We start from the raw sequence: 111,982 nt of genomic DNA, 5'->3' as shown, positions 1-111,982 counted from the left end.
AACCGTTCGCGGCCAGTACACCGCCGGCTTTGCCCAGGGCAAAAAAGTGCCAGGCTACCTCGAAGAAGAGGGGGCGAACAAAACCAGCAACACCGAAACCTTCGTGGCGATCCGCGTTGATATCGATAACTGGCGCTGGGCTGGCGTACCGTTCTATCTGCGCACCGGCAAACGTCTGCCGACCAAATGTTCCGAAGTGGTGGTTTATTTCAAAACGCCGGAGCTGAACCTGTTTAAAGAGACCTGGCAGGAGCTGCCGCAGAACAAGCTGACTATTCGCCTGCAGCCGGACGAAGGGGTGGATATCCAGGTCCTGAACAAAGTGCCGGGCCTCGACCACAAGCATAACCTGCAGATCACCAAGCTGGATCTGAGCTACTCCGAAACCTTCAATCAGACGCATCTGGCCGATGCCTATGAACGTCTGCTGCTGGAGACCATGCGCGGTATCCAGGCGCTGTTCGTCCGCCGTGATGAAGTGGAAGAGGCGTGGAAGTGGGTGGACTCTATCACCGAAGCCTGGGCGGCCGACCGCGATGCGCCGAAACCGTATCAGGCCGGGACCTGGGGACCCGTGGCCTCGGTGGCCATGATCACCCGCGATGGCCGCTCGTGGAACGAGTTCGAGTAAGCTCGCGGTCTTATCCGTCAGGGTTATTTTACCGGTAACATGATCTGACGCAGAAAGTCGCACGCTTTTTAATCTTTTAAGCCCCGTGAGGATTCACCCACGGGGCTTTTTTTATTACACTGCCTACAGACATTTTGCCCCTGAGCGCTGGTGTTGGTGGCTTCGGGCACCAAAACACGTCATCTCGCAGCGGCCGGACAGATAAAATTTTGAGGAGCCTTTATGAATTCGACAATGTTACGGGTAACAAATCGCATTATCGAACGGTCGCGTGATACCCGCGCGGCTTACCTCGCAAGGATTAACCAGGCCAAAACCGACACCGTGCATCGTGCGCAACTGGCCTGCGGCAATCTGGCTCACGGTTTCGCGGCCTGTCAGGCCGACGACAAAGCCTCCCTGAAAAGCATGTTGCGCAACAACATCGCCATCATCACCTCCTACAACGATATGTTGTCCGCGCATCAGCCCTACGAACACTACCCGGATATCATTCGCAAAGCGTTGCACAGCGCCAATGCGGTCGGCCAGGTGGCCGGCGGCGTGCCGGCGATGTGCGACGGCGTGACCCAGGGACAGGACGGCATGGAGCTCTCTCTCCTGAGTCGCGAAGTGATCGCCATGTCCGCGGCCATCGGCCTGTCGCATAACATGTTCGATGGCGCGCTGTATCTCGGCGTGTGCGATAAAATTGTGCCCGGACTGACCATGGCGGCGCTCTCATTCGGCCACCTGCCGTCGGTCTTTATTCCCTCCGGTCCGATGGCCAGCGGCCTGCCTAATAAAGAGAAGGTTCGCATTCGCCAGCTATACGCTGAGGGCAAAGTTGACCGCATGGCGCTGCTGGAGTCCGAAGCCGCTTCTTACCACGCTCCGGGGACCTGTACGTTCTACGGTACGGCGAACACCAACCAGATGGTGGTGGAGTTTATGGGCATGCAGCTGCCGGGATCGTCCTTCGTCCATCCGGATGCCCCGCTGCGGGAAGCGCTGACCGCTGCCGCCGCGCGCCAGGTCACCCGCATGACCGGCAATGGCAACGAGTGGATGCCGTTGGGCAAAATGTTTGACGAAAAAGTGGTGGTCAACGGCATTGTGGCGCTGCTGGCGACCGGCGGTTCCACCAACCACACCATGCACCTGGTGGCGATGGCCCGCGCGGCGGGCATCATCATTAACTGGGATGATTTCTCCGACCTGTCAGACGTGGTGCCGCTGCTGGCGCGCCTCTACCCCAACGGCCCGGCGGATATCAACCATTTCCAGGCGGCGGGCGGCGTTCCGGTTCTGGTGCGCGAGCTGCTGAAAGGCGGCCTGCTGCATGAGGACGTTCACACCGTCGCCGGCTTCGGCCTGTCGCGCTACACCCTCGAGCCGTGGCTCAACAACGGCGAGCTGGACTGGCGGGAAGGCGCGACGGCGCCGCTTGACGATCAGGTCATCGCGACTTTCGAGAAACCGTTCTCCCGTCACGGCGGCACCAAGGTGCTGAGCGGTAACCTCGGCCGTGCGGTCATGAAAACCTCGGCAGTCCCGGTAGAGAACCAGGTGATTGAAGCGCCGGCGGTGGTGTTCGAGAGCCAGCACGACGTGTTGCCGGCCTTTGAAGCGGGTCTGCTGGACAAAGACTGCGTGGTGGTGGTCCGCCATCAGGGGCCAAAAGCGAACGGGATGCCAGAATTACATAAACTTATGCCGCCACTTGGTGTATTATTGGACCGCCGTTTCAAAATAGCGCTGGTGACCGATGGCCGACTCTCTGGCGCCTCCGGTAAAGTCCCGTCAGCCATCCATGTCACGCCTGAAGCCTATGATGGTGGGTTGCTGGCGAAAGTGCGCGATGGCGATCTTATTCGCGTGAACGGGCAGACGGGGGAACTGACGCTGCTGGTGGACGATGCCGAACTGGCGGCGCGTCAGCCGCATATCCCTGACCTCAGCGCGTCGCGCGTAGGAACCGGTCGGGAGATGTTTGGGGCGCTGCGTGAGAAGCTCTCTGGCGCGGAGCAGGGCGCAACCTGCATCACTTTTTAAGACGATTTAATTTCTAGATCTGGCGAGAGAAAATCCTGATGAAAAACTGGAAAACAACAGCAGAAGCAATCCTCACCTCCGGTCCGGTTGTCCCGGTTATCGTAGTGAAAAAGCTGGAACACGCGGTACCGATGGCGAAAGCGCTGGTCGCGGGCGGCGTGCGCGTCCTGGAAGTGACTCTGCGCACCGAGTGCGCCCTGGAGGCGATCCGCGCGATTGCTAAAGAAGTGCCGGACGCGATTGTCGGCGCGGGCACAGTTACCAACGTCGAGCAGCTGAAAGCGGTAACAGAAGCCGGCGCGCAGTTCGCTATCAGCCCGGGACTGACCGAATCTCTGCTGAAAGCGGCGACCGAAGACGGCACTATTCCGCTGATCCCGGGGATCAGCACCGTCTCCGAGCTGATGCTGGGCATGCAGTACGGTCTGAAAGAGTTTAAATTCTTCCCGGCGGAAGCCAACGGCGGCGTGAAAGCGCTGCAGGCGATTGCTGGTCCGTTCGGTCACATTCGTTTCTGCCCGACCGGCGGTATCTCCCCGGCCAACTACCGTGATTACCTGGCGCTGAACAGCGTGCTGTGTATCGGTGGTTCCTGGCTGGTGCCGGCCGACGCCCTGGAAGCTGGCGACTACGATCGCATCACCACCCTGGCGCGTGAAGCGGTGGAAGGCGCGAAGTAAACCGCGCCTCAAGGTCAACAACCCGGTCAGCGGCAACGCGACCGGGTTTTTTTATTATTTATCCTTCGACGATAACCGCCGCGGCGGCGGTTTTAGCCCGCGCTACGGCCTCTTCCACTGAATCGGCGACGGCGAGGGTCACCCCCAGACGACGGGTGCCGTCAATCTCCGGCTTGCCGAACAGACGCAGCTGCAGGCCAGCTCCGACGGCCGACTGCAGCTGGCCGAAGCTGACGTTCTGGCTGGTCAGCTGCGGAAGGATCACCGCGGAAGCGGCTGGGCCATACTGGCGGATGGCGCCGACGGGCAGCCCAAGAAAGGCGCGAACGTGCAGAGCGAATTCCGAGAGATCCTGCGAAATAAGCGTCACCATTCCGGTGTCGTGCGGGCGCGGGGAGACTTCGCTGAAGATCACCTCGTCGCCGCAAACGAACAGCTCCACGCCGAACAGGCCATGCCCCCCCAGCGCCAGCACTACCTTACGGGCGATATCCTGAGCGCGTTCAAGGGCCAGGTCTCTCATCTGCTGCGGCTGCCAGGATTCACGATAATCGCCATCTTCCTGACGATGGCCGACCGGGGCGCAGAAATGCACGCCATCGACGGCGCTGACGGTGAGCAGGGTGATTTCAAAGTCGAAATTCACCACCCCTTCGACGATCACCCGCCCGGCGCCGGCGCGGCCGCCCTGCTGGGCGTAGCGCCAGGCTTCGCTGAGCTGGTCAGCCGAGCGGATAAAGCTTTGTCCTTTACCGGAGGAGCTCATCACCGGTTTGACGATGCACGGCAAGCCGATCTCCGCGACCGCCGCGCGGAAGACGTCTTCACTGTCGGCGAAACGGTAGCTGGAGGTGGGGAGCTGCAGCTCTTCTGCCGCCAGACGGCGAATGCCTTCGCGGTTCATGGTGAGCTTCGCTGCCCGCGCCGTGGGGACCACTTTCTGCCCGGCCTGCTCCAGTTCGACCAGGGTATCGGTGGCGATAGCTTCGATCTCCGGCACGATGTAATCAGGTTTTTCCTGTTCGATCAGCGCGCGCAGGCTCTCGCCGTGCAGCATATTGATGACGTGGGCGCGGTGGGCGACCTGCATCGCCGGGGCATCGGGGTAGCGGTCGACGGCGATAGTTTCAATGCCCAGGCGCTGACATTCAATGGCGACTTCTTTACCCAGCTCGCCGGAGCCTAACAGCATAACTTTGGTGGCTGCCGGGCGCAGCGCGGTGCCTAATACAGTCATAACTCTCTTCCGCAGTAAAAAAAGATGCGGTCGATTATAAACGAAAACGTTTGCGTCTGTCTTTACGCGCGTGAGTTGAGTCCGGAAGGGAAATTTGTTATACTGTATAAAAATACAGTATCAAGAGGCTGCAGCATGGCGGTTGAAATTAAATATGTGGTGATCCGCGAAGGTGAGGAAAAAATGTCTTTTGCCAGCAAAAAAGAGGCCGACGCTTACGACAAAATGCTCGATCTGGCAGAGGTGCTGAATGACTGGCTGGTAGCATCGCCGCTGGAAATGGATGATGCCCAGCGCGATACCATGGCGATGTGGCTGGCGGAGCGTAAAGAGGCGCTGCAGCATATCCTGCGCGCCGGCAAACTGCCGGAGCAGGATGCGACTGCGCACGATGCGCCCGCGCCGTCAACGGACGCAGAGGCTACCCCGGCGGAAGATGCCGCCGCGCCGGCTGCCAAAACGCGGAAAGCCAAAGCGGCCTGATGGCTGGCTGGCTGGCTGGCTGGCTGGCTGGCTGGCTGGCTGGCTGGCTGGTCGGTTGGTCGGTTGGTCGGCTGGTCGGCTGGTCGGCTGAACCCGGTACCGCCGCCGCGCGCACCTTTGCGCATCTTTAGCCATATCTAACATTTCCTGACATCGCGTCGTTTAGGCTGATAACAGTGTTTGTCACCTGAGAGGAAAACCATGGCTAACTGGCTAAATCAACTGCAGTCGCTGCTCGGACAGCAGGGCGCGTCGCCGTCCGGCGAATCGTCAAAAGGAAGCGCTCTGCTGCCCGGCGCCATCGGCGGGCTGGCAGGGCTGTTGGTGGCCAGCAAATCGTCACGCAAGCTGCTGGCGAAATATGGCACCAGCGCGCTGCTGGCTGGCGGTGGGGCAGTAGCGGGTACTGTGTTGTGGAACAAGTATCAGCAGAAAATGCGCGCTCAGAACACGCCCGCCCCGACACCAGAGACGGCTGCGGCGCCGGCGGATGTCGATCCGCGCAGCGTGCGGCTGATCACCGCCCTGGTGTTTGCCGCCAAAAGCGATGGGCATATCGACGATCACGAGCGGGCGAAGATTGAAGCCCAGCTTCGGGAGGCCAATATTGACGTTCAGGCCAGGGTGTTGATTGACCAGGCGCTGGCTCAGCCGCTGGATCCGCAGCGTCTCGCCGAGGGCATCGTTGACCCGCAGGAGGCGCTGGAGATCTACTACGTCAGCTGCGCGGTGATCGATATCGACCACTTTATGGAGCGCAGCTATCTCAACGCCCTGGGTGAGGCCCTGGCGTTGCCAAAAGATGTCCGGGCCGACATCGAACAGGATATCCAGTCACAAAAACAGGCGCTAAGCGTTTAAATTATCACGTTTCGCTTGCATCGCCCGCGTCTTTTGCCACCCTTATAGACACGTCATCATTCAGGCGCCACCCTGCGGCCTGAATGCTCTTGTGTCACGAAAAAGCAGCAGAAGAATAACATGCCACCTAAAGCCAAACGGATCCCTCACGCCATGACCTTGCATGGCGATACACGCATCGATAACTATTACTGGCTGCGCGACGATGAACGCGCGCGGCCTGATGTGCTGGAATATCTGCACGCGGAAAACGCCTACGGCAAGCAAGTGATGGATTCGCAGCTCAGCCTGCAGGAGCGTCTGCTGAAAGAGATTATCGACCGCATTCCGCAGCGGGAAGTCTCGGCCCCCTACAGCAAAAACGGCTTTCGCTATCGTCAGGTGTACGAGCCGGGCTGCGAATACGCTATCTACCAGCGCCAGTCGGTGCTGAAAGAGGAGTGGGACGAGTGGGAGATCCTGCTTGATGCCAACCAGCGGGCGGCGAAAAGCGAGTTTTACACCCTGGGCGGGCTGGGCATTGCGCCCAACAACCAGCTGATGGCGGTGGCGGAAGATTATCTCTCCCGCCGCCAGTACGGGCTGCGCTTTTGCGACCTCAGCAACGGCGAGTGGTATCCGGAGACCCTGGAAAATGTCACCTCCGGCTTTGCCTGGAGCAACGATTCACGCTTTGTGTGGTATGTGCGTAAACATCCCACCACGCTGCTTCCTTATCAGGTCTGGCGCCACACCGTCGGGACGCCGGCGCAGAGCGACGCGCTGGTCTATGAGGAAAAAGATGAGACCTTCTACGTCAGCGTGCATAAAACCACATCCCAGCAGTTCGTGGTGATCTATCTCTCCAGCGCCACCACCAGCGAAGTGCTGCTGCTCAACGCCGAATTGCCAGACGCCGAGCCGGTCTGCTTCCTGCCGCGGCGTAAAGATCATGAATATAGCCTCGATCACTATCAGCACGCTTTTTATCTGCGATCCAACCGGGAGGGGAAGAATTTTGGCCTCTACCGTACCGTGCTGCGCGATGAAGAGCAGTGGACCACGCTGATCCCGCCGCGTCACGACGTGATGCTCGAAGGATTTACCCTGTTTACCGACTGGCTGGTCGTCGAGGAGCGTCAGCGCGGCCTGACCAGTTTGCGGCAGATTAACCGCAGGACCCGGGAGGTGGTAGGGATCGCCTTTGACGATCCGGCCTATGTCACTTGGCTTGCCTATAACCCGGAGCCTGAAACGTCGCGCCTGCGCTACGGCTACTCCTCGATGACCACGCCCGACACCCTGTTTGAGCTGGACATGGATACCGGCGAACGACGGGTGATCAAGCAGCAGGAGGTGAAGGGGCTGGACACCCGCTGCTATCAGAGCGAGCACCTGTGGGTGACCGCCCGCGATGGCGTCGAAGTCCCGGTCTCGCTGGTCTACCATCGCGACCATTTTCGTAAAGGGAGCAATCCGCTGCTGGTCTATGGTTATGGCTCGTATGGCGACAGTATCGATGCCGATTTCAGCGCCAGCCGGCTGAGCCTGCTCAACCGGGGCTTTGTCTACGCTATCGCCCACGTTCGCGGCGGCGGCGAGCTGGGCCAGCAATGGTATGAGGACGGTAAATTCCTGTGTAAGAAAAATACCTTCAACGACTATCTGGACGTCTGCGACGGGCTGCTGGCCCAGGGGTACGGCGACCCGCGGCTCTGCTATGGCATGGGCGGCAGCGCCGGCGGGATGCTGATGGGGGTGGCCGTTAACGAGCGTCCAGAGCTGTTCCACGGCGTAATAGCTCAGGTGCCGTTCGTCGACGTGGTGACCACCATGCTGGATGAGACCATTCCGCTGACGACCGGCGAATTTGAAGAGTGGGGGAACCCGCAGGATGAAACCTATTACCACTACATGAAAAGCTACAGCCCCTACGACGGCGTGAAGGCGCAGGCGTATCCGCATATGCTGGTGACCACCGGGCTGCACGATTCCCAGGTGCAATACTGGGAGCCGGCGAAGTGGGTGGCGAAACTGCGTGAACTGAAAACCGACGATAACCTGCTGCTGCTCTGCACCGATATGGACTCCGGCCATGGCGGAAAATCCGGGCGCTTTAAAAGCTATGAGGGAGTGGCGCTGGAGTACGCCTTTTTCATCGCCCTGGCGCAGGGGACACTGCCGGGGAAAGCGGCAGTGTAGGGGCTATTCCCCGAGGTAATGCTTAAGCGTGAGGCGCAGCTCGGGGCTCATGCGGTCGAGATTGTTGAATAACCAGCGCAGATAGCCTGGATCGTTTTCAGCAATCTCGGCGACGGCTTTACCGCGGTATTTGCCGAAGGTGAAGGTGGTGAGCAGCGCCGGCCGACCGGTGATATCGGCCATTTCGTCAGGCGTCCAGCCGGAAACGTTGATGATATCCAGCAGCAGCGCAGCGGTGATATAGCAGTCATACAGCGCCCGGTGGTGATGCAGCCCCGGCGGCGTGGCCACGTTCAGCTTACGTGATTTATAGAGCCCCATATTGCTGTATTTGATCCCCGGCCACAGCCGGCGGGCCAGCTTCATGGTACAGATCCACTCGCCATGCATCTCCGGTAACACCCGACGATCGAAGCTGGCGTTATGCGCGACATACCACGGGCTGCCATGATAGTGCGGAATAATCTCCTCAATCCACGGCTTATCGGCGACCATCTCTTCGGTAATTCGGTGGATAGCCATCGCCTGCGGGCTGATGGGGCGGTCAGGACGCACCAGATGACTCATGGGATTGGTGATCTGCCCGTCGACAATGTCGACCGAGGCGACTTCAACGATGCCCCCCTGCAGTCCGCAGGTTTCGGTATCAATGACGCGCAGCATGGCTCGCTCCAGAGCAAAACAATAAGCGTAAAGCAATTGGCCAGGCTTGCCAACCGACGGCGAGGGGGGAAGTAGGCATTATTTCTGTTTCGGCTCCCAGGGCAGGCGGGACAGCGAGACGGAGGCCAGCCGATGGGCGATCAGTCGTTCGCGGAACCAGTCGCGCAGATGGGCGGGCTGTTCACGCTCGACCAAATCAGCGACCACCGGCATATTATACCGCTCTTTAAAGGCGACGCCGGCGGCGGCGAGATCGACGTTGACTTTATCCATCTCATCTTGCGAAATTTTGGCCAGATTTCTTTCCATCATACACTCCACTCTGCTTGTAAACCCGGTCAGGGCCTGACGCCCGGCTCGACTCTGCCATTATACAGGGTTATTCTCTGTGCTACAGACATAACAAAAGGGAATGACAAATATGCGACTTCTTGCTGGACGCGCGATGCGCCTCTCCGTTGCGTTTGCCGGACTATTAACCGCGACGGGCGCGCTCGCCCACGCTCACCTGCAGCAGCAGATCCCCGCCGCCGGTGCGCAGCTGGCGGCTTCTCCGCAGACGCTGACGCTCAGTTTCTCCGAAGGCATTGAACCCGCGTTCAGCGGGGTGTCCGTCACCGGTCCGCAGCAGCATGCGGTGGCCACCGGCAAACTGACCCGCAGCGCCGACAACCCCACCCAGGTCACCGTGCCTGTGGCGGAAACCCTGCGGCCGGGAGAATACACTGTGGCATGGCATGTAGTTTCAGTGGATGGCCATAAAACCAAAGGGCAATACACCTTTAGCGTGAAGTAAGCGATGCTGACCGGGCTCTATATTACCCTGCGTTTTGGGCATTTTATCGCCCTGATGCTGGCTTTTGGCTGCGTGCTGTATGGCGCCTGGTGGGCGCCGGTGCCGCTGCGACGCGTACTGATGCTGCGCTTCTATCCGCTGTTGCGCCCGCTGCTGCTGATCGGCGCGCTCTCTACCCTGGCGCTGTATCTGCTGCAGGGGGGGATGATGGGCGAGGGCTGGGCGGATGTCTGGCAACCCGCCGTCTGGCAGGCGGTGGCGGGTACCCGCTTCGGCGGGGTGTGGATCTGGCAGATCCTGCTGGCGTGGATCGCCCTCGCCGTGGTGTGGATCCGTCCCCGCCAGCTGGGCCGCCAGCTGGTGGCCCTGCTGGCGGCCCAGCTGCTGCTTTCCGCTGGGGTAGGGCATGCCGCCATGCATGATGGTTTACTCGGCGCCCTGCAGCGGACTAATCATGCTGTCCACCTCTTCTGCGTCGCCAGCTGGTTCGGCGGCCTGTTGCCCTTTATCTATTGCCTGCGCCTGGCGCAGGGGCGCTGGCGGCAGGCCGCGGTCTATACCATGGCGCGCTTTTCACGCTACGGGCATCTGGCCGTCGCCGGCACCCTTGCCAGCGGGGCGATCAATGCGCTGTTGATCCAGGGAGGATTGATTGGCGCATCGCCCTGGGGACGCCTGCTGTTGATCAAATGTGCGCTGGTGGCCGGGATGGTGGTAATTGCGTTAGTGAACAGGTATGTTCTGGTACCGCGCATGTCGGCAAGCGGTTCGCGGGCGGAAAGCCTGATCCTGCGAACAACGCAGGCCGAGATAGGGCTGGGCGCGCTGGCGCTGCTGGCCGTCAGCCTGTTTGCCACCTGGGAACCTTATTGAATTAACTGGCAAAATCATGAAAAAAATTGTTCTGACCATGTTGTTACTGGCAAGCTCCGGCGCTGCTCTGGCGGCGCCGCAAATTATCACCGTGAGCCGCTTTGAGGTAGGAAAGGAGAGCTGGGCGTTCAACCGTGAAGAGGTGATGTTGACCTGTCGTCCGGGCAATGCCCTCTACGCTATCAACCCGAGCACCCTGGTCCAGTATCCGCTCAATGAGGTGGCTGAGCAGCAGGTCAAAGCCGGCAAAACCACTGCCCAGCCGATCTCGGTGATCCAGATCGACGATCCGCAGCACCCTGGGCAAAAAATGAGCCTCGCGCCGTTTATCGAGCGCGCGCAGAAGCTCTGCTAGATTTTCGCGCTATCTCGCTGTAATGACATAAAAAAAACCGCCCTTGCCGGACAACGGCAGTGGCGGTTTTTTCGCTAACAGCGCCCTCTTTTCCAGGAATTATTCGGCCACATTGGCCGCAGACTGGAAAAGCTGACGCGTTAAACTATTCTTATAGTGCAAGGCGACTTAGCCTGCATTAATGCCAACTTTTAGCGCACGGCTCTCTCCCAAGAGCCATTTCCCTGGACCGAATACAGGAATCGTATTCGGTCTCTTTTTATCTTAATCTGTCTGCTTTCGCGATGACCAGCGACATCCTGTCAGTCAATCACCAGGCTGGCCTCTGGATGTCCCGTTATAGCACACCGTTTTTAGCATACACAATTCATTTACACACAAATTGCATCCTGCGGAAGAACGATATGAGGAAGGCGGAACCGTAAGCGAGGGGAGAGGAAAAGAAAAAACCTGCACCTAAACAGGCCCGGCGTGCAGGTTAACTGGCGGGCCAACATCGGAAGTCTGCTAGTATACCTATTTGTATGATAAATAGAATAAACAAAACCTTATTGATTTGGCAATTCATGCGATTAGTCGTCCGCGCCCCACGAAATGGCGGCAAATAATATTCAGGGGCGTAGTTTCGGGCAAACAGTATTATTCCGGAACGCTAAAGGTGGGAAATATCTGACTCTCCAGATAGCAGAGTAAAAGCCAAATTTCATCGCTGAAAATAAACCATATGCTGCCCAGCAGCACGACCGCCAGAATAATCAGCAGAAAAATTTCGGTTTTACTCATCATGCTAACGACTATCCAATGGCCTGCGGGACCATGATAGTAGCGAAATAAGAACATAATAAGCAAACGCCGCGTAACGGGGCGTCGCTGGTCGCGAAATTTACATGCCCGGCAGCGGCTGCGTCAATATTGCCACCTGCTCCGCCAGCTGATCCAGCAGTTGGAATCGACGCCGGTATTCGGCCCGTTTTTTACTGGCGATGCTCTCCAGCGGTTTTCTTTCCAGACGCAGCGGTAGCTGCCAGCGCCAGAGGCTTTCCGGCTTGCCGTCGATGGATTGCCAGAACTCGTCATAGCTGGCGTGGAAATGGCGCCCCTTGCTCAGGCGATAGCGCAGGGCGCGGAACACATGGCCGTTATCGCTGACGCCGTAAATCGCCGCGATATGGCTGCGAGCGGCCAGCAGCCAGATAAACTCCAGCAGCAGGCGCTTCGGGAACAGACCGTAGCAGGCGCGGGTCGCCTGCTTGATCACCTCATGAGAAACGTGGCGTCGCGGTCCCTGTAAACCGCCGATGACCAGCTGCCAGGCGTCGCCCTCCCGGGTCACGCTGAAGGTCGCGCTGGCCAGCAGGGTATGGTCGCTGTCGCGCAGCCATAGGGTGGTTTCACCCTCACGCTCGGCCTTCCCGGCCGAAGAGGCCGAGAGGGTAAACTGGCGTTCATCTTTTCCATTGAGCGTCAGCAACGGGACCTCGCACACCGCGGTCATGGCATGCGCCAGCCGCGACCCGCGCAGGGTATCGACATAGCGATAATGGCTTATGACCGCCATCGCCCGCTGCCAGGCGTTGAGATCGCGCGTCAGATATTGACGGTGCACTTTCCCCGGCAGCGTCGCCTGCGCCGTCAGCAGCTGGTTAAAATCGTCACGAGCGCTCAGCGCCTCCAGCATCGCTTTGGTAGGGCTATAAAATAACGCCGTGCGCAGTAGAAACTTAAAGCGGTAATTTTTCTGCCGCCAGATAGGTGCGGGTGTTAATCTGCCCATCACCAGATCGGCAATGAGATGCGAGCGCGGCGTAAGCACGCTGGATGAATGCAGGCTATTGTCTGTCACGATAAACACCTCGTTGTTATTTCCTGCTATTTTAAAGCGAGGCACTGATAAGCTTAATGCTCTGGCCGACTATATTTGCCGTTTGTTTAAAATCGATTGAGGTGTAAATAAAAAACAGCGGCTGTAAGCTGGAATTACCTATAATTACGGCAGAGAGGTAATTATATGTATCAGCGTATTAATGGCAGTGAATGGCGTAATATCTGGCTGATGGGCGATCTGCATGGCTGCTTTGCGCTGCTGATGGAGCGCCTGCGCCGGCTGCGCTTTGATCCCTGGGCCGATCTGCTGATCTCGGTTGGCGATCTGATCGATCGCGGGCCGCAAAGCGCTGACTGTCTCGGCCTGTTGCGCAGCCGCTGGTTCAGGGCCGTGCGCGGGAATCATGAGCAGATGGCGCTGGAGGCGCTGGAGAGCGGAGATATGACGCTCTGGCAGATGAACGGAGGCGACTGGTACGCCCGGAGCAACGTGCGGCAGCGGGCTGACGTCGATCGGCTGCTGGCGCGCTGTCAGCGGCTGCCGTTGATTATTGAAGTGGAGTGCGCAAAGGCGCGGCATGTGATCGCCCATGCCGATTATCCGGCGCCGGTCTATCGCTGGCAGCAGCCGGTGGATCCCCAGCGGGTCCTGTGGAGCCGCCATCGTCTGAGTGAACATCTGGCAGGGCGTCATGGCGCTATCGCCGGGGCTGACCATTTCTGGTTTGGCCATACGCCGCTTCGCGCGCGTTGTGACTACGACAATCAACACTATATTGACACCGGCGCCGTGTTCGGCGGCACGCTGACCCTGGTGGCGCTGCAGTCGGCAGGCTAAAAGTCACTGTATTCGCTGGCGGGTTGCCAGAAGCCGTCAATAAAATCTTCTATCGGGTAGCAGCCGCCGTGGCGGATCCGCTGATCTTCCATCGCCACCAGGCACTGCGTTTCCTCGCGGTAGACGTCAACCACAATGTCCTCGCAGCCGCCATCCAGATAGCAAATAAACAACACTAAGGCAAACATCCTGGCCTCATGTCCGGGGGCACATACTATTTAGTGTAGGGGATGACGGCGGGACGGGGAAATAAATAACCCGTCTCAGGCGACGGGTTCATTGGTGTCAGGCAAGGCGCATGACCCAGGCATCGGACTGGCGGTCGTAATGTTTACGGTAGAGGACGGAATGTTCACCATTGAGAATCGCGGGAACGCTGGTATCGGCATCCCAGGCGTCAAGCTGCATACATAAATCTGGATCGGATTTGCAGGGAATGCTTAACGTTCGCTCACCCTGATGTTCACCATGCAGTTCGGCATCGTCTATCTCAAACGCGCCGATGCGGACATTGGTTTTACTCATCGCTTCACCCCATTTTTCAGCTGAGTTGTGGTACGACCAGTTGCGGCCGTCATTTTTCAGCGTAGTCAATGGGGGGAAAACCGCCAGTCAAAAAGTGCGTATTTTTTGCGCGGTGTCACACCTTGCCGGCAAAAAGTTTCCCATCGCGTACCAGCTCGCGCGGATAACTGTTCTTCAGACGGGAGCCGACGCGCTTGGCCAGGCCCAGCGGCACGCCCTGGAAGGTCACAATGGCTTCGTCCTGCGCTGGCGGGGTTTGCGGATAGACGTCGCGTCCGCGATACCACGCCTCCGCCTCCTCCAGCGTCAGCTCGAAGGCGCGCTGCGGCGCGGCAAAGGCGATAACCGCCTCATGCTGCCAGCGATAACCCTTATTGTGCAGCTCCGCCAGGCGCACGCCAATGCGCGAAAATCGCACCCGACCAAACAGAGGTTCCATAGACTGCGGAAACAGCCACAGCTCTTTATCTCGTTGCCACAGCGTGTGGCTCGCGTCCCATTCCAGGCCGACAGCGCGGGCGGCGGCGGTTGCCGCGGCGGCTTCCCGGCCCTTCAGCGGCACAAACGGGAATTTGCCGACCTTATAGCCCGGCGCCGGGAGCGGATCGATCGCCGCAGTCTTGCGCAGGCGAGCGACAAAGAAGCCTTCACAATCGTAGATCTGCGGGAAGACATGCAGAAATCCCTCCGCGGTTAAGGCATCGGCCGCGCCGGGAAACAGCGCTCCCAGCGGCTGGATCTCTACCGCCTGCGGGTAACGGGACAGCAGCCAGTGTATGACTGACTGATTTTCTTCGCGGTTCAGGGTGCAGGTCGAATAGACCAGCGTCCCGCCAGGGCGCAGAGCATGGAAAGCGCTGTCGATAAGCTCGCGCTGGGTGGCGGCGATGTCGAGGTTGCTCTCCGGCGACCAGTTTTTTAGCGCGTCGGCATCTTTGCGTACCACCCCTTCGCCGGAGCAGGGGGCATCAAGCAGAATGGCGTCGAAGGCTTCGGGCAATGCCGCGCCGAACACCCGCCCGTCGAAATGGGTCAGGCCGACGTTGCTGATGCCGCAGCGGCTGATGTTGGCATGCAGCACTTTCACCCGGCTGGCGGAGAACTCATTCGCCAGGATGCCGCCCGCATTGCCCATCCGGGCGGCGATCTGGGTGGTTTTCGACCCCGGGGCGGCGGCAACGTCCATGACCCGTTCAGGCTGCGGGTTGTCGGCGAACAGGGCGGCGACCGGCAGCATTGAGCTTGCTTCCTGAATATAGAACAGCCCGCTGAGGTGTTCGGCGGTGCTGCCCAGCGGCAGCGCATCGTCGTCCCGCTCGATCCAGAATCCCTCCTCACACCAGGGGACCGGCGTCAGCTGCCAGCCATAGGGCGCGACCAGAGAGAGGAAATCATCGACGCTAATTTTCAGCGTATTGACGCGAATACTACGGCGTAGCGGGCGCTGACAGGCGGCGATAAAGTCGTCGAAAGAGAGGTGCGCCGGCATTGCCGCGCGCATTTGAGCGAGAAACGCTTCAGGGAAATAGACAGTATTTTCGGCCACGGGCAGCGCACCACAGAAAAAAAGGGTGCGCAGTTTAGCACAAACGCCCCGGTGCAGGACACCGGGGCGTGCGGTTTGTCGTCTGCCCGCCGCCGGCGTTTGCCGGGGCGGGAGAAGGGGAGGTGAGGATTACTGCGGCAGGGCGGTGCCCCATTCCCGCCACTCTTTCGGCTCGCTCTCCAGCAGCAGGAAGTGCTTGCCGTCCTGGGCCTTCGGCGCCAGCGGCGTACCCGGCGGCGTGGCAAAGGCGATCCCGCCGCGGATAAACTGATTGAAGGTCCCGGTTTTCACCACGCCGCCAACCAGGCCGAAGTCGAGGCTGTAACCTGAGGCCAGCCAGAACACCGAGTTATTGCGCACCAGGTACTGGTAGCGCTTGCTGATGCGCATCTTAACCATGACCCGGTCAGACATCGATCCCAGCGACAGACCGGTCACCGTCCCGACTTCCAGACCGCGGAACAGCACCGGCGTACCGATGCCAAGCGATCCGGCCTCCGGCGCTTCCACCACGATATTCAGACCGTCGATATAGCGCGAGTCGCTGATCGTCGTATCCTGAATCTCAAAGTCGCGACGCGCCGGGCCGCGTCCAGGCTCAACGTTAATATAGGACTGGAACAGGGTGTCGAGATGCTCCACGCCTGCCGCGGAGATCTGCGGGGTGATCACCGAGAAGCGAGTCCCGGCGCGGGCAAACGTGCCGACGTATTCCGGGTAAAGCACGGCTTTCGCCTGCACTTCGTTTTTGGCGGTGATCAGCTCCAGGGACTGGATCTGACCGATATCGATGCCGAGATAGCGAATCGGCATCCCGGCCGCCATCTTCCCAGCGTCAAACGCGTGCAGGGTGATCTGGCCGCCCACGGCGCGCGCCGCCGTTTCAGAAGCGTAAAGGATGCGTTTATTATTCAGCCGCGCGTTGGCGCTGCTGCCGTTGAGGTTATCGAAACTGATCGCTCCTTTAATGGCGCGGGCCAGCGGCGAGGCCTGAACGGTGAGCCCGTTGCCGTCAAGTTTGACCTTCGCACCCCCTTCCGCCCAGAAGACGCTGTTGTTGGTCAGCAGGTAGCGGTACTCCGGCTTGATATGCAGATCGATATCGAAAGCGTCTTTGCGCGGTTTGACGGCGATGATCTCGCCGACGGCGAATTTACGATACAGCACCACCGAGCCAGCCTGAACGTCAGGCAGCGTCTCAGCGGAGAGGCTCAGGGTGGTGGTCGGCACTTCGCTCAGGCTGTTTTCCTGCGCCTTTTCGAGGTTGGCATACAGCGGATAGCTGCTCTGCATTTCGCCTTTTTCACCCGGGATCACCCGGATCCCGCCGTTCACCCATTCGCTGGCGCTGGCGCCCAGCACCTGCACGCCATCGAGCCCCACTTTGACGTCCAGACGACTGTTCACCACAAACTTGCTGTCGCCGCGAATCAGATCGCGGTATTCCGGGGCAATCGCCACCTGGAAGGTCACCCCTTTGGCCGTCAGCTTGCGCTCCAGCACCTGGCCGACTTTCACCCCGTGCAGCACCAGCGGCTGGCCGCCGTCGATCCCGTAGCTCTCCGGCGCCGAAAGGGTGACGGTGGCGACATTGGGCTCCTCCAGCAGCGCTTTATCCGCTGGCATGACGGAGAAGTGATTACGCGGTTCGCCTTCGCCGGGCACCAGCTCAAAGGTATTGCCGGTGAGCAGGGCGCTGACGCTGGGGTTATCAAGGGAGATCTTCGGCTTCTTCATCTGAATCAGCGTTTTCTCCCGCAGCAGGGTCACCACGCTCGGGTCGACGGTCATCTCGCCCGTGACTTTGCCGCCAGGGTTAAGATTCAGTTTGCTTAACTGGCCCACTTCCAGCCCCTGATACATCAGCGGCGTCGAGCCCGCTTTCAGGCCGTCGCCGTCCGGCAGGTCGAGGGTCACCACCACCCCGCGCTGACTGTGCGCCAGGTCTTCGTACAGATGATAGTCATCGTTTTGCGACGCGACCTGCGAATCGGCAGGGGAGTCAAAGGCGATGGCGCCGTTCACCAGCGCGGAAAGGTTCTCCAGCTGCACTTTGGCCCCGCTCAGGCCGACGTCGGCTTTGATCCCGGAGACGTTCCAGAAACGGCTGCCTTTTTTCACCAGGTTGGTAAACCGGCGCTCGATCAGCACATCAATGGTGACCCCCTGGTTATTGTCATTCAGCGTGAAGTCATACACCCGCCCGACCGGGATCTTACGGAAGTAGACCAGCGAGCCGCTGCTCAGAGAGCCAAGGTCGGGCGCCTGCAGGTGGATCATCAGCTCGCCGTTGTTGATGCGGTATTTGGGCTGGGTGTCGAGGGCGACGAAGTGATCTTCGGGTTCGCCCTTGCCCGGCATCATGCCGATGTAGTTCCCACCCACCAGGGCATCCAGTCCTGACACGCCGGCCAGAGAGGCTTTCGGCGTCACCAGCCAGAACTGCGTATCTTTGCGCAGCGCCTCTTTCATATCGCGTTTGATGCTGGCGGAAACTTCAATTTTACTCAGGTCTTTACTGAGACTAATGTCCTGGACGGTACCGACTTCCACCCCCTGATAGCGGATAGGCGTCCGCCCCGGCACGATGCCGTTAGCAGACTGGAAATCGATAGTGATCGTCGATCCACGGTCGTCAAAGCTGGTCCAGATGAGCCAGGCGGCAATCAGCAGCGCGATGACCGGCAGCAGCCAGAATGGCGAGATACGACGTTTGGTTTTTATTCTGGCTTCAGTCTGCGAAGCGGGCGTTTCCTGACTCATGTGCGTCCCAAAGTAAGCGGCTGTCCAGCCATTCAACTGCAAGAATAGTTAAAATTACCGCGCCACCGAAGTAAACCGCGGCCGGCCCCATCGTAAAGGCGAGGAGCTGATCGCGATTGATTAGCGACATGGTGAGTGAGATAACAAACAGATCCAGCATCGACCAGCGGCCAATCCAGGTTATCAGCCGCAGCAGCAGGATGCGGGTGCGCAGCCCCTGCTCGCATTTGAATTGTATGCTGAGCAGCAGGGTAAATAACACTATAACTTTGGTGAATGGCACCAAAATACTGGCGATAAATACCACGCCGGCGATGGCGATATTGCTGCTGGCGAGGGAGATGATCCCGGAGAGGATGGTGTCTTCCTGGCGCGCGCCGTTAACGTAAATGATGGAGATCGGCAGCAGGTTGGCCGGTAAGAGCAAAATCAGCGAGGCAATCAGCGCCGCCCAGCTGCGCTGCAGGCTCTGCGGTCGGCGATGGTGCAGCGGCGTGTGGCAGCGCCGGCAGCGGCCGCGGGCGTCGCGGTAGCCGGTGTAGTGGCAGCCGGTGCAAACCTGCAGATTGTTATCGGCGCGGGTCGCCGGCCGTTCGGGATAGAATCGCTCCCACAGCTCTTCGACGTTCATATGGATAAGCGTCAGGATGCTCAGCAGCGTCAGGGAGATAAATGCCACGAGGCCGATGCCGGGCTGCAGAAAGGCGTAATCCTGCACCTTGATGGAGGCGACGCCGATGCCCACCAGATAGATATCCAGCATGACCCACTCCTTGAGCTTACCGAGCATTAGCAGCACCGGACGCAGGTTCATCCCCAGCACGTTGCCCAGCCACAGATAGCTAATCGAAACCACCAGCAGCACCGGGGCGACCACCGCGCAAAACAGCACCATCGCGGCGGTAAGCGGATCGCCCTGCGCGGTCATCTGCCAAATTCCATGCAGGACGTTGGCGTCAATGCGAACCCCCAGCAGGTGAAGGCGCAGCAGGGGTTCGGACCAGGCAAAGGGCATTAACAGCAGCATCGCCAGGGCCATGCTGCCCAGACGGGTCAACGACCAGTCCCGGCCATCGCGCACCTTCGCGTTACAGCGCGGACACCAGGCGCTTTGGTTGCGTTTAAGCACTGGTAAGCGAAAGAGCATGTCACACTGCGTACAGCGCTGATAATGCGCATAGGGAAGCGGTGTGCTCACGGCATGCACGACCATCTTATTCGCAGGCTTAAGGGTGGATGTTTTTATCGGCATTTAATACGTACAGGAATGAATGTATCCCACTATCTTAACCTATGAATGAATTCATCTTGAGCCCAAGCGCATTTAATGCTTATTTTAGTAGGCTGTACGTATCAGGCAGTAAGACAACCAAGTGAAGATATAATGAGCAAAACAGAATTTTACGCGGATTTGAACCGCGATTTCCAGGCATTAATGGCAGGTGAAACCAGTTTCCTGGCGATGATCGCCAATACCAGCGCGCTGCTGTTTGAACGACTGGGCGAGGTCAACTGGGCCGGTTTCTATCTTCTGGAAGGCGATACCCTGGTGCTGGGGCCGTTCCAGGGCAAACTGGCCTGCGTGCGGATCCCGGTCGGGCGCGGCGTATGCGGCGCGGCGGTGGCGCAAGCCCAGGTGCAGCGCGTCGAGGACGTCCACGCGTTTGACGGCCACATCGCCTGCGATGCCGCCAGTAATTCGGAAATTGTCTTCCCCCTGCGCGTGAACGACCAGATTATTGGCGTGCTGGATATCGACAGTCCGGCTTACGGCCGCTTCACTGCTGAAGATGAGCAGGGGTTGCGCACGCTGGTCGAGCATCTGGAAAAACTCATCGCGGCCACTGATTATCAAAAAATCTTTACCCGTGTCGTGGGATAATCAACGGATAACGTAGCATTTAGCGAGGACGTCATTATAATGTCGCCTGTTCATGCCTGCGGCTTGTTGGCTACGTCCGTTGTAATCAGGAAATTTCATGGAAAATCAACCTAAGTTGAATAGCAGTAAAGAAGTTATCGCCTTTCTGGCCGAACGTTTCCCTCAGTGCTTCAGCGCTGAAGGCGAAGCGCGCCCCCTGAAAATCGGAATTTTTCAGGATCTCGTTGAGCGAGTGGGTGGTGAGATGAATCTCAGCAAAACCCAGCTTCGCGCTGCATTACGTCTCTATACCTCGAGCTGGCGCTATCTCTACGGCGTAAAAGCCGGCGCTATCCGCGTTGACCTGGACGGCAACCCGTGCGGCGAACTGGAAGAGCAGCACATTGCCCATGCGCGTCAGCAGCTGGAAGAAGCGAAAGCTCGCGTTCAGGCGCAGCGCGCTGCCCAGCAGGCGAAAAAACGCGAAGCCGCTGCCGCTGCAGGCCAGCCGGATGAAGGCGTTCGCCGCGAGCGTAAACCGCGTCCTCAGCAGCCGCGTCGTAAAGAGGGTGCTGAACAGCGTAAACCGCGTCCTGTTGCAGCCAAAGCTCCGCGTGAAGAGCGTCTTACTCCGGTATCGGATGTTTCCGTTCTGACCGTCGGCCAGGCGCTGAAGGTAAAAGCAGGCAATAACGCAATGGACGCCACCGTTGTGGAAATCACCAAAGATGGCGTTCGTGTACAGCTGACTTCTGGTATGTCAATGATTGTACGCGCAGAACACCTGGTGTTCTGAAACGGAGGCCGGGCCAGGCATGAACACATTTTTTAAAATCACCGCGCTTGCGGGCCTGCTGGCAATAGCAGGCCATGCGTTCGCTGTTGATGAAATAACCCGGGCAGATCAAATCCCCGTGCTGAAAGAAGAGCCGCAGCACGCGACGGTGAGCGAGCGCGTGACATCGCGCTTTACCCGCTCTCACTACCGTCAGTTCGATCTCGACAACGCCTTCTCGGCAAAGATTTTTGACCGTTATCTGAACCTGCTGGATTACAGCCATAATGTGCTGCTGGCCAGCGATGTGGCGAAGTTCGCGGCGAAAAAAGACCAAATCGGCGACGAACTGCGCACCGGGAAACTGGACGTCTTCTATGACCTCTACAACCTGGCGCAGCAGCGCCGCTTCGAGCGCTATCAGTATGCGCTGAAGGTGCTGGAACGTCCGATGGACTTTACCGGCAACGATAATTTCAACCTTGACCGCTCCAAAGCGCCGTGGCCGAAAGACGAGGCCGAGCTGAACAAGCTGTGGGACGCCAAGGTGAAATTTGACCAGTTAAGCCTGAAGCTGGCGGGGAAAGACGATAAAGAGATCCGCGACACCTTAACCCGTCGCTATAAGTTCGCTATCCGTCGTCTGGCGCAAACCAACAGCGAAGATGTCTTCTCGCTGGCGATGACCGCCTTCGCCCGCGAAATCGACCCGCACACCAACTATCTGTCGCCGCGCAATACCGAGCAGTTCAACACCGAGATGAGTCTCTCACTCGAAGGGATCGGCGCTGTGCTGCAGATGGATGATGACTACACGGTCATTAATTCGCTGGTGGCGGGTGGTCCGGCTGCGAAGAGCAAAGCGATCAGCGTCGGCGACCGCATTGTCGGCGTCGGCCAGACCGGGAAGTCGATGGTCGATGTCATTGGCTGGCGTCTGGATGACGTCGTGGCGCTGATTAAAGGGCCGAAGGGCAGCAAGGTTCGCCTTGAGATCCTGCCGGCCGGCAAAGGGGCCAAGACGCGTATCGTCACCCTGACCCGCGAACGCATCCGTCTGGAAGACCGCGCGGTGAAGATGTCGGTGAAAACCGTCGGTAAAGAAAAAGTCGGCGTGCTGGATATCCCGGGCTTTTACGTCGGCCTGACCGATGATGTGAAAGTGCAGCTGCAGAAGCTGGAAAAACAGAACGTCAGCAGCGTGGTTATCGATCTGCGCAGCAACGGCGGCGGGGCGCTGACCGAAGCGGTATCGCTCTCGGGGCTGTTTATTCCGTCCGGCCCGGTGGTGCAGGTGCGGGATAACAATGGCAAGGTGCGCGAAGACAGCGATAACGATGGCGTAGTCTATTACAAAGGGCCGCTGGTGGTGCTGGTTGACCGCTTTAGCGCCTCAGCGTCTGAGATCTTTGCCGCCGCAATGCAGGATTATGGCCGCGCGCTGATCGTTGGCGAGCCGACCTTCGGTAAAGGTACCGTACAGCAGTATCGCTCGTTGAATCGTATCTACGATCAGATGCTGCGTCCGGACTGGCCGGCGTTAGGTTCCGTTCAGTACACCATCCAGAAGTTCTACCGCATTAACGGCGGCAGTACTCAGCGCAAAGGCGTAACGCCGGATATCATGATGCCAACCGGAAATGAAGATCGCGAAACCGGCGAGCAGTATGAAGACAACGCGCTGCCGTGGGATAGCATCAACGCGGCCACCTACGTGAAGTCCGGGGACCTCGCCCCGTTTGGACCGGAACTGCTCAAGCGCCACGACGAGCGTATTGCCCAGGATCCTGAGTTCCAGTACATCGTGAAGGATATTGCCCGTTATAACGCGATGAAGGACAAGCGTAACATCGTCTCTCTGAACTACGCGCAGCGTGAAAAAGAGAACGAAGAGGATGATGCGATTCGTCTGGCGAGGATTAACGATCGCCTGAAACGCGAAGGCAAACCGCCGCTGAAAAAACTGGACGATCTGCCGAAGGATTACCAGGAGCCGGATCCGTATCTTGATGAAACGGTCCATATCGCGGTAGACCTGGCGCATCTCGAAAAAGCGCGCCCGGCGGTGGAACCGCCGGCCAGCCAATAAGTCGCCAACGGGCACCCTGAGAGGTGCCCGTTTTTTTATGCGCTCGGTCATCGCCATTCAGCTCATCTAACAAAATGTCAACCTGCTCTGCCGCTGTCAGCAAGATGCTACAAAATGTAAAGTTGTGTTTTTATCGTGACTTAGCGGGGGCTGATGGTTGAAAATTGCAGCCTGACCCATACGATGTGGGTAATCGCATAGTGCGTTTTGTTAAATTGAGGTAAAAAGAAAATTATGATGCGAATCGCGCTTTTCCTGCTGACGAACCTGGCAGTGATGGTCGTGTTCGGGCTGGTGTTAAGCCTCACGGGGATCCAATCCAGCAGCATGACCGGTCTGTTGATTATGGCCCTGCTGTTCGGCTTCGGTGGTTCTATCGTTTCGCTGATGATGTCGAAATGGATGGCGCTGAAGTCTGTGGGTGGGGAAGTGATCGAGCAGCCGCGCAACGAAACGGAACGCTGGCTGATGAACACCGTTGCGCAGCAGGCGCAGCAGGCGGGCATTGCCATGCCGCAGGTGGCTATCTATCACGCCCCTGACATCAACGCCTTCGCTACCGGCGCGCGTCGCGACGCCTCGCTGGTCGCCGTCAGTACCGGGCTGTTGCAAAACATGAGCCGTGATGAAGCGGAAGCGGTCATCGCCCATGAAATCAGCCACATCGCCAATGGCGATATGGTCACCATGACGCTGATCCAGGGGGTGGTAAACACCTTCGTTATCTTTATCTCCCGCGTTATCGCGCAGATTGCGGCCGGCTTCCTCGGCGGCAACCGGGAAGATGAAGGCGAGAGCAGCAATGGCAACCCGCTGATCTACTTCGCCGTCGCCACGGTGCTGGAGCTGGTGTTCGGTATTCTGGCCAGCATTATCACCATGTGGTTCTCTCGTCATCGCGAGTTCCATGCTGATGCCGGCTCGGCGCGCCTGGTGGGCCGCGAGAAGATGATTGCCGCCCTGCAGCGTCTGAAAACCAGCTATGAGCCGCAGGAAGCCAGCAGCATGATGGCGTTCTGCATTAATGGTAAAGCGAAATCCATGAGCGAGCTGTTTATGACCCACCCGCCGCTGGACAAGCGTATTGAAGCCCTGCGTAGCGGTGAATATCTGAAATAGTCCGTCATCTGACGCTGAAAATAAAAATCCGCAGCCCGAAGGCTGCGGATTTTTTTTGTCCTTCATCGTCAGGCTGCGCGCGGCTGGGTGACGCGCAGACCGCTAATCAGCGCCGCGACGGTCGCCAGGATGCCGGCCAGCAGCAGGGCGGTGTGGGTGCCGCTGTTGCCGAGCAGGTTGAACAGCAGGGCCACCAGCGCGGCGCCGGTGCTCTGGCCGAGCAGGCGAGCGGTGCCCAGCATGCCGCTGGCGCCGCCGCTGCGATGGCTCGGCGCCGAGGCGACAATGGTGTGGTTGTTGGGCGACTGGAACAGCCCGAAGCCGGCGCCGCACAGCGCCATACGCCAGATAATATCCAGATCGGTGGGCGACGCCGGAAGCAGCGCCAGACCGAACAGGCCGCAGGCCATAACCAGCAGCCCAATGGCCCCCAGCAGCCCCGCATGGCATTTCTCGATTAAATAACCGGCCAGCGGCGCCATCACCATCGTCGCCAGCGGCCACGGCGTCAGCAGCAGGCCGGTTTCCACTTCGCTGCGCCCCATCATTGTCTGCAGGAAGAAAGGCAGAGAGACCATCGCCAGCATCTGTGCGCAGAAGGAGCAGATGGAGGTGCAGATTGAGAGGGAGAAGAGCGGGATGCGCAGCAGATCGACCGGCAGCAGCGGGACGGGCATCGTGAGCTGACGGCGAACGAAGAAAAAGCCTACCACCAGCATAGCGGCGACCTCCGCCAGCACCAGCTGCGTGGACTGGCCCTGGGCGAAACCGCTCAGGGCGGTGATCAACAGCCCGAAGGTCAGCGCGTTCATGATGGCGCTCGGCAAATCGAAGCGGACGATTTTGCTGCGCGCGCTGTTGGGCGGCAGAAAGCGCATGGCCAGGACAAAGGCGGCGATGCCGAGAGGCACGTTAATTAAAAACAGCCATTGCCATGAGGCGAGGGAGAGGATGGCGGCGGCGATCGTCGGGCCTGCCGCCGAAGAGACGGCGACGACAAAGGAGTTGATACCCATGCCGCGACCGAGAAAGCGCTGTGGATAAATCAGGCGGATCAACGCCGTGTTTACGCTCATCAGCGCGGCGCCGCCCAGTCCCTGGGCGACGCGGGCGAAGGTCAGCATTTCGAGGCTGCGCGACAGGGCGCAGGCCAGCGAGGTAAAGATAAACACCACCAGGCCTATCTTATAGATACGGCGATAGCCGACCATGTCGCCGAGGAAAGAGAGCGGCAGCAGGGCGATAACAATGGCGATTTGGTAGGCGTTAACGATCCAGATTGAAGCCGCTGGTGAGGCGTTAAGATCGCTGGCGATGGTTGGCAGCGCAACGTTAGCGATAGCCCCGTCGAGCACGGCCATGGTCAGCCCAAGCACAATGGTCAGAATGGCGCCATAGCGTTGCGGCAGCGGCACGCCATCGGATGAATTTTTATCCATGGTGAATATAAGTCTTGAATGAAACGGTTTTTTGAATGAAGAGTTTAGCATTGATTATTCCGCAGTATGTCGCAGATTTGTAACGAAGTGGCAGAAGAATGATTGCGGCGCAGAGGCGGCGAATTTATAATAAAAACCGGTTCTAAATTTTATAAAACAGTTACGACGAGGTGATAAATGGCAGGTGCAGATTTGGATAAACAGCCAGATTCTGTCTCTTCGGTATTGAAGGTTTTCGGCATCCTGCAGGCGCTGGGTGAAGAGCGTGAAATTGGCATTACCGAACTGTCCCAGCGCGTCATGATGTCGAAAAGCACCGTTTATCGCTTTTTACAGACCATGAAATCACTGGGCTATGTGGCGCAGGAGGGAGAGTCTGAGAAATACTCCCTCACGCTCAAACTGTTCGAGCTGGGTGCGCGCGCGCTGCAGAACGTCGATTTGGTGCGCAGCGCCGATATTCAGATGCGGGAACTCTCCCGCCTGACGAAAGAGACTATCCATCTCGGCGCGCTGGATGAAGACAGTATTGTTTACATTCACAAGATTGATTCAATGTATAACCTGCGGATGTACTCGCGTATCGGCCGTCGCAACCCGCTGTACAGCACCGCGATTGGCAAGGTTCTGCTGGCGTGGCGCGATCGCAGCGAAGTGGAGCAGATCCTTGACGGCGTGGAGTATAAACGTAGCACCGAGCGGACCATCACCAGTACCGCTGAGTTGCTGAAGGTGCTGGATGGCGTTCGCGAGCAGGGGTATGGCGAAGATAACGAAGAGCAGGAAGAGGGGCTACGCTGCATCGGGGTACCGGTATTCGACCGTTTCGGCGTGGTCATCGCCGGGCTGAGTATCTCTTTCCCGACCTTACGTTTCTCTGAAGAACGTTTGCATGAATATGTGGCGATGCTGCACCAGGCGGCGCGCAAGATTTCTGAGCAGATGGGATATAACGACTACCCCTTCTGACACGGCGCTGAAGCATTCGGCGACCGCGGCGCTATCGTCGCGGTCGCCGGTTCGATCTTAGCCGTTATCGACGACGGTTGCGCTTTTACGCAGCAGCGGGCAACTGCTGACGCCGATCACGCCGCTATTGGAATGCACATAAAGTGCGGTACTGACCCCACGGGCGGTGAGGTATTGACACTTCAGGCCGAGACCGCCGACGTTTTCTTCACTGTGGAATAATACCCCGTAGCCGCTTAATAATACGCCAATCCATAAGATAGCCACTACGACAATAGTACGAATGATTAATCGCATTGATGCCTCATTATTTGTAAGATCCTTGCCGTGATTTTGACACGAACACGTTTTGAAACAAGTCGATGATTCCTAAACTTGCCTTTCGTATTACAGTTAGCCGCGGTTTAAGAAGGCCGTGTTATCCTGGCGACATAAAGTACTGATGCGGAGAGTGGAGTGAAAAAATTACGGTGGGTTTTACTGATAGTCATCATAGCAGGCTGCCTGTTGCTGTGGACTCAGATGCTTAACGTAATGTGCGACCAGGATGTTCAGTTTTTCAGCGGCATTTGCACTATCAACAAATTTATCCCGTGGTAAGACATTTTTCTGACGACCGATTTCCTTCTGCGCCGCGGGTGGTAGAATGGACGCCTTCTCTTTGAGGTGGTGAAATGAGTGAGTTACTAAATCCTGGGATCTTAAATCTGGCATCGCTGGCCGTGTCTGTGGCGCTGCTGCTTGTCGGTCTGTTGTTATGGTTCTTCGTCAACCGCGCCAGCTCGCGGGCGAATGAGCAGATAGAACTGCTGCAGGCGCTGTTGGATCAGCAAAAGCGGCAGAATGCGCTGCTACGTCGCCTGTGCGAAGCCAGTGCGCCGGAAAAAGAGGACGTGGCTGAGCCGACCGTCGCCGGTAAGGCGAAAGGGGAGGACGAGTTTATCCGCCTGGTGGCAGAGCGCTAAGTACCTCGACAGGTGTGCATCATAAGATGCGCACCTGCATGATAGCGGGCGGTAATATCTTATTCTTATTCCATTATTCCTTTCTCAATGTACTATCCCCTTTTTTACACGCTGTAAATAAAGTGATCCCCGCCGCGTTTATTGTTGGATAACGTGACGCTGTCATCTTTTTTTCATTATTAAGGTGCAGAATTAGCACTATTTTTAGCGTGACGACTAACAGGTTTTATTATCACTACACTGGCGTGGCTTTAGCGATTTTTCGTCTGGGGTTATAACGAATTTTGCGCATCAATATTCATCACGGCCCGCCAGTCGCCCGTATACTGGCAGTTCGTATACGGACATACCTGGACGAAGCGAAGTTGTTGAGCTATGGTAAAAAAGTTGCCGTTACCGGGCTGCGCTCTTGCGTTATTGATAAACGCCATAGCGCCTTGCCAGGGGCGACAAACACGCATAAATGTGCAGGCGATCAAAGGATTACCTTATAATTTGTGCGAACGATCGAGACACGTTTAAAAATGGCTTGCCATTATTTACGTAGTGTGTGATAACACCTTTCGGGTTAAACGAGGTACAGTTCTGTTTATGTGTGGCATTTTCAGTAAAGAAGTCCTGAGTAAACACGTTGTCGTTGAATACCGCTTCTCTGCCGAACCTTAAATTAGTGCCTCATGCAGTTATGTGTCAGTTTTATCTATGTAAACGCCAGCAGGCGAAGAAAACAGTCTAAGGAATTTTGCAAATGGCAAAGATTAAAGGTCAAGTTAAGTGGTTCAACGAGTCTAAAGGTTTTGGTTTCATTACTCCGGCTGATGGCAGCAAAGATGTGTTCGTACACTTCTCCGCTATCCAGGGTAACGGCTTCAAAACTCTGGCTGAAGGCCAGAACGTTGAGTTCGAAATTCAGGACGGACAGAAAGGTCCGGCTGCAGTTAACGTAACTGCTATCTGATACAAGACCACTCTTCTTGTATAAAAGCCTCGCCTGCGCGGGGCTTTTGCGTTTTTATTGCAAAGCATGTCATTTTTCCCCCTCTCGTCGCGTCTTGTTGCAAATACTCAACTTTATTAGCATTGTGTAGCAGTCTGTTTTGCTAATTTTCTGTTAAATCAGTTGGTTGCAAAACAATGCCGGAGCTATGGTGCTAAATAAAAAAATGAAGTCCGCCGCCAGCTTTACCCCGATTCGCTTCGGGTTACTCTGCGTGGCTATACTCGGTTGTCTGGGACTGCTATTGGCCCGCGTGGGCTGGCTGCAGATTATTTCCCCCGATAATCTGGTAAAACAAGAGGATATGCGTTCTCTGCGCGAAGAGCCCGTTGCGGTTGAGCGGGGAATGATCACCGACCGGGAAGGACGACCGCTGGCGGTGAGCGTTCCGGTCAGCGCAATCTGGATCGACCCGCAGACCACCATGGAGAAGGGCGGCGTCGGCTACGGACCCCGCTGGCAGGCGATGGCCGAAGCGCTGCATCTCAACCTCGGGGAACTGGCCCAGCGGGTACAGAGCCATCCCCACGCCCGCTTTCTCTATCTGGCGCGGCAGATCAATCCCGAGCAGGCGGCGTGGATTGATAAACTGCATCTGCCAGGCGTCTACCTGCGCGATGAATCGCGGCGTTTCTATCCGGCAGGCCATGTGGCTGCCAATCTGCTGGGCTTTACCAATGTCGATAATCAGGGCATCGAAGGGGTGGAGAAAAGCTTCAACGCCCAGCTGACCGGTAAACCCGGGCGACGTCTGGTGCGGAAAGATAAACATGGCAATGTGATTGAGAACATTACCGAAGTACCGCCTGTGCCGGCGCATAATCTGCAGCTGAGTATCGATGAGCGCCTGCAGACGGTGACGGAAGATGCCCTCGACAACGCTGTTCGCTGGAATAAAGCCGAGTCCGGGGCGGCGGTGCTGATTAAAATCGATACCGGCGAGATCCTGGCGATGGCCAGCTATCCGGACTTCAATCCCAACAATCGCGATGCCGCAACGCTGGATGATTTTCGCAACCGGGCCATCAGCGATACCTTCGAGCCGGGGTCGACCGTCAAACCGCTGGTGATCATGACCGCGCTGCAGCAGGGGATTGTCCAGCCGGACAGCGTCGTGGACACTCATCCGTTTGTCCTCGACGGCCACCGTATCCGCGATGTCGGCTATTATCCGGAGCTGAGCCTGACCGGCATCCTGCAGAAATCCAGCGATACCGGCGTATCGCATCTCTCGCTTGCCATGCCGGTGCAGCATCTGATTGACACCTATACGGCTTTCGGCTTCGGCGAGCCGACGGGGTTGGGGTTGACCGGCGAAAGCGCCGGGCTGATGCCGCATCGTCGTTACTGGGGGCAATTGGATCGTGCCACCTTCGCTTTCGGCTATGGTTTGATGGTTACCCCGCTCCAGCTGGCGCACGTTTACGCCACCATCGGCGGCTTCGGCATACAACGACCGTTGTCGATCACCCGCATCGACCCGCCGGTGATTGGCACGCGCGTAATGCCGGAGAATATTGTTCACAGCGTGGAGCATATGATGGAGAGCGTGGCGCTCCCGGGCGGGGGCGGTACCAAAGCGGCGGTGCGCGACTACCGGGTGGCGGTAAAAACGGGGACGGCGAAGAAAATCGGTCCGGACGGCAAATATATCGACAAATATGTCGCCTATACCGCCGGCGTGGCGCCCGCCAGCCGTCCGCAGTTCGCGCTGGTTGTAGTGATGAACGATCCGAGCAATGGCTCCTATTACGGCGGGGCCGTTTCCGCCCCGGTATTCAGCCAGATTATGGGCGATGTCCTGCGGCTGGAGAACGTCATGCCGGACGGCATGCCACAAGGGGCGGAGAATCTGATCGTTATGCACGACAGCCACCCGCTGGCGCCGGCGCTGTAACAGTGGTCTGCAGGGGCGAATAGCGCTACACTTTCGCCCTTTCAGCGACACCGGAGCCGTCATGTCATACAGTTGCCCCCTTTGCCACGCGCCGCTCAGCCGTAGCGACAATCACTATTCCTGCCCGCAGCGGCACCAGTTCGATCTGGCGAAAGAGGGGTACGTCAATCTGCTACCGGTGCAGTTCAAACGGTCGCGCGATCCCGGCGACAGCGCTGAGATGATGCAGGCCCGCCGGGCGTTCCTCGACGCCGGGCATTATCAGCCGCTGCGGGACGCTATCGCTGAGCGACTGCGGCACGCTGCCCCTCAGGCATTACTGGATATCGGCTGCGGCGAAGGCTATTACACCCACGCATTTGCCGCCATCGCCAGCCGCAGCTGGGGGCTGGACGTGTCGAAGCCGGCAATCCGCGCGGCGGCGAAACGCTATCCGCAGGTGAATTTTTGCGTCGCCTCCAGCCAGCGGCTGCCATTCTCCGATAACAGCTTCGATGCGGTGGTGCGCATTTACGCCCCCTGCAACGCCGGTGAGCTGGCGCGGGTGGTGCGGCCTGGCGGATGGGTGATCACTGCCACGCCGGGCCCTCGCCATCTGCTGGAGCTGAAAGGGCTGATTTACGATGAGATCCGCCTGCATGAGCTGAAGACGGAAGCGATGCCGGGGTTCCGCCTGGATGCTCAGCAGCAGCTGGCTTATCCGATGACCCTGACGGGAAGTGAAGCGCAGGCCCTGCTGCAGATGACGCCGTTCGCGTGGCGGGCCAAAGCCGAAGTGCATGACGCGCTGCGTCAGCAGGCGACCTTTGGCTGCCAGACCGATTTTATGATCCATTGCTGGCAGCGTGAGGAGTAAAGCTTAACCGGCGAAATGGCTCCAGAGAATTTCGCTGCCGATGCCAATCAGTACGATACCGCCGAGAATTTCGGCCCGCTTGCCCAGCAGCGGGCCGATAAAGCGACCCACCATGATCCCCAGCGTCGACATGATAAAGGTGGCGCAGCCGATCGCCAGCGCGGTGGTCACAATGCTGACCTGCAGGAAGGCCAGACCGACGCCGACGGCCATCGCGTCAAGGCTGGTGGCGAAGGCGGTGGTGACCAGCAGCCAGAAGCCATGCCGGCGAGGCGCCTCGCACGCCTCGTCGCTATCGCCGCGAAGCCCTTCGACAATCATCCGCCCGCCGAGAAACACCAGCAGAATAAAAGCAATCCAGTGATTCCACTCGAGCACAAACTGGCTGGCCAGCATGCCCAGTCCCCAGCCGACCAGCGGCGTCAGGGTTTCAATGGCGCCAAAAATCAGCCCGGTGCGTACAGCTTCTGAGAATTTGGGTTTATGCAGGGTGGCGCCTTTGCCGATAGAGGCCGCGAAGGCGTCCATAGACATGCCGAAAGCGAGAAGAAGGGTTGCGGATAAATTCATGTGCCTGTCCTGACCGGGGATAATCCATATGACACATCGCTGCCCCCAGTAAATATACGCGGAGCCGCTCAATGGCTGAGCAATACGTACAGCAGTGATGTATCTATGGTCTCGCCTGATTGAATCACTTCAACCCGTACGTGCCACGTTTTGCAACGAGTATGTTGACACGTACATTTCCTGACGGGCAGGAAATCGGCTACTCCCCAACGACGGGCGCAACCTTAACATATTTTTAGAATATAAAACAATAACAGAAGAGGGCTATTTTAATAACCAAATGATAACGATTTTCATTTGAATTTATAAGTAAATAAATAGTTAATGAAAAACAGAAGGGCAGAGGGGGAAATATAGCCATGGCTATATAATTCCCCAGACGAAATCTGAAAAAACATAGCGTTGGCTATATTTTTAACTCATTGAGTTGAAACGAGAAGTTTGTATATTTTTTCCAGATCGTCGATATTTCGTACGCGAATCAGCAGCCGCCGTTGCTCTAATTGCATCACCAGTACGCCGTCTTCGGATAAATTCATCTCTTTAATTCGCTGATATTCTATCCACACGTTGGCGAAGAAAAAGCCGCGCGGTTTAAAAATGATTTTCGGCGTACGGATCCAGAATAAATAGAGTCCCATCAGCGCCAGCGCAGATAATAGCCAGGTGGTGATCGCGGTGCCGTGCTGGGTGATGTTGTTATAGATCAGAATGGCGATGAGGCCGACAAAGATCATGCCGTCAACGCGGCTGCGGCGAAGCAGGGGGATGGCCAGCAGCACCGGGCCGTTGCGCCTCGGCATAATAAACTGGTCATACACCGCGTAGGCCAGTAGCGCAAGGATAAACAGGATGATCACCAGGTCCGTGAATGTCATTGCTTTGCGTTCCTCCTGATAAAAAAAAGCCGGGGGCAAGCCCCCGGCGTACAACCTGGAAATTACAGACCCAGCAGACCGACAGCGTAGCCCGCGATACCGATGACAAAGAAGCCAACGATGATCCACAGCGGGTTAACTTTCTTACGCAGCAGCCACATACAGGCGAAGGTCAACAGCAGCGGTACCAGGCCCGGCATCAGCTGGTCGAGGATCGTCTGCACCGTGGTGACGTGAACCTGTCCGTCAGAGCCGGTGATTTTTGACACCACCATCGGAATGTTCACGTGCGTCCACTTGTTAACCAGCGCCCCCATGACAAACAGGCCGAGGATTGACGCCCCCTCAGTCAGTTTCTGCAGGAAGCCGCCGCCCATATCTTTCACGATGTCCACGCCTTTGCGGTAACCGTAGGCGACGCCATAGTAGCGGGTCAGTAGTCGCACCGCGTTGAACAGGATAAAGAACAGCAGTGGTCCGAGCAGGCTTCCGCTCATCGCGATCCCGGCGCCTAAGGCCGCGAACACCGGACGCACCGTACCCCAGAAGATCGGGTCGCCGACGCCGGCCAGCGGCCCCATCAGACCGACTTTGATGCCGTTGATGGCGCCATCGTCAATCTCTGCGCCATTGGCGCGCTGCTCTTCCATCGCCAGCGTTACGCCCAGTACCGGCGCGGCAACGTAAGGATGGGTATTGAAGAACTCAAGGTGACGCTTAATCGCCTGCTTACGCGCATCGTTGTTCTCCGGGTAGAGACGACGAATCGCCGGAACCATAGAGAAGCAGAAGCCCAGCGCCTGCATACGTTCGAAGTTCCATGAACCCTGGAACAGGTTAGAACGAATGAACACGCCACGAATATCACTCTGAGTGAGTTTTTTCTCGGTGGTATTTTTAGTCATATCAACCATTTCGCTCACCTGTTAGTCCAGTTCGTTATCGAGATCGTTGTTACCAGCCGCCTGAGCCGGGGCACCGGCGACGCGGTTATATTTCGGGCTCAGCTGGATGTAGAGGATTGCCATGACCGCGCCAATCACGCCCAGGGCCACCAGGTTGAAGTTGGTGAAGGCGGCGGTGACGAAGCCGAGGTAGAAGAACGGCATCAGGTAGCCCGCGCGCATCATATTGATGACCATCGCGTAACCTACAACCACGATCATGCCGCCGGCGATGTTCAGGCCGCTGGTAACCACTTCAGGGATCGCATTCAGCAGGCCCTGGACTTCGCTGGTACCGACGGAAATGGCCACGATGACGGCCGGGATAGCGATACGCATCGCCTGCAGGAACAGGGATGAGACGTGCAGCCACGACAGGGCGGTCAGGTTGCCATTCTCCGCCGCTTTATCCGCTGCGTGCTGGAAGGCTACGGTGATGGTACGCACGATGATGGTCAGCACCTGGCCTGCAGCCGCCAGCGGGATAGCCAGCGCGATGCCGGCGCCGATGCTCTGATGGCCGGCAATAACCAGAACGGTGGAAATAATGGACGCCAGCGCGGCATCAGGGGCAACCGCCGCACCGATGTTCATCCAGCCCAGGGCGATCATTTCCAGCGTACCGCCGATGATAATACCGGTTTTCATATCGCCGAGAACGGCGCCGATCAGCGTACAGGCGACCAGAGGACGGTGGAACTGAAATTCATCAAGCACCGACTCCATACCCGCAATACACGCGACGATGAACACCAGCACAATCTGAAGAAGGGTAATCTCCATTGTACTTCTCCTGTTGATTAAGTCTTAAAGTGAAAACTGGGGCGCGATCGTCCGGGTTATTTATCAACCTTGGCGATCAGATCCATCATTTTCAGTTTCGGGTCGGTGGACACTTTACGTGCCTCCAGCTCGATACCGCGTGCGTTCAGCTTGTTAAACGCCTCAATATCTTTGGCATCGACCGAAATCGCGTTGTTAACCTGGGTTTTGCCCTGGCGGAACGCCATACCGCCGATGTTGACGCTGGTGATTTTCACGCCGCCCTCGACGACGCGCTCAACGTCGGTCGGGTTAGTAAACAGCAGCATCACGCGCTGTCCGGCGTACATCGGGTTGTTGTAGACGCGGATCATTTTGGCGACGTCCACCACGTGGGCGGTGACGCCCGGCGGCGCAACCTGGGTCAACAGGGTTTTGCGCACGGTATCCGCGGCGACTTCATCGCTGACGACGATGATGCGGGTGACGTTGGTCTCTTTGGTCCAGCGGGTGGCGACCTGACCATGGATCAGGCGGTCGTCGATACGCGCAAGGCCAATGACCATGTAGTCATTCGGGCCCATCGGTTTGGCCGGGGCGGCGGCTTTTGGCGCCGCGGCAGGAGCGGGCGCAGGGGCCGCTTTTTCCACCGGTTTGGCCTTCAGCGCTTTCACGCCTTCGCTGCCGGTCTCTACCGCTAAGGCCACCAGCTCATCAAAGGAAGGATCGTCATCGCGGGCCATGAAGGTTTCCACCAGCATCGGGATGTTGACGCCGGCGATGACTTCGTAATGCTCTTTATCGACGACAATGCGGCTCGCAGCGTTGAACGGGCTGCCTCCCCATGTATCGACGAGAAACAGCACGCCTTTACTGGTATCCAGTTTTGCCAACTGGGCATTGTATTTCTCGATCAGCGTTTCGGCGTTTTCACCCGGAACGAAATCGATCCAGCCAACGTTTTCCTGCTCGCCCAACAGCATCTCTGCTGTTTTCAGCAGCTGTTCTGCAGCCCAACCATGTGTGCCTATTACAATAGCAATCGTCACTTGCTACCTCCTTTATTATCGTGAATGCATCATCTGCTTTGATACATCCTGAATCACTCTTGAGGACAAAATCGATTCAGTTAGGGTGTAAGATAGAAAATAGTTACTACCGCGAATTATTTTAGACAGTGAAAAAATAATTAATGTGATGAAGATCCGTTAATCAGGCATCGCCTGGTAATAATTTTGCAGCGCAAAAAATAGCCTTAGTTATTGCAAATTCAGGTAAATCTTTTCCAATTTCGATCTATATTTTGCTATGTTTAACTTCCGTTTAATTACTCAGGAGTATAGGGCATAGCCCGCAGTATGGACCGTCATCGACGTCTTTTCACTTTCTGGCACCTGGTTGCCACCTCCACGCATCACGCTTATCTCTCAGCATCTATTGTCGCGTCCGTGCATGACATGGCGATGACTGACGTTGCCGCTAACCGGAGTCGCACATGGAATTGTTAATGGATCCCTCAATCTGGGCCGGCCTGTTGACGCTTATCGTTCTGGAAATTGTGCTCGGTATCGATAACCTGGTGTTTATTGCCATCCTGGCGGACAAGCTGCCGCCGAAGCAGCGTGATAAAGCGCGACTGATCGGCCTGTCGCTGGCGCTGGTGATGCGCCTGGGGCTGCTGTCGGTGATCTCCTGGATGGTGACGCTGACTAAGCCGCTGATTACTATCGCCGATTTCTCCTTTTCAGGGCGTGACCTCATCATGCTGCTCGGCGGGATCTTCTTGCTGTTCAAGGCGACAACCGAGCTGCATGAACGGCTGGAAAACCGCCAGCATGACGCCGGTCACGGGAAAGGCTATGCCAGTTTCTGGGTGGTGGTACTGCAGATCGTGGTGCTGGATGCTGTCTTCTCTCTGGATGCGGTGATCACCGCGGTCGGGATGGTGAACCATCTGCCGGTGATGATGGCGGCGGTCGTGATCGCGATGATTATGATGCTGCTGGCGTCGAAGCCGTTGACGCGCTTTGTCAACCAGCACCCGACGGTGGTGGTGCTCTGTCTGAGCTTCCTGTTGATGATCGGCCTGAGCCTGGTGGCGGAAGGGTTTGGCTTCCATATTCCGAAAGGGTACCTGTACGCGGCGATCGGTTTCTCGATCATCATTGAGTTCTTTAACCAGGTGGCGCGCCGCAACTTTGTTCGTCACCAGTCGACGCTGCCGCTGCGCGCCCGTACCGCGGATGCGATCCTGCGCCTGATGGGCGGCCGTAAACAGGCCTCCGTCAACCATGACGCCGACAGCCCGGCGTCGGTGCCGGTACCGGAGGGCGCCTTTGCGGAAGAAGAGCGCTACATGATTAACGGCGTGCTGACGCTGGCTCAGCGCTCTCTGCGCAGCATCATGACCCCGCGCGGGGAAATCAGCTGGGTGGACGCTGAGCAGAGTGAAGATGAAATTCGCCGTCAGCTGCTTTCGTCGCCGCACAGCCTGTTCCCGGTCTGCCGCGGAGAACTGGACGAAATCATTGGCATCGTGCGGGCGAAAGAGATGCTGGTGGCCCTGGAGTCGGGCGAAAACGTCGCGGCGCTGGCCTCCGCCTCTCCGGCGATTGTAGTGCCTGAAACGCTGGACCCGATCAATCTGCTCGGCGTCCTGCGTCGCGCGCGCGGCAGTTTCGTCATCGTGACCAATGAATTTGGCGTGGTGCAGGGGCTGGTGACGCCGCTGGACGTCCTGGAAGCGATCGCCGGTGAATTCCCGGACGCCGATGAGACGCCGGAGATCGTTATCGATGGCGACGGCTGGCTTATTAAGGGGTCGACCGACCTGCATGCGCTGCAGCAGGCGCTGGGGCTGGATCCGCTGATCAATGACGATGAGGATATTGCCACCGTTGCCGGTCTGGTGATCTCCGCCAATGGCCATATCCCGCGCATTGGCGACGTGGTGTCGCTGCCGCCGCTGCATTTCACCGTGGTGGAAGCGAATGACTACCGGGTCGATCTGGTACGCGCGGTGGTCACCCGTCCGCCGAGCGACGAAGAAGAGTAATCGTCCTGCGCGCCGGTCCCCGTGGGGGCCGGCGAGTTATTCTGTTGCCTCTTGACTGGCCAGCCACGCCGGGAACGCCTCCACCGGCATCGGCCGCGCATAATAAAACCCCTGCAGCACATCGACGCCGTGGTTTCTGAGGTAGCTTTCCTGCTCCAGCGTCTCCACCCCTTCGGCAACGGTAATAATATTCAGCCGGTTGGCTAGGGAGATAATGATATCGGTCACCGTGGCATTGACGCTGTCTATCCCCACCGAGCTGGTAAACGAGCGGTCAATCTTCAGCACGTCCGGGCGCAGTTTTTCCAGCCATGAGAGCGAACTGTTGCCGGTGCCAAAGTCATCGATCGCCAGCTGTACGCCTTTCAGGTGCAGATCTTCGGCCATATGCTGGTCGCCATCCTGCAGGACATCGCGTTCGGTCAGCTCGACCACCAGCTGTTGTACCGGGTTCATGCTGAACCAGTAATTATGCAGGTCATGCAGCAGTAAGCCGTTGGCGAAGTGGCGGGCAGCGACGTTAATGGCGATATGAAATTGGCGGTCGCTGGGAAAAGCATCCAGACGGCGGGCGGTTTCGGCAATGACGTAGCGGGTGAGGGGAATGATCAGATTGTCCCCTTCGGCGATGGGAATAAACACCTCCGGCGAAATCGCTCCGCGGCGAGGGTTGTTCCAGCGCAGCAGGATCTCCACCCCGCAGCAGCGGCCGCTGCGCGCATCCTGCAGCGGCTGGCACCAGAGGGCAAACTCCCGGGCGGAAATACCGAGGCTTATCTCCCGCGAGAAGCTCATTCTTCCGGCGGTGGCCAGCCAGGCGATGCCGGTCATTAGCAGGCTGAAGATCAGCGCCAGCGGCAGCTCGCCGGGCAGTTCTTCGAGGGCGATTGTCGATGCGCCAGGGCCGTTGATGTTGATGGTAAACGGAAACTCGCCAGAGCGTAGGCGATAAATCACCGTTCCCTGCGGGGTATGCGTTTTATCGAGAAGCCCATCGCGGCTGCTAAAATAACGATCGCCAACCTGCAGGCTGACGTCGCTTATCAGGGATGATTTTTCGTTGAGAATTAAGGTCCCCAGCAGCTCGATATTGACAATCAACATCACGCCGTCCTGGCCGCTTTCCGGGGTGGGGTACCACTGGATCAATACCGGCGTCCCTTTAAGCAGCGATTTCTCGGTTGAAAAGAGCAATAAGGGATGGGGGGCTGGCAGCGAGGGCTGCAGCTGGTGTAAATCCGCCTGCCGTGGCCCGAAAATACTCGAACAGTAAACGATACCGTCCGTCACGAGGACGACGGAACGAACGGTCTGCAACGAGGCTGCCATTTTGCGCAGGGTCAGATGGATATCCGGGCAGCGTTTGCCCACCAGAGGAAGCAGGGTGGTGCGCTCCGCGCTCAGCGGGCGCAGGATATTATTCAGCGCCGCCACCCGCTGGCTGGCGGCCGTGCGAATATAGTCTTCATTTTCGCTACGCTGCGAAATAAATCGAATGGCTAAGGTGGCGCCCAGGGTCACCAGGGCGACCAGCAGGCAGACTATAATGCGTTTGCGGCGATAGGCCGTAATGACTTTTTGTGCAGTCTGCATGTGCGACACCCTGTCGACAGGACGAGAGGTTAAGCGTGGCTTATTTAATAGAGCAATTGTAGTGGCAGAATATCGCCAGGTATAGAAAAAAGAAAATGCGCCACGGAGGGCGCATCAGGAAGGCAGGGGCTTTTAGTTACCCTCGCTCCGCGCCTGCGCCCCGGGAGGCGGCAGGCGAAAGCCAACATGTTAGTCACACTGAACTTTAATCGCCAGGCCGCCTCGCGAGGTTTCGCGGTACTTGGCGTTCATGTCTTTGCCGGTTTCGTACATGGTCTCGATCACTTTATCGAGCGAGACGCGCGGTTCGCTGGTGCGGCGCATCGCCATCCGCGCGGCGTTGATCGCTTTCACGGAGGCGATGGCGTTACGTTCTATGCACGGCACCTGTACCTGGCCGGCGACCGGGTCGCAGGTCAGGCCGAGGTTGTGTTCCATGCCGATCTCCGCCGCCACGCAGACCTGCTCCGGGCTGGCGCCGAGCAGTTCAGCCAGACCCGCCGCCGCCATCGAGCAGGCGACGCCCACTTCGCCCTGACAGCCGACTTCGGCGCCGGAAATGGAGGCATTCATCTTGTACAGCGCGCCGATCGCACCGCAGGCCATAAAGTAGCGGATATAGATCTCCGGGCTGACGGATTCGATAAAGTGATCGTAATAGGCGAGTACCGCCGGAACGATGCCGCAGGCGCCGTTGGTCGGCGCGGTCACCACGCGACCGCCGGCGGCGTTCTCTTCATTGACCGCCAGCGCGAACATGTTGACCCAGTCAACCACGTTCATCGGATCGCTGGAGAGCTTATCGCTGGCCACCAGCAGACGACGCAGCGCCGAGGCGCGACGCGGCACGCGCAGCGGGCCAGGCAGCACGCCTTCGGTGTTCATGCCGCGGTCGATACAGGCGCGCATGGTCTGCCAGACATTAGCGAAATAGTCCTCGATCTCTTTTTTGCTGTGCAGCGCCAGCTCGTTCTGCATTACCATCCCGGAGAGCGACAGGCCGGTCTCTTTGCAGTAGGCCAGCATTTCCTGCGCCGATTTAAACGGGTAGGGCACCTGCAGTTCGTTGGCGTTTTCTTTGCCGAAGTGCTCTTCGTCGACGATAAAGCCGCCGCCAATCGAGTAATAGGTCTTGCAGTAGATCTCTTTCTCGCCGGCCCAGGCATGAATGGTCATGCCGTTTTCGTGCAGCGGCAGATTGTCGCTGCGAAAACGCATGCCGTCATCCGCCGGGAAGTCGACTTCGTGCTGACCGTTGGCCAGCAGCAGACGGCCGCGTGTCTCGACGTCACGGATAAATGCCGGTATCGCGTCTATATCGACCGTATCGGGCTGATTGCCCGCCAGTCCCATGATAATGGCGATGTCCGTATGGTGGCCTTTGCCGGTTAATGACAGCGAACCGTAGACGTCAACCGCCACGCGGGTCACTGCATTAAGCAATCCTTTTTCGACCAGGTCATCGACGAACTGTTTACCGGCCTTCATCGGGCCAACAGTGTGGGAAGATGAGGGACCAATCCCCACCTTGAACATGTCGAATAGACTAATCACGATAATACTCCTGACAGGGTTACCGCGGGTGCGGTAACGATGTAATAACTGCGCATAGTGTAAGAGGGAAGCGCCCTGTCAGTTCAACTATTCACATGAATTAAACTAATGGATAACCGCGATTTTACTAATAGTGAGAGCGCCCTCTCATAATCAGTATAGCTAAGGGCGCGCGCCTATCTGCAGCGCCAGCTCGCGAATGATCCCGGCGGTCATCCCCCAGACAAAATAATGCTGGTACCAGGAGAGCCAGACGCGGTGGTCGTTGCCCCGGCGGTGGATATCGAGCGGATGATAGCGCCCGAGGCGCAGGGCCTCGGCGAGCGGCATTTCAAATACCGCGGAGACTTCGTCCTGGCTGGCGTGATAGTGCAGATCCGGCGGAATAATACCCACCACCGGCGTCACCTGGAAGCCGGTGACGCTGTCCACCGGCGGCAGAACGCCAATCACCTCAACCGTCTCCGGCGGGATCGCCACCTCTTCCTGGGCTTCGCGCAGAGCGGCGGCGATAAGGGTCGCATCGGTATTATCTACCGCCCCGCCGGGAAAGGCGACCTGGCCGGCGTGCTTGCGCAGCAGCGGCGAGCGCTGGGTCAGCAGCAGGCCAGGCTGCGGCCGGCGCACGATCGGCACCAGTACCGCCGCCTGCCGCTGATTGAGCGCATGGCGCGAAGGCTGAGGGCGCAGCAGCTGGAAGCGGGACAGAAAATCATCCAGATTGAGGGCGTGGTCCGCCATGGTCTAGTTCTCCAGTTGGTGCAGGATACGATTAACTTTATCAAAAGTTTCCTGATATTCCGCATCTTCCTCGCTGTCCGCGACGATACCGCCCCCGGCGGAGCAATACAGTTGCCCCTGCCAGGCCGTCAGGGTGCGAATGGTGATGCTGGTATCCATATTGCCGCAATAGCTCAGATAGCCGACGCTCCCGCACCAGGCGTTGCGTCGCTGGGGTTCCAGTTCATCAATAATCTCCATCGCCCGTACCTTCGGCGCGCCGGTGATCGACCCTCCGGGGAAGGCGGCGCGCAGCAGATCGCTGGCATGAAGCGTCGCCGGCAGGCGGGCGGTGATGGTGCTGACCAGATGATGGACCGCCGGGAACGGCTCCACCACGAACAGCTCGGGGACCCGCACGCTGCCCGGGACGGCGACGCGGCCGATGTCGTTGCGCATCAGGTCGACAATCATTAAATTCTCAGCGCGGTCTTTCGGCGAGTTCGCCAGCTTCTCCGCCTGCTGCGCATCCGCCAGCGGCGAATCGAGCCGCGGCAGGGTGCCCTTAATCGGGCGCGTCTGGATCTCACCCTGGCGGAGCTGAATAAATCGCTCCGGCGACAGGCTTAAAATCGCCCCTTCCGCAAGGCGGATGAAGGCGCTAAAGGGGGCGCGGTTGGCGGCGTTCAGCCGGCGGAAGGCCAGCCATTCATCCCCGACGTAGCGGGCCTGAAAACGCTGGGCGAGGTTGACCTGATAGCAGTCACCGCTGCGCAGATAGGCCTGCACCTGACGAAATTTCTCGCCATACTGCTGGCGGTTCATATTTGACTGCCAGGCCGAGGTCAGGGCGAAGGTTTCACCCGGCGTCGGCGTTTGCGCCTCCAGCCACTGCAGACGCTGCTGCGGGTCGTCATAGCTGAGCAGCGACACCTGCTGGCGCTGATGGTCGACGATCAGCGCCCAGTCATAAATCCCCACCGCCATATCCGGCAGCGCGATATCGGCCTGCGCGGCAGCGGGAAGTCGCTCAAAACGGCGGCCCAGATCGTAACCGAAAAGCCCCAGCGCGCCGCCAAGAAACGGCAGATCCTCATGGGGCTGCGGCGTGAACGGCTGACGATCCAGCTGCTGCTGAAGCAGTTGCAGCGGATCGTCAGCCGAGACACAAACGGTCTCGCCGTCATCGATCCAGGTCTGTTCACCGCGCGTCAGCAACGTGGCGCGCGGGGCCGCCACCAGGATATCAAAACGGTTATGCGGATGGTCGGCAAAGCCGGAATGCAGCAGCATCGCCCAGGGCGTGGCGCTTAACGGCGTAAAATAGTATTCGGCGGCATCCGGGCGCCAGGGCAGGGTAATAATCGCGGGGGACAACATCTTTCTCGATCCTGAACGTTACCGTCCCTCTGGCGTAGGCGGGGACGGCGTGAAATAATTACGCCCCACAATGTAGCAGGAGTACAAGATGTTTGCAGGTTTACCTTCGCTGAGCCACGAGCAACAGCAAAAAGCGGTCGAACGTATCCAGGAACTGATGGCCCAGGGGATGAGCAGCGGCCAGGCGATTGCCCTGGTGGCGGAAGAGCTACGCGCGACGCATACCGGCGAACGGATCGTCGCGCGCTTTGAAGATGAAGACGAAGACGAGTAATTACACCGCGGCGATGATTTTGATCTCAACTTTATATTGCGGGTTCATCAGCGTCGCTTCCACCGTGCAGCGCACCGGGGCGTGACCGGCTACCACCCAGGCGTCCCAGGCTTTATTCATCGCCGCAAAGTCGCTTTTGTCGGCAAGGAAAATAGTGGCGTCAAGAATACGCGACTTGTCGCTGCCCTGTTTTTCCAGCACCGCGTCAATCTGCGCCAGGGTGTTGGCAGTCTGCTCGAAGGCATCGGCATCAAGATTCGCCGGTACGCCGGTGTAGTAAAGGGTCTGATTGTGGATCACCACATCTGACCAGCGGGCTTCGGCATCAATACGCGTAATTGTCATTTCTCATTCCTCTTTGAGCATTCCATTCGGCAGCGGCAAGACTGCCATAATGTTCCGCTCGCGTCACTACCCGGACTGGCGAAACGCCGTCCTCCCTGACATAATCACTGTCCAAATAACCAGGGGGCAATGTGATCGACGATTTTGCAGCAGACGGCCAGCTAGCCAAAGCCATACCGGGATTTAAACCGCGCGAGCCGCAGCGCCAGATGGCGGTGGCGGTCAGCGAAGCGATTGAGGCCTCCCGGCCGCTGGTGGTGGAAGCGGGGACCGGAACCGGTAAAACCTACGCTTACCTGGCGCCGGCGCTGCGGGCGAAAAAAAAGGTGATTATCTCCACCGGGTCGAAAGCGCTGCAGGATCAGCTCTACAGCCGCGATCTGCCCACCGTCGCCAAAGCGCTCAAATTCACCGGCAAACTGGCGCTGCTAAAAGGGCGCTCCAACTACCTGTGCCTCGAACGCCTGGAACAGCAGGCGCTGGCGGGCGGCGATCTGCCGGTGCAAACCCTCAGCGACGTGATCCTCCTGCGCTCCTGGTCGAACCAAACCCAGGATGGCGATATCAGCACCTGCGCCAGCGTGGCGGAAGATTCCCAGGCCTGGCCGCTGGTCACCAGCACCAACGATAACTGCCTCGGCAGCGACTGCCCGCTGTATAAAGATTGCTTCGTGGTGAAGGCGCGTAAAAAAGCGATGGACGCCGACGTGGTGGTGGTCAACCATCATCTGTTTCTTGCCGATATGGTGGTCAAAGAGAGCGGCTTTGCCGAACTGATCCCCGAGGCGGAGGTGATGATCTTCGACGAAGCCCATCAGCTGCCGGATATCGCCAGCCAGTACTTTGGCCAGTCGCTCTCCAGCCGCCAGCTGCTGGATCTGGCGAAAGACATCACCATTGCCTACCGCACCGAACTGAAAGACACCCAGCAGCTGCAAAAATGCGCCGACCGCCTGGCGCAAAGCGCCCAGGATTTTCGCCTGCAGCTGGGGGACCCGGGCTACCGCGGCAACCTGCGCGAGCTGCTGGCGGACAGCCACATTCAGCGGGCGCTGCTGCTGCTCGATGATGCTCTTGAACTGTGTTACGACGTCGCCAAACTTTCGCTGGGGCGCTCGGCGCTGCTCGACGCCGCCTTTGAGCGCGCCACGCTTTATCGCGGGCGTCTGAAGCGGCTGAAAGAGATCAATCAGCCGGGCTACAGCTACTGGTATGAGTGCACCTCGCGCCACTTTACCCTTGCGCTGACGCCGTTGACCGTGGCCGAGAAGTTTAAAGAGGTGATGGCGCAGAAGTCGGGAAGCTGGATCTTTACCTCGGCGACGCTGTCGGTAAATGACGATCTACACCACTTTACCGCCCGGCTGGGGATCGACGAGGCGCAGACTCTGCTGTTGCCTAGCCCCTTTGACTATCAGCATCAGGCGCTGCTCTGCGTACCGCGTAATCTACCGCTGCCGAACCAGCCCGGCGCGGCGCGCCATCTGGCGGCCATGCTTAAACCGCTGATCGAGGCTAACGACGGTCGCTGCTTTATGCTGTGTACTTCGCACGCCATGATGCGCGATCTGGCGGAGCAGTTCCGCGCCACCATGACCCTGCCGGTGCTGCTGCAGGGCGAGACTAGTAAAGGCCAGCTGCTGCAGCAGTTCGTCAGCGCCGGCAACGCCCTGCTGGTGGCCACCAGCAGCTTCTGGGAAGGGGTCGATGTGCGCGGAGACGCGCTGTCGCTGGTGATCATTGATAAGCTGCCGTTTACCTCGCCGGACGACCCGCTGCTGAAAGCGCGGATGGAAGATTGCCGGCTACGCGGCGGCGATCCGTTCGATGAAGTGCAGCTCCCGGACGCGGTGATCACCCTCAAGCAGGGGGTGGGCCGGCTGATCCGCGATATCGACGACCGTGGGGTGCTGGTTATCTGTGACAACCGGCTGGTGATGCGCCCTTACGGCGCGGTGTTCCTGGCCAGCCTGCCGCCCGCGCCGCGGACCCGCGATATCCGCCGGGCGGTGCGCTTCCTCGCCGTGCCGCCGGCAAGGTAATCCGCCCTAAAATGTGTTAAGCTGCGCGCCATTTTGTTAATTAGCGGTTCCCACTAGACTTCGGGCGGTGTGGCGACGGATTGACCGTCTGCCGGTAAACAGGCTGCCTGAAGGCCTGAACTATGTAACGAGAGCGTGACCACCCATGCGAATTTTGGCTATCGATACCGCCACAGAGGCCTGCTCCGCGGCGCTGTGGAATGATGGCACCCTTAGTGCTCATTTCGAAATTTGTCCCCGCGAACACACCCAACGTATCCTGCCGCTGGTGCAGGAGGTGCTCACCGAGAGCGGCACCACCCTGACCGAGCTGGACGCGCTGGCCTTTGGCCGCGGCCCGGGCAGCTTTACCGGCGTGCGTATCGGCATCGGTATCGCCCAGGGGCTGGCGCTCGGCGCGGAGCTGCCGATGATCGGCGTTTCCACGCTGGCCACCATGGCGCAGGGCGCCTGGCGCAAAACCGGCGCCACCCGCGTGCTGGCGGCGATTGACGCCAGGATGGGTGAAGTCTACTGGGCTGAGTACCAGCGCGACGAGCAGGGCGTCTGGCACGGCGAAGAGACGGAAGCGGTGCTCAAACCGGACGCGGTGGCCGAGCGGCTGGCGCAGCTTTCCGGCGAATGGGCCACCGTCGGCACCGGCTGGCAGGCGTGGCCGGATCTGGCGAAAGAGAGCGGACTGACCTTAAGCAGCGGCGAAATTGAGCTGCCGGCGGCAGAGGATATGCTGCCGTTAGCCTGTTATCTGCTGGCGGCAGGGAAAACCGTGGCCGTGGAGAAAGCGGAGCCGGTTTATTTGCGTAACGAGGTGGCGTGGAAGAAACTTCCGGGCCGCGAGTGAATCTCAGTAACAAGAAGACTGAGAAAAGGAGTCGCATCATGGCGGGTCAAAAACAGGGCGTTCGCTGGCTGTTGGCCGCGGCGGTTGCCGTTGCGCTGAGCGGCTGCGTATCGGTGCCGGATGCCATTAAAGGCACCAGCCCCACGCCGCAGCAGGATTTGGTGCGGGTGATGAACGCCCCGCAGCTGTACGTTGGTCAGGAAGCGCGCTTTGGCGGCAAGGTGGTCAACGTGCAGAACCAGCAGGGTAAAACCCGCTTAGAAATCGCTACCGTGCCGCTGGACAGCGGTGCGCGGCCGGAACTGGGCGAACCCTCGCGCGGGCGAATCTTTGCCGATGTTAACGGCTTCCTCGATCCGGTGGACTTCCGGGGTCAGCTGGTGACCGTTGTCGGGCCGATTGCCGGGGTGGTGGATGGCAAGGTGGGTAGCACGCCCTACAAATTTATGCTGATGAACGCCACCGGCTACAAACGCTGGAACGTGGTGCAGCAGGTGGTGATGCCCCCGCAGCCCATCGACCCGTGGATGCTGGGTCCCCGCCCCTGGGGGTACGGCTATGGCGGATGGGGATGGTACAACCCCGGCCCTGCTGAGGTAAGAAACGTTGTAACTGAATGATTTTGTTGTTTTTGTTAGTTCAAAGAAACAGCGGCCAGTCCGCTGTTTCTTTGTTTTCAGTCGAATAAGAAAAAAAATAGTGACGCGCTTCGCAACCTGCTCATTGCCTAATTAATAAACTGGTACGCTGAGTTAATATAATGTTAACAAAATGTATTTTCCAGGGGCTGTGATGACGACGAATAACTATTTCAGAGGTGATGCAGTGAAAAAGGTTTGGCTAAACCGTTATCCCGCAGATGTTCCGGCGGAGATAAATCCTGACCGCTATCAATCCCTGGTTGAACTGTTTGAACATGCCACCACCCGCTACGCCGACCAACCGGCGTTTATCAATATGGGTGAAGTGATGACCTACCGTAAGCTGGAAGAGCGCAGTCGCGCCTTCGCCGCTTACCTTCAGGAGGGCTTAGGGTTACAGAAGGGCGATCGGGTGGCCCTGATGATGCCTAACCTGCTGCAGTATCCGGTGGCCCTGTTTGGCATCCTGCGCGCCGGGATGATCGTGGTCAACGTCAACCCCTTATATACCCCGCGTGAACTGGAGCATCAGCTCAACGACAGCGGCGCGGCGGCGATCGTCATCGTCTCCAACTTTGCCCATACCCTGGAAAAAGTGGTGGCGAAGACCCAGGTGAAACACGTGATCCTGACGCGCATGGGCGATCAGCTCTCCACCGCCAAAGGCACGCTGGTGAACTTTGTGGTCAAGTACATCAAGCGCCTGGTGCCGAAGTACCATCTGCCGGATGCCATCTCGTTTCGCAGCGCGCTGCAGCACGGCTATCGCATGCAGTACGTGAAGCCGGAGATCGTAGCGGAAGATCTGGCGTTTCTGCAGTACACCGGAGGCACTACCGGGGTGGCTAAAGGGGCGATGCTGACCCATCGCAACATGCTGGCCAACCTCGAGCAGGTCAATGCCACCTACGGCCCGCTGCTGCATCGCGGCAAAGAGTTCGTGGTGACCGCGCTGCCGCTGTATCACATTTTCGCCCTCACCATGAACTGCCTGCTGTTTATCGAGCTGGGCGGGCAGAATCTGCTGATCACCAACCCGCGCGACATACCCGGACTGGTGAAGGAGCTGGCGAAATATCCCTTTACCGCCATGACCGGGGTCAATACCCTGTTCAACGCCTTGCTGAACAACAAAGAGTTCCAGCAGCTTGATTTCTCCTCGCTGCACCTCTCCGCCGGCGGCGGCATGCCGGTGCAGCAGGCGGTGGCTGAGCGCTGGGTGAAACTGACCGGGCAATATCTGCTTGAGGGCTACGGACTGACCGAGTGTTCGCCGCTGGTCAGCGTCAACCCCCACGATATCGACTACCACAGCGGCAGCATTGGTCTGCCGGTGCCTTCCACCGAAGCCAAACTGGTGGATGATGACGATAACGAAGTGGCGCCGGGCCAGCCTGGCGAACTCTGTATCAAGGGGCCGCAGGTGATGCTGGGCTACTGGCAGCGACCTGACGCGACGGATGAGATCATCAAGAACGGCTGGCTGCACACCGGGGATATCGCGGTGATGGATGAAGAGGGGTTCCTGCGCATCGTCGATCGGAAAAAAGATATGATCCTGGTGTCGGGTTTTAACGTCTATCCGAATGAAATCGAAGATGTGGTCATGCAGCACAGCGGCGTGCTGGAGGTGGCGGCCATCGGCGTGCCGTCCGGCAGCAGCGGCGAAGCGGTGAAGATCTTCGTGGTGAAGAAAGATGCCGCGTTAACCGAAGAAGCGCTGATTACGTTCTGCCGACGCCATTTGACCGGCTATAAGGTGCCGAAACTGGTGGAATTCCGTGACGAACTGCCGAAATCCAACGTCGGGAAAATTTTGCGGCGAGAACTGCGTGACGAAGCGCGCGCTAAAGTGGACAATAAAGGCTGAGTAACGAATGAGTCGCCAGACGCCGGCTACGCCGGCGTTTTTTATGGGCGCAAGTTAAGAGAGTATGCTTTGAACTATCAGATGATCACCACCGACGATGGCCTGCGCGCTGTCTGCGAAGCGGCAAGCGCGGCCTCCGCCGTCGCTCTGGATACGGAATTTGTCCGTACCCGCACCTATTACCCGCAGCTGGGCCTGCTGCAGCTGTTCGACGGCCACCAGGTCTCTCTGATCGATCCCTTGACGATTAACGACTGGGCGCCGATGCGCGACCTGCTGCTCAATCCGGATGTGACCAAATATCTGCATGCCGGCAGCGAAGATTTAGAAGTCTTCCTCAACGCGTTCAACCTGATGCCGCAGCCGCTGATCGACACCCAGATCCTGGCGGCTTTCTGCGGTCGGCCGATGTCCTGGGGCTTCGCCTCGATGGTGGAAGAGTATTCCGGGGTCGCGCTGGACAAAAGCGAATCCCGCACCGACTGGCTGGCGCGACCGCTGACCGAGCGTCAGTGTGAATACGCTGCGGCCGACGTCTGGTACCTGCTGCCGATCGCCAGCCAATTAATGGCGGAGACCGATCGCGCGGGCTGGCTATCGGCGGCACTGGACGAATGCCGCCTGATGCAGCAGCGCCGTCAGGAGGTGGTCGACCCGGCCGAGGCCTGGCGCGATATCGGCAACGCCTGGCAGCTGCGTACCCGCCAGCTGGGCTGCCTGCAGCTGCTGGCGGAGTGGCGTCTGCGCAAAGCGCGTGAGCGCGACCTGGCGGTGAACTTTGTGGTGCGGGAAGAGCATCTGTGGAGCGTGGCGCGCTATATGCCCACCAGCCTCGGCGAGCTCGACAGCCTCGGGTTGTCCGGTAGCGAAATTCGCTTCCATGGCAAAACGCTGATCGGCCTGGTCGAGAAAGCCCAGGCGCTGCCGGAGTCGTCGCTGCCGGCGCCGCTGCAGAATCTGATCGACATGCCGGGCTACCGCAAAGCCTTTAAAGAGATTAAAGCGCTGGTGCAGGAAGTGAGCGCGGAGAAGGGCGTAAGCGCGGAGCTACTGGCGTCGCGTCGACAGATCAACCAGCTGCTGAACTGGCACTGGCAGCTGAAAACGCAGGCCGCTGAGCCTGAGCTGATTTCCGGTTGGCGTGGTGAGCTGATGGGCGAACGGCTGAAGAGGCTGTTAAACGACTATCCGCGCTAGCGGGCGGTCTGGTTCAGGCTATAAAAAAACCGGCGGCGCGTGGCGTAGCCGGTTTTTTTTCGGGATGGAACAGCAGGTCAGGGTTTCGACTCTTCCGTTTCGGGTAGGGTCACGTTCAGCTCAAGAATGGAAATATCACCGTCCCGTTGCTCCAGCTGCACGCTGACCATCTCCGGGTCGATCTGCACGTATTTACAGATCACTTCCAGGATATCTTTGCGCAACTGCGGCAGGTAATGCGGCTCCGCGTCCCCGCGGCGGCGCTCGGCGACGATGATTTGCAGGCGTTCTTTCGCAATATTAGCCGTGTTCTTTTTTCGCGAGAGAAAAAAGTCGAGTAAAGCCATAATTTATCCTCCGAACAGGCGTTTGAGGAATCCTTTCTTCTCTTCTTCAATGAAGCGGAAAGGGCGTTCTTCTCCGAGCAGACGTTCAACGGTATCGGCATAGGCTTTGCCTGCGTCCGACGCGGCATCGAGGATCACGGGCTCACCCTGGTTGGATGCGCGCAGGACTGACTGGTCTTCCGGGATCACGCCCACCAGGTTGATGCGCAGAATCTCCAGGACGTCTTCCATGCTCAGCATATCGCCTTTATTGACGCGGCCTGGATTGTAGCGGGTCAGCAGCAGGTGCTCTTTGATCGGCTCTTCGCCATTTTCCGCGCGGCGGGATTTGGAAGCGAGAATGCCAAGGATACGGTCGGAGTCGCGAACGGAGGAGACTTCCGGGTTGGTGGTGATAATGGCTTCATCAGCAAAATAGAGCGCCATCAGCGCACCGGTTTCAATGCCTGCCGGGGAATCACAGACGATGAAATCGAACTCCATCTTCTTCAGTTCTTCGAGAACTTTGTCGACGCCTTCGCGGGTCAGGGCGTCTTTATCCCGGGTCTGGGAAGCCGGGAGAATGTAGAGGTTTTCCGTGCGCTTATCTTTGATCAGCGCCTGGTTCAATGTGGCATCGCCCTGGATGACGTTGACGAAATCATAAACGACGCGACGTTCGCAGCCCATAATCAGGTCGAGGTTACGCAGGCCGATGTCGAAGTCGATAACGACGGTTTTCTTTCCCTTCTGGGCCAAACCTGTAGCGATGGCCGCGCTGGAGGTGGTCTTGCCAACGCCCCCTTTACCCGAAGTCACAACAATAATGCGTGCCATAGAAATTCCTTGTTAAAAAGGGATTAATTTAACGGTTGAATTGTCAAAGCGCTTTCGCCTAAACGCAGGCGTGCCGCTTTGCCATAAAATTCGGCCGGGATGTTATCGCTCAGCCAATATTCCCCGGCGATGGAGACCAGCTCCGCCGCAAGGTGGGTACAAAATATCTGGGCGTCTCTGTCGCCACCGGCGCCTGCCAATGCGCGTCCTCGCATCATGCCATATACATGGATATTGCCGTCAGCGATAAGTTCCGCGCCGGCACTCACATGATTTGTAACAATAAGATCACAGTGTGGCGCATAAATGCGCTGACCGGAACGTACCGGCTGGTCAATCAAACGCGTTTTTGTGATCTGGTTAGCAACTGGCGGCGGCGGGGCGGGTTCGGACGGTGCCGGACGAGGGGCTTTTTCTTTCCCTTCGGTTAATAACGGGATACCGGCGCGGTCGATTTCGGTTTTCAGGCGCGGGATTTTGCATCCGCTGACGCCCATAATACGTAAACCGGTCGCGGCGATAGCCTCGTTGACGGCGCGCCATTCGACGCTCTCCTCGACGCTGGCGATATTCACCACCACCGGAGCATGGCGTAAAAAGGCGGGAGCCTGGGCGATTTTGTCTTCTAACGCCTGACGAATAACCTCGGGATTTGCATCGTGCAAATGAACGACAGATAACGTGAAGCTACTGCCTTTAAGTTCGATTGGCGTATTTGACATCCTGGCCTTACTCAATTTGCTGTTTATCGACCGCCGAAGTGCGGTGATATTCCGAAGACTAAAAGGCATGTTATAGTCACTCATATATTGAGGCAAGTGACCACGGGTCTAATTCCGAGTAAAACTATGTTTTGTGTGATCTATCGAAGTACTAAACGTGAACAAACCTATTTATACGTCGAAAAAAAGGACGATTTCTCACGCGTTCCTGACGAGCTGATGCGCGGCTTCGGCACGCCGCAAATGGCGATGCTGCTGCCGCTGGATGGGCGCAAAAAACTGGTTAACGCCGACCTGGAAAAAGTGAAACAGGCGTTAAGCGAACAGGGCTATTACCTGCAACTACCTCCGCCGTCTGAAAATCTACTAAAGAAACACCTGGCGGAACAGGGGAAACAATCCGATTAACCCACGAGGGAAAATAATGTACCAACATCATAACTGGCAGGGAGCGCTCCTGGATTATCCGGTGAGCAAAGTGGTTTGCGTCGGCAGTAATTATGCAAAGCACATCAAGGAAATGGGCAGTGCGACGCCGGAAGAGCCGGTGCTGTTTATTAAACCTGAGAGCGCGCTGTGCGATCTCCGTCAGCCGTTGGTGCTTCCTGAGGGGCTGGGCTCGGTGCATCACGAAGTCGAGCTGGCGGTGCTGATCGGCGGTACGCTGCGTCAGGCGACGGAAGAGCATGTGCAGAAAGGGATTGCCGGCTATGGCGTCGCATTGGATCTCACCCTGCGCGACCTGCAGGCGAAGATGAAAAAGGCCGGACAGCCGTGGGAAAAGGCCAAAGGCTTCGATAACGCCTGTCCGATCTCCGGCTTTATTCCGGCCGCCGAGTTCCACGGCGACCCGCAGAATACGCCGTTAAGCCTCAAGATTAACGGCGAGGTGCGCCAGCAGGGCACCACCGCCGACATGATCCATAAGATCGTGCCGCTGATCGCCTATATGTCGCGCTTCTTTACTCTCAAAGCCGGGGACGTGATCCTCACCGGCACCCCGGAAGGGGTAGGGCCGCTGCACAGCGGCGACGAGCTGGTGGTCGGCTTCAACGGCCTGTCGCTCACCACCCGGGTACTGTAAGCGCGGTTTGCCGCCTTTTGGGGCGGCAAAACTTGCATCGTCGTGCCAGACTGGTTATAAGGTGCACCCTTAACTGGCAACGACGGACACTTCGATGAGCGAACAACCTTTCTGGCAACAAAAAACCCTGGATGACATGACCGACGCGGAGTGGGAATCGCTGTGTGACGGTTGCGGCCAGTGCTGCCTGCATAAGCTGATGGATGAAGATACCGATGAGATCTACTTCACCAACGTCGCCTGCCGTCAGCTCAATATCAAAACCTGCCAGTGCCGTAACTACGAGCGTCGTTTCGAATATGAGCCGGACTGCATCAAGCTCACGCGCGAAAATCTGCCGACTTTCGAATGGCTGCCGCCAACCTGCGCCTATCGCCTGCTGGCGGAAGGCAAGCCTCTGCCGGCCTGGCACCCGCTGCTGACCGGCTCAAAAGCGGCGATGCACGGCGAACGCATCTCCGTCCGTCATATTGCGGTGCCCGAGTCCACCGTTGTCGACTGGCAGGACCACATCCTTAATCTGCCTGACAGGGCGCGGTAAGCGCCGTCACGCTTTTTTCGCGTGGAACAGCCCGTTTTCACCGTCGGTTTCATCCGCCACCCAGAAGTGAATATTGAAGCGGGCATCGTCGCTGAGTTCGACGCGGTGCCAGTACTGCGGTGGACTGGTGGCAAACTGCCCGGCATGAATGACGACTTTTTTCTCCGGCTCCGTCGCCTGTTCATTGGCAAAACCGTAATAGGTCACCGTACCTTCCATGACGCACAGCTGACCGAAGACGCCGGCTGCGGTGTTGTGGTGGCTCAGCAGGGCGGCGGGGACGTTCTCTTTGGTAAAGAACGGGGTGGAGCGTTTAACTTTCCAGTCTGCGGGGATCAGTAAAGATGACATGTGAGCTCCTGTGGGGCTATATAAGATGTATTTAATATGCATCTTTTGATGGCCGTGGTCAACCGCAGACAGGAAACGATTCAGCGATGAACAGCAGGCACAAAAAAACGCCCCGGAGGGCGTTTCATGATGCGCGGGACTCACAGCGGCTTAGCGGCCAAACAGATCGCGCTTTTTCGCTTTAAAAGGCTGAGCAACGATCACCAGGATAGCCACCACCAGATAGGCCGCGAAAATGCCCACCAGCCATTGCGGCATCTCCAGCGACAGGAACTGCCACTGGCGTACCGAACAGTCGCCGGACGCGACAAACACCTGCGGCAACCATTTATCCAGCGGCAGCCAGCTCGGGAAGCGGGCGGCGAAATCACAGGTCTGGAACGGCGATGGGTGCAACTGGATCATCGTATGTTCCCACGCCAGCTGCAGCCCACGTACCGCGCTGTACAGCCAAATCAGCATGGCGACATAGCGCAGCGGCGTTTTGGGGGCAATGGCGCCCACCAGCCCCGCGCCCATGATGCCAAACAGGGCGCAGCGTTCATAAATGCACATCACACACGGCTGCAGCAGCATCACGTGCTGGAACCACAGCGCGACGAGTTCGAGAATGAACGCGGTCAATGCCATCAGGAGCCAGGCGCCGCGTCCCCGCGAGCACTGGTTTAAATATTGCAACATAATCATTTCCCTGGAAGATGCTAAATCATGGCAGTGTAAACGAAAACCGAACCGACGCCAGCGGCCCGGCGGAAAATATTACGTAACTGGTTATTGAATCGCCCGGGCGAACCCGGGCGACGGGTGGATCAGGGCAGGGTGGGGGTAACCAGCCAGCCGTGAGCCAGCAACCATTCGGTGACCGGCATCAGGGTGAACTCGACGCACAGCAGGCCGACCAGCGTCAGCACGAGGGTGTAGGGCAGAGCCATCCACACCATGCGGCCATAGGAGAGCCGGATAAGCGGCGCCAGCGCGGAAGTCAGCAGGAAGAGGAATGCCGCCTGGCCGTTCGGGGTGGCCACTGACGGCAGGTTGGTGCCGGTATTGATCGCCACCGCCAGCATCTCAAACTGCTTCAGGCTGATGGCGCCATGCTCGAGGGCGGTTTTCGCTTCGTTGATGTAGACCGTACCGACAAAAACGTTATCCGAGATGGACGACAGCAGGCCGTTAAACAGATAAAACAGTGACAGCTGCGCGTGCGGCGAGGCCTGCAGAACAAACTCGATGACCGGCGTGAACAGCTGCTGGTCGATGATCACCGCCACGACGGCAAAGAATACCGTCAGCAGCGCGGTGAAGGGCAACGCCTCGGTGAACGCCTTGCCAATCGCATGTTCATCGGTCACGCCGGTAAAGGTGGTAGCGAGAATGATCACCGACAGGCCAATGAGGCCGACTTCGGCAAGGTGCAATGCGAGGGCTGCGATCAGCCAGACGCCAATCAGCGCCTGGGCAATCAGCCGCAGCCGTTCCTGACGACTGCGCTGCGCGCGGCTGCGATCGTCAAAGTCCTGCAGCACCTTTCGGACCGCCGGCGGCAGCGGTTCGCCGTAGCCAAACAGGCGATACTTTTCCACCAGCAGACAGGTCAGCAGCCCGCAGACCAGCACCGGCAGCGTGATGGGCGACATGCGAATGAAGAATTCGCCAAAATGCCAGCCCGCCGCTTTGGCGATAATTAAGTTTTGCGGCTCGCCGACCATGGTCATGACGCCGCCGAGCGCGGTACCGACGCCGGCGTGCATCATCAGGCTGCGCAGAAAACCGCGGAACTGCTCCAGCACCTCGCGGTAGTGCTGATCGATATGGCTGTCGTCCTGCACATCGCTATCGTCGGGGCGCGCCGAGGCGACGCGGTGATAGATGCCGTAAAACCCGACGGCGACGCTAATCACCACCGCCACCACGGTGAGCGCATCGAGAAAGGCGGAGAGGAAGGCGGCGGCCAGGCAGAAGGCCAGCGACAGCAGCATTTTGCTGCGGATGCCGAGCAGCAGGCGCGTAAAGACGAACAGCAGCAGCTGCTTCATAAAGTAGATGCCCGCCACCATGAACATCAGCAGGAGCAGCACTTCCAGGTTGCTGGCGATCTCTTCCCGCACATGACCCGGGCTGGTCATGCCGATCAGCACCGCTTCAAATGCCAGCAGCCCCCCCGGCAGCAGTGGATAGCACTTCAGCGCCATGGCGAGGGTAAAGATAAACTCAACCACCAGCAGCCAGCCGGCGACAAACGGCGCTAAGGCGAACACCAGCGGATTGATGATTAAGAAAATAATTAATGCCAGCTTGTACCAGTCAGGCGACTGGCCAAGAAAATTGCGCCACAGCGCGCGGCCATAAGAAATTTCCACGACAGAATCCTTCCCCGTCAATTAGTACATGATTTTGTGCGTAACGATTGGCAAGAGTATCAGCTGAGCAAAATGAGAAGCAACTTTCTTCGCAGCGCGGCGGCGGTTACGGGCGAGAAGGAAAAGCGTAAAGTAAAAACGGAAAATGAAACGGCGATCCCTTTTTAATTCACTTGCGATGCTATCTGCGCTATAGCGGCTCTGGTATGATGAGTGCAATTGCAACAATGTGTAATGGAAATATTATTATGGTCATTAAGGCGCAGAGCCCTGCGGGTTTCGCGGAAGAGTATATCATTGAGAGCATCTGGAATAACCGCTTCCCACCTGGATCGATTCTCCCCGCTGAACGCGAGCTTTCTGAGCTGATCGGTGTCACCCGCACCACTCTGCGCGAAGTGTTGCAGCGTCTGGCGCGTGACGGCTGGTTGACCATTCAGCACGGCAAACCCACCAAAGTGAACAACTTCTGGGAGACCTCCGGGCTGAATATCCTTGAAACGCTGGCGCGTCTCGATCACGACAGCGTCCCGCAGCTGATTGATAACCTGCTCTCCGTGCGCACCAATATTTCCACGATTTTTATTCGCACCGCGTTCCGTCAGCATCCGGATAAAGCGCTGGCGGTGCTGGATAGCGCCCGGGAAGTGGAAGATCACGCCGACGCCTTCGCCGACCTCGATTACAACATTTTCCGCGGTCTGGCGTTCGCCTCCGGCAATCCGATCTATGGTCTGATCCTCAACGGCATGAAGGGGCTGTATACCCGCATTGGCCGCCACTATTTCTCCAGCCCGGAAGCGCGCAGCCTGGCGCTGGGCTTTTATCATCAGCTGGCGAAGGTGTGCGAAGGCGGCCTGCACGATCAGGTGTATGAGCTGGTTCGTCGCTACGGCCATGACAGCGGCGAGATCTGGCACCGGATGCAGAAATCGCTGCCCGGCGATTTAGCCATGAATGTGCGTTAAGCTGGCTATTCGCCATCGATAAACACAATAAGGGGGCCGATGGCCCCCTTCGTCGTTTTATACGTCCCGTAAAGCTATAGCGCGTTCGGCCGCGCCGGGCAGCGGTCCAGTAGCTCAATGCTGCCGTCGGCGTTCTGCTGCTCCAGCAGCACATCGAACCCCCACAGACGATGCACATGTTTCAGCACTTCGCGCCGCCCTTTGTCCAGCGGGACGCGGTTGTGCGGCACATAGCGCAACGTCAGCGAGCGGTCGCCGCGCAGGTCAACGTTCCACACCTGGATATTCGGCTCAAGATTGCTGAGGTTATATTGCGCTGAGAGCTTGTTGCGGATCTCGCGATAGCCCTCTTCGTTGTGGATCGCCGAGATCTCGAGATAATTGTTGTGGTCGTCGTCGAGCACCGTGAAGAAGCGGAAATCGCGCATGATCTTCGGCGACAGGAACTGGCTGATAAAGCTCTCATCCTTGAAGTCGCGCATGGCGAAATGCAGCGTTTCCAGCCAGTCGGAACCGGCGATATCCGGGAACCAGTACTTGTCCTCTTCGGTGGGCGACTGGCAGATGCGCTTGATGTCCTGGAACATGGCGAAGCCCAGCGCGTAGGGGTTAATCCCACTGTACCACGGACTGTTGTATGGCGGCTGGAACACCACGTTCGTGTGGCTGTGGAGAAACTCCAGCATAAAGCGCTCGGTCACTTTCCCTTCATCATAGAGATGATTGAGGATGGTGTAGTGCCAGAAGGTGGCCCACCCCTCGTTCATCACCTGGGTCTGTTTCTGCGGGTAGAAATACTGGCTGACTTTGCGCACGATGCGCAGGATCTCGCGCTGCCACGATTCCAGCAGCGGGGCGTTCTTCTCCATAAAGTACAGCAGGTTCTCCTGCGGTTCGGAAGGGTAGCGGCGGGCGGACTCAATCGCCTTCTCCTCTTCGCGCTTCGGCAGGGTGCGCCACAGCATATTCACCTGGCTCTGCAGATACTCTTCCCGGCTTTTCTGCCGCGCCTTCTCCTCCTGCAGAGAGATTTTTTGCGGACGTTTATAGCGGTCGACGCCGTAGTTCATCAGCGCATGGCAGGAGTCGAGCAGTTTCTCCACTTCGTCGACGCCATAGCGTTCTTCGCACTCGGTAATGTATTTGCGGGCGAAGATCAGGTAGTCGATGATTGAGCTGGCGTCGGTCCAGCTGCGAAACAGGTAATTGTTTTTAAAGAACGAGTTATGCCCGTAACAGGCGTGCGCCATCACCAGCGCCTGCATGGTGATGGTGTTTTCTTCCATCAGGTAGGCGATACAGGGGTTGGAGTTGATGACAATCTCATACGCCAGGCCCTGCTGGCCGTGCTTATAGGCCTGCTCGGTCTCAATGAATTTTTTGCCGAACGACCAGTGCGGATAGTTGATGGGCATGCCGACGCTGGAGTAGGCGTCCATCATCTGCTCGGAAGTAATGACTTCGATCTGGTGCGGGTAGGTGTCAAGACGATAGAGCTTAGCGACCCGGTCCACTTCGGCCAGGTAGGTCTCCAGTAACTCAAACGTCCAGTCGGGTCCATCGCTTAAACGGGTGGTGTCCCTGTTCATGGAGTCAATCGTAGCCATTAGCGCGCCCTCGTTGTTGTTGGTTTTCTCTGAACGGAAAACCTCTAAACAAGCATAGAACACCGCACAGCAAACTGTGTTGTCAGCCAATCGCTTTTCTTCGCGATTTCCCCATCTCAAAGCCGTTTTTTGCGCTTATTTACAGAATATAATGCTGGGTAAAAATAAAGCGCAGCATGAGATCGTAAATCTCGCAGCGCAGGGCTGGTGCGGTTTGCTGTGAGTTAAGTCACCATAAATAAAGCGTATGTTGAATAATATTTTCATCTGAGTTATCAATTTGTAATTAGATGATTGTTCTTTAACTGTTACGGAGTCGCTATGCGTGTCGTCATACTGGGAAGTGGGGTGGTTGGGGTAGCCAGCGCGTGGTATTTGAGTCAGGCGGGTCATGAGGTGACGGTTATCGACCGTCAGCCCGGTCCGGCAGAGGAGACCAGCGCGGCCAACGCCGGGCAGATTTCTCCCGGCTATGCGGCGCCCTGGGCGGCGCCGGGGGTGCCGCTGAAGGCGATAAAATGGATGTTCCAGCGCCATGCGCCGCTGGCGATCGGCCTTGACGGCACGTCGTTCCAGCTGAAGTGGATGTGGCAGATGCTGCGCAACTGCGACACCCGCCACTATATGGAGAACAAAGGCCGGATGGTGCGCCTGGCGGAGTACAGCCGTGACTGCCTGAAGGCGCTGCGCGACACCACCGGCATTCAGTATGAAGGGCGTCAGGGCGGGACGCTGCAGCTGTTCCGTACCGCCAAACAGTATGAAAACGCCACCCGCGACATCGCGGTGCTGGAGGACGCCGGCGTGCCCTATCAGCTGCTGGAGGCGAAGCGGCTGGCGGAAGTGGAGCCCGCGCTGGCGGAGGTCAGCCACAAACTGACCGGCGGCCTGCGTCTGCCAAACGATGAAACCGGCGACTGCCAGCTGTTTACCACCCGTCTGGCGGCGATGGCGGAACAGGCCGGGGTCACTTTCCGCTTCAACACCCCGGTGGACGCCCTGCTGCAGGAGGGCGAACGCATTGCCGGGGTGAAATGCGGCGATGAGATTATCAAAGGCGACGCCTATGTGATGGCCTTCGGCTCCTACTCGACGGCGATGCTCAAGGGGCTGGTGGATATTCCGGTCTACCCGCTGAAAGGCTATTCGTTAACCATCCCGATTGCCCAGGAAGACGGCGCGCCGGTTTCCACTATCCTTGATGAGACGTATAAAATCGCCATCACCCGTTTCGATCAGCGCATTCGCGTCGGCGGTATGGCCGAGATCGTCGGTTTTAACAAAGCGCTGCTGCAGCCGCGTCGGGAAACTCTGGAAATGGTGGTGCGCGACCTGTTCCCGCGCGGCGGCCACGTTGAGCAGGCCACCTTCTGGACCGGCCTGCGGCCGATGACGCCGGACGGCACGCCGGTGGTCGGGCGCACGGCGTTTAAAAACCTGTGGCTCAACACCGGCCACGGTACCCTCGGCTGGACCATGGCCTGCGGCTCAGGGCAGCTGATCAGCGATTTGATCTCCGGCCGCACGCCGGCGATCCCTTACGACGATCTGGCGGTCGCCCGCTACAGCCCCGGGTTCACCCCGGCGCGTCCGCAGCATCTGCATGGCGCACACAACTAAGGAGCTTGCATGACCCGTCCGGTAGTGGCCAGCATCGACCTGCTGGCCTTGCGGCAGAATTTACAGATAGTGCGTCGCGCGGCCCCCGGGTCGCGCCTGTGGGCGGTGGTCAAAGCCAATGCTTATGGCCATGGCGTGGCGCGGGTATGGAGTGCGTTGAGCGCGGCGGATGGTTTCGCCTTGCTCAACCTGGAAGAGGCGATCCTGCTGCGCGAGCAGGGCTGGAAAGGTCCGATCCTGCTGCTGGAGGGCTTCTTCCATGCCGATGAGCTGGCGGTGCTGGATCAATATCGCTTAACCACCAGCGTTCACAGCAACTGGCAGATTAAGGCGCTGCAGCAGGCGAAGCTGCGCGCGCCGCTGGATATCTATCTCAAGGTGAACAGCGGCATGAACCGGCTGGGCTTTATGCCGGAGCGGGTGCATACCGTCTGGCAGCAGCTGCGGGCGATAAGCAACGTCGGCGAGATGACGCTGATGTCGCACTTCGCGGAGGCGGAGAACCCGCAGGGGATTGTCGAGCCGATGCGCCGGATTGAACAAGCGGCGGAGGGGCTGGATTGCCCGCGCTCGCTGGCCAACTCGGCGGCGACCCTCTGGCATCCGGAAGCGCATTTTGACTGGGTTCGACCGGGCATCGTGCTGTATGGCGCGTCGCCCTCCGGGCAGTGGCAGGACATCGCGAATACCGGCCTGAAGCCGGTGATGGCCCTGCGCAGCGAAATCATCGCCGTGCAGAACCTGCGCCCCGGCGAGGCGATCGGCTATGGCGGCCTGTATCGCACCACCCAGGAGCAGCGGATCGGCATCGTCGCCTGCGGCTATGCCGACGGCTATCCGCGGGTGGCGCCGAGCGGCACGCCGGTGCTGGTGGACGGCGTGCGGACCACCACCGTCGGGCGCGTGTCGATGGATATGCTGGCGGTCGATTTAACCCCCTGTCCGCAGGCCGGGATTGGCGCGCCGGTCGAACTGTGGGGCAAAGAGATTAAAATCGACGACGTGGCGGCCAGCTGCGGCACCGTCGGCTATGAGCTGATGTGCGCCCTGGCGCCGCGGGTGCCGGTTGTGACCCTGTAACGTATTCCGGGGCGGATCACTCCGCCTCGTCTTCCGCGACCCGGACCCCTACCTTCAGTACGTGATCGTTCTCTTTTTCCGCTACTGTCCACACCATCCCGGCGAACTCCACCTGGTCGCCCACCACCGGCGCAGCGCCCAGCAGCTGCTGAACCACTTCCCCCAGCGACTGCTGATGTTCGCGGAACTCCTCTCCGCCGTCGATGCCGTAAATTTGCGCCACATCGGCGAAGCGGGCCTCGGCATCAAGGATAAAGTCGCCGAAAAAGCGCTGATCGAGCGCCACCGGCGGTGACTGGCTGAACATTTTGCCCAGCGCAGGCAGGTCGTGTTCCCGGCCAATGACGCACAGGATATCGCCTTCCCGCAGGCGGGTGCTGCCGGTGGGGTGCAGCAGGGCATTGTTGCGAAACAGCGCGGCAATTCGCGTCTCCGGCGGCATATGCAGGTCGCGCAGCGCCGCGCCGATGCACCATTTATCGGCCCCCAGCTGGTAGACGAACTGCTCCCACGGGTTTTCCGGGTGAATATCCAGCCCGACGCGGGAGATGGGCCAGCTGACGGGGGGCACCACCACTTTGGCTTTTTTCGCCGCCCACGATAGCGAGGTGCCCTGCAGCAGTAGCGACACCAGCACCACGAAGAAGGCGACATTGAAGAACAGGCGGGCGTTGTCCAGGCCGGCCATCATCGGGAACACCGCGAGAATAATCGGCACCGCGCCGCGCAGGCCAACCCAGCTGATAAACACCCGTTCACGGAGGTTAAATCCGCGGAACGGCAGCAGACCGGCAAACACCGACAGCGGACGGGCAATGAAAATCATCCACATCGACAGCAGCAGCGCCGGGATAGCGATCGGCAGCAGGTCGGAGGGCGTCACCAGCAGGCCCAGCACCAGGAACATGGCGATTTGCGCCAGCCACGCCAGACCGTCGAAGTTCTGCAGGATACCGTGCCGGTTGCGGATCGGCCGATTGCCCAGCAAAAAGCCGCAGAGATAGACGGCGAGGATACCGCTGCCGTCGAGGGTGGTGGTGACGGCGAAAATCATGATCCCGCCGCTCAGCGCCAGCAGCGGATAGAGCCCGGCGGGCAGCACGATGCGGTTGATCATCTGCAGCAGCAGGTAGCCGCCGCCGAGGCCGATGGCGATCCCGAGGCCAAACTGCTGAATGATATGCACGGCGAACATCCAGCTGAGGCCGGTCTGGTGCTGCTGGATCATTTCGATCAGGGTGATGGTCAGGAATACCGCCATCGGGTCGTTACTGCCTGACTCGATCTCCAGCGTTGAGCCGACGCGCTCGTTGAGCCCCTTGCCGCCGAGCAGCGAGAACACCGCTGCGGCGTCGGTGGAGCCGACAATGGCGCCGATCAGCAGGCCTTCGATCATATCCAGTTTGAACAGCCAGGCCGCCATCATCCCGGTGAGCGCCGAAGTGATCAGCACCCCGACCGTCGCCAGCGACAGCGCCGGCCATAGCGCCACGCGAAAGGAGCTGGCCTGGGTGCGCATCCCGCCGTCCAGCAGGATCACCGCCAGCGCCAGGTTACTCACCATGTAGGCGAAGGGGTAGTTGTCGAAGGGGATGCCGCCGATGCCGTCAATGCCTGCCAGCATCCCGATAGCCAGAAAGATGACCAGAATCGGGATGCCAAGGCGAGAAGAAAAGGAGCTCAATAAGATACTGCAGGTTACTAAAACAGAACCCAGAATAAACAGACTAATGACCGCAGCGGCGTCCAATGTTCACGTACTCCCTGACTGGCGTGAAAAAATGGCTAAAAGTGACACTATTTTAACAATTCGCAGGGGATCCGCCTATGCGTCTGACAAATTTATTCTGCCAGCACCGGGTGGCCGCTGATTGTCAGGGTGGTGGCCGCCGCCTGATTCACCAGCCGCGCGCGCGCCCCCAGCGGCAGGGTCACCGTGCGCTGCTCGTGACCAAACTCCAGTCCGCTAATCATCGGTACGGAGAGCTGCTGGCGCAGGTAATCAAAGACCTGCGGCAGGTCGTATCCCGCGTCATAGTCGTTCGGCGTGCCGCCGGTGAAGCTGCCGAAGATCACCGCCTTCTGCGCCGCCAGTACGCCGCTGTGCAACAGCTGAAGCAGCATGCGTTCGACGCGGAACGGGTGCTCATTGATATCCTCCACCACCAGGATGCCGTCGCGGATCGCCGGCAGCCACGGGGTGCCGATAAGCGAGGTCAGCATCGCCAGATTCCCGCCCCACAGGGTGCCTTCCACCCGGCAGTTCGGCCCTTCGCCCGGCCATTCGAGGGTGAATTCCGGCTGGCGCATCGCCTGCCAGAAATGGTGTTCGGTAAACGGATCGAGGGTCTCCGCGCCGAAGTTGCCCGCGAGCATCGGCCCGCTGAAGGTGACGACATTGCCCAGGGCCAGCAGGCCCGACTGGATGGCGGTGAAATCGCTGTGGCCGCAAATCAGCAGCGGGTCGCGCTGCTGGCGGGCAATCAGCCCCTGCCAGTCGATATGCGGCAGCAGACGACTGGCGCCGTAGCCGCCGCGCACCGCGAGGACGATCCGGTTGCGCCCGGGCAGCTGGGCAAGCTGGTTAATATCGGCCAGCCGTTCATGTTCAGTCCCGGCGAAACGCTGCAGCCGGCGGGGAATGACCTGCTGGTGGGCCACCTCGTGTCCGGCCTGCTGCAGACGCTCGACGCCGCGGGCCGCCGCTTGCTGGTTGATGCAATAACCGGATGGCGCGACCAGATAAAACTGAGACATGATAATTCCTTGCTATGAATGAAAGGGTTATGATGCCGCCTGGAATGGCGATTGTCATCTCCAGGTGGCTAACTTCAATCCGCACCCGTCATCCTTCTGGCTGTCGGCGGGCGGGGGTCGTACCGCTGCCGTCGTTCTGCAGCATGATGGCGTTTGGGTAGATAAGGATAGATGTGTGAAATTGAGATGGTTGCTTATTTTAGTCGTTTTTCTGGCCGGTTGTAGTTCGAAACATGATTACACCAATCCGCCGTGGAACCCCGAGGTCCCGGTGAAGCGGGCGATGCAGTGGATGCCGATCAGTGAAAAAGCCGGCGCCGCCTGGGGCGTGGATCCGCAGCTGATCACGGCGATCATCGCCATCGAGTCGGGCGGTAACCCTGCAGTAGTGAGTAAATCCGGCGCCGTCGGGCTGATGCAGCTTAAGCCGTCGACCTCCGGACGCGATGTCTATCGGCGGATGGGCTGGCGCGGCGAGCCGTCGGTCAGTGAGCTGAAAAACCCGGAACGGAATATCTCGATGGGGGCCGCCTATCTGAGCATTCTGGAAAACGGCCCGCTGGCGGGGATCAAAGACCCGCAGGTGATGCGCTATGCGGTGGTGGTCTCCTACGCCAACGGCGCGGGCGCGCTGTTGCGCACCTTCTCGTCAAACCGGCAGGACGCCATCGACGAGATTAACGATCTCGACGCCGATGAGTTCTTCGAGCATGTGGTGAAAAAACACCCGGCTCCGCAGGCGCCGCGCTATATCTGGAAGCTGCAGAAAGCGCTGGATGCCATGTAATCCCTCGTTTGGCCTCCGGGAGTCTCCCGGAGGCCACGTCCTCAGAAATCGTAGCCGACGGTAGCCATCACGCTGCGCTCTGCTCCCCAGTAGCAGTTGCCGGTGCCGTAGCAGCCGGAAACGTATTCACGATTGCCGATATTGTTGGCGTTAACCTGCACATAAGCGCCTTTCAGCCCCGGCGACCAGACGCCGAGGTCGGCCCGCATCATGGCATCTATCAACGTCACCGACGGCAGCCGCGCGGTGTTGGCATCATCCGCCCACTGTTTGCCGATGTAGCGGACGCCGGCGCCCACCGAGATCCCCGCCGGGAACTGATAGCGCGCCCAGAAGGAGGCCATCTGATCCGGGGTCAGCTGCGGCGTGTTGTTGTCGGTACCGTCCTTAGTGTCCTGGAAGCGCAGACGATTCCAGGTATACGAGGCGATAGTGCTCAGCTGCGGCGTGATCTGATGGTGCGCTTCCAGTTCGACGCCCTGGGAATGCACTTTCCCCGCAGGAATATAGGTGGCGGTGGCGATGTTCGGGTCGCGGGTGGCGACATCCTTTTGCGTCAGGTCGTAAATCGCGATGCTGTAGAGGTCGCTGCTGCCCGGCGGCTGGAACTTCAGGCCGGCTTCAAACTGTTCGGCGGTGGTCGGTTTCAATGGTTTGCCATCCGCGCCGGGCAGCATCGCCGGGGTAATCGCCTGACTGTAGCTCAGATAGGGTGAAAGCCCGTTGTCCAGAGCATACAACAGCGAGGCGCGGCCGCTGATATGATCGTCTGAACGGCGGTTCGAGGTGCCCTGGGTGTCGCTGACCTGCTGGGAAACGATGCGGTCATAGCGGGCGGAAACATCCATATGCCAGCGGTCCCAGACCATCTCATCCTGTAGATACAGCCCGGTCTGGTAATAGCGGCGATTATTGTCATCGCTGTAGGTCACGGTATGCCCGGTCTGGGCGGTATAGCCGGTAAACGGGTTAAGCGGCGCCGCGCCGCCGGCGCCGGTCCACAGATCGTTGCGGAAGCGATGATATTCGGCGCCGAGGATCAGGGTATGCGCCAGATCGCCAGTGTTGAAATCGGCGCGCAGGCGGTTATCGGTTGACCAGCCGTCCAGCGAACCGCGCGAGCCGCTGTAGCTGCGGGCCAGCCTATCGCTGTCATCTATCCAGCCGACCTGGTAGACCTGATCGAGGGAGACGTTGGTGTGGGTGTAGCTCCCGGCGGAATAGACCGACCAGACGTCGGTGAACTGGTGGTCAAACTCATAGCTGTAGATCTGCTGACGGCGCTGATAGCCATCTCCCGGATCGCCCTCGTTGGTGCTGGTGGAGAGCTTACGGCCATTGTGCGCGAAGCGGGTGCCGTCCAGCGGCAAAGAGCCATGATAGCCGCCGGAAGGATCTTTTTGCAGATAGGCGCGCAGCAGCAGCGAGGTGTCGCTGTCCGGCTGCCACAGCAGGGAAGGCGAAATGGCGTAGCGCTCTTCGCGGGTATGGTCATACTGCGTGTCGCTGCTGCGGGTCATACCGATCAGCCGCCATGCCCACTGCTCATTGATGGCGTCGGTGTAATCGAAGGCCGCGCCTTTGGTATTTTGCGTTCCGCCAGTCAGGCGGACGTGGCCCTGTTGACTGAACTGCGGGCGCTTGGAGGTCAGGTTGACCACGCCACCCGGCACGCTTTGCCCGTAGAGCGCGGAGGAGGGGCCGCGGATCACATCGACGCGTTCGATAAACCATGGGTCGATCTGCACAACGTTATGGCTGCCGCCGTCGCTCATCAGGCGCATGCCGTCGAGGAACAGGTTATCGACGTCGCCGCCGTGGTAGCCGCGCAGGGAGATGGCGTCAAACCGGGTGGCGCCGCCGCCGAAGCTGGAGTAGACCCCTGGGGTATATTCCAGCGCCTGGCTGATGGTATTCGCCCCCTGATCCGCCATCTGCTGGCGGGTGACAACCGACACCGACTGGGCGGTGGTGATTAACGGCTGGTCGGTTTTCGTCGCCCCGAGCGAGGTGCTGGCGCTATAGCCTTCAGTCGGCGCGCTGGCAGACGCCGGCGGGCTGGCCGTCACCACCACCGTTTCTTCGGCCTGCGCGGTGAAGGGAAGTGCGACCGCGAGGGCGTACAGCAGCCCCGGGCGTTTTCGAAAAATAGCCACGTTCATAAGATCATCCTGAACCAGCGCGGTCTGGTACTCCTGTACGCCGCCGCGGGAAAAACGAATCTGTCATTATTCGTTAAAAAGTAATGCGAATTATTATTGTTTGTATTTGTGCAATCAAGCGAAAAGGTGACCTGTTCAGCGCGAGGGGGTGGAGAGGTGTTTCCCGCGAGCCGCAGAATGGGCCTGCGCGGGAGGGTCGTGACCAGGGAGACCGCTTCACCCCTACCGATTTTGGTAGGGGGAAGCGGAACAGCGTCAGGAGCCGGTCTTTTGCGGTGCCGCAGGGGCGGGGTCGTTAGCGGCGGGTTTGTCCTGTAGTGAAGGCGTTGTCGCCGGACGGGTGGCGGGCAGCGCATCGCAGGGTTTCTCCTGCGGGCAGATCAGGTCCAGCATCTTAAGGGTGACGCCGTTGGTCCAGCCAAAACCGTCCTGCAGTGGATATTCCCCACCGCCGCCGCCGGTGCCGGTCGAACTCACATCATACTTCTCCACCAGTTTTTGTTTGCTGTCATAGGTATGCTGCACGTTGGTCAGGAAACGCCAGCTGACCTCCATGGCGATCTTCTGCTGGCCATAGTTTTGCAGCCCCTCGACGGCCACCCACTGCAGCGGCGCCCAGCCGTTGGGAGCGTCCCACTGCTGGCCGCTGTTGACGGTGGTGGTGGTCAGCCCGCCGGGTTTGAGCAGCCGCGACTCGGCGGCGGCCGCCACTTTCGTCGCCCGCTCGCGTGACGCGGCATTGACGTACAGCGGGAACAGCGCCGCGGCGGTCAGCTGATTGCGCACCTTGTGGCTTTTCAGATCGTAATCGGCGTACCACCCCTCTTTTTCATTCCACAGGTATTTCTCGATAGCCTGCTGGCGGGTGTTGGCCAGCGCATCGTACCGCGTAGCGCCGGCGCTGTCCCCCGCAGCTTTACTGGCGCGGGCGAGGGTTTTCTCCAGATGGAACATCAGGGCATTGAGATCGACCGGGACAATCGAGGTGGTGCGAATGGTGGCAAGCTGCTGCGGATTGTCCATCCAGCGGGAGCTGAAATCCCAGCCGGAAGCGGCGGCGGAGCGCAGGTCGCGATAGATCTCGGTGGCCGGACGATTCGGGTTGCTTTTGGCGGTTTTGACGTCGTCAAGCCAGGACTCGGGGCGCGGGGTGTCGTTATCGTCCCAGTAGCGGTTGAGCAGCGCGCCATCGGCCATCCGCACCGCCCGTTTGTCGGCGCTGCCGGGAGCCAGCGCGTCCGCCCCGGCCATCCAGTAGCGATACTCTTTCTCCAGCTGCGGCTGGTAGGTTTTCAGCACCTGGTCGCCATCGTGCGTCGCCAGCAGGCTTACCATAAAGGAGAAGAAGGGGGGCTGCGAACGGCTGAGGTAATAGGTGCGGTTACCGTTGGGGATATGGCCCCAGGTGTCAATTTCCGCGGCGAAGTTGGCGACCATATCTTCGACTTTATCCCAGTGACCGCTTTCGGCAAGACCCAGCATGGTGAAATAGCTGTCCCAGTAATAGACTTCGCGAAAGCGTCCTCCGGGGACCACGTAGGGCTTAGGCAGCGGCAGCAGCGAGTCCCACTTTTCCACCTCGACGGTGCTGCGGGTCAGGACCGGCCACAGGCCGTCGATATGCTGACGCAGGGTTTGCCCTTTGGGCGGCACATAGGTGTCGTTCTCTTTCGGCAGCGTGAAGTTCAGCTCGACGAAGTGGCGCAGGTCGAAGCTGGCCTGGTTTTTTTGCATCCGGTAATCGGCAAGGATCATCAGCGGATCGCTGTTAGGGATCGCGTCGGCGAAGGTTTTTTGATCGGCAAAGAGCTTCGCGCTCTGGACATCATTGAACAACGGGCCCAGCAGAATATCCGGCGAGGGTGGCGGCGCGGTTTTGCCGTCTTCCGCCTGGACATTCAGGCTCATCAGGGCGAGCAGGGCGCCGCCGATCGCCAGGCGCAGGGAACAGGGCAAAGCAGCGGGACGATGTGCATCAGTACTCGTCATGGGGAGTTCTCCTTATCATTATCGACTGCGGGCCACGACGTTTGGCCATCCAAAAACCTTAGACGAATATCTGCCGCTGCGCGTGTCAGGGGTAACATTTTGCGCGAAAACAGAGGATTTACCTGCCTGGTTTTCTGCTACAACCGCCGGGAACGCGATTAGTCTTACAGACAAGCCAGCGCGCCCGGGCCACTGGCCACGGCGCGCTGGAGGCGAATACCAGCGGATCGAGAAGGGTTGTGAGGCCCGGCCTGCGGCACACTGGCTGACGGCGCTGGCGTCCACCATGGCGCAAAAATCGTCGCCCTGCCTCACGACGGTGCAACCGCAGGCGGGCGCAGGCGGCCATTGTGGCGATTTTTTGCACAATCAGACGGCGGGTCAGAACCGATTTGCACAACGCCGCGGCGGCGGATGACCTGGCATAATTAATGCTTATCTCTTACCGGGATTACCACAAAGTGAGTACAACCGGAGGAGACGGCCATGATAAAAATAACGCTTCCTGACGGGCATTATTATGACGAGATGCTGACCGCCCAGGGTGAACAGCGGCCGCACTATAATGCCTGGTGGCAATGGTTTCGCAACACCGATCAATTCTCTATCCGGCAGAAAAAAGCGCAAGCGGAACTGCTCTTTCACCGTATCGGCATCACTTTTAACGTTTACGGCGAGGATGAAGGGACCGAGCGGCTGATCCCGTTTGACAGCGTGCCGCGGATCATCCCCGCCGGGGAGTGGCAGCGCATTGACCGCGGTATACGCCAGCGGGTGAAAGCGCTGAACGCTTTTCTCTATGACATCTATCATGAGCAGAATATCCTGCGTGCGGGGCTGATCCCGGCCGAACAGGTGCTGGCCAACGAGCAGTATCAGCCGTGCATGCAGGGCATCAACCTGCCAAACAACACCTATGCCCATATCACCGGCGTCGATATGGTGCGCAATAACGACGGTCAGTACTACGTGCTGGAGGATAATCTGCGCACGCCGTCCGGTGTCTCCTACATGCTCGAAAACCGTAAGATGATGATGCGCCTCTATCCGGAGATGTTCGAGCAGCATCACATTGCGCCGGTGGAGCGCTACCCGAGCTACCTCCTGCAGACCCTGCGCGAAAGTTCGCTGGTGGATGATCCCTGCGTCGTGGTGATGACGCCGGGTCGCTTCAACAGCGCCTACTTCGAGCACAGCTTCCTGGCGCAGCAGATGGGGGTCGAGCTGGTGGAAAGCGCCGACCTGTTTATTAAAAACGGCGCGGTGTATATGCGCACCACCGAGGGGCCGCGGCGGGTGGATGTGATTTATCGCCGCATCGATGACGCCTGGCTCGACCCGCTGGCCTTCCGCGCCGATTCGATGCTCGGCGTACCGGGGCTGCTGTCCGTTTATCGCGCCGGCGGCGTGGTGCTGGCCAACGCCATCGGCACCGGGGTGGCCGACGACAAATCGATCTACCCGTACGTCCCGGAGATGATCCGCTTTTACCTCGGCGAACAGCCGATCCTCAGCAATATCCCCACCTGGCAGTGCCGGAAAGCGGAGGACCTGCGCTACGTGCTGAGCAATCTGGAGCTGATGGTGGTCAAGGAGGTCCATGGCGCCGGGGGCTACGGCATGCTGGTCGGCCCGCGTTCCACCAAAGAAGAGCGGGAGGCCTTCCGCCAGCGCCTGCTGGCCAATCCGGCCAACTATATCGCCCAGGACACCCTCGCGCTGTCGACCTGCCCGACCTTCGTTGATGAAGGGCTGTCGCCGCGGCATATCGATTTACGCCCCTACGTACTGTCCGGGCAGGAGATGCGGCTGGTGCCTGGCGGCCTGACCCGCGTGGCGCTGACCGAAGGGTCGCTGGTGGTCAACTCGTCGCAGGGCGGCGGAACCAAGGATACCTGGGTGATGGAGGATGACGCATCATGCTAAGTCGTACGGCGAGTGAACTGTTCTGGATGGCCCGCTATCTTGAGCGGGCGGAGAGCTACGCCCGGGTGCTGGACGTGACCTGGAAATTATCAATGATCCCCCGCCACAGTCAGCAGTCGCGGGATCTGGCGCTGCCGCTAAATTTGTCGATGACCCACGAGCTGTTTCAGGCGCGCCACGCCCGCTTTACCATGAGCAATCTGCTCAACTTTTTTGCCCTCGATGGCAACAACCCCTGCAGTATTTACAGCTGCGTGGAGATGGCGTGGAACAACGCGCACGCGGTGCGCGGCAGTCTGTCGGCCGAAGTGTGGGAGAGCATCAATGCCACCCGCATCGAGCTGCGAACCCTCCGCCAGCAGGGGCTGGGCGAGCTGGGGAGCGACGGCTTTTTCGAGTGGGTGAAAGAGCGGGTGCATCTGTTTCGCGGGGCGGTGATTGGCACGCTGCTGCGCAACGACGCCCTGAGCTTTATCGGTATCGGCACGCTGATCGAGCGTGCGTTCGCCACCACCCAGCTGCTGCTGATTAAGGATCAACAGCTGACCAACGATCCGGACCCGGTGCGCGAATACTACCGGCTGGATACCCTGCTCAATGCGGTCAGCGCCCGCGAAGCATACAACAGCCTCTACCGCCAGCCGGTCAGTCGCGAAACGGTGATGGAGCTGCTGATCCTGCGTAACGATATTCCACGTTCGCTGCGCGCCAGCATTGCCGACCTGGTGGGCGAACTGGAGAAGATCGCCAACGATCGCTCCTATCAGCCGCTGCGCCTCGCCCATCAGCTCAACGTTGACCTGCGCTTCAGCACCCGTGACGACCTGGCGCAGGCGGACCTGCAGACCACGCTTAACGGACTGCTGGCGAGAATTAACGCCCTGTCCGACAGCATCAGACAAACCTATCTGGAGGCCTTATGAAACTGGTCATCGATCATCTCACCCGCTACGGCTACGATGAAGAAGTGAAGTTTTCCACCCAGTATCTGCGCCTGACGCCGCGCAGCACCGGACGGCAGACCATCACCGCCTGGACGCTGACCCTGCCGGACGGCGCGGCGGTGACCACCACCGACGGCTGGGGCAATGTGCTGCATGTGCTGACGCTGGATAACCCGCACAAAGAGATCACCATCCGCGCCAGCGGGATTGTCGATATCGCCGACGAGGGGGAAGAGACGCGTGATGAAGAGGCCGAGCTGCTGTCGCCGCTGGTTTTTCTGCGCTCTACGCCGCTGACCCGCGCCGATACGGCGATCCGCGAGTTTGCCCAGCGCCTCTATCGTCCCGATGCGGCGGAAGAGAGTTTGAATCAACTGATGGCGGATCTGCTGTTAAGAATGCCATACTCCCCCGGCGCGACCCAGGTGCAGGACTCCGCTGCCGACGCCTTCGCCCGGGCGAAGGGAGTGTGCCAGGATCATACCCATGTTTTTCTCGCCTGCTGCCGGGCGCTGGATATCCCGGCGCGCTACGTCAGCGGCTATGTCTACAGCGATAACGCCCAGCATGTGGCGATGCATGCCTGGGCGGAAGTGTGGCTCGACGGCCGCTGGCTGTCGTTTGATATCACCAATAATACCCGTCGTCTGAATCAGCATCTGCGGCTGGCGACCGGGCTGGATTATCTCGACGCCTGCCCGGTACGGGGCACCCGGTTGGGCGGCGGCGGGGAGATTATGTTAACCAACGCTGAAGTGCGCGAACACAGTCAGCAGGCGCAGCAGCAATAATACGGGAATAACCGCAATGACCTACTGTGTGGCCATGTGCCTGGCGGATGGACTGGTGTTTGCTTCCGACTCCCGCACCAACGCGGGCGTCGACCATATTGCCACTTTTAAAAAGCTGCACGTTTTCCATCAGGAAGGGGAACGGGTGCTGGTGCTGCAATCCGCCGGCAACCTGGCCACCACCCAGAGCGTGATAAGCCTGCTCAGCGCGCGGATCCGTACCCAGCAGGAGCCGAACCTGATGCAGGTAACTTCCCTCTACGACGCCGCCATGCTGATCGGGAAAACGCTGCTGGAGGTGATCCAGCGCGACAGCAGCAACCAGCAAAACTGCAGTAACACCAACTTCAACTGCAACCTGCTGCTTGGCGGCCAGATCGCCGGTGAAACCCATCGTCTGTTCCATATTTATCCGGAGGGTAACTTTATTGAAGCCACCCGCGACACGCCTTATTTCCAGATTGGCGAAAGCAAATACGGCAAGCCGATCATCGATCGGGTGCTGACCATCGATACGCCGCTGGAGCAGGCGATGTGCTGCGCGTTGATCTCCATTGACTCGACGCTGCGCAGTAATCTGTCCGTCGGTCTGCCGCTGGATACGCTGCTCTACCGCAGCGGCAGCCTGAGCAGCGCCGGGCAGCATCGCATCACCGACAGCGATCCCTACTTCAACCGCATCCGCAAGGCGTGGTCGGAAGGGCTGTTGCACACCTTCCGGACCCTGCCGACCTGGACCCCAGCGGAGCGGGAAGAGGAGTAGTCTCTGCGCCGCCCCGCCGGCCACGCCGGCGCGAAGGCGGATAAGGCGCCAGCCTCCAGCGGGCAAGAAAGGGGGGTACGTTGCCTGCTGTGGATTGCCGGGCGGCGCTGCGCTAACACCGGCCTCCAGTGACCGGGGATCGACGTTCATCCCGTAGGCCCGGCAAGCTTAGCGCCGCCGGGCGATGGGCCATCATAACCAAATGGTGGTCGCAGCGAACGTCTCCTCTTAACTCATGCCACGGCTGTCAGAATCCCACGCTATTTGCACGCCATCGACCCGTTGCGCCGTGGACGGCATTCTCTGAGTCATGCGGAACGTAAACGCGCTTTTTGGCAAAGCTAAGTAAATTAAATACTTTGTTATTTAACGTGTTATCTCACATCTTCGGAGGGAATGAGGCAACACGGCAAGGTATGGGAAGTGACGGAAAAGAAGACGGCTGTCTATGTGGATGACCAACAGCGCATCCTGATCCGCCAGCTGGCGCGCAGCTGGCTGTGGCGTAGCGAGCTGCCGACCTGGCTGCTGATTGTGACGGTTTACGGCGGCTGGTTTGCCTGCGTGACGAGCTGGCGGACGCTGGGACTGTTTCCGGCCACGCTGCTGCTAATCTGGTTTACCGCCTGGTATATGTCCTTACAGCATGAGCTGATCCACGGGCATCCCACCCGGCTGGCATGGTTCAACCAGCTGCTGGGGACGCTGCCGCTGGCGGTCTGGTATCCCTACGGCGTCTACCGCGACAGCCATCTGGCGCACCATCGCAACCATCTGCTGACGCACCCCGAGGACGACCCCGAGTCGTACTATGTGACGGCGGAAAGCTGGCAGCGCTTCTCTGCCTGGCAGCGCCGCCTTATCCACCTGCGCAATACCTTCTGGGGGCGTCTGCTGCTGGCGCCGCTGATGGATATCGTTCACACCCTGCGTAGCGCGCTGCGGGCTTTCCGCGCTGGCGACCGCCGCGCCATCGCCATGTGGAGCCTGCATCTGTTTCTGTTGACGGGTCTGCTGGCCTGGATGGCGGCGCAGGGTTTTTCCCCGCTGTGGTTTGTGCTGGCGGTGAGCTACCCGGCGCTGGCCCTGACCAAAGTGCGCTCTTTTCTCGAACACCGGGCCGCGGATGACCCGCTGGCCCGCTCGGTGATCAACGAGGCCGGGCTCCCCTGGCGGGTGCTGTTCCTCAATCTCAACTACCATGCGGTACATCATGACCTGCCAGGGGTCCCCTGGTACGCTTTACGTCGGCTGTATCTGCATCGTCAGGCGGCTTATCTGCAGCGTAATCAGGGGTTCCTGGTACGTGGTTACGGTGAGTGGCGACGCCATTTTAGCCGCCGGGCGGTGGCGGTGAACGCCCATCCAGGCTTTGGCGAACAGGCGCAGGCGGGAGGAGAACATGGCTGAACGTATGACCTTTCCCATGTATGCCATCCACCGACAACAGACCCAGGCCCTGTGGCTGGCGGTGCAGTCGCTGCTGGCTGAACGCGGCGTGAGGGTGGCGGAGGACCCTCCGGCGGCCGATCCCGAGGATCTGCTGGCCCACTGGCGCCAGCCGGGGCTGTTGCTGAGCCAGACCTGTGGCTATCCGCTGGTGACCCAGCTGCCGGAGGTGCAGACGGTGGGCTGCTTCCACTACGCCGCGCCCGGTTGCGAGGGGCGCCGCTACCGCAGCCTGCTGGTGGTTCGCGAAGCGGATAGTCACCGGATGCTGGCGGACTTTTTTGGCCGCCGCGCGGTGTGCAATGCCGAGCACTCGCAGTCTGGCTACAACGTGCTGCGCAAAATGGTCGCGCCGCTCTCCCGGCAGGGGCGATATTTTTCGGCGGTGGTGTTCAGCGGCAGCCATCGGCAGTCGCTGCGCGAGCTGCAGCAGGAAAACGCCGATATCGCCGCCATCGACTGCGTGACCTACGCTCTGCTGCAGCGCCATCAGCCGCAGGCCCTGGCAGGCCTGGCGGCGATCGGCTGGAGCCCGGCCGCGCCAGGCCTGCCGCTGATCACCGCCGGCGCCACCCCGGCGGCGACGCTGAACAGCCTGCGCGAGGCGCTCCAGCAGCTGGTGAGCGATGCGCGCTATCGTCCCCTGTGCGACGCCTTGCTGATCTGCGGCTATAGCGATATGTCGCGGGAGGCCTATGCTCCGCTGCTGGCGTGGCGGGATGAGGCCGCGGCGCTGGGGGTCAGTCAGCTGTAGGTAAAATGCCCCGGCCAGCGATCTGCGCCGGGGCGGGCCATGGCAAGCTACGGCGTCGGCGGTAACGCGGGGCGGGACGGGGCGGTGAAGCGGTTTTCCACCGCCGGCAGACCGAGCTTTTCACGCAGGGTGCCGGGCGGATAGCGGTCGCGCATGACGCCGTTACGCTGCAGAAGCGGCACCACCTGGTCAATAAAGCGGTCAAAGTCTCCCGGCAGCAGCGGGAACATCAGGTTGAACCCATCGGCGGCGCCCGCCTGCCAGGTCTCCGTTAAGGTGGCGGCAATCTCCTCGGCGCTGCCCAGCAGCAGCCAGCTATCAGAACTCTGTAATAACAACTTCCCCAACTCCAGCAGGGTGAGCTGCGGATCGTACTGGCGGATAAGCTTCAGCGCGGTACGGATGCCGTCAAAGCTCTCCTCATCGGGGAGCGGCGGCAGAGGTTGGTCCCGCGGCAGGGCGCTGAGATCCATTCGAAGATAAGAGGAGAGCAGATCGATAGCCATCTGGTCGCTCATGAGCTGCTCGTTAAGCTGCTGGCGGGCCGCCTTCTCCTCGCCGGAGTTCACCACCACCGGCAGGACCCCGGCGATGATTTTGAAATGGGCCGGATCGCGCCCGTGCTGGCGCAGCCGCTGGTTCATCTCTTCGCGATAGGCCAGCCCCTCGGCGACCGAATGAATAAACACGAAGTGCATATCAGACCAGGCGGCGGCCAGCGCTTTTCCCGCCTCCGAAGAGCCGGCCTGCACCAGCAGCGGATGGCCCTGCGGCGGGCGAGGTACGTTGAGCGGGCCGCGGACACGGAAGTACTCGCCCTGATAGTCGAGGTGATGCACCTTGTCGGCATCGGCGAAGACTCCGCGCGCTTTATCAAAGATTGCCGCGCCATCTTCCCAGGAATCCCACAGGCGAGTGACCACGTCGATGAATTCATTGGCCCGCTGGTAGCGGGTGCCGTGGCGGGTAAGCTGCTCCAGACCGAAGTTTGCCGCTTCTTCTTCCAGCCATGACGTCACCACATTCCAGCTTGCCCGGCCATTGCTGAGGAAATCCAGCGAGGCAAAGTACCGGGCGAGATTATAGGGTTCGTTATAGGAGGTCGACGCGGTGGCCATCAGGCCGATATGCTCCGTTACCGCGGCGAGGGCGGAGAGCAGCGTCAGTGGTTCAAGCCGGGCGTTGGCATAGTGGCTCAGGCCGCTGGGCACCGTATCCCACACCGCGATATGGTCAGCGACAAAGATAGCGTCCAGGGTCGCCGCTTCGGCCTTACGCGCCAGGCTGGCGTAATAGTCGAGGGTAAATATGTCCGCTTCAGGCGCGTCAGGGTGGCGCCAGGAGAAACGGTAATCCCCCTGTGGGTTATAAAAGAAGAGGTTCAGGATCATGTGTCGGTTAGACATAGTATAGACTCGCGGCTGAACGCCATCCGTGGCGGGGTGACGGTCAGTGTTGGGATAGGTTGGCATTAACCCACTGTTCGGCGACGGCCGCCGGATCTTTATGCTGGAGATCCACCTGCTGGTTGAGGGCAATCAGCGTGGCATTGTCCAGCTTGCCGGAAACCTCATTGAGCACGGCGCCTATCTCCGGCGTCAGACTGGCTTTGCGCACCAGCGGCACGACGTTCTGACTCGGTTGTTCATGTTTATCATCCTCGAGGACCACCCATTTCTCCTTCGCCAGATTGCCCTGGGTGGAGACGACCGTTGCGACGTCGATTTTGCCCGAATTGAGCGCCAGCCGGGTGAGCGGCCCACCCATGTCCAGCGATTTCACCGCTTTGAACTCAAGACCATAGACGCGCTTCAGCCCCGGCAGGCCCAGGGCGCGTACCGCCAGCTCCGGCGGTCCACCGATCACCAGCTGCGGGGCGACGGGCTTCAGGTCGGAGAGGGTACGCAGATGGTATTTCTCCGCGGTCTCGGCACGTACCGCCCAGGCGGTGATCGAGGTGGCCGGGGCCGGGTTCAGCAGGGTGAAATCGGAGGGCAGGGCCTGGGCCAGCTCTGCGCTGACGTCCTGCTGGCTGGTGGCCTCGGTTTTACCGTTATAGAAATTGAGCAGGGCGCCAAGATATTCCGGAACGATATCGATCTCACCGCTCTGCAGCGCCGGAATAATAATTTCCCGGTTGCCGAGGTTGAGACGGGTGTTGGCCTCAATATGATTTTTCTTTAGCGCGCTGGCGTAGATGTTGGCGAGAATGGAGCTTTCGGTAAAGTTGGCGCCGCCCACGGTGACGCCGGCGGCAAAGGTGTTAACGCTCAGACTGAAGAGCCCGGCGGCCAGCAGCGAGAGACGAAATCGACGGGCGGTGACGGCCTTGCCAAATAATTGCTTCATAATACCTCTTGTATTTTCAGGTTAATCAGCGCCAGGCGCTGAGGGTAATGTCAGGTGCACGCTAATAAGGCGCGGCAATTCGGCGGTGGGTCAGGCGTCCGGCGCAGCGGGCGAAAAGCAGTTCGCCGCCTATCGCCAGCAGGGAAACCACCAGCGAGCCGCCGATCACCTGCGGGATATCCCGCTGCCCGAGGCCATCGATCAGAAAACGTCCCAGCCCGCCCAGACCGGCATAGGCTGCGACTACCGCCGTGGCGATAAGCTGGACCAGCGCGGTGCGCATCCCGGCGAGGATCAGCGGCGCCGCCAGCGGGATCCGCAGCTGCCACAGGCTTTGCCAGGGGGTCATGCCCAGCGCAATGGCCGCATCGCACAGCGGGCGGTCGGCGTGATAAATCCCCACCCAGGTGTTAGTGAGAATGGGCGGAATAGAAAGCGCGATAAGCGCCGCCAGCACCGGGATATCGTTAAAGCCAAAAACGATGATGCATAATAAAATCAGCCCTAACGAAGGGATGGCGCGGCCAAGATTAAACAGGTTGATCACCACGAAGGCGCCTTTGCGCCAGTAGCCCAGGGCGATGCCGAGCGGCAGGGCAATGGCGCAGGCAACGGCCATGCTGACCAGCACGTAATAAAGGTGTTGGCCCAGGCGCAGCAGGATGCCATCGTCGCCCAGCCAGTGCTCCGGCTGGGTTAACCAGTGAAAGGTGGCGAGAAGCAGCGTCATCATTTCGTCCACGGCGTTAGCCAGTCGCCGAGACGGGCAATCAGCCCGTCAAAGACCAGCGAAAGTACAAGACTGAGGACCAGGCTGACGACAATCGGTGTCAGAAAGTCCTGATTAAAGCCCGCCATCAGCAACTGCCCGAGCCCGCCCTGACCGATCAGCGCGGTGACAGTGACCAGGCCGACCAACGTCACCGAGGCAATGCGCAGCCCGGCAAACAGAGAGGGCAGCAGCAGCCACAGCTCGATATCGAAGAAGCGGAAACCGCGGGTGTAGCCGAGCGCCCGCGCCGACTCCAGCGCCGCCTGCGGCAGCTTCTCCATGCCGGCCAGCACGTTGCGCAGCAGGATCAACAGCGAGTACAGCGTCAGGCCAATCAGCGAGGTGGTCAGCGACAGCCCGGTAAACGGCAGCAATAAAATAAACAGCGCCAGCGAGGGAATGGTAAACAGCACGCCGCAGAGGGTGATGAGCGGCTGCGCCGTCGCGGGCCAGCGCAGGGTAATGGCTAACAGGCCGCCGGTGAGCAGGGAGCCGAAAAACAGCGCCAGCAGGACCATCCGCGCATGCTGCCAGAGAAGATCGCCGATCATCGCGCGGTTATCGATAACCCAGCCCCAGTCAATCATGAGGACTCACCCCCACCGCGCCGTCGAGCACCTGCTGCAGCAGGGCGTGGGACACCGCCCCCTGGTATTGTCCTTCGCTATCCACATGCACCAGCACGCCGGTCGCCACGTCGAGCAGCGCGCTGTAGGCGAAACGCAGGCTGTGGCTGCTGGCGAGCGGGCGCTCCACCGGCAGGGTGAGACCGTGTTGCGGATCGAACCAGTGCAGCGGACGTCGCTGGCGGTCAAGCACCAGGCGCAGCGGGCTGGCCAGCGGTGGATGGGCGCTGGCGATCGGCGTCAGCGCTTCGTCGAGCAGGGGGACATCGTGACGCGGCAGCTGGCCGACCTGAATCATACCCAGCCGTTTCAGATTGGGCTCCGGGCCGATAAAGCGGCGCACGAACTCGCTCGCCGGGTGGGCCAGAATACGGTCGGGGGTATCAAACTGCGCCAGCACGCCGCCTTCCTGGAAAATGGCGATTTTATCGCCGAGGCGGATCGCTTCATTGATGTCGTGGGTCACTAATACAATGGTTTTCTGCAGCCGCTGCTGCAACAACAACAGCTCGTCCTGGAGGCGTTCACGGACCACCGGGTCGATGGCGGCGAAGGGCTCATCCATCAGTAAAATCGGCGGATCGGCGGCGATGGCGCGGGCGATGGCCACGCGTCCCTGCTGGCCGCCGGAGAGCTGATGCGGATAGCGGTGCAGCAGATGGCTGTCGAGCGACATCAGCGCTACCAGTTCGTCAATGCGCGCGCTGATGCGCGCTTTGCTCCAGCCCGCCAGCCGCGGCACAGTGGCGATATTTTGCGCCACGGTACGATGGGGAAAGAGCGCGGCGCTTTGCATCACGAAGCCGATCTGGCGGCGGACCTGGATAATATCAGCATCAGCGAGGCGGACGCCCTGAATATAGACGTCGCCGCTGTCGGGAATATCCAGCTGGTTGATCATCCGCAGGATGGTGGTTTTTCCGCAGCCGCTCGGGCCGACGAAAGTGCAGAATTCGCCATGATCAATATCCAGACTGAGGTCGCGAATGGCCGGCTGGGCGCTGCCTGAATAGGTTTTGAAAAGATGCGCTAATTTTATCATGGCGGAATTCAACACTCTGAATAATAAAGTCCTGACCCGGAAAAAGTGGCGCCGGGATCCTGGCTCAAACTACAGAGCGCCTGCAGGGAGGGCAAATACGTTATTTGCATTTGCATAGTGAAAAGCTGGTTAATCAGTTGCGGTGGAAGAGAGGCCGGGAGGTTGTTTTATGGATTTGTGATCGGCAACACAAATGACTGCCTGCCAGGCGCCGCAAAAGATAAATTGCCAGGGTTGATTTTAATCAAAGTATGACCGCCTGCGATATGGCGGAAAAAGCTGCCCCCTCCGCCGCACAAGAAAAACAAGATTGTGAATTTAATGTTTCTTTGATGTAAATAATGCCTGCGCCTTTTTCCCGCCCGCCGCCGATAAAATGTGATGCCAAACCGACTTGTCGTTAAATAATGGCGTTGATTACGTCCGCTTTTTATTCTTTACAGCATTAATTTAATTTTCGCCTTTTTTATCGCCCTGACGGCGCGGGTCGAATAGCGTACAAAAGGCGTATTTTTTATCGCCATTTTGCCGTCGATGTTATCGCCATCAATTATTTTTATCCCCGCATTCGGTTACGGCAAAAAGCGCGCAAACAACGTTAGAAATGATTTTAATTAATTGATTTTAAATGGATTATTTCGGATGGTGAATCCTGCTAATCGGCCACGGCGGAGCCTTTGTGAGAGCTCTCACATAACCCGCTAATCGCGATTTGTTACACTTTCCGCCGTCAACAAAGGAATGAAAGCGAGACGTGATGAATAATTTTTCTCTGCCTAAAACTCAGCATCTGGTGGTTTTCCAGGAAGTGATCCGCAGCGGGTCTATCGGGGCCGGAGCAAAAGCGTTAGGGCTCACACAGCCGGCGGTCAGTAAAATCATTAGCGACATGGAAAGCTATTTTGGCAGCGAATTAATCGTACGGCGAAATACCGGCGTCTCGCTCACCGAGGCCGGGCAGGTATTTCTGAACTGGTCAGAGGCGATCACCCGTGAAATGAAAAATATGGTCAATGAAATGAATGCGTTGACCAACAGCACGGTGGTGGATGTCTCCTTTGGTTTTCCCTCGCTGGTGGGGTTTACCTTTATGTCGGAGATGGTGCATCAGTTCAAAATGACCTTCCCTAAGGCGCGGGTATCGATGTATGAGGCGCAGCTCTCTGCCTTCTTGCCGGCGATCCGCGACGGGCGCCTCGACTTCGCCATCGGGACGCTGAGCGATGAGATGAAGCTGCAGGACCTGCACGTCGAGCCGCTGTTTGAGTCTGAGTTTGTGCTGGTGGCGAACCGGGCGCGGATCGGCAACGGCACCGTCCGCCTGGCCTCGCTCCAGCACGAGCAGTGGGTGCTGCCGGAGACCAATATGGGCTACTACAGCGAACTGCTGACCACCCTACAGCGCAGCGGCATCCGCCGTGAAAATATCGTCAATACCGATTCGGTGGTGACGATCTATAACCTGGTGCTCAATGCCGATTTTTTGACGGTCATTCCCTGCGACATGACCACGCCGTTCGGCTCGAGCCAGTTTGTCACCATCCCCATTAAAGAGGCCTTGCCGGTGGCGCGCTATGCGGCGGTGTGGTCGAAAAATTACCGGCTGAAAACCGCGGCGGCGTCGCTGGTGGAGATGGCGAAACAGTATTCATCGGGGCAGGGCAACCGCCACTGGCAGCCAATAGAAATTGCCTGACTGATATTGATTAAATAATCCAACAACCATCCTCGCTGTTGTCAGCAGGATGACGCCCGGTCATTGACTTTATATTAAGATACAGAGGCCATAATGCATATTACCTACGATCTTCCGGTATCCATTGACGATATTCTCGAAGCGAAGCAACGCCTGGCAGGAAAAATATATAAAACGGGTATGCCGCGGTCGAATTATTTTAGCGAACGCTGCAAGGGTGAAATATTTCTTAAATTCGAAAATATGCAGCGCACGGGTTCATTTAAAATTCGCGGCGCCTTTAATAAGCTCTGCGGCTTATCCGCAGCGGAAAAACGCAAAGGGGTGGTGGCCTGCTCAGCGGGCAACCACGCCCAGGGCGTCTCGCTCTCCTGCGCCATGCTCGGCATTGACGGGAAAGTGGTGATGCCGAAAGGGGCGCCGAAATCGAAAGTCGCCGCCACCTGCGATTATTCGGCGGAGGTGGTGCTGCATGGCGATAATTTTAACGATACCCTCGCCAAAGCCAGCGATATTGTTGAACTTGAAGGCCGTATCTTTATTCCCCCCTATGACGATCCCCAGGTTATTGCCGGGCAGGGCACCATCGGTCTCGAAATATTAGAAGATCTGTATGACGTGGATAATGTCATTGTGCCGATTGGCGGCGGGGGCTTAATTGCCGGCATCGCGATTGCGATTAAATCTATTAACCCGACGATTCGGATTATCGGCGTGCAGTCGGAGAATGTTCACGGCATGGCCGCCTCCTGGTACGCCGGAGAGATCACCAGCCATCGCCACGCCGGCACCTTAGCCGATGGCTGCGATGTCGCCCGCCCGGGAAAACTGACCTATGAAATCGCCCGCCAGCTGGTGGATGACATCGTCCTCGTCAGCGAGGACGACATTCGCCAGAGCATGGTCGCCTTAATTCAGCGCAATAAAGTGATCACCGAAGGGGCCGGAGCGTTGGCCTGCGCCGCGTTATTAAGCGGCAAATTAGACAGCTATATCCAGAACCGCAAAACGGTCAGCCTGATTTCCGGCGGCAATATCGATCTCTCGCGGGTATCGCAAATTACCGGTTTTGTTGACGCTTAATTCAATACATAAGTGAGGACAGGATATGAGTACGACTGAGAGCATTGCATCCAGCCAGACAAGCCTTTCGTCCTGGCGTAAATCCGACACCACCTGGACCCTGGGCCTGTTTGGCACCGCCATCGGCGCCGGGGTGCTGTTTTTCCCCATCCGCGCCGGCTTCGGCGGGCTGATCCCGATCCTGGTGATGCTGGTGCTGGCCTATCCCATCGCCTTCTATTGCCACCGGGCGCTGGCGCGGCTGTGCCTGTCGGGGGCTAACCCCTCCGGCAATATCACCGAAACGGTGGAAGAGCATTTTGGCAAAACCGGCGGGGTGGTGATCACCTTTCTGTACTTCTTCGCCATCTGCCCGCTGCTGTGGATTTATGGCGTGACGATCACCAATACCTTCATGACCTTCTGGGAGAACCAGCTGCAGATGCCGGCCCTCAACCGCGGAGTGGTGGCGCTGCTGCTGCTGCTGCTGATGGCGTTTGTCATCTGGTTTGGCAAAGACCTGATGGTCAAGGTGATGAGCTATCTGGTGTGGCCGTTTATCGCCAGCCTGGTGGTGATCTCCCTGTCTCTGATCCCTTACTGGAATAGCGCGGTGATTGATCAGGTGAACCTCAGCGATATCGCCTTAACCGGTCACGACGGCATTCTGGTGACAGTGTGGCTGGGCATCTCCATTATGGTGTTCTCCTTTAACTTCTCGCCGATCGTCTCCTCGTTTGTGGTCTCCAAACGCGAAGAGTATGAAGCGCAGTTTGGCCGGGAGTATACCGAACACAAATGCTCTCAGATCATCTCCCGGGCCAGCATGCTGATGGTGGCGGTGGTGATGTTCTTCGCCTTCAGCTGCCTGTTTACCCTCTCGCCGCAGAACATGGCGGACGCCAAGGCGCAGAATATCCCGGTGCTCTCCTATCTGGCGAACCACTTTGCCTCGATGTCGGGCGCCAAATCCACCTTTGCCACCCTGCTGGAGTATGGCGCGTCGATCATCGCCCTGGTGGCCATCTTCAAATCGTTCTTCGGCCACTATCTTGGCACCCTGGAGGGGCTGAACGGTTTGATCCTGCGCTTCGGCTATAAAGGGGATAAAACCCGGGTCTCCAGCGGCAAGCTCAATACCCTGAGCATGGTGTTCATCATGGGCTCGACCTGGGTGGTGGCCTATGCCAACCCCAATATCCTCGACCTGATTGAGGCCATGGGCGCGCCGATTATCGCCTCGCTGCTGTGCCTGCTGCCGATGTACGCCATTCGTAAAGCGCCTTCGCTGGCCAAATACCGTGGCCGTCTCGATAACCTCTTTGTGACCGCCATTGGTCTGCTGACCATCCTCAATATCGTTTACAAACTGTTCTAATCCGGCTCAGGCCACGCGGAGTACAACATGACTGAATTTCCGGTAGTGCTGGTGATCAACTGCGGCTCGTCGTCGATCAAATTTTCCGTGCTGGACGCGGCCAGCTGCGACTGCCTGCTCAACGGCGTAGCCGAGGGCATCAACGCGGACCAGGCGTCTCTCTCGCTCAACGGCGGCGAGCCGGTGGCGCTGGCGCCGCGCGGCTACGAAGGCGCCCTGCAGGCGATTGCCGGGGCATTAGCCCAACGCGATCTTATCGACAGCGTGGCCCTGATTGGCCACCGCGTCGCCCACGGCGGCGACCTCTTCACCGAGTCGGTCATTATCAGCGAGGAGGTTATCGACAATATTCGCCAGGTATCGTCCCTGGCCCCGCTGCATAACTACGCCAGCCTTAGCGGCATCGCCTCGGCGCAGCGGCTGTTCCCGGGGGTCATGCAGGTGGCGGTCTTTGATACCAGCTTTCACCAGACCCTGGCCCCGGAAGCCTTTCTCTATGGCCTGCCGTGGGAGTATTACCAGAACCTCGGGGTGCGCCGCTATGGCTTCCACGGCACCTCCCACCGCTATGTCTCCCGGCGCGCCCTGGCGCTGCTCGGGTTGCCGGAGCAGGAGAGCGGCCTGGTGATCGCCCACCTGGGCAATGGCGCCTCGATCTGCGCGGTGCGCAACGGCCGCAGCGTGGACACCTCGATGGGGATGACGCCCCTGGAGGGGCTGATGATGGGCACCCGCAGCGGCGATGTCGACTTCGGCGCCATGGCGTGGATTGCCGCGGAAACCCGGCAGACCCTCAGCGACCTGGAGCGGGTGGCCAACACCGCTTCCGGCCTGCTGGGGATCTCCGGCCTTTCCTCTGACCTGCGGGTACTGGAGCAGGCCTGGCATGAGGGCCATGCCCGCGCCCGCCTGGCGATCAAAACCTTCGTCCATCGCATCGCCCGCCATATCGCCGGCCACGCCGCCGCGCTGCAGCGTCTCGACGGCATTATTTTCACCGGCGGGATTGGCGAAAACTCGGTGCTGATCCGTCGGCTGGTGAGCGAGCGGCTGGCGGTCTTTGGCCTTGAGATGGACGCCGCCCGCAACCAGCAGCCTAATTCGGCGGGCGAGCGCCTGATCTCCGCCGACGGCAGCCGGGTGCGCTGTGCGGTTATCCCCACCAATGAAGAGCGCATGATTGCCCTCGATGCGATCCGCTTAGGCCGGATCCACACCGCGGCGGCGCTGGCCTGATTTTTTTATTCTGTAGAGAGACGATGCTCATGAAAGTAGATATCGACACCCACGACGCACGATACGCCGACGCCTGGCAGGGCTTTCGTGGTACGGCGTGGCAAACGCAGATTAACGTTCGCGACTTTATTCAGCATAACTACACCCCTTACGAGGGCGATGAGTCCTTCCTCGCCGACGCGACGCCGGCCACCACCGCCCTCTGGGAGCAGGTAATGGCCGGGATCCGCGTCGAGAACGCCACCCATGCGCCGGTGGATTTCGACACCAATGTCGCCACCAGCATCACCGCCCACGCGGCGGGCTATATCAACCAGCCGCTGGAAAAGATCGTCGGCCTGCAAACGGACCGGCCGCTGAAGCGCGCCCTGCATCCCTTTGGCGGGATCAATATGATCAAAAGCGCCTTCGAGGCCTATGGCCGCGAAATGGACCCCGATTTTGAGTATCAGTTTACGGCGCTGCGCAAGACCCACAATCAGGGCGTATTTGACGTCTATTCCCCGGATATGCTGCGCTGTCGTAAGTCCGGGGTGCTGACCGGGCTGCCGGACGGCTACGGTCGCGGACGGATCATCGGCGATTACCGCCGCGTGGCGCTGTACGGCATTCGCTATCTGGTCCGCGAACGTGAGCTGCAGTTTGCCGACCTGCAGCCGGCCCTTGAACGCGGCGAGGCGCTGGAGGCCACCCTGCGCCTGCGCGAAGAGCTGGCCGAACAGCGGCGCGCGCTGCAGCAGATGCAGGAGATGGCGGCCCGTTACGGCTGCGATATCTCCCACCCGGCGCGCACCGCCCGGGAGGCGGTGCAGTGGCTCTACTTCGCCTACCTGGCGGCGGTGAAGTCGCAGAACGGCGGCGCCATGTCGCTGGGACGCACGGCCACCTTCCTTGACATCTATATTGAACGCGATCTGCGCGCCGGTTTACTCAATGAGGAGCAGGCCCAGGAGCTGATTGACCACTTCATCATGAAGATCCGCATGGTGCGTTTCCTGCGTACCCCGGAATTTGACTCGCTGTTCTCCGGGGATCCCATCTGGGCGACGGAAGTCCTGGGCGGTATGGGGCTGGATGGCCGCACCCTGGTCAGTAAAACCACCTTCCGTTACCTGCATACTCTGCACACCATGGGGCCGGCGCCGGAGCCGAACCTGACCGTGCTCTGGTCGCAGGCGCTGCCGGTGGCGTTTAAAAAATACGCCGCCCGGATCTCTATCGCCACCTCGTCGCTGCAGTATGAGAACGACGATCTTATGCGCAGCGATTTTCACAGCGACGACTACGCCATCGCCTGCTGCGTCAGCCCGATGGTGATCGGCAAGCAGATGCAGTTCTTCGGCGCCCGCGCCAATCTCGCCAAAACGCTGCTCTACGCGATTAACGGCGGGGTGGATGAGAAACTGAAGATCCAGGTGGGGCCGAAAACCGCGCCGCTGCGCGATGAGGTACTGGACTACGACAGCGTGATGGCCAGCCTCGACCACTTTATGGACTGGCTGGCGGTGCAGTACATCAGCGCGCTGAACATCATCCACTGCATGCATGATAAGTACAGTTACGAAGCGGCGCTGATGGCTCTGCACGACCGCGACGTCTACCGCACGATGGCCTGCGGCATCGCCGGCCTGTCGGTGGCGGCGGATTCGCTGTCGGCGATAAAGTACGCCCGGGTGAAGCCGGTGCGCGACCATCACGGGCTGGCGGTGGACTTTGTCATTGAGGGGGATTATCCGCAATATGGCAACAACGACGATCGCGTCGATGCCATCGCCTGCGACCTGGTGGAGCGCTTTATGCGCAAAATCCATGCGCTGCCCACCTGGCGCCAGGCGGTGCCGACCCAGTCGATCCTGACCATTACCTCCAACGTGGTGTACGGGCAGAAAACCGGCAACACGCCGGACGGACGTCGGGCGGGGACGCCGTTCGCCCCGGGGGCCAATCCGATGCATGGCCGCGACCGCAAAGGGGCGGTGGCGTCGCTGACCTCGGTGGCGAAACTGCCGTTTACCTACGCCAAAGATGGCATCTCGTACACCTTCTCCATCGTGCCGGCGGCCCTCGGCAAAGCGCCGTCGGCGCAGGAAAACAACCTGGTGGGGCTGCTGGACGGCTACTTCCATCACGAGGAGACGGTGGAGGGGGGACAGCACCTCAACGTCAATGTACTGAACCGGGAAAAGCTGCTCGATGCGATAGAACATCCGGAGCAGTATCCGAATCTGACGATCCGCGTCTCCGGCTATGCGGTCCGCTTTAACGCGCTAACCCGCGAGCAGCAACAGGATGTGATCTCGCGAACGTTCACCAGCCAGCTCTGAGCGGCCGCCGGGCCACAGGGGAGCCCTTAACGGGCTCTCCTGTTATCATCTTCACATTACCGCAACAAAATAATCACCACTGTTGATCATATTCGCATTTTTGCACCACGCTGGCGCGCAGCGACCGCTAACTGCATCTATGTTTAGCTCACGGGCCGGTACGGATACCGCGTTGTCCGGCTCGCCACGTGATGGCAACCGATCTCCTGACCTGAAAGGGAATGCGCCCTTGCCGGATGCGGCACGGGTTGTCGTCGCGTGCGCACCGACCGGGGCGTCCGCTCTCCGGCGCGATCTCTCTACCTGGCGGGATTTTTGCTTCTTCCACCCTGGCCGTCCTGGCGCTGCGCCTGCGTCGGTACCACACGGTAAGTGATATTTTCTGCGTCATTCCATGACGCCAGGCTCTAAATCGCTGAGGAATATCCGAATGTCTTTGAAACTGAAAACAATGACGCTTCATGTTGTGATAGCAGGTTGTATGAGCATGGCCTTTTACGCCCAGGCTGACGTAAAGATCGGCGTCGCCGGGCCCTTCACCGGCCCCAACGCTACCTACGGCGCCCAGTACTGGAAGGGGGCCTCGCAGGCGGTGGCTGATATCAATACCGCCGGCGGCATCAAAGGCGAAAAGATTGTGCTGGTGCAGGGGGATGACGCGTGCGAACCGAAACAGGCGGTAGCGGTGGCCAACCGGCTGGTGGACGAAGCGAAAGTCTCCGCCGTGGTGGGGCACTTTTGCTCTTCCTCAACGATGCCGGCCTCCGAGGTGTATGACGAAGCCGGGATTCTGACCATTACCCCCGGCTCCACCAATCCGCAGATCACCGAGCGCGGCATGAAGGATCTCTTCCGCATGTGCGGCCGCGACGATCAGCAGGGGGCGATTGCCGCCAACTATATGCTGGACGTGCTGAAGGCGAAGAAAATTGCCGTCATCCACGATAAAGACACCTATGGCCAGGGGCTGGCCGATGCCACCCGCGCGGCGCTGGCGAAGCGGGGCACCAAAGAAGTGTTGTACGAAGGCCTCTCCCGCGGTGAAAAAGACTTTAACGCCCTGGTGACCAAGATCGGCGCCCTCAAGCCGGACGTGGTCTATTTTGGCGGCTGCCACCCTGAGGCGGGCCCGCTGGTGCGCCAGATGCGCGAGCAGGGAGTGCAGGCGAAATTCTTCTCCGGCGACTGTATTGTCACCGAGGAGCTGGTGACGGCCGCCGGCGGGCCGCAGTTCACCAACGGCGTACTGATGACCTTTGGTCAGGACCCGCGCACCCTCCCGGAAGGCAAAGCGGTGATCGAGAAGTTCCGCGCCAGCGGCTTTGAGCCGGAAGGCTATACCCTCTACGCCTACGCCTCCATTCAGGCTATCGCCGCCGCCTGGAACGCCGTCGGCACCGATAACGCCAAAGCCAGCGACTGGCTGAAGAGCCACGACGTCGAGACGGTGATGGGCAAAAAAGGCTGGGATGGCAAAGGCGACCTCAAGGTGTCGGACTATGTGGTCTATCAGTGGGACGACAAGGGCAAATATCACCAGCTCTGATCGGCGACCACCCAGGAACTATCCGTTGTTTTGATTGGCTAATCGTCTCACGACGGCGGTCGACCGGGTACCGATCCCGACGGCCGTCGGCCGGGCGGCTGGAGGGGCTATGACGGCGTTTTTTCTGCAACAACTGATCAATGGGCTGACGCTGGGCGCGGTGTACGGCTTAATCGCCATCGGCTACACCATGGTGTATGGGATCATCGGCATGATCAACTTCGCCCACGGCGAGGTGTATATGGTCTCCGCCTACCTGTGCGCCATCGGCCTGGCGCTGCTCTCCTTCTTCGGGATCCATTCGTTTCCGCTGCTGATTTTCGCCACCCTGGTATTCACCATTGTGGTCACCGGCGTGTACGGCTGGGCGATCGAGCGCATCGCCTACCGGCCGCTGCGCAACTCGACGCGCCTGGCGCCGCTGATCTCGGCTATTGGAATGTCGCTGATCCTGCAGAACTATGTTCAGCTGAGCCAGGGGCCAAACCAGCAGGGGATCCCGACGCTGCTCAGCGGCGCGCTGCGTATGACGGTGGGCGATGGGGTAGTGCAGATCACCTGGACCAAGGTGTTTATTCTCGTCGCCGCGCTGGTGGGGATGCTGATCCTGACCTGGATTATCCAGTACACCCGGCTGGGGCGCATCTGCCGCGCCACCCAGCAGGACCGGCGCATGGCGGCGATCCTCGGCATCAATACCGACCGGGTGATCTCCCTGGTGTTTGTCATCGGCGCGGCGATGGCCGGCCTGGCCGGGGTGCTGGTGACCATGAACTACGGCACCTTCGACTTCTACATCGGATTTATTATCGGCATCAAAGCCTTCACCGCCGCGGTGTTGGGCGGGATTGGCTCGCTGCCTGGCGCGATGCTGGGCGGACTGCTGCTCGGGGTGGCCGAGGCGCAGTTCGCCGGAATGGTGAATTCGGATTACAAAGACGTTTTTTCCTTTGCGCTGCTGGTGGCGATCCTGATTTTTCGCCCGCAGGGGCTGCTGGGTCGTCCGCTGGTGGCCAAGGTCTGAGGGGGCTCTATGGGTGAACTGACGCGCCAGCCTGCGCGGGATATCAAAAGCGCGCTGATCGACAGCGTGCTGGCCGGTCTTTGCGCGTTAATTGTCTTTGGCCCGATCGTCGGCGTGGTGCTCAAAGGCTATGGCTTTACCCTCGCGCCCGCGCGGGTGGCGATCCTGGTGGCGGTGGTGATGGCCGGCAGACTGGCGCTCAGCCTGCTGCTGCAGAGCCGGCGGGGCAAGGCCTTGGTTGCCCGCTTTGAGGGGGCGGATGACGGGGTGTACGTTCGGCCCCCGGGCTACCGCTCGCGGCTGCGCTGGATAATGCCGTTGCTGGTGGGCCTGGCTATCGCCTTTCCGTTTCTCGCCAGCAAATACCTGCTGACCGTGGCGATCCTCGGGCTGATCTACGTCCTGCTCGGTTTGGGGCTGAATATCGTGGTGGGTCTCGCGGGGCTGCTCGATCTGGGCTATGTGGCGTTCTATGCTATCGGCGCCTACGGCCTGGCGCTGGGCTATCAGTACCTGGGTCTCGGCTTCTGGGCGATGCTGCCGCTGGGGGCGGTGATGGCGGCCCTCGCCGGGGCGTTGCTGGGCTTTCCGGTGCTGCGCATGCACGGCGACTATCTGGCCATCGTCACCCTCGGCTTTGGCGAAATCATTCGCCTGGTGCTTAACAACTGGGTGAGCTTCACCGGCGGCCCCAACGGCGTCCCGGTGCCGTCCCCGACGCTGTTTGGCCTCGAATTTACCCGCCGGGCAAAGGATGGCGGTATCCCTATCCATGAATTCTTCCACGTCAGTTACAACCCCAACCTGAAATTCATCTTCCTCTACGCCGTGCTGTGCATGGTGGTGATACTGGTGCTGCTGGTGAAGCATCGCCTGACGCGGATGCCCATCGGCCGCGCCTGGGAGGCGCTGCGCGAGGATGAGATCGCCTGTCGGGCGATGGGGCTCAACCATGTGCTGGTTAAGCTCTCGGCGTTCATGCTCGGCGCGTCGACCGCCGGCATCGCCGGAGTGTTCTTCGCCAGCTATCAGGGATTTGTTAATCCGACGTCGTTCACCTTTTTTGAGTCGGCGCTGATCCTGGCGATTGTGGTGCTGGGGGGAATGGGCTCCACCCTTGGGGTGGTGCTGGCGGCGTTTGTCCTGACGGTCACCCCGGAGCTGCTGCGCGGGTTTGACGAATATCGCGTGCTGCTGTTTGGCGTCCTGATGGTGCTGATGATGATCTGGCGGCCGCGCGGCCTGGTGCGCACCAGCCGCAGCGGGGTCGCGTTGCGAAAAGGAGTCGCGCCATGAGCGACAGCATCTTACGCGTTGAGCATCTGATGATGCATTTCGGCGGCATCAAAGCGCTGAATGACGTCAATCTGGAGGTGGAGCGGGGGTCGATCACCGCCCTGATCGGCCCCAACGGCGCGGGCAAAACCACGGTATTTAACTGCCTGACCGGCTTTTACCGGGCGACGGGGGGGAGTATCGTGCTACGGGCGCGGGAAAAGGTCACCGATGTCATTCAGGTGCTGGGGCAAAAGCTTCACCCGGACGATTTCCTCCACCCGGCGCAGCTGGGGCGGCGGATCTATTACAAGATGTTCGGCGGCACCCATCTGGTGAACCGCGCCGGTCTGGCCCGCACCTTCCAGAATATTCGCCTGTTCCGCGAGATGTCGGTGATTGAGAACCTGCTGGTGGCCCAGCATACCCAGGTCAACCGCCATCTGCTGGCCGGGATCCTCAACACCCGCAGCTATCGGCAGGCGGAAAGTCAGGCGCTGGATCGCGCGTTTTACTGGCTGGAGGTGGTGGAGATGGTGGACTGCGCCAACCGTCTGGCGGGAACGCTTTCCTACGGACAGCAGCGGCGGCTGGAGATCGCCCGCGCCATGTGCACCCGTCCGGAGATGATCTGTCTGGACGAGCCGGCGGCCGGACTCAACCCGGTCGAAACCCAGGCGCTGAGCCGGATCATCCGCTTTCTGCGCCAGCAGCACGGCATCACGGTGCTATTGATCGAACATGATATGGGGATGGTGATGGAGATTTCGGATCATATCATCGTCCTCGATCACGGGGACGTCATCGCGCGTGGCGCGCCGCAGGCGATTCAGGCCAACGCCAGCGTGATTGCCGCCTATCTTGGCGCTGAGGAAGAGGAGACGCGCCGATGAGCCAGCCACTGCTTGCCTTTGATGAGGTGGATGTCTTCTACGGGCCGATCCAGGCCCTGAAGCAGGTCTCCCTGACCGTCAACGAGGGGGAGACGGTGGCGCTGATCGGCGCCAACGGCGCGGGTAAATCGACGCTGTTGATGTCGGTCTTCGGGCAGCCGCGTATTGCCGGCGGGGAGATTTTCTATCGCGGGGAGGCGATCAGCCGGAAATCGACCCACTTTATCGCCAGCAACGGCATCGCCCAGGCCCCGGAAGGGCGGCGCATCTTTCCCGATATGACCGTCGAGGAGAATCTGCTGATGGGGACCATTGCCATTGGCAACCGCTATCAGGCCGAGGACAAGGCCCGGATGTACCAGCTGTTCCCCCGGCTGGAAGAGCGGCGGGGACAGCGGGCGATGACCCTCTCCGGCGGCGAACAGCAGATGCTGGCCATCGCCAGGGCGCTGATGAGCCGGCCGCGCCTGCTGCTGCTGGATGAGCCGAGCCTGGGACTGGCGCCGCTGGTGGTGAAGCAGATATTTCAGATCCTGCGCGAGCTGACGGCCCAGGGGATGACGCTGTTTCTGGTGGAGCAGAACGCCCGCCATGCCCTCAACCTGTCGGACCGCGCCTACGTGATGGTGAACGGCCAGATCCGCCTGAGCGGTAGCGGCCAGGCGCTGCTCAACGACCCGGAGGTGCGTAAGGCGTATCTGGGGATCAGCGGCTGAGAGGGTTAATCCCGCGGTTGGTTACGGGTTTTAATGTGCTGCCAGAAACGTTCGGCGGCCTGGTTAAGCCGCGAGCCGGAGCGGTAGAGCCAGGCGCCGATCGGCAGCGACAGGCTCTCATCGAGGATCGTCAGTCGGCCTTCGTCCAGCTCGCGCTGAATGGAGTACTGCGGCAACCAGCCCACGCCGTCGCCATTGAGGATCATGCGCTTGAGCAGTTCGCTCATGGAAGAGACAAAGGTGAGGGAGAAGGTGATCTCCGGCGTGCGGTCGATGACCTGGTTCACCTGGCGCCCCATATAGCTGTCGTTGGCGTATTTCATCAGCGGCAGCACGCCGCGATGTAAATGAAACAGCGGCCGGCCATGTTCGTCGCAGGGGGAGACCAGGTGCAGGTAAGAATCAAAAATTTTATGATTAATAAACGGATAGTTCATTAATTCTTCATTATAGAAGGAGAGGATAAAATCGCTTTTACCCTCTTTCAGGTTAAATACGGCGTCGTTGACGTTAATCGATTCAACATGAAAAGTCTTATTTTTACGGTCGGTGTAACCGGCGATAATTTCCGGCAGCAATAACACCGACAGCGACGGGGCGGCGTCGATTCTTATTTTTTGCGTGGTGTTATTTAAACCTTTAATTCGGCTGATCTGAAAATCCATGTCGTCGAGCATATTTCGCGCATAGCCGACAAAAATTTTCCCGCGGTTGGTCAACTGCAGGGGGTTGGCGCTGCGGTCGAAGATGCTGAATCCGAGGGAAGCCTCCAGCGACTGGATGCGTCGGCTGAACGAGGACTGGGAGATATTGCGGGCTTTGGCCGCCAGGGTAAAGCTGCGTGACTCCTCGAGAGCAATCACATCATACAGCCATTTAACTTCCAGATTTGCCAACACCGATCCAGTCCTCAAAAACGCAATAAAGGCTATGCAATTTTAGCATAGCGCATAGAAACTATGCAATTAACATAATTATCGACAGGTGTTAACATTTTTTGGAAAGTTGAGATTTAAGAATGCGTATCGGCGACCCTACATGAGCACGATATGAAATCGCGACTCACGGTTATTTATTGCTTTATTTCATTGCCCAGGATTTTTCTTATTAAATAGCTGGCGACGATGACGAAAGCAATGAATAACCCAGGCATCTTACCTTAAATAGTTTGTCAGGAGTTCCATGTCACAACAAATTGAATCAGTAAAAATGGCTCTGCAGGAGCTGGGGATTAATGCAAGCGGCGAATTGTTTTACAACCCTGATTACGATTTGCTTATTGCACATGAAACCGCTCCTGAGCTGACCGGCGCGGCCCGCGGCGTAATGACCGACTCTGGCGCTGTGGCAGTGGATACCGGCATCTTCACCGGCCGCTCGCCGCGCGATAAATATATCGTCAGAGACGAGCAGACGCGCGACACCGTATGGTGGGCTGACTCCGGCCTCGGCCGCAATGATAATAAGCCGTTATCGCCAGAAGTGTGGCGCAGCCTGAAAAGCCTGGTCGCAGGCCAGCTGAGCGGCAAAAAACTGTACATCATCGACGCCTGGTGCGGCGCCAGCCCGGACACCCGCCTTGGCGTGCGCTTCGTCACCGAGGTGGCGTGGCAGGCCCACTTTGTCAAAAACATGTTTATCGTGCCGAGCGCCGACGAGCTGGCCAGCTTTATCCCGGACTTCGTGGTGCTCAACGGCGCCGGCTGCACCAATGCCAACTGGCAGGCGCAGGGCATGAACTCCGAGAACTTCGTCGCCTTTAACCTGAGCGAGCGTATTCAGCTCATCGGCGGCACCTGGTACGGCGGCGAAATGAAAAAAGGGCTGTTCTCGGTCATGAACTACCTGCTGCCGCAGAAAGGCATCGCGTCGATGCACTGCTCGGCCAACCGCGGCGAAGCAGGGGACGTCGCGCTGTTCTTCGGCCTCTCCGGTACCGGCAAAACCACGCTGTCCACCGATCCGCATCGTCAACTGATTGGCGATGACGAGCACGGCTGGGACGATGATGGGGTGTTTAACTTCGAAGGCGGCTGCTACGCCAAGACCATCAATCTCGACCCGCAGGCGGAGCCGGAGATTTATGGCGCCATCCGCCGCAATGCGCTGCTGGAAAACGTGGTGGTGCGCGCCGACGGCAGCGTGGATTACGCCGACGGCAGCAAAACCGAGAACACCCGCGTCTCCTATCCGCTGTCGCATATCGACAATATCGTCAAGCCGGTGTCCCGGGCGGGCCATCCGTCGAAGGTGATTTTCCTTGCCGCAGACGCGTTTGGCGTCCTGCCGCCGGTCTCCCGTCTGACCACCGAGCAGATGCAGTACCATTTCCTGTCGGGCTTCACCTCGAAGCTGGCGGGCACCGAGCGCGGCATTACCCAGCCGACGCCGACCTTCTCCGCCTGCTACGGCGCGGCGTTCCTGCTGCTTCACCCGACCCAGTACGCCAGCGTACTGGCGGCGAAGATGGCAGAATCCGGTGCGGAAGCCTGGCTGGTCAACACCGGCTGGAACGGCGAGGGCAAACGCCTGTCGCTGCGCGATACCCGCAGCATCATCAGCGCGATCCTCAATGGCACCACCGGCCCGCTGCGCGATGAAGCGATCCCGGTGTTCAATCTTGCGATCCCGCAGAGCATTCCGGGCGTCGACAGCGCAGTGCTTGATCCGCGTAATGGCTGGAGCTCAGCGGATAAGTGGCAGGAGAAGGCGGAGAGTCTGGCTCAGCTGTTTATGGATAACTTTAAGCAGTACAGCGATACCGAAGCGGGCGCGCGTCTGGCGCTGGCCGGTCCGCAGCTGCAGAATAGCGCGGTCGAAGCCTGATCCGCGGCCAGCAGGTCCACCCCAGGCGCCGACCAGCCGCTTTACTCCGCAAAGGCCCGCAGCGCATCGCCAGTGAGGCGATAACGCACCCACTCATCCTGCGGCTGCGCGCCAATGCTCAGATAGAAATCAATCGCCGGCTGGTTCCAGTCGAGCACGCTCCACTCCAGACGCCCGCACTGACGCTGTACAGCATATTGCGCGATGGTTTTCAGCAGCGCTTTTCCGGCGCCGATCCCGCGATAGTCGGGGGTTACGTACAGATCCTCCATATAGATGCCGTTACGGCCAAGCCAGGTGGAGTAGCTGGTGAAGAACACGGCGTAGCCCACCGCTTTGCCCGCCACCTCGCAGATCAGCGCCTCGGTTTTGCTGCTGCTGGCAAACAGCGTCTCTCTGATCTCCTCTGCCGTCGTCACCACCTCTTCGGGGGCTTTCTCGTAGACCGCGAGTTCATAAATCATGTCATAAATAGCGGTGGCGTCGTCCGGGGTGGCCTGGCGGATCGTGATGCTCATGGGTCGTCCTGTCTGAATGGTATGAAGGAAAGCAAAATTGCTGACCCAGAGCATAAGCGGTATTGTGAAAAGAATTAAGTGCAATGAAATCAGCAAACGATGAATATTATGCATCCTGTCCTGCGCCGTATCGACCTCAACCTGCTGCCGGTCTTTGACGCGGTCTATCGCTCCCGCTCGGTGCGCCTGGCGGCAGAAGAGCTGGCGATGAGCACCTCGGCGCTGAGCCATGCGCTCTCCCGGCTGCGCAGCGCCCTCAACGACCCGCTGTTCTATCGGGAAGGTCACCGGATGTGTCCCAGCGTCTATGCCAGCCAGCTGGCGCCCTCTATCGCTTCGGCGCTGAAATTTCTCAATCAGGAGCTGACGCCGCCGGCGGCGTTTGTGCCGGCCGCCAGCACCGACTGCATGCAGATTGCGATCACCGATTTCACCGCGTTCTGCGTCTTTCCGACGCTGATGCACCACCTGCAGCGTGAGGCGCCCAGGCTGCGGTTTGAGCTCCGTTATCTGCCCCACAGCCCGGCGCTGACCGAGCTGCTGGCGGGGGAGGTCGATCTGGCTCTCGGGTTCAATACCCCTGACGAGCCAGCTCATCCCGATCTCGAGGAGATTAACTGGCTGCGGGACGAATATGTGGTTATCAGCCAGACCGACCGAACGGCGCTCACCCTGGACGCCTACCTTGCGGCCCGTCATCTGGTGGTGACCCCGTGGAATGAGCGGCAGGGGGTGCTGGACTGTGAGCTGGAGCGGCAGGGCTATTCGCGGCAGGTGGCGGTGAAAACGCCCTCGATGCTGAGCGCTCCCTTTATTATTGAGCAGAGCGATCTGCTGATGGCGCTGCCCCGGCGGGCGGCGGAGAAGATGGCTCGCGCCGCCCGGCTGGCCATTTTCCCGCTGCCGTTTCCGGTTCCCCCGTTTGACGTCAAGATTTACGCCCACAAACGCAGCGGGAAACGCGAGGCCACCCGCTGGCTGATCTCCCTGTTGCAGACGCTGGGGAACGCCGCCGCGGCGCCGGCGCCCTGAGGTCACGTCCGGATTATTAACATCTCGCCGCTCCGCGTCGCGTTAACCCTGCCGGGCCGGGTATGTCTTTTACCGCCCGGCGCCCGGGGCGCAGCGGCGTACCCTGGCCTCGGTCACAAAACGGAAAACTCACCTTTTCATCCCTGCCGCCGACGCTGATGACGCAGAGAGTGTTAAATGATTGTATATAAAAGTAATGTTAATTAGTTAAATGTTATTTATGCGTAAATTGCATCAATGGATGCGTTTATTACGCTTATTTCATTCCCGGTTCTGTTTCAGTCTTCAGCAACAGGCGCGCGACAACGCGTGGATAACAAACTGGAGACCTGCATGCATTCGACAACCTCACTGATGAGTACCCGTGACCGGCTCGGCGCCATTCTGCGCGTCACGTCCGGTAACTTTCTCGAACAGTTCGACTTTTTCCTGTTCGGGTTTTATGCCACCTACATCGCACATACCTTTTTTCCGGCGAGCAGTGAATTCGCCTCGCTGATGATGACCTTCGCGGTCTTTGGCGCCGGCTTTCTGATGCGGCCCATCGGCGCCATCGTGCTTGGCGCCTATATCGACAAGGTAGGGCGGCGCAAAGGGCTGATTGTGACCCTGTCGATCATGGCCACCGGCACCTTCCTGATCGTGCTGATCCCCTCTTACCAGGCCATTGGCCTGTGGGCGCCGCTGCTGGTGCTGATCGGCCGCCTGCTGCAGGGCTTCTCCGCCGGCGCTGAGCTGGGCGGGGTATCCGTCTATCTGGCCGAGATCGCCACCCCGGGCCGCAAAGGGTTTTACACCAGCTGGCAGTCGGGCAGCCAGCAGGTCGCCATTATGGTGGCGGCCGCGATGGGCTTTGCCCTCAACGCCGTGCTGGAGCAGAGCGCCATCAGCGACTGGGGCTGGCGTATTCCGTTCCTTTTCGGCTGCCTGATCGTCCCGTTCATTTTTGTGCTGCGCCGTAAGCTGGAGGAGACCCAGGAGTTTACTGCCCGCCGCCATCATCTGGCGATGCGCCAGGTATTCGCCACCCTGCTGGCGAACTGGCAGGTGGTCATCGCCGGGATGATGATGGTGGCGATGACCACCACCGCGTTCTATCTGATCACCGTCTATGCGCCGACCTTTGGCAAAAAAGTGCTGATGCTCAGCGCCTCGGACAGCCTGCTGGTCACGCTGCTGGTGGCGATTTCCAACTTCTTCTGGCTGCCGGTGGGCGGGGCGCTGTCCGACCGCTTTGGCCGCCGACCGGTGCTGATTGCCATGACCCTGCTGGCGCTGGCTACCGCATGGCCTGCGCTGACCATGCTGGCGAACGCGCCGAGCTTTTTGATGATGCTGAGCGTGCTGCTGTGGTTGTCCTTTATCTACGGCATGTACAACGGGGCGATGATCCCGGCGCTGACCGAAATTATGCCCGCCGAAGTGCGCGTGGCAGGCTTCTCGCTGGCCTATAGCCTGGCGACCGCGGTGTTTGGCGGCTTCACGCCGGTGATTTCCACGGCGCTGATTGAATATACCGGTGATAAAGCTTCCCCAGGCTACTGGATGAGCTTTGCCGCCGTCTGCGGCCTGCTGGCCACTTGCTACCTCTATCGCCGCAGCGCCGTTACGCTGCAGACGGCACGTTAATCAGGGAGATGATGATGCGTAAAACGACAGGAACCCTGCTGGCCACGCTGCTGCTAGCCGCCACCGGCGGCAGCGCGCTGTCCGCTGAGGTCACCGTGATGATCTCCGGCGGCTTCAAAGCGGCGCTGGAAAAGCTGGCCCCGGCATGGGAAAAACAAAGCGGTAACCACCTCGTGGTGATCCCCGGGCCGTCGATGGGGAAAACGCCGCAGGCGATCCCTAACCGCCTGGCACGGGGCGAACACGCGGACGTGGTGATTATGGTCGGCGACGCGCTGACCGGCCTCGAGAAAGCGGGCCGTACGCAACCGGATTCGCGCCGGGAGCTGGCCGACTCGCCCATCGGCGTGGTGGTAAAAGCGGGAGCGCCGCTGCCGGCTATCCGCAGCGCAGACCAGCTGCGGGCGGCGCTGCTGGCTGCGCCGTCGGTCGCGTACTCCGACAGCGCCAGCGGACGCTATGTCAGCTCGACGCTGTTCCACCGCCTGGGCATTGATGAGGCGATGCAGAGCAAAGCGCAGATGGTGGAGCGTATTCCGGTAGCCTCGGAAGTGGCGAAGGGACGGTATGCGATCGGTTTTCAGCAGGTGAGCGAACTGCTGCCGGTGCCCGGCGTGACCTTTGTCGGCGAACTGCCGGATAACCTGCAGTACATCACCCGCTTTGCCGGGGCTGTGACCGTCAGCGCCGACCACCCGCAGGAAGGAAAGGCGCTGCTGACGTATCTGGCCTCACCGGCGGCGCAGGAGACCATCCACGCCACCGGTATGCGAAGCGTAGCTGCCGCCGCGCCGGTCAGCCAGAAGGATACTGTTCAATAATCAGCTTCTCCAGCTCTGCCGCCACGTAGGACTGAATACGGCCGCTGAGGCGGATCAGGCCTACCGTACGGGTGACCACCGGGTCGGTAAGCGGTACGGCGCGGAGAACGGAATGCTCCCCAGCGGGCATCGACATCGCGGGCACGGCGGCAATGCCGATGCCCGCTTCCACCATCCCCAGCATCGTGGTGACGTGGCGGGTTTCGCAAATGCTTGGCCGCGCCGGCGTCAGATGCGCCAGCTCCCTGTCGAGCAGCGTCCGGTTGCCGGAGACCCGATCGAGGCCAATATAATCCTGTTCAAAGTATGCCTGCCAGCTGAGGTGCGTCCTGCTCGCCAGCGGATGGTCGTGCCGACAGGCGGCGACATAGCGGTCGTCGGCCAGCGGGGTGAATTCGATGCTGGCCGGCAGGTTTTTGGCAAAGCAGAGGCCAAAGTCAGCCTGTCCGCTGCTCACCGCCTCGATGACATTCCCGGCGCTGCTGTCGATTAGCCGGATACGCACCTGGGGAAAGCGCGCCTGAAAGCTGCGGATGATTTCCGGCATAAAGTAGTAGGCGGCGGAAGGTACCGTCGCCACTGTCACCAGCCCGGTACGCGCCTTGCTGACCTGGCTGATATCCGCCAGCACCGTCTCGACGTGGGCCAGCAGCTGCTCCGAACGTTCGGCAAAATTCTGTCCATACAGCGTAAGGGTCACGCGGCGGGTGGTGCGCTCGAACAGCCGGTTGCCTAACGCGGTTTCCAGCTTTTCGATGCGGCGGCTGAGGGCCGATTGTGACAGGCAAATGGATTCTGCGGCCAGCCGAAAGCTGCCATACTCCATCAGGGCGCGAAAGGCATAGAGATCGTTGAAGTCAAAATTTACGGGCATGGCGGCGGCATCCTTATCGGCTGTCTGGCGCCTCGCCCCGTCCGGTGAGGGGCGATGGCGACGAAAATCGGCTCGGCAGGTGACTGGGCGCGCGGCTGACCGCACGCCGGGTCGTCATACCTTGAGCAGTTTTACCGTGGCATCGATATCGATTTCGTCTTCCGAGAAGATCAGGGTTGTCCCCTGAAAGGTGGTGATCGCCAGCTTTTTCACCGAGCGCATCTCTCCCGGCTGCACCGTGGATTTTGGCCGGATGCTGTTCATCAGCAGCCCGACCGACAGCACCGCGTTTTCTTTATCCACACGGGTCTCGACCGGCTCTTCTTCCCGGTAAACCACATAGGACTTGATGGAGGTCAGCTTCAGCCGCTCGCCGGCGATATAGATATATTTGCTTTCCGGAATGACCTTCACCGCATAGGCCGACAGCCCTTTATTGTTGGTGGTAGGTTCAAAAGTCACCGCCGCGTCTTTCTTGATGAGATCGGGATTGGCGACCTTAATCACATGAAAATACCGGTTTTCGCCGTTTTCATCTTTGATAAATCCAAAACCTTTATCTTTAAACCACGTTGTGATTGTTCCGTTCATCGCCATTACCGTTCTTACTCGTTGGTTAACTCAAATTTTGCAGCGCGCAGTGTAAAGCACATTGCCTGCGCAGACCATGCCTTTGCGATAAGTGTGGGTGATAAATGACGCCGCCGCGAGGGCGGATCGTGCGCCAGCGTCGTACCGGCGGGCAAAATGGGGTACTATCGCCGGCCACTCCTTCTTCGGGCCGTCTGATGTCCACCATTATCGATACCTTTGTCGCTCCGCCGTGCCGCGAGCAGATAACCCTCCTGTATCAGGACGAACACCTGCTGCTGATCAATAAACCTGCCGGGCTGCTGAGCCTGTCAGGCAAAGATCCGCGCAACCTCGACTCCGTGCATCATCGACTGGTCCAGCGCTTTCCGGGCTGCACCCTGGTACACCGCCTTGATTTCGGCACTTCCGGTCTGATGGTGGTCGCCCGCAACAAGGTGATTAACGCCGCGCTGTGCCAGCAGTTCAGTCAGCGCACGGTGGGTAAGGTCTATACGGCGCTGCTGTGCGGCCATCTGCCGGAAGATGAAGGGATAGTGGAGGCGGCGATCGCCAAAGACCCGGCCCGTTTCCCGCGCATGTCGATCTGCGCCCGGCACGGCAAACCGGCGCGTTCGCGCTACCGGGTAATTGACCGTATGTACCAGACGCGGGAAGGGGAGAGGGCGCTGGCGCTGACGAGGGTGGCGCTCACCCCGGAGACCGGGCGCACCCATCAGCTGCGGATCCACTGTCAGCTGCTGGGCTATCCGATCCTTGGCTGCGATCTGTATGGCGGCCGGGAATTGCCGGGCACGGAACAGGCTCCGCGGCTGATGCTGCACGCCAGCGAACTGGGTTTTCGCCACCCCGTCAGTCGCGAGCCGATGCATATCCAGCAGGCAAGCTCGTTCTGATCGCCTGCCGCCGAAAGCCCGCGATCACCACATCAGGTCGTCGGGCACCTTAAAGTCGGCGTACGGATCGTCTTCATCCTGCTCATCCTGACTCAGGGCGCTGTGCAACACGATGCTGCTGGCATCGCGCTGGGCAATTTTCTCAGCCACAATCGCCGGAATAATTGCATATTCCCCTTCAGGTTTGTTATCCACCGCCAGGCGGGCAATCGCCAGGCGACCGTTAATCAGCTGGGTTTGGGTGGTCTTGTCGACCATGATTTTTTTGATCAGATTATTATCGGTAAAGTTAAAGCCGATATCGCCCCGAGCGACCGTAATGCGGTTCATCTCAATCAGCTGCTTGACCTGAGCTTTATACTCTTTCGCCAGCACCGCCTGCTTTTGCTGCTCGCTGAGCTGTTTATCGCGCTCCAGCTGGGCTTTTTTATTCTCTTCCACCGCTTCCCGGGCCTCACGGGCCTGCATGCGGGATTTTTTCGCCGTTCTCTGGACTTTGGCCATTTTTTTGCTGCTGACCAGGCCGGCTTTGAGCATCTGCTCTTGTAAGGTAAGTTTTGTCATTTGCGTATCTGAAGCTTAGGAAACATCTGGCAAGTATACCTGCATTGGCGGAAACGACGCCAGACCCGCGGACGTACTGGGCCGCTGTGCCCGGTAGCTCGAGACTGGCCGGGGATTACTCCCGGGGCTGGAGCTGATAAATCCAGGCGCTGACCTGCTGTCCATCGTCGGTGGTCACCTCCACCGACACCCGATCGTACCCCTCCTCAAAGTCGTCCAGCATGGGCCAGTGCGCCGCCAGCCGGTCGGACAGGAACAGATAGCCGTTGACCCGCGGGCCGTTGGCATCGAGGACGATCCCCGGAAAATCAGCAGCTGCGCCCCAGCCGCGCGCGTAAAAGGTACCGGTAACGTAGCCCGGACGCCACTCGCCCCCGATCGCCTCCAGAATATGCGCATTGCTGCGACCGGGACAGAGCGTCCCATAGACAAATAGCGGTTTCATTTTCTCTCTCTCGTTCGCCCTGATACCCGCCCCCAGCGGAGCGGAAAACCAAAATACGGGGTAATTCAGCGCCTGGCAATGGCCGGGTGGGGGGGCAGGCATCTCTCTGATGCCGGAGGAGATTCAGGCGCCGGCGCTGTCGGTGGCATATTTACTGCAGTGACAATTTAGTGTTGAGTTTTTTATTATTTGCAGGTGAATATAAATAATATTTAATAGCGAAATAATAAATGGACGGCTTATAGAATAAGCTGCGTGAATGGAATGAAGAGGAGTTATAAAACTTCCTTGGGTTGAATTCAGATATTATTTAGGGCCAGGCGTTACCTCCCCTGGCTATTTCACTTTAAGATAAACCTTCCTTGAACAAAAAATACCATCTGATTTCGAAATTCTCGCGGGCAGGGGAGATATTTCCTTTCCTTGAAGCGGCAGGCAATCAATCGAGCCGAACGACGTTCGGGAGAAAAACCGCTAGTGATGAACAGGCCAGAGCAAAGGCAGAGGCTGAGGCGAACGTACGGCGGATGAAGGATATCCGACCGGGCATTTGGTCCTGTCTGCAGATAGATGAAAGCGAAAGGCACAGGAGGTGCAATGAAGATTTTCCGCCCATTATGGCGCGACGGGGCTTTTCTGGTCCCGCAGCAGTTTCAGCAACAAGCCCGCTGGGACGCTCACGTCGCCGATACGGTCTCCCGCATGGCGCTCGCCCACCCGTGGGGGGTATTGCGCGCGGAGTTTGACGCCAGCGCGCTCACCCTTTCCCGGCTCAACGCCACCCGGCTGATCGTGCGTTTCGCCGACGGAACGCTGATAGACACCGAGCTGGCGGATACTCTGCCACCGGTCCGCGATGTATCGGGCGTGATGCTGGACAGCGTGGAGGTTGTGCTTGCTCTGCCGCTGCTCAGCGCCAGCGGCGGCAATCTTGATGACGGCCAGGAGAGCGCCCGCCCGCGCCGCTGGCGCGCCGAGCAGGTGACCGTGCAGGAGCTGGCCGGCCATGAACGCAGCGAGCTGGCCGTTCTGCGCCACGCGCTGACGCTGCGTCTCTCCACCGAGGAAAATGCGGCCTTCCTTACCTGCCCGGTAGCGCGTCTGGTGCGCGACGCCCAGGGGCAGTGGATCGTTGACCCGGAATTCATCCCGCCGCTGCTGTCGCTGGCGGCAAGCCCGACGCTGGTCAGCGAGCTGGGCGAGCTGTTACATCGCCTGCAGGCCCGACGCAGACGCCTGATGGCCATGCGTCGTGAAAGCAATGCGCGGATGGCTGATTTTGCCGTGGCGGATGTTTCCCTGTTCTGGCTGCTCAACGCACTGAACAGCGCCGAGCCGGTGCTCAGCGAGCTGCATCAGGACCCTTCGCGCCATCCGGAGCTGCTCTATCGTGAACTGGCCAGGCTGGCCGGCAGTCTGCTGACCTTCTCTCTTGAACATCATCTGGACGCGATCCCCCGCTACCGGCATGCCTCGCCGGAGCAGGTATTCCCACCGCTGTTTGCCCTGTTGGATACGCTGCTCGAAGTCAGCTTGCCCTCAAGGGTGATCGCCATCGCGCTGGAGCAGGGTGCTGACCGGGAGATCTGGCGGGGGAGGCTGCACGATGCACGGCTGCGCGAGGGGGCGGATTTTTATCTGTCGGTGCGTTCTTCACTTCCCCCTCATCAGCTTCAGAGCCGCTTTCCGCAGCTCTGTAAGGCGGGTAGCCATGATGATGTCGCCGAGGTCGTCAACATTGCCCTCAGCGGCATCGCGATCAAACCGCTGAGCCACGTGCCGGCGGCCATTCCGCTACGTCTGGAAAACCAATATTTCGCTCTGGATCTTTCCACGGATGCCGCCCGCGCGATGCTGGAGGCTGGCAACTGCACCTTCTATACCCCGGAATCGCTTGGCGACGTGAAACTTGAACTCTTTGCGGTACTGCGCTCATGAATATCTCTGAAAGCGATCTGATCAACAAAACCTTTTACCCGGGCTGGCTGATGGTCAGCCAGTTACGCTGCGGCCAGCCGGTGACCGATGGCGAGGCGCTCTATCGTCAGGCCTGTCGATGGGTGACCGAGGCGCGCGAGGCGCTGGCGGCGGCAGGAATCAGTGACACCAGCGCTGAGCAGATGCTCTATGCCTACTGCGCGCTGCTCGATGAGAGCGTCCTCAACCGCGCCAGTCAGGATGATGGCTACCGCAGGTGGCGCAAGGATCCGCTGCAGGCGCGTTTTTTTAGCACCCTCAACGCCGGGGAAGAGCTCTGGGAACGGATCCGCCAGCTGCTACGAGAGCCCGCGGCGGATGCGGCAGTGCTGACCTGCTTCTTTCGTACTTTGCAGCTGGGGTTTGTCGGAGAGTACCGCGCCCAGGATGACGAACGGCGTGAGGATGTAGCGCATGCGCTTGGCGCGCGGGTTCCGCCGTTCAGCCTGACCCAGGAGGCGCCGGTGGTGGTTCGTGCCTCCCGGCTGCGCAGCGGACGGCGGATGTACTGGTGCGGCTGGGCGGCTGGCATTGTGGCGCTGGCCGCGCTGTGGTTGACCTTCTCCTCCATGCTGTCACAGATGGTGGCGCAGATAGCAGGGCAGGGATAAGAGATGCGTGATAACGCCCGTCGTCTGCTTACGCTACTGACCGTCATCCTGGCCCTGTGGCTGGCGCTGGGCTTCTGGCCGCTGTCCATCGGCAACCAGGTGATCGTCAGTCTGTGCATCCTGCTGGTGGGCGGCGCGGCGCTCTGGCGTCAGCGTCGCCGGGCAGTCAGCCGTCAGCGATCGGAAATCGTCCTGCCGCCCGAGGATTTTCAGGGGGCAGTGGTTCTGGTCTGCGGGGATACCGACAGTCTGTTTCCCGGGCGTTCGGCGCACTGCGAAACCCGTCACGGCTGGTATCTACGGGGAGACAGCGCGGAGCAGTTGCCGCGGCTGGCGCAGTACCTGGCGGCGGCGCGTCCGGCGCTGGTATCGCAGGTTTCCGTGCTGCTGGCGGTGGTACCGGAGCACCACCCCTCCGGGGAGCACCTGGTGCAGTCGCTGTGCGACTGGCGGCGGAGTATTGTTCAGTGCCGAACCTGGTTAAACGGTCTGCCGCCGGTGTGGAGCGTGTTCTGGGTGACGCCGCCTGGCGGCCAGGCAGCGGAAAGCCGCTGGTTTACCGTCACGCCGGATCGGCCTGGTCTCCAGGTGCGGCAGAAGGGACAAGCGCCCCAGTCGATTGCCGACTGGCAGCGAGAGGGCAGCTCAGCCTCACGCCTGCATCATACGCTGTGGCTGGAGAGCATTCTGGCGTTGGCAGAAAACGTTCTTGTCCGGCCACTGAGCACTCGCCAGTCGGAACTTTCGCCGTTGGACCTGTGCGCCATGGGCATCTGCCTGACGCCGGTGACGGTGGTGGCAAATAACCTCTGGCAGCAGCAAATCGCCGGGATCACCACGCTCTCCCCGGGCAACGCCGCGGCGCCAGGTCCTCACCCGCTGCCGGATCTTCTTCTGTCGTCACTGCCGCACCGCCACGGGGTCAGCCGCCGGATGCGCGCTGCCGGTCTTGCCGCTGGCATGGGCTTCCTCTTTCTGGCGCTGGCGATGCTGGCTTCCTTTATCAACAACCAGCGCCTGGTGCGCAGCGTCGGCGATCATCTGGCTGTCTACCACCGCCTTAGCGGCGCGCCGCCGACGCCGAAGCTGCAGGCGCAGCAGCGTCTGCGTGCCGACAGCCGCCTGCTGGATGACTGGCTGCGCCGGGGAGAGCCGCTGCGTTACCGGCTGGGGTTGTATCAGGGATTGCGGCTGATCCCCTTCGTGGAAGCCGCGATCAATGACTGGGCGCCGCCCCCGCCGCCGCGTCCGGTCATTAAGCAGGTTGTGCAGGGGCCGCAGACGATCCGCCTCGATAGCATGGCGCTGTTCGATACCGGCAAATCGACGCTGAAACCGGGTTCGACAAAGCTGCTGGTGAACTCGCTGCTGGGCATTAAGGCGAAACCCGGCTGGCTGATCGTGGTGGCAGGCCATACCGACAGCATCGGCAACGATAGATCCAATCAACAGCTCTCTCTGAAGCGTGCCGAGGCGGTCCGCGACTGGATGCGCGATACCGGCGATGTGCCGGAGAGCTGTTTTGCGGTGCAGGGCTACGGCGCAAGTCGTCCTGTCGCCAGCAACGAGACGCCAGAGGGGCGGGCGCAAAATCGCCGGGTGGAGATCAGTCTGGTCCCGCAGAAGGCCGCCTGTCTGACGCCGGGCACGGCTAATACGTCAGGAGCCGGGGCTGACGCCTTAAAAAACGAAACCGAGTAACCCGCGAACCCGATCGCGGACGTTGAACAACAACATTATGCCTGCCTGACCCTGTGCGCTACGGGTTCCTGATAAACAGGAAACAGCGATGGGCGGTAGCGTGCCTGCAGCCAGTCAATCTTGTCGGCAAGTGAGGCCTCTGCGGGGATGAAGCGCAGGAAAGGGGATGGATAAAGGAGATCTGCATCGACAGCGCTAAGGACATTGCCAGAGAAATGCTGGCAGCGTTAAACGTTGAAGGTTCCGGTTTCTGTGTGCTTTTTTATTTCTCAGTAAGTGAAAATAAATATCCCTGGGGTTTCCTTTTAGTAATGAAGTTCCTGGTGGGGTATCTGATATATCGATATGCACTTAAATATATTTATGATGAATGAGATGATTATCATTAAACAAAATTAAACCGTATGGCCTGTTAATCGATGTTTGATGGTCATTACTGCGGAGTAAAACAGGAATATAATGGATACCTCTTCAATAATTACCGGCACCACCCTCAACCGTTACCAGCTGGATATTCCGTCATGTACTGCATCGCTGGATGTGGAAGAATTCAGCGGTGCAGAAAAACTCAGTGAAACGTATCTCTGGACAATTTATTTCACCAGCACGGATAAAAATATCGACGCCAGCCAGTTACTGAGCAAACCGGCGACGCTGACGATGGGCGGTGGCATATTACAGAGCCTGACCGAATGCAAACGGGTGCATGGCGTGGTCACGCATTTTGAGCGTATCAGTGGCTCTGCCGACCAGGCAGAGTACATGATAACCCTCGAACCCTTCCTCTCGCTGCTGGACAAACAGTTCCGCACCCATCGTTTCTTCGTCAATAAATCGGTGCCGGAAGTGGTGGAGCAGATATTGCAGGAACATCACCTGCATGACTGGGAGTATGAGTTTAATCTCAAGCAACACTATCCGCGGCGCGAGCAAATTAATCAGTATCAGGAGAGTGACCTGGCGTTTATCCAGCGCCTGCTGGCAGAGGTGGGGATATTTTATTTCTTCACCCTGCAGGAAGAGACCCAGAGCGAAGTGGTCCACTTCGCCGACGCGCAGCGGGCGCTGATGTTCGATAAGACACTGCCGGTTAACAGCCCGTCCGGGATGAGCGACAGCGGTGCGGAATCGATATGGGGTCTGAACATCACGCACGACGTCGTAGAGGCGAACGTCACTACCCGGGATTATAACCCCCGCGATGCGCAGAGCGTTCTCCAGTCGGCAACAGCGGATATGACCCGGGGAAATGGTGAAGGCATCACTTACGGAGAGGTATACCACTATAAGCTTCGCCACCGGGAGCGGGGCGATAAAATCGACCCGCAGGCGGAGACCGCCAACTTCTATGCCCGTCTCGACCATGAGCGTTTTCTCGCTCGCCAGACGCTGATTACCGCGAGCAGTACGGCAGCCTGGCTGGCGCCGGCCCAGGTGCTGACCCTCACCGACAGCCTGCCGTCGACCCTGCCTGCGCCCGTGCAGGATTCGCTGTTAATCACCGGCACCGGTTTTACCGCCAGCCGCCGGGAGGCGCTGCGGGTGACCCTGCTGGCGGTGCCCTACAGCGAAACATTGTGCTGGCGTCCGCCGCTGCTGCCTCGCCCGAAGGTGACTGGCACCATGACGGCGAGGGTGACCAGCGCGAAGGCGAATGATATCTACGCCTGGCAGGATGCGTCCGGCCTGTACCGGGTGAAATTTGACGCTGACAGAGATGATAAAGGGCAGGGTCAGGAAAGCATGCCGGTGCGTCTCGCCAAACCCTATGGCGGCGACGTGTACGGCTTTCACTTCCCGCTGGTCCAGGGCACGGAGGTGGCGATTGCTTTCCACGAAGGCGATCCTGACCGGCCGTACATTGCGCATGCGCTGCACGACTCGCGGCATGTTGACCCTGTGACGGAAAAGAACAGCACCCGCAATGTGATTCGTACTCCGGCTAATAATAAGCTGCGAATGGAGGATAAGCGCGGCGAGGAGCATATCAAGCTCAGCACCGATTACGGCGGCAAGACGCAGCTGAACCTGGGGCATAATGTGGATGCGCAGAGGGAATTGCGGGGGGAGGGGTTTGAGCTCCGGACCGATAAATGGGGGGCGATACGGGCTGGGAAAGGGATATTTATTACTGCGGACAGTCAGCCTGAAGCACAGGGGAAGACGTTGAATATGGCTGCGGCACATTCTTTACTAGCGCAAGCCCTTAGCCAAATGGAATCACTTTCACAGGCAGCATCAGCGGCAAAAGCACAGCTTCTGCAATATGAACAACAACAGGCATTGATGGAAGAGAAGCTACTTACATTAAAGCAGGCTGTATTGCTGGCAAGTGCACCCGAAGGTGTTGCTTTAGCCAGCGGTGGTCATTTTCAGACGACTGCAAGTGAAAATATCTATATGACGGCAGGGCAACGTATTGAATTGGGGGCAAATAATAATATTTGCCTGGCTGCATCTAAAAAAATATCAATTTTTACTGAGGATGAAGGAGTCGAGACGATTGCCGCAAAGGGAGATTTGGTGTCGCAGTCTCAGTCAGGAAATATTGAAACAATCGCTAAACAGAATATCTCTTTGGTCAGTACAACAGAAAATATTACTTTGACAGCAGCAAAAACTTTGACATTGGCTTGTGCTGGTGGTGCGTATGTTCGTCTGTCCGGGGGGAATATAGAGTTAGGTTGTCCTGGTGATATTATGATGAAACAAAGTAAGCTTCTCTATAGTGGTCCAGCGTCTTTGCAATCAAATATTCCAGAACTAGCCGATAGTGGCCCACACGCAATGAGTTTTATGTTGCTGGACGCTTTGGGTAATGCTGCACCATCTGTTATGAAAGTGAGTCTTTTCGATAGTGAGTCAAAAGAAAAAATATGGGACTCTGCTTTTAATGATGGAGAGTCGGGATGTTTTGAACAACCTGAAGGTAAAAATTTTCAGGCAATAATTGGCGATGACAAATGGACGAGTCTTTTTTCTTATGATGATGAACACGAAATTGAAGATGAGACTGATGATGATCTGGAACTTGGTGAGCATGGTCCGCAGTATGATGGTGAACTAAACGAACAAGATAAGGAATAGCTATGGAACAGTATACCGTTCAGAAGGGTGATAGTCTGTGGAAAATTAGTCGTAAATTTGGCATTGATATCAATGAACTTGCCAGTATTAATGGACTTCACACTAAAGCAGAGCGACATATTATCCAACCCGGACAGATATTAAATTTACCATCAAAAGATAAAGTCTATGATACTCAATTGACGTTGAGGATCTGCGATCTTGCCTGGCGTCCGCTCGAAAATGCAAAAGTCAGACTCACTTTCGATGGCAGGACGTATGAATACATAACCGATGGGACTGGTATTGTGGCAGGTCTGCTTATTGAAGATAGTACCAAAGGTATAAAGGTTGAATTACAACATTTGAATAAGAAAGAATATATTCTGATAGCCAACCATAAAAAATTACCGCTGGGAACGTTAAGTCTGCGGATATCGTCCAGGGAAATGATAATAAAAGGGAGTACCAGAGTTAAACAAGGTACCCAACAATCGAGCAAACAACAGGAAAAAGAAAAGGCGAAACAAAGAAATGACTCATCTGCATCCGGCCCATCAGAAGGTAGAACAACGGAAAGTCCGACGCCTTCTGTAAATCAAACCACCAGAACAGAAGGTGGTGCTCCCACCAGTGTGAGTAATATTGGTAATGTCAGTGAAGGGTTACGCCTTCCACCAAAGGCAGAGCAATATCGAGATTATATCATTGAAACGGCCAAAAAATATGATTTTCAGCCAGAGGGACTTGC

The 111,982-nt window shown here is 59.0% G+C and carries 107 protein-coding genes and 3 pseudogenes (2 of these 110 only partly in view); 63 read left to right on the top strand and 47 right to left on the bottom strand.

Going from position 1 to position 111,982, the window contains the following annotated elements:
* The 3 genes from zwf to ABLX76_RS04980 form a co-directional block, all read left to right on the top strand.
* On the top strand, nt 1-631 hold the 3' end of the coding sequence (gene zwf, locus ABLX76_RS04990) for a glucose-6-phosphate dehydrogenase (protein WP_086075572.1). Its footprint begins 845 nt before the window's first position; the window shows 631 of its 1,476 coding nt (coding positions 846-1,476); its start codon lies beyond the left edge, outside the window; its stop codon occupies nt 629-631.
* Between the two features lie 222 nt (nt 632-853).
* Nucleotides 854-2,665 carry a phosphogluconate dehydratase gene (gene edd, locus ABLX76_RS04985; protein WP_023290242.1) on the top strand — a complete coding sequence of 604 codons (1,812 nt, stop codon included), beginning with the start codon at nt 854-856 and terminating at the stop codon, nt 2,663-2,665.
* Between the two features lie 38 nt (nt 2,666-2,703).
* The gene (locus tag ABLX76_RS04980) at nt 2,704-3,345 is read left to right on the top strand and encodes a bifunctional 4-hydroxy-2-oxoglutarate aldolase/2-dehydro-3-deoxy-phosphogluconate aldolase (protein WP_002911423.1); all 642 of its coding nucleotides are present in this window, start codon (nt 2,704-2,706) and stop codon (nt 3,343-3,345) included.
* Between the two features lie 58 nt (nt 3,346-3,403).
* On the opposite strand, the gene purT is transcribed toward ABLX76_RS04980, so the two are convergent.
* Entirely contained in the window at nt 3,404-4,582 is a 1,179-nt protein-coding gene (gene purT / locus ABLX76_RS04975) for a formate-dependent phosphoribosylglycinamide formyltransferase (protein ID WP_218810796.1), read from the bottom strand.
* Nucleotides 4,583-4,717: 135 nt separating this feature from the next.
* On the opposite strand from purT, the gene ABLX76_RS04970 reads away from it, so the two are divergent.
* Complete coding sequence (locus ABLX76_RS04970) at nt 4,718-5,065, top strand: YebG family protein (protein WP_023290240.1); 348 nt, start codon at nt 4,718-4,720, stop codon at nt 5,063-5,065.
* Here ABLX76_RS04970 and ABLX76_RS04965 read toward each other — a convergent pair.
* Entirely contained in the window at nt 5,004-5,180 is a 177-nt protein-coding gene (locus ABLX76_RS04965) for a PT domain-containing protein (RefSeq protein WP_348874107.1), read from the bottom strand. The two genes, ABLX76_RS04970 and ABLX76_RS04965, sit on opposite strands and share 62 nt — an antisense overlap.
* Nucleotides 5,181-5,266: 86 nt before the next feature.
* Here ABLX76_RS04965 and ABLX76_RS04960 point away from each other — a divergent pair, with 86 nt between their 5' ends.
* Together ABLX76_RS04960 and ptrB are read left to right on the top strand one after the other, a co-directional pair.
* Nucleotides 5,267-5,926, top strand: coding sequence for a tellurite resistance TerB family protein (locus ABLX76_RS04960; protein WP_032453375.1), 660 nt, complete (start codon nt 5,267-5,269; stop codon nt 5,924-5,926).
* A 120-nt stretch (nt 5,927-6,046) separates the two neighbouring features.
* Entirely contained in the window at nt 6,047-8,107 is a 2,061-nt protein-coding gene (ptrB, locus tag ABLX76_RS04955) for an oligopeptidase B (RefSeq protein ID WP_186976664.1), read from the top strand.
* Between the two features lie 3 nt (nt 8,108-8,110).
* Here the strand turns inward: ptrB and exoX are convergent, their stop codons facing one another.
* The gene (exoX, locus tag ABLX76_RS04950) at nt 8,111-8,770 is read right to left on the bottom strand and encodes an exodeoxyribonuclease X (RefSeq protein WP_023290237.1); all 660 of its coding nucleotides are present in this window, start codon (nt 8,768-8,770) and stop codon (nt 8,111-8,113) included.
* Between the two features lie 78 nt (nt 8,771-8,848).
* Entirely contained in the window at nt 8,849-9,079 is a 231-nt protein-coding gene (locus ABLX76_RS04945) for a DNA polymerase III subunit theta (protein ID WP_002911406.1), read from the bottom strand.
* Nucleotides 9,080-9,191: 112 nt separating this feature from the next.
* Here ABLX76_RS04945 and yobA point away from each other — a divergent pair, with 112 nt between their 5' ends.
* Genes yobA through ABLX76_RS04930 form a run of 3 tightly spaced genes read left to right on the top strand, consistent with a single transcriptional unit; the run spans nt 9,192 to nt 10,794 of the window.
* Nucleotides 9,192-9,566, top strand: coding sequence for a CopC domain-containing protein YobA (gene yobA, locus ABLX76_RS04940; RefSeq protein WP_032453372.1), 375 nt, complete (start codon nt 9,192-9,194; stop codon nt 9,564-9,566).
* A gap of 3 nt (nt 9,567-9,569) precedes the next feature.
* Entirely contained in the window at nt 9,570-10,439 is an 870-nt protein-coding gene (gene copD / locus ABLX76_RS04935) for a copper homeostasis membrane protein CopD (RefSeq protein WP_348874104.1), read from the top strand.
* A gap of 16 nt (nt 10,440-10,455) precedes the next feature.
* Nucleotides 10,456-10,794, top strand: coding sequence for a YebY family protein (locus ABLX76_RS04930; protein WP_002911404.1), 339 nt, complete (start codon nt 10,456-10,458; stop codon nt 10,792-10,794).
* 639 nt (nt 10,795-11,433) lie between these two features.
* Here ABLX76_RS04930 and ABLX76_RS04925 read toward each other — a convergent pair.
* Both ABLX76_RS04925 and ABLX76_RS04920 read right to left on the bottom strand, forming a co-directional pair.
* Nucleotides 11,434-11,577 carry an Ecr family regulatory small membrane protein gene (locus ABLX76_RS04925; protein WP_032425946.1) on the bottom strand — a complete coding sequence of 48 codons (144 nt, stop codon included), beginning with the start codon at nt 11,575-11,577 and terminating at the stop codon, nt 11,434-11,436.
* Nucleotides 11,578-11,677: 100 nt separating this feature from the next.
* Nucleotides 11,678-12,646 (bottom strand): VirK/YbjX family protein, encoded by a 969-nt coding sequence (locus tag ABLX76_RS04920; protein ID WP_072413392.1) that lies wholly within the window; start codon nt 12,644-12,646, stop codon nt 11,678-11,680.
* 156 nt (nt 12,647-12,802) lie between these two features.
* Between ABLX76_RS04920 and pphA the strand changes: the two genes are divergently transcribed.
* Nucleotides 12,803-13,456 (top strand): protein-serine/threonine phosphatase, encoded by a 654-nt coding sequence (pphA, locus tag ABLX76_RS04915; RefSeq protein WP_087848614.1) that lies wholly within the window; start codon nt 12,803-12,805, stop codon nt 13,454-13,456.
* Here the strand turns inward: pphA and ABLX76_RS04910 are convergent.
* The 5 genes from ABLX76_RS04910 to yebS all read right to left on the bottom strand — a co-directional run bounded on the left by ABLX76_RS04910 (nt 13,453) and on the right by yebS (nt 19,542).
* Entirely contained in the window at nt 13,453-13,644 is a 192-nt protein-coding gene (locus ABLX76_RS04910) for a YebW family protein (protein ID WP_002911395.1), read from the bottom strand. The genes pphA and ABLX76_RS04910 overlap by 4 nt on opposite strands.
* A gap of 97 nt (nt 13,645-13,741) precedes the next feature.
* Complete coding sequence (locus ABLX76_RS04905) at nt 13,742-13,981, bottom strand: YebV family protein (protein WP_002911393.1); 240 nt, start codon at nt 13,979-13,981, stop codon at nt 13,742-13,744.
* Between the two features lie 115 nt (nt 13,982-14,096).
* Nucleotides 14,097-15,527, bottom strand: coding sequence for a 16S rRNA (cytosine(1407)-C(5))-methyltransferase RsmF (rsmF, locus tag ABLX76_RS04900; protein WP_049013974.1), 1,431 nt, complete (start codon nt 15,525-15,527; stop codon nt 14,097-14,099).
* A 129-nt stretch (nt 15,528-15,656) separates the two neighbouring features.
* Nucleotides 15,657-18,290: a PqiB family protein gene (locus ABLX76_RS04895; protein WP_017900210.1), complete on the bottom strand. Its 2,634-nt coding sequence runs from the start codon at nt 18,288-18,290 to the stop codon at nt 15,657-15,659.
* Complete coding sequence (gene yebS, locus ABLX76_RS04890) at nt 18,259-19,542, bottom strand: membrane integrity lipid transport subunit YebS (protein WP_032428915.1); 1,284 nt, start codon at nt 19,540-19,542, stop codon at nt 18,259-18,261. The genes ABLX76_RS04895 and yebS overlap by 32 nt, the downstream gene beginning before the upstream one ends.
* Nucleotides 19,543-19,674: 132 nt before the next feature.
* Between yebS and ABLX76_RS04885 the strand changes: the two are divergent.
* The 4 genes and pseudogenes from ABLX76_RS04885 to htpX all read left to right on the top strand — a co-directional run bounded on the left by ABLX76_RS04885 (nt 19,675) and on the right by htpX (nt 24,134).
* Nucleotides 19,675-20,188: pseudogene (locus ABLX76_RS04885) on the top strand (GAF domain-containing protein).
* Between the two features lie 81 nt (nt 20,189-20,269).
* Nucleotides 20,270-20,947: an RNA chaperone ProQ gene (gene proQ / locus ABLX76_RS04880; protein ID WP_023290227.1), complete on the top strand. Its 678-nt coding sequence runs from the start codon at nt 20,270-20,272 to the stop codon at nt 20,945-20,947.
* A gap of 19 nt (nt 20,948-20,966) precedes the next feature.
* Nucleotides 20,967-23,015: a carboxy terminal-processing peptidase gene (gene prc, locus ABLX76_RS04875; protein WP_348874101.1), complete on the top strand. Its 2,049-nt coding sequence runs from the start codon at nt 20,967-20,969 to the stop codon at nt 23,013-23,015.
* A gap of 234 nt (nt 23,016-23,249) precedes the next feature.
* Nucleotides 23,250-24,134, top strand: coding sequence for a protease HtpX (htpX, locus tag ABLX76_RS04870; RefSeq protein WP_023290225.1), 885 nt, complete (start codon nt 23,250-23,252; stop codon nt 24,132-24,134).
* Nucleotides 24,135-24,202: 68 nt separating this feature from the next.
* Here the strand turns inward: htpX and ABLX76_RS04865 are convergent, their stop codons facing one another.
* Nucleotides 24,203-25,573 (bottom strand): MFS transporter, encoded by a 1,371-nt coding sequence (locus ABLX76_RS04865; RefSeq protein WP_241516504.1) that lies wholly within the window; start codon nt 25,571-25,573, stop codon nt 24,203-24,205.
* 177 nt (nt 25,574-25,750) lie between these two features.
* Here ABLX76_RS04865 and kdgR point away from each other — a divergent pair, with 177 nt between their 5' ends.
* Nucleotides 25,751-26,542, top strand: a complete 792-nt coding sequence (gene kdgR / locus ABLX76_RS04860) for a DNA-binding transcriptional regulator KdgR (protein ID WP_004203369.1) — start codon at nt 25,751-25,753, stop codon at nt 26,540-26,542.
* Between the two features lie 57 nt (nt 26,543-26,599).
* Here the strand turns inward: kdgR and ABLX76_RS04855 are convergent, their stop codons facing one another.
* Nucleotides 26,600-26,839 (bottom strand): YobH family protein, encoded by a 240-nt coding sequence (locus ABLX76_RS04855; RefSeq protein WP_023290223.1) that lies wholly within the window; start codon nt 26,837-26,839, stop codon nt 26,600-26,602.
* 159 nt (nt 26,840-26,998) lie between these two features.
* On the opposite strand from ABLX76_RS04855, the gene mgrB reads away from it, so the two are divergent.
* The 6 genes and pseudogenes from mgrB (at nt 26,999) to rlmA (ending at nt 31,257) form a co-directional block, all read left to right on the top strand.
* A complete protein-coding gene (gene mgrB, locus ABLX76_RS04850) occupies nt 26,999-27,142 on the top strand; it encodes a PhoP/PhoQ regulator MgrB (protein WP_002911375.1) in 144 nt (47 codons plus the stop codon).
* Between the two features lie 74 nt (nt 27,143-27,216).
* On the top strand, nt 27,217-27,507 hold the full coding sequence (locus ABLX76_RS04845) for a YebO family protein (protein ID WP_023290222.1): 291 nt from the start codon (nt 27,217-27,219) through the stop codon (nt 27,505-27,507).
* Nucleotides 27,508-28,098: 591 nt separating this feature from the next.
* A pseudogene (locus tag ABLX76_RS04840) lies at nt 28,099-28,170 on the top strand (DUF2627 domain-containing protein); the annotation flags it as partial.
* Nucleotides 28,171-28,255: 85 nt separating this feature from the next.
* The gene (gene cspE, locus ABLX76_RS04835; RefSeq protein ID WP_001062678.1) at nt 28,256-28,465 is read left to right on the top strand and encodes a transcription antiterminator/RNA stability regulator CspE; all 210 of its coding nucleotides are present in this window, start codon (nt 28,256-28,258) and stop codon (nt 28,463-28,465) included.
* 187 nt (nt 28,466-28,652) lie between these two features.
* Nucleotides 28,653-30,401, top strand: a complete 1,749-nt coding sequence (ftsI, locus tag ABLX76_RS04830; RefSeq protein WP_032428912.1) for a peptidoglycan glycosyltransferase FtsI — start codon at nt 28,653-28,655, stop codon at nt 30,399-30,401.
* A gap of 61 nt (nt 30,402-30,462) precedes the next feature.
* The gene (rlmA, locus tag ABLX76_RS04825) at nt 30,463-31,257 is read left to right on the top strand and encodes a 23S rRNA (guanine(745)-N(1))-methyltransferase (RefSeq protein WP_023290220.1); all 795 of its coding nucleotides are present in this window, start codon (nt 30,463-30,465) and stop codon (nt 31,255-31,257) included.
* A gap of 3 nt (nt 31,258-31,260) precedes the next feature.
* Here the strand turns inward: rlmA and mntP are convergent, their stop codons facing one another.
* The 5 genes from mntP to manX form a co-directional block, all read right to left on the bottom strand.
* Nucleotides 31,261-31,827 carry a manganese efflux pump MntP gene (mntP, locus tag ABLX76_RS04820; protein WP_023290219.1) on the bottom strand — a complete coding sequence of 189 codons (567 nt, stop codon included), beginning with the start codon at nt 31,825-31,827 and terminating at the stop codon, nt 31,261-31,263.
* 419 nt (nt 31,828-32,246) lie between these two features.
* On the bottom strand, nt 32,247-32,705 hold the full coding sequence (locus ABLX76_RS04815) for a DUF986 family protein (RefSeq protein WP_023290218.1): 459 nt from the start codon (nt 32,703-32,705) through the stop codon (nt 32,247-32,249).
* Nucleotides 32,706-32,767: 62 nt separating this feature from the next.
* Nucleotides 32,768-33,619, bottom strand: coding sequence for a PTS mannose transporter subunit IID (locus ABLX76_RS04810; RefSeq protein ID WP_004145526.1), 852 nt, complete (start codon nt 33,617-33,619; stop codon nt 32,768-32,770).
* A 12-nt stretch (nt 33,620-33,631) separates the two neighbouring features.
* Nucleotides 33,632-34,432 (bottom strand): PTS mannose/fructose/sorbose transporter subunit IIC, encoded by an 801-nt coding sequence (locus ABLX76_RS04805; protein ID WP_004203359.1) that lies wholly within the window; start codon nt 34,430-34,432, stop codon nt 33,632-33,634.
* Between the two features lie 56 nt (nt 34,433-34,488).
* Nucleotides 34,489-35,460 (bottom strand): PTS mannose transporter subunit IIAB, encoded by a 972-nt coding sequence (manX, locus tag ABLX76_RS04800; protein ID WP_004203357.1) that lies wholly within the window; start codon nt 35,458-35,460, stop codon nt 34,489-34,491.
* Between the two features lie 446 nt (nt 35,461-35,906).
* On the opposite strand from manX, the gene yoaE reads away from it, so the two are divergent.
* Complete coding sequence (gene yoaE, locus ABLX76_RS04795; protein WP_023290217.1) at nt 35,907-37,466, top strand: CNNM family cation transport protein YoaE; 1,560 nt, start codon at nt 35,907-35,909, stop codon at nt 37,464-37,466.
* Between the two features lie 36 nt (nt 37,467-37,502).
* Here the strand turns inward: yoaE and ABLX76_RS04790 are convergent, their stop codons facing one another.
* The 4 genes from ABLX76_RS04790 to pabB all read right to left on the bottom strand — a co-directional run bounded on the left by ABLX76_RS04790 (nt 37,503) and on the right by pabB (nt 42,713).
* On the bottom strand, nt 37,503-39,059 hold the full coding sequence (locus ABLX76_RS04790) for an EAL domain-containing protein (RefSeq protein ID WP_243806200.1): 1,557 nt from the start codon (nt 39,057-39,059) through the stop codon (nt 37,503-37,505).
* Between the two features lie 189 nt (nt 39,060-39,248).
* Nucleotides 39,249-40,613, bottom strand: a complete 1,365-nt coding sequence (gene sdaA / locus ABLX76_RS04785) for an L-serine ammonia-lyase (RefSeq protein WP_004203344.1) — start codon at nt 40,611-40,613, stop codon at nt 39,249-39,251.
* A gap of 162 nt (nt 40,614-40,775) precedes the next feature.
* Nucleotides 40,776-41,354, bottom strand: coding sequence for a CoA pyrophosphatase (locus tag ABLX76_RS04780; RefSeq protein WP_023290215.1), 579 nt, complete (start codon nt 41,352-41,354; stop codon nt 40,776-40,778).
* A gap of 3 nt (nt 41,355-41,357) precedes the next feature.
* Complete coding sequence (pabB, locus tag ABLX76_RS04775; RefSeq protein WP_137916237.1) at nt 41,358-42,713, bottom strand: aminodeoxychorismate synthase component 1; 1,356 nt, start codon at nt 42,711-42,713, stop codon at nt 41,358-41,360.
* A gap of 88 nt (nt 42,714-42,801) precedes the next feature.
* Between pabB and ABLX76_RS04770 the strand changes: the two genes are divergently transcribed.
* A complete protein-coding gene (locus ABLX76_RS04770) occupies nt 42,802-42,987 on the top strand; it encodes a YoaH family protein (RefSeq protein ID WP_004203339.1) in 186 nt (61 codons plus the stop codon).
* Here ABLX76_RS04770 and ABLX76_RS04765 read toward each other — a convergent pair whose 3' ends face one another.
* A complete protein-coding gene (locus tag ABLX76_RS04765; RefSeq protein WP_002910910.1) occupies nt 42,988-43,332 on the bottom strand; it encodes a RidA family protein in 345 nt (114 codons plus the stop codon). It abuts the gene before it with no gap.
* A 131-nt stretch (nt 43,333-43,463) separates the two neighbouring features.
* Here ABLX76_RS04765 and ABLX76_RS04760 point away from each other — a divergent pair, with 131 nt between their 5' ends.
* The 5 genes from ABLX76_RS04760 (at nt 43,464) to rnd (ending at nt 49,923) form a co-directional block, all read left to right on the top strand.
* Nucleotides 43,464-45,374 (top strand): ATP-dependent DNA helicase, encoded by a 1,911-nt coding sequence (locus ABLX76_RS04760; RefSeq protein WP_004175456.1) that lies wholly within the window; start codon nt 43,464-43,466, stop codon nt 45,372-45,374.
* A gap of 145 nt (nt 45,375-45,519) precedes the next feature.
* A complete protein-coding gene (tsaB, locus tag ABLX76_RS04755; protein WP_023290213.1) occupies nt 45,520-46,215 on the top strand; it encodes a tRNA (adenosine(37)-N6)-threonylcarbamoyltransferase complex dimerization subunit type 1 TsaB in 696 nt (231 codons plus the stop codon).
* Nucleotides 46,216-46,253: 38 nt separating this feature from the next.
* Nucleotides 46,254-46,835 carry a Slp family lipoprotein gene (locus ABLX76_RS04750; protein ID WP_032453356.1) on the top strand — a complete coding sequence of 194 codons (582 nt, stop codon included), beginning with the start codon at nt 46,254-46,256 and terminating at the stop codon, nt 46,833-46,835.
* 205 nt (nt 46,836-47,040) lie between these two features.
* Nucleotides 47,041-48,726, top strand: coding sequence for a long-chain-fatty-acid--CoA ligase FadD (gene fadD / locus ABLX76_RS04745; RefSeq protein ID WP_085551111.1), 1,686 nt, complete (start codon nt 47,041-47,043; stop codon nt 48,724-48,726).
* 81 nt (nt 48,727-48,807) lie between these two features.
* Nucleotides 48,808-49,923: a ribonuclease D gene (gene rnd / locus ABLX76_RS04740; RefSeq protein WP_023290210.1), complete on the top strand. Its 1,116-nt coding sequence runs from the start codon at nt 48,808-48,810 to the stop codon at nt 49,921-49,923.
* Between the two features lie 77 nt (nt 49,924-50,000).
* Here the strand turns inward: rnd and minE are convergent, their stop codons facing one another.
* The 3 genes from minE to minC are packed head-to-tail and all read right to left on the bottom strand — an operon-like array spanning nt 50,001 to nt 51,808.
* Nucleotides 50,001-50,270, bottom strand: a complete 270-nt coding sequence (gene minE / locus ABLX76_RS04735) for a cell division topological specificity factor MinE (protein ID WP_004103270.1) — start codon at nt 50,268-50,270, stop codon at nt 50,001-50,003.
* Nucleotides 50,271-50,273: 3 nt separating this feature from the next.
* Nucleotides 50,274-51,086 (bottom strand): septum site-determining protein MinD, encoded by an 813-nt coding sequence (gene minD, locus ABLX76_RS04730; RefSeq protein WP_002910900.1) that lies wholly within the window; start codon nt 51,084-51,086, stop codon nt 50,274-50,276.
* Between the two features lie 23 nt (nt 51,087-51,109).
* Entirely contained in the window at nt 51,110-51,808 is a 699-nt protein-coding gene (minC, locus tag ABLX76_RS04725) for a septum site-determining protein MinC (protein WP_023290209.1), read from the bottom strand.
* A gap of 126 nt (nt 51,809-51,934) precedes the next feature.
* Here minC and ABLX76_RS04720 point away from each other — a divergent pair, with 126 nt between their 5' ends.
* The 3 genes from ABLX76_RS04720 (at nt 51,935) to ABLX76_RS04710 (ending at nt 53,433) form a co-directional block, all read left to right on the top strand.
* Nucleotides 51,935-52,216, top strand: a complete 282-nt coding sequence (locus tag ABLX76_RS04720) for a YcgL domain-containing protein (protein ID WP_004203320.1) — start codon at nt 51,935-51,937, stop codon at nt 52,214-52,216.
* A 16-nt stretch (nt 52,217-52,232) separates the two neighbouring features.
* Entirely contained in the window at nt 52,233-52,892 is a 660-nt protein-coding gene (locus ABLX76_RS04715; protein WP_023290208.1) for a fumarylacetoacetate hydrolase family protein, read from the top strand.
* Between the two features lie 94 nt (nt 52,893-52,986).
* On the top strand, nt 52,987-53,433 hold the full coding sequence (locus ABLX76_RS04710; RefSeq protein WP_017900197.1) for a YcgN family cysteine cluster protein: 447 nt from the start codon (nt 52,987-52,989) through the stop codon (nt 53,431-53,433).
* A 6-nt stretch (nt 53,434-53,439) separates the two neighbouring features.
* Here the strand turns inward: ABLX76_RS04710 and ABLX76_RS04705 are convergent, their stop codons facing one another.
* From ABLX76_RS04705 to nhaB, 3 genes are all read right to left on the bottom strand, one after another.
* Complete coding sequence (locus tag ABLX76_RS04705; protein ID WP_032453353.1) at nt 53,440-53,784, bottom strand: DUF1971 domain-containing protein; 345 nt, start codon at nt 53,782-53,784, stop codon at nt 53,440-53,442.
* A gap of 150 nt (nt 53,785-53,934) precedes the next feature.
* Nucleotides 53,935-54,465, bottom strand: coding sequence for a disulfide bond formation protein DsbB (dsbB, locus tag ABLX76_RS04700; protein WP_004203315.1), 531 nt, complete (start codon nt 54,463-54,465; stop codon nt 53,935-53,937).
* A gap of 128 nt (nt 54,466-54,593) precedes the next feature.
* Nucleotides 54,594-56,144, bottom strand: coding sequence for a sodium/proton antiporter NhaB (gene nhaB, locus ABLX76_RS04695; RefSeq protein ID WP_023290206.1), 1,551 nt, complete (start codon nt 56,142-56,144; stop codon nt 54,594-54,596).
* 248 nt (nt 56,145-56,392) lie between these two features.
* Between nhaB and fadR the strand changes: the two genes are divergently transcribed.
* Nucleotides 56,393-57,112 (top strand): fatty acid metabolism transcriptional regulator FadR, encoded by a 720-nt coding sequence (gene fadR, locus ABLX76_RS04690; RefSeq protein WP_004203311.1) that lies wholly within the window; start codon nt 56,393-56,395, stop codon nt 57,110-57,112.
* A gap of 74 nt (nt 57,113-57,186) precedes the next feature.
* Here the strand turns inward: fadR and ABLX76_RS04685 are convergent, their stop codons facing one another.
* On the bottom strand, nt 57,187-58,719 hold the full coding sequence (locus ABLX76_RS04685) for a SpoVR family protein (RefSeq protein ID WP_004203310.1): 1,533 nt from the start codon (nt 58,717-58,719) through the stop codon (nt 57,187-57,189).
* A gap of 76 nt (nt 58,720-58,795) precedes the next feature.
* Between ABLX76_RS04685 and ABLX76_RS04680 the strand changes: the two genes are divergently transcribed.
* The 3 genes from ABLX76_RS04680 to dadX all read left to right on the top strand — a co-directional run bounded on the left by ABLX76_RS04680 (nt 58,796) and on the right by dadX (nt 61,419).
* Entirely contained in the window at nt 58,796-58,942 is a 147-nt protein-coding gene (locus ABLX76_RS04680) for a hypothetical protein (protein WP_032428909.1), read from the top strand.
* Nucleotides 58,943-59,040: 98 nt separating this feature from the next.
* The gene (locus tag ABLX76_RS04675; RefSeq protein WP_101978085.1) at nt 59,041-60,339 is read left to right on the top strand and encodes a D-amino acid dehydrogenase; all 1,299 of its coding nucleotides are present in this window, start codon (nt 59,041-59,043) and stop codon (nt 60,337-60,339) included.
* A gap of 9 nt (nt 60,340-60,348) precedes the next feature.
* Nucleotides 60,349-61,419 carry a catabolic alanine racemase DadX gene (gene dadX, locus ABLX76_RS04670; RefSeq protein WP_023290204.1) on the top strand — a complete coding sequence of 357 codons (1,071 nt, stop codon included), beginning with the start codon at nt 60,349-60,351 and terminating at the stop codon, nt 61,417-61,419.
* Between the two features lie 16 nt (nt 61,420-61,435).
* Here dadX and ABLX76_RS04665 read toward each other — a convergent pair whose 3' ends face one another.
* Entirely contained in the window at nt 61,436-63,169 is a 1,734-nt protein-coding gene (locus ABLX76_RS04665) for a potassium/proton antiporter (RefSeq protein ID WP_032453349.1), read from the bottom strand.
* 92 nt (nt 63,170-63,261) lie between these two features.
* Nucleotides 63,262-64,176: a muramoyltetrapeptide carboxypeptidase gene (ldcA, locus tag ABLX76_RS04660; RefSeq protein WP_348874097.1), complete on the bottom strand. Its 915-nt coding sequence runs from the start codon at nt 64,174-64,176 to the stop codon at nt 63,262-63,264.
* A 175-nt stretch (nt 64,177-64,351) separates the two neighbouring features.
* On the opposite strand from ldcA, the gene emtA reads away from it, so the two are divergent.
* Nucleotides 64,352-64,963, top strand: coding sequence for a membrane-bound lytic murein transglycosylase EmtA (gene emtA / locus ABLX76_RS04655; RefSeq protein WP_048335997.1), 612 nt, complete (start codon nt 64,352-64,354; stop codon nt 64,961-64,963).
* A 41-nt stretch (nt 64,964-65,004) separates the two neighbouring features.
* Here the strand turns inward: emtA and ABLX76_RS04650 are convergent, their stop codons facing one another.
* Both ABLX76_RS04650 and ABLX76_RS04645 read right to left on the bottom strand, forming a co-directional pair.
* Nucleotides 65,005-67,125, bottom strand: coding sequence for a TonB-dependent siderophore receptor (locus ABLX76_RS04650; protein ID WP_348874095.1), 2,121 nt, complete (start codon nt 67,123-67,125; stop codon nt 65,005-65,007).
* 255 nt (nt 67,126-67,380) lie between these two features.
* Entirely contained in the window at nt 67,381-69,114 is a 1,734-nt protein-coding gene (locus ABLX76_RS04645; protein WP_023290200.1) for an alpha,alpha-trehalase, read from the bottom strand.
* Nucleotides 69,115-69,600: 486 nt separating this feature from the next.
* On the opposite strand from ABLX76_RS04645, the gene ABLX76_RS04640 reads away from it, so the two are divergent.
* The 6 genes from ABLX76_RS04640 (at nt 69,601) to ABLX76_RS04615 (ending at nt 75,741) form a co-directional block, all read left to right on the top strand.
* Nucleotides 69,601-71,040, top strand: a complete 1,440-nt coding sequence (locus tag ABLX76_RS04640) for a circularly permuted type 2 ATP-grasp protein (protein ID WP_004180417.1) — start codon at nt 69,601-69,603, stop codon at nt 71,038-71,040.
* Nucleotides 71,034-71,963 (top strand): alpha-E domain-containing protein, encoded by a 930-nt coding sequence (locus ABLX76_RS04635; protein ID WP_002910835.1) that lies wholly within the window; start codon nt 71,034-71,036, stop codon nt 71,961-71,963. Before ABLX76_RS04640 ends, ABLX76_RS04635 begins: the two co-directional genes overlap by 7 nt.
* Nucleotides 71,960-72,775 carry a transglutaminase family protein gene (locus ABLX76_RS04630; RefSeq protein WP_032453344.1) on the top strand — a complete coding sequence of 272 codons (816 nt, stop codon included), beginning with the start codon at nt 71,960-71,962 and terminating at the stop codon, nt 72,773-72,775. Before ABLX76_RS04635 ends, ABLX76_RS04630 begins: the two co-directional genes overlap by 4 nt.
* A 16-nt stretch (nt 72,776-72,791) precedes the next feature.
* Nucleotides 72,792-73,538 carry a proteasome-type protease gene (locus tag ABLX76_RS04625; RefSeq protein WP_032453343.1) on the top strand — a complete coding sequence of 249 codons (747 nt, stop codon included), beginning with the start codon at nt 72,792-72,794 and terminating at the stop codon, nt 73,536-73,538.
* A 423-nt stretch (nt 73,539-73,961) separates the two neighbouring features.
* Nucleotides 73,962-74,948: a fatty acid desaturase gene (locus tag ABLX76_RS04620; protein WP_075206765.1), complete on the top strand. Its 987-nt coding sequence runs from the start codon at nt 73,962-73,964 to the stop codon at nt 74,946-74,948.
* Nucleotides 74,941-75,741 carry a PhnD/SsuA/transferrin family substrate-binding protein gene (locus ABLX76_RS04615; protein ID WP_348874093.1) on the top strand — a complete coding sequence of 267 codons (801 nt, stop codon included), beginning with the start codon at nt 74,941-74,943 and terminating at the stop codon, nt 75,739-75,741. Before ABLX76_RS04620 ends, ABLX76_RS04615 begins: the two co-directional genes overlap by 8 nt.
* Nucleotides 75,742-75,788: 47 nt before the next feature.
* Here the strand turns inward: ABLX76_RS04615 and ABLX76_RS04610 are convergent, their stop codons facing one another.
* From ABLX76_RS04610 to ABLX76_RS04585, 6 genes are all read right to left on the bottom strand, one after another.
* Nucleotides 75,789-77,132 carry an LLM class flavin-dependent oxidoreductase gene (locus ABLX76_RS04610; RefSeq protein ID WP_348874217.1) on the bottom strand — a complete coding sequence of 448 codons (1,344 nt, stop codon included), beginning with the start codon at nt 77,130-77,132 and terminating at the stop codon, nt 75,789-75,791.
* A gap of 58 nt (nt 77,133-77,190) precedes the next feature.
* Nucleotides 77,191-78,090: an ABC transporter substrate-binding protein gene (locus tag ABLX76_RS04605; RefSeq protein WP_087848626.1), complete on the bottom strand. Its 900-nt coding sequence runs from the start codon at nt 78,088-78,090 to the stop codon at nt 77,191-77,193.
* Between the two features lie 61 nt (nt 78,091-78,151).
* On the bottom strand, nt 78,152-78,820 hold the full coding sequence (locus ABLX76_RS04600) for an ABC transporter permease (RefSeq protein WP_023290193.1): 669 nt from the start codon (nt 78,818-78,820) through the stop codon (nt 78,152-78,154).
* Entirely contained in the window at nt 78,820-79,449 is a 630-nt protein-coding gene (locus ABLX76_RS04595; RefSeq protein WP_023290192.1) for an ABC transporter permease subunit, read from the bottom strand. The genes ABLX76_RS04600 and ABLX76_RS04595 overlap by 1 nt, the downstream gene beginning before the upstream one ends.
* Nucleotides 79,442-80,530 (bottom strand): ABC transporter ATP-binding protein, encoded by a 1,089-nt coding sequence (locus ABLX76_RS04590; protein WP_348874091.1) that lies wholly within the window; start codon nt 80,528-80,530, stop codon nt 79,442-79,444. Before ABLX76_RS04590 ends, ABLX76_RS04595 begins: the two co-directional genes overlap by 8 nt.
* Nucleotides 80,531-80,967: 437 nt before the next feature.
* The gene (locus tag ABLX76_RS04585) at nt 80,968-81,090 is read right to left on the bottom strand and encodes a hypothetical protein (RefSeq protein WP_226453181.1); all 123 of its coding nucleotides are present in this window, start codon (nt 81,088-81,090) and stop codon (nt 80,968-80,970) included.
* 197 nt (nt 81,091-81,287) lie between these two features.
* Between ABLX76_RS04585 and tdcA the strand changes: the two genes are divergently transcribed.
* From tdcA to pflB, 5 genes are all read left to right on the top strand, one after another.
* A complete protein-coding gene (gene tdcA, locus ABLX76_RS04580) occupies nt 81,288-82,226 on the top strand; it encodes a transcriptional regulator TdcA (RefSeq protein WP_348874089.1) in 939 nt (312 codons plus the stop codon).
* Between the two features lie 93 nt (nt 82,227-82,319).
* Nucleotides 82,320-83,309: a bifunctional threonine ammonia-lyase/L-serine ammonia-lyase TdcB gene (gene tdcB, locus ABLX76_RS04575; protein WP_065881209.1), complete on the top strand. Its 990-nt coding sequence runs from the start codon at nt 82,320-82,322 to the stop codon at nt 83,307-83,309.
* Nucleotides 83,310-83,334: 25 nt separating this feature from the next.
* Complete coding sequence (gene tdcC, locus ABLX76_RS04570) at nt 83,335-84,666, top strand: threonine/serine transporter TdcC (protein WP_032453337.1); 1,332 nt, start codon at nt 83,335-83,337, stop codon at nt 84,664-84,666.
* Nucleotides 84,667-84,693: 27 nt separating this feature from the next.
* The gene (gene tdcD / locus ABLX76_RS04565; RefSeq protein WP_032453336.1) at nt 84,694-85,902 is read left to right on the top strand and encodes a propionate kinase; all 1,209 of its coding nucleotides are present in this window, start codon (nt 84,694-84,696) and stop codon (nt 85,900-85,902) included.
* A gap of 29 nt (nt 85,903-85,931) precedes the next feature.
* Complete coding sequence (pflB, locus tag ABLX76_RS04560) at nt 85,932-88,226, top strand: formate C-acetyltransferase (RefSeq protein ID WP_348874214.1); 2,295 nt, start codon at nt 85,932-85,934, stop codon at nt 88,224-88,226.
* A gap of 51 nt (nt 88,227-88,277) precedes the next feature.
* On the opposite strand, the gene ABLX76_RS04555 is transcribed toward pflB, so the two are convergent.
* A complete protein-coding gene (locus tag ABLX76_RS04555; RefSeq protein ID WP_004225356.1) occupies nt 88,278-88,424 on the bottom strand; it encodes a hypothetical protein in 147 nt (48 codons plus the stop codon).
* 289 nt (nt 88,425-88,713) lie between these two features.
* On the opposite strand from ABLX76_RS04555, the gene ABLX76_RS04550 reads away from it, so the two are divergent.
* From ABLX76_RS04550 to ABLX76_RS04530, 5 genes are all read left to right on the top strand, one after another.
* Nucleotides 88,714-89,772 carry a branched-chain amino acid ABC transporter substrate-binding protein gene (locus ABLX76_RS04550; RefSeq protein ID WP_348874212.1) on the top strand — a complete coding sequence of 353 codons (1,059 nt, stop codon included), beginning with the start codon at nt 88,714-88,716 and terminating at the stop codon, nt 89,770-89,772.
* A 109-nt stretch (nt 89,773-89,881) separates the two neighbouring features.
* Nucleotides 89,882-90,796 carry a branched-chain amino acid ABC transporter permease gene (locus ABLX76_RS04545; protein WP_023290184.1) on the top strand — a complete coding sequence of 305 codons (915 nt, stop codon included), beginning with the start codon at nt 89,882-89,884 and terminating at the stop codon, nt 90,794-90,796.
* Between the two features lie 9 nt (nt 90,797-90,805).
* The gene (livM, locus tag ABLX76_RS04540) at nt 90,806-92,092 is read left to right on the top strand and encodes a high-affinity branched-chain amino acid ABC transporter permease LivM (protein ID WP_023290183.1); all 1,287 of its coding nucleotides are present in this window, start codon (nt 90,806-90,808) and stop codon (nt 92,090-92,092) included.
* On the top strand, nt 92,089-92,964 hold the full coding sequence (locus ABLX76_RS04535) for an ATP-binding cassette domain-containing protein (RefSeq protein ID WP_072420770.1): 876 nt from the start codon (nt 92,089-92,091) through the stop codon (nt 92,962-92,964). The genes livM and ABLX76_RS04535 overlap by 4 nt, the downstream gene beginning before the upstream one ends.
* Nucleotides 92,961-93,680, top strand: coding sequence for an ABC transporter ATP-binding protein (locus tag ABLX76_RS04530; RefSeq protein ID WP_023290181.1), 720 nt, complete (start codon nt 92,961-92,963; stop codon nt 93,678-93,680). The genes ABLX76_RS04535 and ABLX76_RS04530 overlap by 4 nt, the downstream gene beginning before the upstream one ends.
* Nucleotides 93,681-93,685: 5 nt before the next feature.
* Here the strand turns inward: ABLX76_RS04530 and ABLX76_RS04525 are convergent, their stop codons facing one another.
* On the bottom strand, nt 93,686-94,579 hold the full coding sequence (locus ABLX76_RS04525) for a LysR substrate-binding domain-containing protein (protein ID WP_023290180.1): 894 nt from the start codon (nt 94,577-94,579) through the stop codon (nt 93,686-93,688).
* Nucleotides 94,580-94,862: 283 nt separating this feature from the next.
* Here ABLX76_RS04525 and pckA point away from each other — a divergent pair, with 283 nt between their 5' ends.
* A complete protein-coding gene (gene pckA, locus ABLX76_RS04520) occupies nt 94,863-96,506 on the top strand; it encodes a phosphoenolpyruvate carboxykinase (ATP) (RefSeq protein WP_348874086.1) in 1,644 nt (547 codons plus the stop codon).
* 41 nt (nt 96,507-96,547) lie between these two features.
* Here pckA and ABLX76_RS04515 read toward each other — a convergent pair whose 3' ends face one another.
* Nucleotides 96,548-97,024 (bottom strand): GNAT family N-acetyltransferase, encoded by a 477-nt coding sequence (locus ABLX76_RS04515; protein WP_004203250.1) that lies wholly within the window; start codon nt 97,022-97,024, stop codon nt 96,548-96,550.
* A gap of 99 nt (nt 97,025-97,123) precedes the next feature.
* On the opposite strand from ABLX76_RS04515, the gene ABLX76_RS04510 reads away from it, so the two are divergent.
* The 3 genes from ABLX76_RS04510 (at nt 97,124) to ABLX76_RS04500 (ending at nt 100,506) form a co-directional block, all read left to right on the top strand.
* Complete coding sequence (locus tag ABLX76_RS04510) at nt 97,124-98,056, top strand: LysR family transcriptional regulator (RefSeq protein WP_348874084.1); 933 nt, start codon at nt 97,124-97,126, stop codon at nt 98,054-98,056.
* A gap of 333 nt (nt 98,057-98,389) precedes the next feature.
* A complete protein-coding gene (locus ABLX76_RS04505; RefSeq protein ID WP_044523912.1) occupies nt 98,390-99,685 on the top strand; it encodes an MFS transporter in 1,296 nt (431 codons plus the stop codon).
* An 11-nt stretch (nt 99,686-99,696) separates the two neighbouring features.
* The gene (locus ABLX76_RS04500; protein ID WP_072096615.1) at nt 99,697-100,506 is read left to right on the top strand and encodes a substrate-binding domain-containing protein; all 810 of its coding nucleotides are present in this window, start codon (nt 99,697-99,699) and stop codon (nt 100,504-100,506) included.
* On the opposite strand, the gene ABLX76_RS04495 is transcribed toward ABLX76_RS04500, so the two are convergent.
* Nucleotides 100,481-101,380, bottom strand: a complete 900-nt coding sequence (locus ABLX76_RS04495) for a LysR family transcriptional regulator (protein ID WP_044523908.1) — start codon at nt 101,378-101,380, stop codon at nt 100,481-100,483. The two genes, ABLX76_RS04500 and ABLX76_RS04495, sit on opposite strands and share 26 nt — an antisense overlap.
* A gap of 114 nt (nt 101,381-101,494) precedes the next feature.
* Nucleotides 101,495-101,977 carry a cold shock domain-containing protein gene (locus ABLX76_RS04490; protein WP_004203243.1) on the bottom strand — a complete coding sequence of 161 codons (483 nt, stop codon included), beginning with the start codon at nt 101,975-101,977 and terminating at the stop codon, nt 101,495-101,497.
* A 191-nt stretch (nt 101,978-102,168) separates the two neighbouring features.
* Between ABLX76_RS04490 and ABLX76_RS04485 the strand changes: the two genes are divergently transcribed.
* Nucleotides 102,169-102,867 carry an RluA family pseudouridine synthase gene (locus ABLX76_RS04485; protein WP_348874210.1) on the top strand — a complete coding sequence of 233 codons (699 nt, stop codon included), beginning with the start codon at nt 102,169-102,171 and terminating at the stop codon, nt 102,865-102,867.
* 24 nt (nt 102,868-102,891) lie between these two features.
* Here the strand turns inward: ABLX76_RS04485 and ABLX76_RS04480 are convergent, their stop codons facing one another.
* Both ABLX76_RS04480 and ABLX76_RS04475 read right to left on the bottom strand, forming a co-directional pair.
* Nucleotides 102,892-103,431 carry a DUF2058 domain-containing protein gene (locus ABLX76_RS04480; RefSeq protein ID WP_348874082.1) on the bottom strand — a complete coding sequence of 180 codons (540 nt, stop codon included), beginning with the start codon at nt 103,429-103,431 and terminating at the stop codon, nt 102,892-102,894.
* Between the two features lie 115 nt (nt 103,432-103,546).
* Complete coding sequence (locus ABLX76_RS04475) at nt 103,547-103,876, bottom strand: gamma-glutamylcyclotransferase family protein (protein ID WP_023290172.1); 330 nt, start codon at nt 103,874-103,876, stop codon at nt 103,547-103,549.
* Nucleotides 103,877-104,473: 597 nt separating this feature from the next.
* On the opposite strand from ABLX76_RS04475, the gene tssK reads away from it, so the two are divergent.
* The 6 genes and pseudogenes from tssK to ABLX76_RS04445 form a co-directional block, all read left to right on the top strand.
* On the top strand, nt 104,474-105,814 hold the full coding sequence (gene tssK / locus ABLX76_RS04470) for a type VI secretion system baseplate subunit TssK (protein ID WP_348874079.1): 1,341 nt from the start codon (nt 104,474-104,476) through the stop codon (nt 105,812-105,814).
* Nucleotides 105,811-106,464, top strand: coding sequence for a type VI secretion system protein TssL, short form (gene tssL / locus ABLX76_RS04465; RefSeq protein ID WP_289552120.1), 654 nt, complete (start codon nt 105,811-105,813; stop codon nt 106,462-106,464). Before tssK ends, tssL begins: the two co-directional genes overlap by 4 nt.
* Before the next feature lie 3 nt (nt 106,465-106,467).
* Nucleotides 106,468-108,165, top strand: a complete 1,698-nt coding sequence (locus ABLX76_RS04460) for an OmpA family protein (protein ID WP_348874077.1) — start codon at nt 106,468-106,470, stop codon at nt 108,163-108,165.
* 185 nt (nt 108,166-108,350) lie between these two features.
* A pseudogene (locus ABLX76_RS04455) lies at nt 108,351-108,474 on the top strand (hypothetical protein).
* 150 nt (nt 108,475-108,624) lie between these two features.
* On the top strand, nt 108,625-111,252 hold the full coding sequence (vgrG, locus tag ABLX76_RS04450) for a type VI secretion system Vgr family protein (protein WP_086075646.1): 2,628 nt from the start codon (nt 108,625-108,627) through the stop codon (nt 111,250-111,252).
* A gap of 2 nt (nt 111,253-111,254) precedes the next feature.
* Nucleotides 111,255-111,982, top strand: the 5' end (the start) of a protein-coding gene (locus ABLX76_RS04445) for a peptidoglycan DD-metalloendopeptidase family protein (protein WP_348874075.1). Its footprint extends 1,324 nt past the window's final position; 728 of the gene's 2,052 nt are visible here — the first part of the coding sequence; its start codon is at nt 111,255-111,257; the stop codon falls past the right edge of the window.

The sequence above is a fragment of the Klebsiella sp. JB_Kp004 genome (assembly GCF_040065795.1).
Classification (GTDB): Bacteria; Pseudomonadota; Gammaproteobacteria; order Enterobacterales; family Enterobacteriaceae; genus Klebsiella; species Klebsiella quasipneumoniae.
This window is presented reverse-complemented; position numbering and strand designations above follow the sequence as displayed.

Excerpts from the sequence above, each read along its gene's own strand:
- ABLX76_RS04500 (WP_072096615.1), top strand. The coding sequence starts at position 99,697 with ATGATGCGTAAAACGACAGGAACCCTGCTGGCCACGCTGCTGCTAGCC.
- ABLX76_RS04945 (WP_002911406.1), bottom strand. The coding sequence starts at position 9,079 with ATGGAAAGAAATCTGGCCAAAATTTCGCAAGATGAGATGGATAAAGTC.
- ABLX76_RS04675 (WP_101978085.1), top strand. The coding sequence starts at position 59,041 with ATGCGTGTCGTCATACTGGGAAGTGGGGTGGTTGGGGTAGCCAGCGCG.
- ABLX76_RS04685 (WP_004203310.1), bottom strand. The coding sequence starts at position 58,719 with ATGGCTACGATTGACTCCATGAACAGGGACACCACCCGTTTAAGCGAT.
- ABLX76_RS04640 (WP_004180417.1), top strand. The coding sequence starts at position 69,601 with ATGATAAAAATAACGCTTCCTGACGGGCATTATTATGACGAGATGCTG.
- tdcD (WP_032453336.1), top strand. The coding sequence starts at position 84,694 with ATGACTGAATTTCCGGTAGTGCTGGTGATCAACTGCGGCTCGTCGTCG.
- ABLX76_RS04530 (WP_023290181.1), top strand. The coding sequence starts at position 92,961 with ATGAGCCAGCCACTGCTTGCCTTTGATGAGGTGGATGTCTTCTACGGG.
- pphA (WP_087848614.1), top strand. The coding sequence starts at position 12,803 with ATGTATCAGCGTATTAATGGCAGTGAATGGCGTAATATCTGGCTGATG.
- yebS (WP_032428915.1), bottom strand. The coding sequence starts at position 19,542 with ATGCCGATAAAAACATCCACCCTTAAGCCTGCGAATAAGATGGTCGTG.
- ABLX76_RS04810 (WP_004145526.1), bottom strand. The coding sequence starts at position 33,619 with ATGGTTGATATGACTAAAAATACCACCGAGAAAAAACTCACTCAGAGT.
- ABLX76_RS04930 (WP_002911404.1), top strand. The coding sequence starts at position 10,456 with ATGAAAAAAATTGTTCTGACCATGTTGTTACTGGCAAGCTCCGGCGCT.
- ABLX76_RS04510 (WP_348874084.1), top strand. The coding sequence starts at position 97,124 with ATGAATATTATGCATCCTGTCCTGCGCCGTATCGACCTCAACCTGCTG.
- ABLX76_RS04475 (WP_023290172.1), bottom strand. The coding sequence starts at position 103,876 with ATGAAACCGCTATTTGTCTATGGGACGCTCTGTCCCGGTCGCAGCAAT.
- ABLX76_RS04910 (WP_002911395.1), bottom strand. The coding sequence starts at position 13,644 with ATGTTTGCCTTAGTGTTGTTTATTTGCTATCTGGATGGCGGCTGCGAG.
- ABLX76_RS04480 (WP_348874082.1), bottom strand. The coding sequence starts at position 103,431 with ATGACAAAACTTACCTTACAAGAGCAGATGCTCAAAGCCGGCCTGGTC.
- pflB (WP_348874214.1), top strand. The coding sequence starts at position 85,932 with ATGAAAGTAGATATCGACACCCACGACGCACGATACGCCGACGCCTGG.
- ABLX76_RS04895 (WP_017900210.1), bottom strand. The coding sequence starts at position 18,290 with ATGAGTCAGGAAACGCCCGCTTCGCAGACTGAAGCCAGAATAAAAACC.
- ABLX76_RS04780 (WP_023290215.1), bottom strand. The coding sequence starts at position 41,354 with ATGGCGGACCACGCCCTCAATCTGGATGATTTTCTGTCCCGCTTCCAG.
- ABLX76_RS04765 (WP_002910910.1), bottom strand. The coding sequence starts at position 43,332 with ATGACAATTACGCGTATTGATGCCGAAGCCCGCTGGTCAGATGTGGTG.
- ABLX76_RS04550 (WP_348874212.1), top strand. The coding sequence starts at position 88,714 with ATGGCCTTTTACGCCCAGGCTGACGTAAAGATCGGCGTCGCCGGGCCC.
- ABLX76_RS04970 (WP_023290240.1), top strand. The coding sequence starts at position 4,718 with ATGGCGGTTGAAATTAAATATGTGGTGATCCGCGAAGGTGAGGAAAAA.
- pabB (WP_137916237.1), bottom strand. The coding sequence starts at position 42,713 with ATGTTGTCCCCCGCGATTATTACCCTGCCCTGGCGCCCGGATGCCGCC.
- dadX (WP_023290204.1), top strand. The coding sequence starts at position 60,349 with ATGACCCGTCCGGTAGTGGCCAGCATCGACCTGCTGGCCTTGCGGCAG.
- kdgR (WP_004203369.1), top strand. The coding sequence starts at position 25,751 with ATGGCAGGTGCAGATTTGGATAAACAGCCAGATTCTGTCTCTTCGGTA.
- ABLX76_RS04905 (WP_002911393.1), bottom strand. The coding sequence starts at position 13,981 with ATGAGTAAAACCAATGTCCGCATCGGCGCGTTTGAGATAGACGATGCC.
- ABLX76_RS04635 (WP_002910835.1), top strand. The coding sequence starts at position 71,034 with ATGCTAAGTCGTACGGCGAGTGAACTGTTCTGGATGGCCCGCTATCTT.
- prc (WP_348874101.1), top strand. The coding sequence starts at position 20,967 with ATGAACACATTTTTTAAAATCACCGCGCTTGCGGGCCTGCTGGCAATA.
- ABLX76_RS04545 (WP_023290184.1), top strand. The coding sequence starts at position 89,882 with ATGACGGCGTTTTTTCTGCAACAACTGATCAATGGGCTGACGCTGGGC.
- fadR (WP_004203311.1), top strand. The coding sequence starts at position 56,393 with ATGGTCATTAAGGCGCAGAGCCCTGCGGGTTTCGCGGAAGAGTATATC.
- ABLX76_RS04865 (WP_241516504.1), bottom strand. The coding sequence starts at position 25,573 with ATGGATAAAAATTCATCCGATGGCGTGCCGCTGCCGCAACGCTATGGC.
- ABLX76_RS04770 (WP_004203339.1), top strand. The coding sequence starts at position 42,802 with ATGTTTGCAGGTTTACCTTCGCTGAGCCACGAGCAACAGCAAAAAGCG.
- ABLX76_RS04535 (WP_072420770.1), top strand. The coding sequence starts at position 92,089 with ATGAGCGACAGCATCTTACGCGTTGAGCATCTGATGATGCATTTCGGC.
- rnd (WP_023290210.1), top strand. The coding sequence starts at position 48,808 with ATGATCACCACCGACGATGGCCTGCGCGCTGTCTGCGAAGCGGCAAGC.
- ABLX76_RS04610 (WP_348874217.1), bottom strand. The coding sequence starts at position 77,132 with ATGATCCTGAACCTCTTCTTTTATAACCCACAGGGGGATTACCGTTTC.
- ABLX76_RS04630 (WP_032453344.1), top strand. The coding sequence starts at position 71,960 with ATGAAACTGGTCATCGATCATCTCACCCGCTACGGCTACGATGAAGAA.
- ftsI (WP_032428912.1), top strand. The coding sequence starts at position 28,653 with ATGGTGCTAAATAAAAAAATGAAGTCCGCCGCCAGCTTTACCCCGATT.
- ABLX76_RS04980 (WP_002911423.1), top strand. The coding sequence starts at position 2,704 with ATGAAAAACTGGAAAACAACAGCAGAAGCAATCCTCACCTCCGGTCCG.
- exoX (WP_023290237.1), bottom strand. The coding sequence starts at position 8,770 with ATGCTGCGCGTCATTGATACCGAAACCTGCGGACTGCAGGGGGGCATC.
- tdcC (WP_032453337.1), top strand. The coding sequence starts at position 83,335 with ATGAGTACGACTGAGAGCATTGCATCCAGCCAGACAAGCCTTTCGTCC.
- ABLX76_RS04715 (WP_023290208.1), top strand. The coding sequence starts at position 52,233 with ATGTACCAACATCATAACTGGCAGGGAGCGCTCCTGGATTATCCGGTG.
- ptrB (WP_186976664.1), top strand. The coding sequence starts at position 6,047 with ATGCCACCTAAAGCCAAACGGATCCCTCACGCCATGACCTTGCATGGC.
- ABLX76_RS04590 (WP_348874091.1), bottom strand. The coding sequence starts at position 80,530 with ATGATAAAATTAGCGCATCTTTTCAAAACCTATTCAGGCAGCGCCCAG.
- vgrG (WP_086075646.1), top strand. The coding sequence starts at position 108,625 with ATGGATACCTCTTCAATAATTACCGGCACCACCCTCAACCGTTACCAG.
- ldcA (WP_348874097.1), bottom strand. The coding sequence starts at position 64,176 with ATGTCTCAGTTTTATCTGGTCGCGCCATCCGGTTATTGCATCAACCAG.
- rlmA (WP_023290220.1), top strand. The coding sequence starts at position 30,463 with ATGTCATACAGTTGCCCCCTTTGCCACGCGCCGCTCAGCCGTAGCGAC.
- ABLX76_RS04600 (WP_023290193.1), bottom strand. The coding sequence starts at position 78,820 with ATGACGCTGCTTCTCGCCACCTTTCACTGGTTAACCCAGCCGGAGCAC.
- cspE (WP_001062678.1), top strand. The coding sequence starts at position 28,256 with ATGGCAAAGATTAAAGGTCAAGTTAAGTGGTTCAACGAGTCTAAAGGT.
- tdcA (WP_348874089.1), top strand. The coding sequence starts at position 81,288 with ATGAATAATTTTTCTCTGCCTAAAACTCAGCATCTGGTGGTTTTCCAG.
- ABLX76_RS04645 (WP_023290200.1), bottom strand. The coding sequence starts at position 69,114 with ATGACGAGTACTGATGCACATCGTCCCGCTGCTTTGCCCTGTTCCCTG.
- ABLX76_RS04845 (WP_023290222.1), top strand. The coding sequence starts at position 27,217 with ATGAGTGAGTTACTAAATCCTGGGATCTTAAATCTGGCATCGCTGGCC.
- ABLX76_RS04485 (WP_348874210.1), top strand. The coding sequence starts at position 102,169 with ATGTCCACCATTATCGATACCTTTGTCGCTCCGCCGTGCCGCGAGCAG.
- yoaE (WP_023290217.1), top strand. The coding sequence starts at position 35,907 with ATGGAATTGTTAATGGATCCCTCAATCTGGGCCGGCCTGTTGACGCTT.
- minE (WP_004103270.1), bottom strand. The coding sequence starts at position 50,270 with ATGGCTTTACTCGACTTTTTTCTCTCGCGAAAAAAGAACACGGCTAAT.
- ABLX76_RS04720 (WP_004203320.1), top strand. The coding sequence starts at position 51,935 with ATGTTTTGTGTGATCTATCGAAGTACTAAACGTGAACAAACCTATTTA.
- tdcB (WP_065881209.1), top strand. The coding sequence starts at position 82,320 with ATGCATATTACCTACGATCTTCCGGTATCCATTGACGATATTCTCGAA.
- htpX (WP_023290225.1), top strand. The coding sequence starts at position 23,250 with ATGATGCGAATCGCGCTTTTCCTGCTGACGAACCTGGCAGTGATGGTC.
- ABLX76_RS04495 (WP_044523908.1), bottom strand. The coding sequence starts at position 101,380 with ATGCCCGTAAATTTTGACTTCAACGATCTCTATGCCTTTCGCGCCCTG.
- tssK (WP_348874079.1), top strand. The coding sequence starts at position 104,474 with ATGAAGATTTTCCGCCCATTATGGCGCGACGGGGCTTTTCTGGTCCCG.
- ABLX76_RS04815 (WP_023290218.1), bottom strand. The coding sequence starts at position 32,705 with ATGACATTCACGGACCTGGTGATCATCCTGTTTATCCTTGCGCTACTG.
- ABLX76_RS04490 (WP_004203243.1), bottom strand. The coding sequence starts at position 101,977 with ATGGCGATGAACGGAACAATCACAACGTGGTTTAAAGATAAAGGTTTT.
- pckA (WP_348874086.1), top strand. The coding sequence starts at position 94,863 with ATGTCACAACAAATTGAATCAGTAAAAATGGCTCTGCAGGAGCTGGGG.
- ABLX76_RS04615 (WP_348874093.1), top strand. The coding sequence starts at position 74,941 with ATGGCTGAACGTATGACCTTTCCCATGTATGCCATCCACCGACAACAG.
- ABLX76_RS04855 (WP_023290223.1), bottom strand. The coding sequence starts at position 26,839 with ATGCGATTAATCATTCGTACTATTGTCGTAGTGGCTATCTTATGGATT.
- ABLX76_RS04925 (WP_032425946.1), bottom strand. The coding sequence starts at position 11,577 with ATGAGTAAAACCGAAATTTTTCTGCTGATTATTCTGGCGGTCGTGCTG.
- mntP (WP_023290219.1), bottom strand. The coding sequence starts at position 31,827 with ATGAATTTATCCGCAACCCTTCTTCTCGCTTTCGGCATGTCTATGGAC.
- yobA (WP_032453372.1), top strand. The coding sequence starts at position 9,192 with ATGCGACTTCTTGCTGGACGCGCGATGCGCCTCTCCGTTGCGTTTGCC.
- ABLX76_RS04595 (WP_023290192.1), bottom strand. The coding sequence starts at position 79,449 with ATGATTGACTGGGGCTGGGTTATCGATAACCGCGCGATGATCGGCGAT.
- ABLX76_RS04805 (WP_004203359.1), bottom strand. The coding sequence starts at position 34,432 with ATGGAGATTACCCTTCTTCAGATTGTGCTGGTGTTCATCGTCGCGTGT.
- proQ (WP_023290227.1), top strand. The coding sequence starts at position 20,270 with ATGGAAAATCAACCTAAGTTGAATAGCAGTAAAGAAGTTATCGCCTTT.
- copD (WP_348874104.1), top strand. The coding sequence starts at position 9,570 with ATGCTGACCGGGCTCTATATTACCCTGCGTTTTGGGCATTTTATCGCC.
- tssL (WP_289552120.1), top strand. The coding sequence starts at position 105,811 with ATGAATATCTCTGAAAGCGATCTGATCAACAAAACCTTTTACCCGGGC.
- ABLX76_RS04515 (WP_004203250.1), bottom strand. The coding sequence starts at position 97,024 with ATGAGCATCACGATCCGCCAGGCCACCCCGGACGACGCCACCGCTATT.
- ABLX76_RS04705 (WP_032453353.1), bottom strand. The coding sequence starts at position 53,784 with ATGTCATCTTTACTGATCCCCGCAGACTGGAAAGTTAAACGCTCCACC.
- ABLX76_RS04605 (WP_087848626.1), bottom strand. The coding sequence starts at position 78,090 with ATGAAGCAATTATTTGGCAAGGCCGTCACCGCCCGTCGATTTCGTCTC.
- minD (WP_002910900.1), bottom strand. The coding sequence starts at position 51,086 with ATGGCACGCATTATTGTTGTGACTTCGGGTAAAGGGGGCGTTGGCAAG.
- ABLX76_RS04650 (WP_348874095.1), bottom strand. The coding sequence starts at position 67,125 with ATGAACGTGGCTATTTTTCGAAAACGCCCGGGGCTGCTGTACGCCCTC.
- purT (WP_218810796.1), bottom strand. The coding sequence starts at position 4,582 with ATGACTGTATTAGGCACCGCGCTGCGCCCGGCAGCCACCAAAGTTATG.
- ABLX76_RS04790 (WP_243806200.1), bottom strand. The coding sequence starts at position 39,059 with ATGCAGACTGCACAAAAAGTCATTACGGCCTATCGCCGCAAACGCATT.
- edd (WP_023290242.1), top strand. The coding sequence starts at position 854 with ATGAATTCGACAATGTTACGGGTAACAAATCGCATTATCGAACGGTCG.
- livM (WP_023290183.1), top strand. The coding sequence starts at position 90,806 with ATGGGTGAACTGACGCGCCAGCCTGCGCGGGATATCAAAAGCGCGCTG.
- tsaB (WP_023290213.1), top strand. The coding sequence starts at position 45,520 with ATGCGAATTTTGGCTATCGATACCGCCACAGAGGCCTGCTCCGCGGCG.
- ABLX76_RS04710 (WP_017900197.1), top strand. The coding sequence starts at position 52,987 with ATGAGCGAACAACCTTTCTGGCAACAAAAAACCCTGGATGACATGACC.
- dsbB (WP_004203315.1), bottom strand. The coding sequence starts at position 54,465 with ATGTTGCAATATTTAAACCAGTGCTCGCGGGGACGCGGCGCCTGGCTC.
- ABLX76_RS04505 (WP_044523912.1), top strand. The coding sequence starts at position 98,390 with ATGCATTCGACAACCTCACTGATGAGTACCCGTGACCGGCTCGGCGCC.
- ABLX76_RS04960 (WP_032453375.1), top strand. The coding sequence starts at position 5,267 with ATGGCTAACTGGCTAAATCAACTGCAGTCGCTGCTCGGACAGCAGGGC.
- ABLX76_RS04625 (WP_032453343.1), top strand. The coding sequence starts at position 72,792 with ATGACCTACTGTGTGGCCATGTGCCTGGCGGATGGACTGGTGTTTGCT.
- ABLX76_RS04460 (WP_348874077.1), top strand. The coding sequence starts at position 106,468 with ATGCGTGATAACGCCCGTCGTCTGCTTACGCTACTGACCGTCATCCTG.
- ABLX76_RS04750 (WP_032453356.1), top strand. The coding sequence starts at position 46,254 with ATGGCGGGTCAAAAACAGGGCGTTCGCTGGCTGTTGGCCGCGGCGGTT.
- minC (WP_023290209.1), bottom strand. The coding sequence starts at position 51,808 with ATGTCAAATACGCCAATCGAACTTAAAGGCAGTAGCTTCACGTTATCT.